Raw genomic sequence first — 83425 nt, forward strand, 5'->3', positions numbered from 1 at the left:
GACCCCGACGGCATCGACCCGCCCACCGAACGAGTTCGGAATCCCCTGCGCTTGGTGCCGGCCCCCGCCGATCGACCATCGTTCTGAACCGGCGGAGTTTGTAGTCGTTTCCGGCGAACGATCAGTTCCCGCGGAACTTCGCCGGACGCTTCTCCACGAACGCCGCCACGCCCTCGGCGAAGTCGTGGGTGCCGGCGTGTTCCTGCTGCCGCACGGCCTCGATCCAAACCTGGTCGACGAGGTTGGCCTGGGTGGTCTCCCGCAGCGTGCGCTTGATGTTCGCGATGGCCACGGTCGGGCCGGCGGCCAGGCGCCGGCACAACGCCGTTGCCGCGTCGAGCAGTTCGGCGTCGGGATGCACCGAGTTCACCAGGCCCCAGTCCAACGCCTTCGGCGCGGGCAGGCGCTCCCCGAGCATCGCCAGCTCGGCGGCGCGGATCAGGCCGACGCGTTCGGCCAGGAAGCGCAGCCCACCGCCGTCCGGGATCAGCCCGATGTTGACGAACGCGAGCAGGAAATAGGACGACTCCCCGGCCACCACCAAGTCGCAGGCCAACGCGAGCGAACAGCCCAGGCCGGCCGCGGCACCGTGCACCGCGGCGATGACCGGCTTCGGGGCGTCGCGGATCGCGATGATCACCGGGTTGAAGGTGTCGCGCAGTCGGCTGGACAGGTCGGGCAGGCCGTCGGCGCGGGTCGGTCGACCCGCCTTCAGGTCTGCGCCGCTGGAGAAACCCTTGCCCGAACCGCTGATCAGGATCGCGCGGACGGCCGGGTCGGCAGAGGCCTCCTGCATCGCGACAAGCAGTTCGCCGCCGAACTCGGCCGTCCAGGCGTTCAGCGCCTCCGGCCGGTTCAGCAGGATGTGCGCGACGCCGTCGGCGTGGTCGACCTTGACGGTCCGGTACTCGGTCATGACTGCGCCGCCCCCGCGTTGCTGATGTCCGGACAGGATGTCCCGCGGAGTCTGGCAGCGCCCGCCGACGTCGGTCAAGAAATGATCGGACAATGCGTCCAGACAATGTGCGGCCCGGGATGCGACAATGTCCGCATGCCCTCGATCACGCGGAAGGCGGCCGGCAGTCGAGCCCAGCGGCGCGACGAGATCCGCCGAAAGATGCTCACCGCCGTCGAGGAGATGCTCACCGAGGGTGAGACCTTCACCGAGCTCTCGGTCGAGCGCCTGGTGGCCCGGGCCGGGGTGGCCCGGTCGACTTTCTACGTCTATTTCGCCGACAAGGGCGAGTTGCTGCGGGCCTGGCTCGACGAGATCACCGGGGACCTGGACTCGGTGGCCAAGCGCTGGTGGAACCTCAGCGGCGACGCCCAGCGCGAGGACCTGCACGAGGCGCTCGGCGCAGTGTTCGACGTCTATCGGCCGCACACCTCGTTGATGGCCGCGGCATTCGACGCGGCGGCCTACGACCCTGGCGTCCGCGAGTCGGTGATGTCGTTGATCGGCCACAACAGCGCCGGGTTGCGCAAGCACATCCGGGCGGGTCAGCGCGACGGCTTCGTCGACGAGACGCTGGCCGCCGGCGAGGTCGCGGAGTGGCTGACCTGGATGGCCGAACGCGGGCTGCACCAACTGGTCCGCGGGGCCGACGACGCGGCGTACGGGAAGTTGTTGGACGGCTACACCGCGATCATCTGGAACACCCTGTACGCCGGTGCCGCGTGCCGCAGCGCCTGATCCGTCGGGTTGTTGGCCGGCCGGCCCTGTGACGTCGCGTCAGGGTCGGGCCTACGGGCGCGACGAGCTCATCGACCTGCTGCGGGTCGCGTTGGCCGAACTGCTCGCCGACGGCGCATCGTTCCGTGAGGTCAGCGTGGAACGCCTGTGCGGACAGGCCGGGGTGGCCCGGTCGACGTTCTACCTGCAGTTCGAGGACAAGTTCGTGATGCTGCAGGCGCTCTCGGCCGCGACGCTGCTGCGCCTGTACGACGCGCAACGCACCTGGCTCGCCGGCGGCGCGGAGGTCAGCGCCCACGACGTCCGACGCGGGATGCGCAAGCTGTTCGACGCATTCGCCGCCGACGAGGCCGTCCTGCGCGCGGTCGCCGAGGCCTCGGCGCACTCCCCCGCGATCCGTGCTGCCTACCACGACGCGGTTGCGGACTACGCCCGCGCGATCGAACGCTTCATCCGCACGGGCCAGGCCGGTGGTTGGGTGCGCGAGGTGGCGGCGGCCCCGACCTCGGTCGCGTTGGCCTGGATGACCGAACGGACAGTGAGCCAGGTGGCACCCGGCGCCTCGCGCCGCCGGATGCACGTCAGCGCCGACGCGTTGGCCGAGGTCTTCTGCGCGACCCTGATCGCCGGCTGATCCACAGACTTCGGACACTCTGTCCGACGTTTTCATTGCGTTCGGCGCCCGGCTGCGTCACACTCGCCGGTATGTCGGGCTGTGCGGATGTCGCGGACCTCGTCCGCGCCCTGTATGCCGCGCTGGCCGCGGGCGACCGCGAGGCGCTCGACGGGCTGTTGGATCCGGACTTCATCGGCGAGACCGCGTCCGGAATGCCGTTCGGGCTGGGCGGCCGCTACGTCGGGGCGCGGGCCATGCGCCGGGAGTTCTGGGGCGCGCTGGGTCGCGAGTTCGACGTCGTCGCGCATCCCGAGGAGATCCTCGCACTGCCCGACGGCCGGGTGCTGGCAACGGGGACCTACCTGGGCACGGCGCGCTCCACCGGCTGCAAACTCGAGGCGCCGTTCAACCACACGATCACCGTCTCCGCCGGACGGATCACCGGGTTGCGCCAACTCACCGACACCGCATGTTGGGTGGCTGCGCTGGAGCCGGCGACAGTCCCCTCCGGCTCGGATCGGCCGCCGTTGTCGGCCTTGCGACTCGAACTCGGCGGGCCGATCGGCCGGGTGTGCCTGACCCGGCCCGAGGCGTCGAACTCGATCGACCCGGCCCTGGCCCGCGACATCCTCACCGCGGCGCAGGCCTGCACGGCCGACCGTTCGATGCGGGTCCTGGTGCTGGCCGCGGACGGACCGGCGTTCTGCCCGGGCGGCGACCTGGCCGCGCTCTCGGCGACCCCGCAGGAGGAGTTGCCCGCTCTGCTCGATCTCATGCTCACCGAGTATCACCAGGCGCTGCGACTGTTTCTGGCACTCGAGGTCCCGATCGTGGCCGCTGTTCACGGCTCAGCCGGTGGCGGCGGCCTCGGTCTGCTGCACGTGTCGGACATCGTGGTCGCGGGCGCGGACGCGAGGTTCGCGGTGGGCTCCGGGGTTCTCGGACTCGGCGCCGACGGCGGCAACTCGTGGTTCCTGCCCAGATTGGTGGGCCGTCGCATAGCCGCGCAGATGTGCTACGCGAACCGCGCGCTGACCGCGGGCGAGGCGGTCGACTGTGGCTTGATCAGCGAGGTCGTGCCCAGCGCGGAGGTCGCCGCTCGCGTCGAGCAGATCGCGCTGCGCATCGCGGCCGGACCGCGGGCCTCGAACGCCAAACTCCGGTCGTTGTTGCGCCCCGGCGGGCGACTGTCAGAGGCGTTGGACGCGGAACGGGCGGGGATGGTCGAACTGGCCACCTCTCCCGAGGTCGCCGAGCGGATGCGTGCATTCCTCGGCCGAACAAGTAACTGACCATTCGTCAGAAGAGGGGACTCGCGATGGTGGACATCGTTCCGACCACACCGGAGCTGACCGCGTTGCGGTCCGCCGTCCGGCAGATCGTCGACCGTTACGGCTTCCCGTACTTCCTGGAGTGCGCTCGGGCGCACAAGGAGCCCACCGAGTTGTACGAGGAACTCGGCGCGGCCGGCTTCCTCGGGATGCACCTGCCCGAGGAGTACGGGGGTGGCGGCGCCGGCCTCACCGAGACGTGCGTGGCACTCGAGGAGATCGCCACGGCCGGCTGTCCGCTGCTGATGCTGGTCATCTCGCCCGCCATCTGCGGGGCGATCATCGCCGCCCACGGATCACCGCAACTCAAACAGGAATGGCTTCCGGGCCTGGCCGACGGCACCCGGACCATGGCGTTCGCGATCACCGAACCGGACGCCGGCTCCAACACCCACGCACTGGCGGTGACCGCCCGCCGGGCCGGCGAGGACTACCTGATCAACGGCACCAAGTACTGGACCTCCGGCGCCGACCAGACCGACGCGATCCTCGTCGTCTGCCGCGACGCGGACGCGGCCGCCGGCAAACACACCCCGATGTCGATGTTCGTGGTTCCGGCCGGCTCCCCCGGGCTGTCGATGACCCCGATCGAGGCCGAGCTCGTCCAGCCGGAGAAGCAGTTCACGGTGTTCTTCGACGACGTCCGCGTCCCGGCCGGCAACTTGGTGGGTGAGGCAGGCAAGGGATTCCGCGCGGTGTTCTCGGGGCTGAACCCGGAACGCGTCACCGCCGCAGCGATGAGCAACGGCATCTCCCGTTACGCGTTGGACAAGGCCGTTCGGTACGCCTGCGAACGAAGCGTGTGGAACACGCCGATCGGTGCGCACCAGGGCCTTTCCCACCCGATGGCCGAGTGCTACATGGCGGTCACCCAGGCCCGGCTGCTGACAGCCCGGGCGGCCGAACTGTGCGACTCGGGCGCCAACGCCGCCGAGGCCGTGAACATCGCGAAGTACGCCGCCGCCGAGGCGGTGATCCGCACGCTGGACCAGGCGATCCAGGTGCACGGCGGCAACGGCATGTCGCGGGAGTACGGCCTGGCACCGCTGTGGTTCCTGGCCCGGATGCTGCGCACGGCGCCGACCAGTCGCGAGATGGTGCTGAACTTCGTCGCCGAGCACAGCCTCGGCCTGCCGACGTCGTACTAGGACGCCGTCATGACGGGCATGAGCGAGGTCGACGTCCTGGTGATCGGCGCGGGCGCCGGTGGTCTGTTCACCGCTGCCCGACTGGCGCATGCGGGCTATCGCACGCTGGTGGTGGAGCGCCTGGACAAGATCGGCGGTCGGGCATCCACCGACGACGTCGACGGGTTCAAGGTGAACACCGGCGCGATCGTGATCGAGCTCGGCGGGATCACCGAGCAGACCTGCCGGGAGGTCGAGGCCGCCTTCGAGATCCGCGAACCGAACCCGCCGATCGTCTACCGCATCGGGAAGAAGAACGTCGACATCACCGGCGGTGGCTGGGGTCTGATGCTGGGTCAGTTGACCCGCCAGGGGGCGAAGATCCTCGCCGGGATCGGCGCAGCGAGGCACGACGAGGGCCTGCCCGAGCACTCGATGTCGACCGCGGAGTGGCTGCGTGGGTTCACGAAGAACGAGACCGTGCACGGCATGTTCCGCAACATCTGCGGCTCGATCTTCGCCGTCTCCACCGAGGAACTGCCCGCCCGGGTGTTCCTGACCTACTTCACCCGCAAGAGCGCGTTCAAACGGTTCGGCTATCACCCGGAGGGCACGATCGGCCTGTGGCGGGCACTGGCCGCCGCAGTCGTTCGCGACGGAGGCGAAATCCGGCTGTCGAGCGCGGTCGAGTCGTTGCGGGTTGCCGACGGGTCGGTGACCGAGGCAGTGCTGGCAGGCGGGGGGATCGTCCGCGCGCGAGTGGTGGTCAGCGATGTCGGGCCGGCCGCGACCGTGCGCCTGCTCGGCGACGACGTGCTCGACGAAAGTTATCTCGCCGCCGTGAAGCGCGCCGACCGGCCGGCCGCGATGATCACCGTCAACTTCGCGTCGCGGGAGCGGCTGATCGAGGTGCCCGGGATGCTCGGCTTCGCCAAGACCCGGCGGATGGCCTACATGGCGAACTTCACCGACGTCTGCCCGGAGATGGCGCCGCCGGGTTGGCACCTGTTCGTCGCGACCTCGGTGCCGCAGCCCTCGGTCGGCGACTTCGACGAAGCGGTGGAGACCGACCTGCTGTTTGCTGATATCCACGAGACGATCCCGGATTTCGCCGCCCAGGCAAGGGTTCTCTCGGTCGTGGTGACGCGCGACGACTGGCCGCCGCAACGTGCGGTGGCCGGGTTCGACATGCGGCCGGAGACCCCGCTGGCGAATCTTTGGCACGTGGGCGACGGGGTGAAGGAGTACGCGAACGGCGGAACCACGGCGTGCGCCGAGACCGCGCAACTCGTGGCGGCGGCGATCATGGCGCGGTTCCCTATCTGATGCGCTCCGACCGTCCGGGCTCCTGACCCGAGGCGCTGCGGGTTCGCCGACGCGGCCACAACGCGCTGATCTCCGAGATCGACCCACGGCCCGAGTCGGCCGTCGGTCGGCCGTCCTCCGACGCGAGGTCCGTCAGGCCCGCCGGCAACGGTAGGCCGTCGACGAACCGCCCGATGCTGCGCAGGTTGACCGCCACCTCCGCGGCCGCGCGTTCGGATTCCTGGCGCAGGTGGTCGGCCCCGCGCTGGCTCTCGGCGAGCAGGCGATCCGCCTCCAGGCGAGCCTCACCGGTCATCCGCGAGGCCGTTTGCGCGGCACAGTCCAACGTCGATCTGGCCTGCTCACCGTAGGCGGTTGCGGCGCGTCCCGCTTGTTCCAGCCGACCGTCGGCAGCGGCCTGGGTCGCGGCCTGGGCGCTCTCGTGCGCCTGCTGCCATGCGGTCAGCTCGCCCACGATCTCCTTGGTCCGCTGCTCGGTCTTGGTCCGAGCGACCTCCATCACGTCCTGTGCTCCGGCGGTGATCCGGGCTGCGGCTTCGGCGGCCTCCGAACGGAGCTCTGCGGCCGCGCGGCCCGCTTCCTCGATCAGTCGGCGGGCGGCTGCCTCGGCGGCGGCGACCGCGCGCTGCGACTCGTCCTCCAGTTGCATCAACTGCCGACGGATCATCTCGTGAGCGGCTGCGCGCTCCTCCCGGGCCCGGGTCTCGCCGGCTCGCTGCAGTCCGGTGCTCGCGACGTGGGCGGCGCCCAACGTCGACTGGAGCCGGCCGAGCACGAACGCGAACAGCTCCTGCTCCCCACTTGCCGACGCGGCGCGGGTCGTCTCTGCGATCTCGCGCTGCAGATCCTCGGCCCGCCGCAGCACGTTCTCGTGCTCGAGAGCCAACTCCTCGATCCGGGCATCCACCGCCGAACGCTCGTAGCCCTGCGCCGCAATACCGAAGCTGAATTCCACGATCGGCTCGACGCTCACGTCGGCCCCCTCCGGATGAAGTCACTGCCCAATCACGCCCATCTTGGCGCGCGAGTTGATCATGGCCACAGGTCTCGCTGCGAAGATTTTGCGTTCATGATCGAATAACTGGCCGCCCGGGAGAAGCCCAGCCTTCGACAGGAGGATCCGGTGACGGATTCCCGACTGCCCCAAATGACAGACGCGGTGTCTGGATATGCAGTCCAGTGACCGCGGTAGCCTGGGTCATGCTCCCTGCCGCGGCGTTGAATTCCACGCTGCCGCAACCGCCGACGCACCTGCAGATGCCGAAGGCCGCCGAGATGGTGTTCACGATCGGTGGGGCGGTCCCGTTGGTGATCGTGCTGCTGATCGCGTTGCGCCACCTCCGGGCGGGCCGTCCGCTGCTGCTGTGCTGCCTGTTCGGGGGCCTGGCGGCGGCGCTGTTCGAACCGTTCGTCGACGTGCTGGGGATGGTCTACCTGACCGAGCACGGCTCGATCCACACGTTCACGTTGCTGGGTCGGACGATGCCGCTGTTCGTCCCTGTGATCTATCCCTGGTACATCGGCGGCTTCGCCTACCTGACCGCGCGGGCACTGCAACGGGGCGTCACCCGCCGCCAGTTCCTCGGCCTGTGGGCGGTGTTCGTGCTGACGAATTTCGCGTTGGAGGCGCCCGGTCTGCTGACTGGCGTCTACACCTACTACGGCAAACAGCCGTTCAACCTCTGGGGCCATCCGATGTGGTGGGGCGCGGCAAACGCGTTCACCGCGATCGCGGGCGGCGCGGCAGTGTTCGGCTTCACCAAGCTGTTCCCCGCAGGCGGCTGGGCCACCGTCGGGGTGATCCCGCTGATCTTCATCGCCGAGGGCTTGTCCAATGCCGGCACGGGTTTCCCGATGTACGCGGTGCTGCACGACAACCGCGGCTGGGGCTGGGAGTACCCGGCCGCACTGCTGACGGTCGGGCTGATCGTCTACTGCGTCTGGCTGATCGGCACAGTGGCGCAGCGGGTCGCGCCGGCTCAGGATTCCGGGACGCGCCAGCGGTCGGCCGACGGGTCGAGCAGCTCGCGCAGCTTCTCCTCGGAGACCCAGGCCAGCGCCTCCAGCGTCAGCGCGTCGAGGTAGTTGACGCGCCCACCGGTGAGGTCCTCGATCCGCAGCCGCGGACCGTTGCCGGCGTGGTCGATGCTCAGCCGAACCCGGGCGAACTCGCTGTCGACTGTGCCGAGCAATTCCTCGGCCGCCATCAGATCAGGAAAGACATGGTGTTTAGTGCCCGATCCCGGTCGACGAGCAGGATCTTCTTCCACGACATCCGCAGCTCGCCGTCGACCCGGCGCAGCCGGTACTCGCACCGCCCCGCCCAGATCGTGGTCCCGCGGTCGCGGGACTCGACGGCCAGCATTGCCGCGCCCACCACGGTGTCGCCGTCGTGGTCGCCGAGCAGCTCCACGTTGGTGATCAGTCGGCACAGGCTGGAGTTCGGGCTCTGCGAGTGCCGCTTGCCGGTCTTGAGCTGCCGGATCCGGGTCCCGATCCGCGACCGGTTGTCGAACAGCACCGAGACCTGGGTGGTCGGGTCGGTCGCGGACTCCCCACCCGCGGGCACCCAGTAGACGGCGTCGTCGGTCCACAACGCCTCCCAGGCGTCGTAGTCGTGGGCGTCGGCCAGGCGCGCCTCGCGATAGAGGAACTGCTCGGCCTCCCCCAACTCGATGTCGGTGATCGTCGTCCCGGTCACGCCGCGGTTCCTTCCGCCATCGGGTCCATCAGCGTCAGCCAGTGCCGCCAGATCGCGCGCAACGTGAGCTCGTCGGTGTTGTTCCCGATCGTGTGACCGTCGGCGTCGATCCGCTCCCGCTTGAGTCCCCGGGCCAGCACCAGCCACTCCGGGAGGCGGGATGCCACACCACGCTGGTTGCGTTCGTACATCTCGGTGTCGTCGGCGAGCAGGAGCCCGGCCGGGCCGACCGAACCGATCGTCTGCTGCAGCATCCGCCGGTTCATCTCCTCGCCTTCGGCCAACTGGACGCAGGTCACGTGCTGCACCGTTTGATTCACGGACAACGGCTGGATGACGAAGAGTTGGATCTCGGCGATGAACAGGTTCGGGAAGATCATCACGTGCGGCGATCCGTCGATGAGGATCTCCTCGGCGCCGGCGCCGTAGGACTGCCGCATCCGCGCCACGTAGTTGGGAACCTTGTCCGCCGTCGTGCCGAACCAACCCATCGGCACGCCGAGCCGACGGAATTCCGGGCGCAGATCGTTCTCCGTGTGACCGCCGCCGAGGTCGCGGCAGACCGCGGTCGACGACTCCCCGTAGAGGGCGCCGATGGCGCTGTTGGCGACCTGGAACACCGACGAGTGGACGAACTGCGGGTGGTAGCCGTCGGTCTCGTTCTCCAGCAGCATCTTCCAGTTCGCCGCCACACGATGCTGCAACCAACCGGCCGAAACCGCCACCTCGCCGGCCGGCGACAACCGACAGAGCCGGTCGAACGCGTCGGTGGCCGAGCCGAGGTGCTCGAGAAGTGACGGCCCGTCAGCCGCGAAGCTGCCGAAGACGAAGCCGCGGTACTCGGCGACGCGCGGGACGCGACCCAGCCCCAGTTCGGACTTCTCTATCACGCCGTCGTAGCCCTGCTTGTAGGGCATGCCGAGCAACGCGCCGTCGCTGTCGTAGGTCCACCCGTGGTACTGACACCGGAACGCCCGGGTGTTGCCACGTGGCGCGTCGCAGACCAGGTTCGCGCGGTGCGCGCAGCGGTTCTGCAGCAAATTGACCTTCCCCGCTCGGTCACGGGTCATGATGACGGACTGCGGACCGATGGACTTGACGACGTAGTCGTTGGGCTGCGGCACCTCGCTGACGTGGCCCACGTAGACCCAGGTCCGGTAGAAGATCCGCTCCATCTCCTCGGCGAAAATCTCCGGGTCCGTGTAGAGCGAGCCGTGCACCCGATCGGGCCGGACCAGGGCGTCGTAGTTCGTGACTGTCATGCCGCTTCCTCACTCAAGTCCTTGCCGACCACCGACACGAACGAGACGCAGGACCCCGGCCGGCCGCCGAGGTTGTGGGTCAGCCCGACCCGCGGGTCGGGCAACTGGCGGTCGCCTGCCTCGCCGCGGAACTGCAACCAGCACTCGAAAAGCATCCGCAACCCGCTGGCCCCGACCGGGTGCCCGAACGACTTCAGCCCGCCGTCGGGATTGACCGGCAATCGGCCGTCGAGGTCGAAAGCCCCGTCCAGCACGTGTTTGACGGCCTCGCCCCGCCCGCAGAAGCCGAGGTCCTCCATCAGGACCAGCTCGGTCGGGGTGAAGCAGTCGTGGACCTCGGCCAGGTGGATCTGCCGGGCCGGGTCGTCGATCCCGGCCTGCCGGTAGGCATCGGTCGCGGAGGCCACGACCTCCGGGAACGTCGTCCAGTCGTAGCCCGGGTCCAACGCTCCGCTGCCCGGCCCGGCCACCAACGACAGGCCCTTCACGTACATCGGTCGGTCGGTCCACCGGTGGGCGTCCTCGGCGCGGACGATCACCGCCGCGGCCGCGCCGTCGGAGACCCCGGAGCAGTCCAGGACACCTAATCGGCCTGCAACCAGCGGGGAGGCCGCGATCTTCTCCTTCGGGATCGCCTTGCGGAACTGAGCCCGTGGGTTGCGCGCCCCGTTGCAGTGGTTCTTCCACGCGATGTGGGTCATCGCCTCGCGGAACGTGCCCGGGTCGACGCCGTACTTGGCGCAGTAGGCCGGGTCGAGCATCGAGAACGCGGCCGGTGCGGTCAGCGTCAGGTCGGCGGACGTGCCGTCCGAGGCGATCTGCGGACGGACGAGCCCCGAGTACCCACTGTCCTTGAGCTTCTCGACACCAACGGCCATCGCGACGTCGTAGGCGCCGGAAGCCACGGCGTAGCAGGCGTTTCGGAACGCCTCCGAGCCGGTGGCGCAGAAGTTCTCCACCCGGGTCACCGGCCGGTACTCCAACGCCAGCGGCTTGGACAGGGTCAGGCCGGACATGCCCGAGGCCATCGTCCCCAGCCAGTACGCGTCGATCTGATCCGACGTCAGATCACCCGAGGACAGACACTCGCCGGTGGCGTCCACCAGCAGGTCCTCCGCCGAGCGACCCCAGTGCTCGCCGAACGTCGTGCAACCCATCGCCACCACGGCCACGCGGTCGCGGATCCCGTTACTGGCCAACCGATTCACCCCCGAGCAACGCGGCCTTCCAGAAGTAGTTGTGCACGTTCCCGGTGGTCCACAATCGCCGGAACGTCAGCCCGACCCGCGCCCCGACGACGACTTCCGCGGGCTCCGCGTCGGCCAACTCGAGCAGGCAGCGCCCGCCGCCGTCGAAGTCGATCACTGCGCAGATCACCGGCGGCGACAACGAGTACGCCAGCCGGTCGACCGTGAAGGTCACCACCGAACCGATCGCCTCGGTCAACGGCGCGGCGGACATCACATCGACCGTCCGGCACGACGCGCAGACCCGCTGCGGCGGGAGATGCAGGAACCCGCACTTGTCGCAGCGCGATCCGACGAAAGCGAACTTCCAGTCCAGATTCCGAGCGCTCGGCGGAGCGGCCGGTCGCTCCGGCTCCGGGCGGCGCGGCGCCTCCCGCTCCAGCAGCCCGCGCCAGGTCAGGTAGGTCGGGTACGGGACGTCGCGGCCGGCGGCCAGCAACTGCCGTACCGACACCGCCGGACGCGCCGCGTCGATGCGGTCGGTGGCTCGCCACACCGTGGCCACCACGCCGTCGGAGACGCTCACCACCAGGATCGTGTTGCCGGGCTGCGCCCGGTCGAGCGCGTCGGCCAATCGGATCCCGACGTCGGCAGCCCCGGCGTTGCCCATCGGCAACGCGTCCGCGCCGCCCAGTCGGGCCAGGGCATCCGCGGCCACCCGGGTGTGCGGGCTGCTGACGACAACCAGATCGGCGGACGCCAGTCCGGCATCGGCCAGGGCACGTCCGGCCGTCGCAGCGACCAGAGGCGCGTAGCTGTCCAGCCCGAACCGCTCCTCCCACTGACTGGCCGTCAGTTCCGACGGGAGCCGCCAGCGGTCCAGCAGTTCCGCGGTGGCGCAGGCCCGCGCCACCGGTACGGCCAACGCCTGCGCAGAAGGTCCGAATCGGAACGCGGCCGCGCCATCAGCGGCCTGGGACTCATCCGCGGAGCCCGGCCGGCCGACGCGCACGTCGGCGAGCACAGCCAAGCCACCACTGCCCGCGGCCGCGCGCAAGGCGCCCTCGCCGGACCGCACCGCACCGGCTACGTCGACCGCGAACGTCTCCTCGCCCAGGCCGAGGGCGGCGTGCACGGCGGCCGCGTTGGTCTTCTCCGCGTAGGCCGGCGACGTCGTCGCGAACCACAGCGACTCGACCGAGCGGTCCGGGACCAGGCCTCGGGCCGCAGCCACCGCCATCGTCGTGCTGTCCTCGTCGAAGGCCGCGACCACCCGGCGTCCGCGCCCGGAGCCCGACCCGAAAGCCGCCGCCACCTCGGACAGCGCCAGTCGGTGGACCGGCAGATGCACGCCGTAGCTCACGATCCCCAGAGTCATCCGGCCCCGTTCGCAAACACCCCAAGTTATCGGACACTGTGTCCAGACAAGATGTTAGGTGCTGTCCGGGCCCTCGGCAACCGCCTCAGGCGCCGAGTCCCATCCCGCCGGAGACGCCGAGTACCTCACCGGTCACGTACGAGGCCGCCGGCGAGCACAGGAACGCCACCGCCGCGGCCACCTCGGCCGGGCTGCCCAGCCGGCCCAACTGGGTCCCGGCGATCATCGCGGCCTCCATCACCGCACCGCGTTCACCCAACGCCCGCACCGCGTCCAGCAGCGGGGTCTCGATCGGGCCGGGGCACACCGCGTTCACGGTGATCCCGTACCGCGCGTTCTCCCGGGCGATGGACTTGGTGAACGCCAGCACCCCGCCCTTGGTCGCCGCGTACACCGCGTTGCCCTTGGAGCCGATCCGCCCGGCCTCCGAGGCAACGTTGACGATCCGGCCGTACCGGGCGCGTTGCATGCCCGGCAACAGGGCCTGGGTGCACGCGAACACACCCTCCAGATTGACCGCGATCAGTCGCCGCCAGGCCTCGGGGGTGACGTCGGTGAACCAGGCGAACTGGTCGTACCCGGCATTGTTCACAAGGATCGCGGCGTCGATACCACCCAGCGTCGAGGCCACCGCGGCGGCATCCGCGACGTCAAGCACGACGGCGGTCCCGCCGACGGCGGCGGCGATCTCCTCGGCGGGTTCGGCATCGCGGTCGACGACGACCACCCCCGCACCGGCCGCGGCCAACGCCGCGCACACCGCGGCCCCGATTCCCCGGCCGCCCCCGGTCACAACCGCCACCGGAGTCAACGAACACCGCCCATCAGCAGCCCCGGAATCCCGGACGCCGCCGCTCGATCACCGCGGCCAGACCTTCCCGGGCATCGGCCGTCCCGGACAGTTCGGAGACCGTGCGCGCCTCGTCCGGCAACGCCTCGTCCAGCCCCCGGCCGATGCCCTCCCATAGCAGCCGCTTCGCGGCGGCCAGGGCCAACGGCGCCCCGGCAGCCAGCCCGCGGGCGACCTCGAACGTCCCCGGGAGCAACGCCTCATCCTCGACCACCCGGTTGACCAGGCCCAGGGCCAGGGCGTCCTCGGCCGTGAGCGTCGGGTTGCAGAGCACCAGTTCCATCGCCTTGCGCACCCCGACGATCCGGGTCAACGTCACCGAGGCACCCGCGTCCGGCGCCATCCCGGCCCGGGTCGCGCCCGGTAGGAAGCGGGCCGAGCGGGCCGCGATCACCAGGTCGGCCGCGCACACCAGCCCGAAACCGCCACCGCCGGCGGCGTAGCCCTGCACGGCCAGGACCACCGGCAGCCGCGAGTGCACCAGCCCCGCGACGACGGCGGCGAGCCGGGCCGTGGCCGAGCGCAGGTACTCCGGCAGCGCCTCGCCCTTGGCCGCGAAGTCCTTGACGTCGCCACCGGTGCAGAAGTTCGGGCCCTCCCCGGACAGCACCAGCACCCGCATCCGCGGCTCCGCCTCAGCGCGGGCCACGGCCTGCTGCAGTTCGGCCAGGAAGCTGTCGGTCATCGCGTTCGACGCCGCGGGCCGGTTCAGCCGCAGGTGCCCGACGCCGTCGCCGTACAGATCGAGCAGAACCTCACCGCGCCCGATCAACGGCTCGCTGTGTTCACTCACGCGTTCGTCCTCCGGGAGGTGAATGCCTCGACGGCTGCTGCGCCTGCAGTGCCGGTCAGGTGGTCCAGCACGGCTTCGGTCTCCGCGTCCCACCCGGCGGCCAGCGGCAGTTCCAGGCCGCTGCGGATCAGGCGCTTGGCGGCGGTGCGCGCCGCCCGGGACCCCCGGGTCAGCCGGGCGATCAGATCAGCCACCCCGGCGTCCAACTCGGCGTCGGGGAAAACCTCGTAAACCAGGCCCCAGTCGCAGGCCTGACGGGCCGTCAGCGAATCGCCGGTCAGGATCAGCGCGCAGGCCCGGGCCCGGCCGACCAGCCGGGGCAGCAGTTGGGTGCCCCCACCGCCGGGCACCTGCCCGAAGCGGGAGTGGATGTCGGCCAGCACCGCCGACTCGGCCGCCACCACGACGTCGCAGGCTTGGACCAACTCGAACCCGCCGGCCACCGCGTGCCCCTCGACGACGGCGACCACCGGGACCTCGGCGGCCGCGACCGCGTCCAGCGCCTCCCGGAAGGCGCCGAACAGCCCGGCCAGGGCCGCACGCCCCGTCAGGCGAAGCCGGTCGAGCTCGGCCACATCGCCGCCGGCACAGAAGGTCCCGCTCGCCCCGCGGATCACGATCACGTCGACCTGCGGGGCCAACTCCCGCACCCCGGCAGCGAGTTCGCCAGCCAACTCCACCGAGATCGCGTTGCGAACCTGCGGCCGGTCCAGGGTCAGTCGCCCCACGCGGCCCTCGACCGCTACCCGCACCGACGGCACAGGCAACTCAGCCGTAGAACCGGGCGACGGCCTCGAAGACGCAAGCCGGCTTGGGCGCGTCCTTGATCTCCACGACCCCGCCCAGCACCACCTGGATCCCACCGTCCAGCGCCGTGACCTCGTTCAGCGCCAACGTCATCCGCACCTGCGAGTCGACGCGCACCGGCGAGGGGTAACGCACCTTGTTGAACCCGTAGTTGACGCCCATCCGCACCCCCTCGAGCCGGTAGATCTGGTCGATGAAGCCCGGGAACAGCGAGATCGTCAGCAGACCGTGGGCGATCGTCGCGCCGAACGGCCCCTTGGCCGCCCGCTCCGGGTCGATGTGGATCCACTGGTGGTCGCCGGTGGCGTCGGCGAAGGCGTCGATGCGTTTCTGATCGATCGTCAGCCAGTCGGAGGTCCCGAGTTCGGTCCCGACGGCCGCCGCGAAGACGTCCAAGCTCTCGAAGGTGCGCACCATGCTCCTCTACAGGTTCAGCCGATAGGGCAGGCGCTTAACCGAGGACATGAAGTTGCCGACCAGGTAGTCGGGCTCACCGACCTCGAAGTCGGGTGCCCGACTCAGCAGCTCACCCCAGATGCAGCGCAGTTGGGTGCGCGCCAGCATTGTGCCCAGGCAGTAGTGCGGTCCACCCCCGCCGAACCCGACATGCGGATTGGGGTCGCGCAGCACGTCGAACTGCCACGGGTCGGCGAATGCCGCCTCGTCGCGGTTGCCGGACTGGTAGAACATCCCGACCCAGTCGCCGGCCGCGATCTGCACGCCGCCGAACTCGACGTCGCGGGTGGCGGTGCGCCGGAAGGTCATCACCGGGGTGGCCCAGCGGACCATTTCCTCCACCGCGGTCCCGATGCGGCCCTCGAAGTCCTCCAGGAGGACCTTGCGCTGGTCGGGGAACTCGGTGAACGCGCTTGCGGTGTGCGAGATCGTGTTGCGGGTGGTGTCGTTCCCGGCCACCGACAACAGGATGAAATAGGCGGCGATCTCCTCGTCCAACAGTCGCCGGCCCTCGACCTCGGCCTGCACCAGCGCCGTCATCAGGTCATCGCGCGGGTCCTCCCGGCGGGCCTCGGCGATCCCCAGCGCGATCCGCAGCAGGCTCAGCGTCGAGTCCATCAGCAGCTCCTCGGGGAGCAGCTCACCGCGGACCTGATCATCGGCCCACGACGTCAGGCCGTCGACGCTCTCGGTCGCCTCGCCGCGGAGCTCGTCGTCAACGCCCATCATCTCGAAGATCGTCAGCATCGGCAGGCGACGAGAAACCGCCGCCACCAGGTCGCCCTCGGGGTGCTGGAGAAGGTCGTCGACGATGCGCCGGGCCTGGCCGGCGATCTGGGCCTCGATCTGCGCCACCCGCCGCGGGGTGAATGCACTCGAGCACAGCCGCCGCAGCTGCAGGTGCTTCGGGGAGTCCATCGCGAGGAACGAGCTGACGGTCTCCAGGATCGCCGTGGGGACGTCCTCGAGCGTGATGCCCTCGCCGGAGACGAACGTGTCCGGGTCGGTGCTGATCGCGCGGATGTCGGCGTTGCGGACCACGGCCCAGAAGCCGTGGCTGTCCTCCGGCGGCATCATCGAGCCCTCGGCAGGCGGGTGCCAGCTGACCGGTCGCTCGCGGCGCAGAACCGCCAACGACTCGTCGCGTTGGCGGGGGGTCCCCGACCAGAAGGTGAGCGGGGACAGAGATACGGGGTCGGGCTCCGGCTTCGCGGACGCCATCACGAATCCTCTCGCTTTCCGGCGGGAGCGGCAGGGCGCAAAGCGCGCATACTGTACGTCTCCGGACGGTCCCGACAGCCCGGAGCAGCAATCTTCGACCAAATCGGACGCCGTGTCCATACACTTCGACCGATACCCGAGGAGGCACAGTGGGCGAGCGCGTCGGCGGTTTGGTGGTCAAAGAGGTCTCCGTGCGTTACGGCGGGCACCTCGCGGTCGACAGGATCAGCCTGTCCGCACCCAAGAGCCGGATCACCGGGTTGATCGGTCCGAACGGGGCCGGCAAGACCACCACGTTCAACGCGTGCTCGGGTCTGCTGCGCCCCACGTCCGGGATCGTCGAACTGTTCGGCGAGGACGTCACCCACCGCTCGGCCCATCAGCGGGCGCAGCGCGGGCTGGGCCGCACCTTCCAGCGGATGGAGTTGTTCGACTCCCTGACGGTCGCCGAGAACGTCGCGCTCGGCCGCGAGGCCGGCCTGGCCGCCTCGACACCGTGGCGGCACGTGTTCGGTCGACGCGCCGACAGCGCCGCGGTGAAGCAGGCGGTCGACGAGGCGGTCGCCGCATGTGGCATCGGCCCGCTGGTGAACCGGCGGCCGGCCGACCTGTCGACCGGCCAACGCCGCCTGGTCGAACTGGCTCGGTGCATCGCAGGCGGGTTCTCGATCATGCTGCTCGACGAGCCGTCCAGCGGTCTGGACAAGGCCGAGACCGAGAAGTTCGGCGCGATCCTGCGCGGCCTGGTCGCCGACCGCGGGGTGGGCATCCTGCTGGTCGAGCACGACATGGCGCTGGTGATGAGCACCTGCAACTACATCTACGTGCTCGACTTCGGCAAGCCGATCTTCGAGGGGACCGCGCAGGAGGTCGGCCGCAGCGAACTGGTCCGCGCCGCCTACCTGGGTAGCGAGGCCGTGGAGACCGGGATCGCCTGAGGAGGCGTCAGATCGGAACCTCGATGCTGCCGTGGACCAGTGGGCGCACCAGCGGCGGCATCAGCTTCCAACTCGCCGGGCGCAGCGGGCCCGCGTCGAAGCCGGCGTCGGTCAGCAGTTCAGGCGTCCGCAAGTTGCAGTTGCACCCGCACGCGAACGCCTTCCAGGGCCGGTGCATCCGGTTCTGGACGGCGGCCAGCGCGCGCCCACCGAGCACGTGCTCGATCAGCAGCAGTCGACCGCCCGGCTTCAGCACCCGCCGGATCTCGGCCAGGCTCGCCGGGACGTCGGGCACGGTGCACAGCACCAACGTGCTCACCACCGTGTCGAATCGCCCGGCCTCGAACGGCAAGTTCTCGGCCGGCGCCTGGACCAACTGTGGCCGCAGCGGGTGGTCGACGGCCGCCTTGGTGAGTCGGCGGAACATCGCGGCGTCCGGTTCGGTGACCGTCAGGTTGACCCCGGCCGGGTAGTGCCTCAGGTTCAGTCCGGTCCCGGCACCGATCTCCAGCACCGCGCCCTTGGCCTCGGCGAGCACCTCCGATCGCATCCGGCCCAGGCCGGCCATCTCCCCGGTCGCCAGGACCGGGTTGTAGATCGCGGCGAAAACGCTGGGATAGAAGGACATCGGGCGCTCCTGGCTCAGGTCGACAGGTGACGGGGCGTCAATTTCGAAATTGTTCATCAGGTCCACAGGAACGTCACGCGACGTTTACCGCATGAGGATCATCACGCTCATGGTTGTCGGATTCCGGGGCAGCCACCCGTAGCGAACGTTGATGCTTCCGGAATCCCGTTCTCACCGCCTATGCACCAATGCATACTCCGTCGGGGCCAGTGGTGGCAATGTCCCAGAAACCCGATACGGTCAGGGCACATACGCCATGACCCAAGTTGCAGGAGTGACAGGTGAAGCGCATCATGCCGCCGGGCGACGCGATACCCGTCTGCTAGCTGTAGGGATTCCGCACAGTGATCGATTCCGGACTCGCTGTTGCGGGCGTGGGGGCCTGGTCGCAGCTTTTCGGGGTGGCCTCTTGATCACGGGACATGACCGGAACAAATGGCAAAAAATACTGACATTTGCGTTCTAATCGCTAGATTGCTGAACGATTACGAGGCTGGAACAAGCATGGGGAGACGCTGATGCGGGCTGTTTCGAAGTTGGCACCTACCGGGCGCCATCGGGCGTCGCGGGGTTCGGTGTCGGCACTTCGACGTCGAACTCTGGCGGGTGCAGCCGGGGCGGGCATTTTGATGGTCCAGGCGGCGGGCGTTTCGTACGCCGCCACCGCGCCTCCGGTCGACCCGGGCACGGTCGCCCAGACCGCGGACGACGGCGGCGCGAACGTCATCCAACTGGCCCAGGGCGGCAAGGGCACCCCGGCCGGCCACGGAGCGGTGCTCGGACTGTTCGGCCCGGCCACCTCCGACGGCAACGGTTCGGGCGGCAACGGGACGGTCGCCAACGTCATCCAGGGCGGGCACAGTCAGGGCTCCGACTCGGGGGGCAACGGGACCCCGGTCGCGGTGGGTGGCGGCGGCGGTAGGCCGGGCGGCGCCCGCACCGCCGGCGCGCACCGGTTGGCCGTCGCGGCCGACCAACAAGCCGTCACCGGCGACAACAATCGCTCCACCACCCAGGGCCACGGCATCGACGTGCTCGGCCTGGTGCTGCTCGGCGACGGGCGCGGCCCGGACGCGATCCGCATCGGCAAGGGCGGCGACGGCGCGGGCGGCAACCTGCTGGCCGTCGGCGGCGGCGGGAACGGCGGCGGCGCTGTCGCTCCGACCCGGCTGCCGGTCGACGACCCGGCCAACCCCGGCCAGGGCGGCGCGCTGATCGCATTCGGCAACGGCGCCCCGTCCGGCGGCGACAAGAACGCCGGCGGCATGGGCGCGGTCCTCGCGACCGGCAACGGCGCCGACGCAGGCAACGGCGAGAACGCCAACGGCGGCAACGGTGGTCTGGTCTCGTTGCTGAACTCGGTCGGCCCGAACAAGCGCGACGGCCAACTGATCCAGCTCGGCAACAGCGGCCCCGGCCCGGCCGGCCAGGTCACCGCGGCGGAGCACACCCGCCCGGCCGACGGCCCGCCCGGCAACGGCGGCCTGCTCGGCACCGGGATCCTGGCCCACGGCCTGGTCTCGCTGGGCAACGGCGCACCCGGCGGCGACCCGAGGGAGGGCCACAAGGCCGGCCCGGGCGGCGACGGCCAGATCCTCAAGCTCGGCGACGGCGGTAACGGTGGCACCGAGGGTCGCGGCTACGGCGGCGACGGACACCTGATCGACCTGCTGAACGGCCCGCTGCGCAAGGCGGCGATGCCGACCAGCGGCGGCGACGGCAACGTGGTCTCGATCCTCGACAACGCGGTGCCCCGGCCGGACGGCTCGGGCGGCAACGGCACGGTGGCCACGATCCTCACCGGCCCGCGCGGCAGCATCAACACCGACGAGGCCCCGCCGTCCGGCGGCAACGGCGGTCTGCTGACCGTCCTGGAAGGCAACACGGGTCCGGAGAAGGGTCACGGCTCCGGCGGCAACGGCGGCGCGGGCGACGTGCTGAACCAGCAGCCCCAGCCGGAGAAGTCCCCCGGCTCCGGCGGCGACGGCGGCATCCTCAACCTGCTGAACGACCTCGGCGGGCGGCACTCGGTCACGACCTCCGCGCACGCCCCCAAGCCGAACGACCCGAGGCACTCCGACGGGCCGCAGGGCGGAAACGGCGGTTCCGGTGCGGTCGCCAACGCCGGCAACGGCGGCAACGCCAACGGCGACGCGAACGGCAACGGTGGCAACGGCAAGGTCGCCGGGGTCAGCGACGGTGGCAACGAGCGCGACCGCTCCAGCGGCAACGGCGGCAACGGCACCGTGGCCGATGCCGGTCAGGGCGGCGACCATCAGGGCACTCAGTCCGGCAACGGCGGGACCGGCCACGCGGTCGGCGCCAGCGACGGCGGCTCCTCCGACCGCGGCAAGAACAACGGCGGCAGCGGTGGCGGCGTCGACGCCGGCCGCGGCGGCCCGGGCACCCAGCAGAACCACGAAGGCTCGCACGACCAGAACGACCAGGGCGGCGGCCCGGGCACCGCGCACAGCCCGGCCGGCGCGCTGCTCGACGCGGGCAACGGTGGTCGCTCCTCCGGTGGCGGAAGCGGCGACGGCGGTCCCGGCAGCGTGGCGAACGCGGGCAACGGCGGCAACTCCGGCCCGGGTCAGGGCCAGGACGGCGTCGGCGGTCTGGCCGACGTCGGCAATGGCGGCGACCACGCCGGCAACGGCGGCGGCGGCGACCACGGCAACGGCGGCGGCGGCGAGAAGCGCGGCGGCCTCATCAACGCCGCCAACGGCGGCGACGCCCGCAGCGACGGTTCCGGCAACGGCGGCGGCGGCGACATCGTCCGCGCCGGTAACGGCGGCCACGGCCAGAACGACAGCCGCCACGACGACGGGGGTAAGGGCCGGCCGACCGGTGGCACCTCCCCCGACGGCGGGCTGGTCAGCGCCGGCAACGGCGGCAACTCCGGCGGCGACGCCGACGGCGGCCGCGGCAGTGCGGTCGACGCAGGCAACGCGGGCAGCGGCGAGCACAGCGCCGGTGGCCCGAGCTCGACCGGGAACCGTCCCGGCAGCGGCGGCCCGGGCTCGGGTGGCCAGGGCGACCAGGGTGGCGACGAAGGCGGCGGCCACGGCAGCGGCGCCCTGATCTCGCTGCTCAACGGCTCCGACGACGGCAAGCAGCATCTGATCGGACTCGGCGACGGCGGCCCGTCGCTGGTCGACGTCGGCAACGGCGCCGACGGTGGCGGCGGCGACCACCACTCGAACGACGCCCCCGGCCTGAAGGTCGGCAACGGTGGCAACGGCGGCGACGCCGGGGAGCCGGCCGGTGACCACACCCACGGGCACGGCGCCCGCAAGGGGACGCATCAGGAAGGCCAGCTCGTCTCGGCCCTGAACGGTGCAGACGCTCCTGGCGCGCACCGCCACGACAAGAACCCGCCGGTGGCATCCGTGGCCGACGGTGGCGACGGCAACGGCGCCGGCGACCGCCACCACGGTGGTGGCGGCCCGGGCGGTGGCGGTGACGCGGGTGGCGGCCACGGCGACGGACGCAACCCCGGCACGGTCGACGTCGCTAACGGCGGCGACAGTGGCGAGACGGGCGGCCCGGGCGGCGGCGACAAGCCGATCATCGTGAAGGGCTTCGACGGCGGCCACGGCGGCGGCGACCACGGCCACGGCGGCAACTCGACCATCGTGCGGGGCGGCGACGGTGGCCACTCCGGCACCGGCAACGGCGGCCGGCCGCACCACCCCGGTTCGAACCCGGGCGGTCCCGGCGGCACCACGCCGGGCGGCCCCGGCACGACCCCAGGTGGCCCGGGCGACACCGGCGGCCCGGGTGAGGACACCGGCAGCAACGGCGGTACCGGCGGTGGCGTCGACCTCGGCAACGGCGGCGACGGTGGCACCGGCGGCGGGACCTCCGGCACCGACGGTGGCGGCGGCACGATCGCCTCGGCCGGTAACGGTGGCGACGGCGGCAATGGCTCCGCTCCGGGCACCGGTGGCGGCAGCGGCGGTGGCTCGGGCAGCGGTGGTGGCGCCGGCAACGGCGGCAACGGCTCCTCGTGCAGCGTCACGGTGGCCTTCGCGATGCCGTCAGCAGATCCGACGACCTGCGCGAGCGACACCGGCGGCGACGGCGGTCCCGGCGGCTCGGGCACCGGGGTCGGCACCCTCAACGGCGGCAACGGCGGCGACGGCACCCAGCCCGGCAACGGTGGCGGCGGCGGCTCGTCCACGCTGGTGCCGGTCGGCAACGGCGGCGACGGCTTCCAGCCGGCTCCGCTGGACGGCGGCAACGGCGGCGGCGTCGGGGCCGGCAACGGCGGCCCGGCCGACGGTGTTCCGCCGGAGCCCCAGAAGGTCAGCCCGGCACACCACGCTCCGCCGAAGCTGCCCGAGACCGGCGCGAACAGCGACGAGGCGGCCGGCGTCGCCGGTGTCGGCGCGTTGTTGATCCTGGCCGGTGCGGCACTCAGCCGGGGACGGCACCGCCGATCGGTCTGAGCAAGTTGACGGAAGGGTGGCCCATGACGAGCAAGCGGTCATGGGCCACTCGCCTTTCCGCGGCCGTGTTGTGCGTGCCGCTGGCCACGCCGGTGGGGCCGCGGCCGCATCTGACGGCTGATCACATTCGGTTGAGCGCCGACGACGACGGCCGCAGTATCCACGTCCTGCCCGGTTCCTCGATCGAACTCGAGCTGCGACCGGACTCCGAGGGCGGGTACCGAACGCCCCGCTCCGACCGCCCGGACGTGCTACGCGAGACCGACCGCAGCGAGGACTCGCGTGGTGCGGCCCGAGCGACGTTCATCGCCGTACGGCCCGGCTACGCGCTGATCGTCAGCGAGCGCGAACCCGCGTGCGGCGACGCCCCGGACTGCGACGCCGGACACCCGTACGAGGTTCAGATCGCGGTGGATCACGCACCGCAGGACTCGACCTACCGCTGAGCTCGGCGCCGGAAGCCCTGCCGATCGCGCGAGAGGCACCCGGACGGCCGTATGCACTTCTGTCCGGGGTGTTTGTGAGGGCCAATTGGTCCGAATCACCCCGGAACAGAAGCAGGTGTCCCGATGAACACCATCAACCGGCTCGGCGCGGCAGGCGGTGTGCTTGCGGTCGGACTTGTGGTGCCGGCTGCCCCGGCCGGTGCCGCGACAGCGCGGCCGACCGACGCACCGCCGTCCGGGCTGATCGAGATCTGCAACCGCAGCGGCTATCTGTTCTCCGTCTACGCCGACGGGCCCTCGCAGCGGGAGGACGACCTGGCCGGGCTGTCGAAGTCGGGCGAGTGCACCGACTGGGCACCGGTCCTGGCGGGCAGCTACAGCGTCGGGTTCGGTGTCCGGACCGCCTCGGCCCAGGACATGGTCATCCAGGCGCGGGTGAAGCGCGACGACCACGTGTTCTACAAGGTGTTCAACCGTGAGGGCGTGATCCCGGAGGCCATCGGCGCCGGCGATCGTGTCCAGGTGGACCTGTTCATCCCGCAGGGCTGAGCGGCAACCGGACCGGTCGGCCCTATATCACAATCGGTCAGGACCGCTCCGATCATCGATGATCGGAGCGGGCCGAACTGACCGATCGCCGCATCCGGGGGATGCCGCAGGACGCTCCTCGATTCCCCTCCACGTAACGAGGTTCGCCCGGCGTGCCGGACCAGGCGGTGGTGCACCACGCGCAGAAGGAGGGACCGGCTTCCGCCGGCCCCTCCTCCCCCGTAAGTAACACCGCCATCGGCGTACAGCGCTTCTTATTCCCAGACCGAGCGAGTTCAAACCTCTCCTGCGCCGAACGGCGCGGCTCAGCAGGCCCAGGGGCCGACGCCGCCGATGCGCTCGACGGTCGTCCGCAGTACCCAACCGTCGGCCGGGCCGTCGCCGTTGGACACCGGGAACGTGAAGTCCGGGCCGACGTAGAGCTTGCCCAGTCGGTTCAGCAGGTCGTACGCGCCGCCCTCGACCACCCGGGCGCGACCCCGCAGCACCGCATGCTCGGCGAGGAAGACCCCAGGGGTCCGCGGGCCCTCGACGGAAACGACGACCCGCGGGTCCCGCTCCACATTGCGGACCTTCTGGCTACGCGTCATGTGACCGCTGACGATCTCGTCGCCGTCCAGGCCGATCCAGATGACCGACAGCTGCGGTGCGCCGTCGGCGTTGAGCGTCACGAAGTGCGCCAACGGGCCGGTCTCGATCAACTCACGCAATGCCGCCGGGATCTCTGCCATGCCCCGACCCTGCCCTATCGCCGGCGTGACCAACTCCCGGGGTTCCCGGGCAAGATCCGTGGACTCCATGTCAATGTAATGATGTAATCACTGCATGAATGATATCGAAGCCTGGTTCGGCGGCCGGATGCCCGCCGAGTGGTTCACCGAGTCGGCGCAGGTCAGCGTCGACCGCGAGGAAATCCTGGTCGTCGGTGATCTGGGCGCGTCGGGTGTCGACGGCCCGGAGGCGCGGGCGGCAGAGGCCGGACGGATCGGGCGCTTCCGCGAGGACACCCGCGCCGCGCGGATGCGGATCGCGGACGAGGCGCAGGCCCGGTTCGGGCGCAAGGTGGCCTGGGGCGCGGCCTGTGGCGAGACGAGGGAGGTGTTCACCTCGTTGGCGGTCCCGGTGATGACGCGGCTGCGTCAGCCCGACCGGGCAGTGCTCGACACGCTGGTCGAGGCGGGCATCGCGCGGTCGCGGGCCGATGCGTTGGCCTGGTGCGTCCGGTTGGTGGGCAAGCACCAGGCGGACTGGATCGAGGAGTTGCGCGAGGCCCTGGTCGCGGTCCAACGAGCCCGCGCCGCCGGACCGGCCGCCTGAACCGCTTTCGCTCCGACGTCAGCGAGAGCGTGCGCTACAGCGCACGCTCTCGCTGAGGTAATGATCGATCAGGCGTCGCTGCGGGCCAGCCGCACGAACGCCGGCACCAGTAGCGCCGCCGCCCAGGCGCAGAGCACGAGCAGCGCCACCCACGGCGAGCTGATCGCCGCGCCTTCGGGCTTGTTCCAGAATGCCTCACCGGCCTGCGCCGGCAGGTACGGACCGATGTTGTCCGACCAGCTCGAGGGTAGGAAGTTGAAGATGATCGGGACCACGAAGAACAGCGCGGCCAGCGACGAGATCGCCGCGGCGGTGTTGCGCAGCAGGGCGCCCAGCGCCATGCCGATCACAGCGACGATCAGCATGTAGACCGCGGCGCCGAAGATCGTGTGCAGCGCGTGCGTCGAGGCCACCGAGGTGTTCAGGTGGTTGCCCGACAGGATCGCCTCGCCCACGAAGAACGCTACGAAGCTGCTCACCAGTGCGGTGACCCCGACGACCGTGGACAACACGACCAGCTTCGCCCGCAGCACCGGCATCCGGGCCGGGACCACCGTCAGCGACGCGCGGATCATGCCCGTCGCGTACTCGCCGGAGATCAGCAGCACCCCGAGCACGCCGACCGCCAGCATCGACAGGTGCACGCCCTGCAGCGGCGCGATGGCCGGGTCGAACTGCGCCTTGTCGCGCGGACTCATGTGGGTCGCCCACTGAGCGCTGATCACCGCGGTGATGATCGCCGCGAGACCGACGGTGAGCAGCGCGGCCAGGCCGAGCGTCACCTTGGACGAGCGCAGCGAGTGGAACTTCGTCCACTCGGATCGGATCGCCCGAGCCTGGGTGACCTTCGCCGACGAGGCGAATGCCGACCGTTCGGCAACCATCGTGCTCATCGCTGACCTTCCTCTACCCGCTTGTACTGCTCGATGATTCGCGGCGCCGGGGCGCTCGCCTGGAACTGCACGGCGTCGTGGGTGAGCTCCATGAACGCCTCCTCCAGCGACGCCTCGCGCACCGCCAGTTCGTGGATGCGCAGGCGATGCGTCCACGCGATGTCGCCGATCCGCTCGGCCGTCAGCCCGGTCACCTCGAGGGCACCCGGACCGGCCGCAGTCACCACGACGTCCGGGCCGCGCAGCAAGTCGGCCAACGCCGCGGCTTCCGGCGAACGGACGGCCACGACGTTGCCCGACGCCCGCGCAGTGAACTCCGCGACGCTCGTGTCGGCGATCAACCGGCCGCGGCCGACGACCACCAGTCGCTCCGCGGTCAGTGCCATCTCGCTCATCAGGTGCGAGGAGATGAACACCGTCCGACCCTGGGCGGCCAGCGCCTGCAGCAGCGTCCGCACCCAGCGCACGCCCTCCGGATCCAGACCGTTGACCGGCTCGTCCAGCACGACGGTCTGCGGGTCGCCGAGCAGAGCCGCGGCGATGCCGAGGCGCTGCCCCATGCCGAGGGAGAACCCGCCGGCGCGCTTGCGAGCAACCTCGCGCAGCCCGACCATCTCGATCACCTCGTCGACACGACGCCGCGGGAGGCCGTTGGTGTGCGCGAGCGCGAGCAGGTGGTGGAACGCCGAACGCGACGTGTGCACCGCCTTGGCCTCCAGCAGGATGCCCAGTTCGGTCATCGGGGCCACCGACTTGCGGTAGTCCTTGCCGTTGACCGTCACCGATCCGGAGTCCGGCCGGTCCAGGCCCGCGATCATGCGCATCGTCGTCGACTTGCCCGCGCCGTTCGGCCCGAGGAACCCGGTCACCATGCCGGTTGGCACCGTGAAACTCAGATCCTCGACTGCCACCTTCTCGCCGTACCGCTTCGTCAGTCCCAGTACCTCAATCACGCCTTGCTCCCCCGCTTTTCCTTTGGGAAATCCCCCTCTGGGAAAACTAGGCGCGGGCAACGACGCCGACATCGGTCGTAAGTAGACATTGCGGTCAGCCGTTCGGCCGACGTGTCCTGTGCTGAGCCTCGGAGCCGGCCGGCAGGACGTTAGGGTCCGGGGCCATGGCACGCAGGCGCATGGCCTCCCGGTTGGACGGGCTCGGGACCACGATCTTCGCCGAGATGTCGGCCCTGGCCGTGGCCACCGGTGCAATCAACCTCGGCCAGGGCTTCCCGGACACCGACGGGCCGCCGGAGATCGTCGAGGCCGCGGTCGCGGCGCTGCGCGGCGGCCACAACCAGTACCCGCCCGGGCCGGGAATCCCGATCCTGCGCGCCGCGGTAGCCGCCCATGCCGAACGCTTCCACGGCCTGTCCTACGACCCCGACGCCGAGGTGCTGATCACCACCGGGGCCACGGAGGCCATCGCCGCCGCGGTGCTCGGCCTCGTCGAGCCGGGCGACGAGGTCATCGCGCTCGAGCCGTACTACGACTCCTACGCCGCGAACATCGCGATGGCAGGCGCTCGGCGGGTCCCGGTGACGTTGCGCGCCCCGGACTTCCGGCTGGACACCGACCGCCTGCGCGATGCGGTGACCCGGCGGACCAAGGCGATCCTGCTCAACACCCCGCACAACCCGACCGGCGCCGTCCTGACCGCCGCCGAGACCGCGACGATCGCCGAGATCGCCGTGGCCAACGACCTCGTGGTGATCTCCGACGAGGTCTACGAGCACCTGGTGTTCGACGGCGTCCACATCCCGATCTCGAGCCTGCCCGGCATGCGCGAGCGCACCGTACGCATCTCCTCGGCCGGCAAGACGTTCTCGTTCACCGGCTGGAAGATCGGGTGGGCGATGGCCCCGCCGGACCTGCTGGCCGCGGTGCGAACGGCCAAGCAGTTCCTGACCTACGTCTCCGGTGCCCCGTTCCAACCGGCCGTGGCCCAGGCGTTGGGTCTGCCGGACGCCTACTACACCGAACTTCGCGACAGCCTGCGGTCGCGCCGGGACCAGTTGTGCGCCGGCCTGGCCGAACTGGGCTTCGCAGTGTTCGCCCCGCAGGGCACCTACTTCCTCACCACCGACACCGGTCCGTTCGACTGCGCGGACGGCATGGAGTTCTGCCGCCGCCTGCCCGAGCGCGCGGGAGTCGTGGCCATCCCGCACCAGGTGTTCTACGACGACCTCGCGGCCGGCGAGCCCCTCGTCCGCTGGGCGTTCTGCAAACGGCCCGAGGTGATCGACGCGGCACTGGACCGGTTGCGCGTCGCGCTCGGCTGACTGCCGGCCCGTCGACCACCACCGGGCAGAGTTGCAACTGGATTGGCGCGCCGGCGCCACCCGGTCGCCAATCCTGTTGCAACTCTGCCCAAGGGCGGTCTACGGGCCGGGGTCGACGGGCCGGGGTCGACGGGCCGCGGCCACCGGCTTGCGGGGAAGCCCGTCCGCCCGGTATTATTTGGACGTCAAACTATTGTCCACCAAAAGCCCTGAGACACATGCCTGGTCATCCGTCAGGAGCCCAAGGATCGTGAGCCGCAGGATCAAAGTCCCCACCCGCCAGTCGGACGGCCCGGAGCAGGGCCGTCAGGCCTGCGGCCGCTTGCTCGTCCATCCCGGCCAGCGCGAACTCCGCGGCATTGAGCGCCGTCGTCGCGGCATCCACCAACTCGCGGCCGTCCGGCGTGAGCTCGGCCAGGATCCGGCGTCGGTCGTCGGAGGCCGGGCGCCGGCGCACCAAGCCGCGCGCCTCCAGCCGATCCACGGTGTTGGTCACCGAGGCCGGATGAACCATCAACCGCTCCCCGATCTTGCCCATCGGGAGTTCGCCGAGCCGGGTGAACGCCAGCAGGCGCAGCGCCTCGAAGCTGGCGAAGGTCAGTCCGAAGGGACGCAGCACACGTTCGATCTCAGCCAGCAGCATTTGCTGGACCCGCATGACCGAGGTGACGGCCGCCATCCGGTCGGCCTGCTCGGGCCACTTCTCCTGCCAGCGCCGGTGCGCCTCGGCGATCGGGTCGAAGGGGAGCCTGGGCACACTCGCAACCGTATCGGTGTCGACCCAGGAGAAAGCTCTCCTGGCGAGGAGTCGTCAGATGGCTGAAGCGCAGCTCCATGTCCCGTCCCGGCCCATCCGCTTCGTCACCGCGGCCAGCCTGTTCGACGGGCACGACGCCTCGATCAACATCATGCGGCGACTGTTGCAGGCCCAAGGCGCCGAGGTGATCCACCTCGGGCACAACCGCTCGGTCGACGAGGTGGTGACCGCGGCGATCCAGGAGGACGTCGACGGGATCGCGATCAGCTCGTACCAGGGCGGCCACGTCGAGTACTTCTCCTACCTGGTCGACCTGCTCGCCGAGCGCGGCGCCACGCAGATCAAGGTCTTCGGCGGCGGCGGCGGCGTGATCGTTCCGGAGGAGATCGCGCTGCTGTCTGAACGCGGCGTGCGGATCTTCTCCCCGGAGGACGGTCAGCGGTACGGACTCGAGCGCATGGTCAACCTGATGATCGAGGCGTGCGACACGCCCCGCCCGACTGACGTGGAGTCAGATGCCTTGCTGGCAGGGGAAATCGGCGCACTGGCGCGCACGATCAGCCTGATCGAGGCCGACGAGTTGCCGGCTTCCGTCCACACGGCGATGACCGCTGCGGCCGCGGGCCGCACCGCTCCGGTCCTCGGCATCACGGGCACCGGCGGGTCCGGGAAGTCCTCGCTGACCGACGAACTGGTCCGCCGGATCCGGCTGGACCAGCAGGACAAGCTGCGCGTCGCAGTGATTGCGGTGGACCCGACGCGGCGCCGCGGCGGCGGTGCGCTGCTCGGCGACCGCATCCGGATGAACGGCATCGAGGCCGCCGCGAGCGGGACCGGCGTGTATTTCCGGTCGCTGGCCACCCGCGGCGCCCGCGAGCTGCCGGACCACCTGACCGGCGTGATCGCCGCGGTCCGCGCTGCCGGGTACGACATCGTGATCGTCGAGACCCCGGGCATCGGGCAGGGCGACGCGGCGGTGGTCCCGTTCGTCGACACCTCGCTCTACGTGATGACGCCGGAGTTCGGCGCGGCCAGCCAGCTCGAGAAGATCGACATGCTCGACTTCGCCGACGTGGTGGCCATAAACAAGTTCGAGCGCCGCGGCGCCGAGGACGCCCGGCGCGACGTCGCGCGGCAGATGGCCCGCAACCGCACCGGTAGCAGCGGGGCCGCCGAGTCGATGCCGGTGTTCGGCACCTCGGCCGCGCGGTTCAACGACGACGGCGTCACCGCGCTGTACCAGCAGATCCGCACGCTGCTCACCGAGCACGGCGCCGCGTTCGGTCCCGGACGTCTGGAACACACCGACGTCCGGGCCTCCAGCTCGCTGGCCACCGTGCTGCCCCCGGCCCGGGTGCGTTACCTGTCCGAGGTCGCCGACACCGTGCGGGACTACCACCGCGACACCGCGACCGAGGTAGCGGTTGCGCGTCGCGCCCAGCAGTTGCGGGTGTCCCGCGAGCTCGTCGCCGAACGCGGTGGCGAGACGGGCACGCTCGACGAACTGGCCGCCGAGGCGGCCGCGGAGCTGCCCGCGGCCTCCCGCAAGGCGCTGGACCAATGGCCGGACACCGTTGCCACCTACTCCGGCGACGAGCACGTGACGAAGGTCCGCGACAACGAGATCCACACGGCGCTGTGGCGCGAATCGCTGTCCGGCAGCCGGATCCCGCGAGTGTCCCTGCCCCGTCATGTCGACGAGGGCGAGCTGTTGCGCTTCCTGCGCAACGAGAACCTGCCCGGCTACTTCCCTTACACAGCAGGGGTTTTCCCGTTCAAGCGGGACGGCGAGGACCCGGCCCGGATGTTCGCCGGCGAGGGCGACGCGTTCCGCACCAACCGCCGGTTCCACCTGCTCGCCGAAGGTCCGGGAGGCACGCGGTTGTCCACCGCGTTCGACTCGGTCACCCTGTACGGCCGCGACCCCGACCCGCGCCCGGACATCTACGGCAAGGTCGGTACCTCCGGGGTCTCGATCGCGACGCTGGATGACATGAAGGCCCTCTACACCGGCTTTGACCTGTGCTCGCCGAGCACCTCGGTGTCGATGACGATCAACGGGCCGGCCCCGACCATTCTCGCGTTCTTCCTGAACACCGCGATCGATACGGAACTGGAGAAGCTGGCCGCCGAACTCGGCCGCGAGCCCACCGCCGAGGAGGCCGCGGCCAAGCGCGCCTGGGTGTTGGCCAACGTCCGCGGCACGGTGCAGGCCGACATCCTCAAGGAGGACCAGGGCCAGAACACCTGCCTGTTCTCCACCGAGTTCAGCCTGAAGATGATGGGCGACATCCAGGAGTGGTTCATCCAGAACCGGGTGCGCAACTTCTACTCGGTCTCCATCTCCGGCTACCACATTGCCGAGGCCGGGGCGAACCCCATCTCGCAGCTGGCGTTCACGCTGTCCAACGGGTTCACCTACGTGGAGAGCTATCTGTCGCGCGGCATGAAGATCGACGACTTCGCGCCGAACCTGTCCTTCTTCTTCTCCAACGGCATGGACCCGGAGTACTCGGTGCTGGGCCGGGTGGCCCGCCGCATCTGGGCCGTGGCCATGCGCGACAAGTACGGCGCCAACGACCGGTCGCAGAAGCTCAAGTACCACGTGCAGACCTCGGGCCGGTCGTTGCACGCGCAGGAGATGGACTTCAACGACATCCGCACGACACTGCAGGCGCTGATCGCCCTCTACGACAACTGCAACTCGCTGCACACCAACGCCTATGACGAGGCGGTCACCACCCCGTCCGCGGAGTCGGTGCGCCGGGCGCTGGCGATTCAGCTGATCATCAACCGGGAGTGGGGGCTGTCGATGAACGAGAACCCCTTGCAGGGCAGCTACATCATCGACGACCTCACCGATCTGGTGGAGCAGGCCGTGCTCGCCGAGTTCGACCGGATCACCGAACGCGGCGGCGTGCTGGGCGCGATGGAGACGGGCTACCAGCGCGGCCGGATCCAGGACGAGTCGATGCTCTACGAGCACCGCAAGCACGACGGCTCGCTGCCGATCGTCGGGGTCAACACGTTCCTGAACCCGGACGCCCACGGTGCTGTCGCCGACCTGGAACTGGCCCGCGGCACCGAGTCGGAGAAGCAGTCGCAGCTGTCCCGACTGCACGATTTCCAATCCCGCAACGCAGCCCCGGCCGATCAGGCCCTGCACCGATTGCAGCAGGCGGCGATGGCCGGCGAGAATGTCTTCGCCGTGCTCATGGAGGCCGCGCGGGTGTGCTCACTCGGTCAGATAACCGAGGCATTCTTCGAGGTCGGTGGGCAGTACCGCCGCAACGTCTGATGCAACTGATCGGCGGCCGGAGGTTGTGCGATCACCACAGGACAATTCGCCCGGGGACGTGCTTGACTGCACCCTACCGGCCAGTACGGAGGCTTGCATGATTGAGGTTCGCCCATGAGTGAAATCCGCAGGGTCGGCGTGGTCGGGTGCGGCCTGATGGGCTCCGGCATCGCCGAGGTGTGCGCGCGGTCGGGCCTCGACGTGACCATCACCGAGGTCAACGAGGACGCCCTGGCCGCGGGTCGCGGGCGGATCACGAAGTCGTTGGACCGGGCCCTGGCGAAGGGCAAGCTTGACGCCGACGCGCACGCGGCCACGTTGGGCCGGCTGCGCTTCACCGGCGACATCGGCGATTTCGCCGACGTCGACATCGCGATCGAGGCCGTCGCCGAGGTCGAGCAGATCAAGGTCGACATCTTTCGCGCGCTGGACAAGACCATCGTGAACCCGCGGGCGATCCTGGCGTCGAACACCTCCTCGATCCCGATCATGAAGCTGGGCATGGCCACCGGCCGCCCGGAGATGGTCATCGGGATCCACTTCTTCAACCCGGTGCCGGTGCTCAAGCTCGTCGAACTCGTGTCCTCGCTGCTGACCGGTCCGGAGACCGCGGCCCGGGCCGCCGATTTCGCCACCGCGACCCTGGGCAAGCAGTGCGTCCGCAGCCAGGACCGCGCCGGGTTCATCGTCAACGCGCTGCTGATCCCGTACATCCTGTCGGCGATCCGCATGATGGACTCCGGGTTCGCCTCGGCCGACGACATCGACCACGGCATGGTGCTCGGGTGCGCCCACCCCATGGGTCCGCTGGCACTGGCCGACCTGATCGGCCTGGACACGATCAAGGCGATCGCCGAGTCGATGTACGAGGAGTTCAAGGAGCCCCTGTACTTCGCGCCGCCGTTGTTGCTGCGCATGGTCGACGCCGGCCTGCTCGGGAAGAAGAGCGGTCGCGGTTTCCACAGTTACTAACCGGGCGCATTCCTACTAGTACTGACCCGAGGACGTGGCACACCATGGCCGGATACAAGGGCAACAAGGACTTCGCCGCCTGCACGCTGCCGCAGGATTACGAGGACCTGCGGGCGTCGGTCCGCGCGCTCGCGGAGGAGCAGATCGCCCCGCACGCGCACGACGTCGACGACCAGGGCCGCTTCCCCAAGGAGGCGCTCGACGCCCTGCGCGCCGTCGGCTTCGACGCCCCGCACGTACCCGAGGAGTACGGCGGCCAAGGCGCCGACGCGCTCGCGACGGTGATCGTGGTCGAGGAGATCGCGCGGGTCTGCATGTCCTCCTCGCTGATCCCCGGCGTGAACAAGCTCGGCTCGCTGCCGTTGATGCTGTCGGGCTCGAAGGACCTCAAGGAGAAGTACCTGACCAAGCTCGCGGCCGGCGAGGGGATGTTCTCCTACTGTCTGTCCGAGCCGGAGGCGGGTTCGGACGCGGGCAGCATGAAGACCCGCGGGGTGGCCGACGGCGACGACTGGATCCTCAACGGCGCCAAGTGCTGGATCACCAACGCCGGTGAGTCGGAGTTCTACACGGTCTTCGCGGTCACCGACCCGGATAAGGGCTCCCGCGGTGGGATCAGTGCATTCGTGGTCGAGAAGAACGACAACGGGGTCTCCTTCGGCGCACCGGAGCGCAAGCTCGGCATCAAGGGCTCGCCCACCCGCAACGTGATCTTCGACGACGTGCGGATCCCCGGCGACCGGCTGATCGGCAACGTCGGCACCGGCTTCACCACCGCGATGCGGACGCTGGACCACACCCGGATCACCATCGGCGCGCAGGCCCTCGGGGTGGCCCAGGGTGCCCTGGACTACGCGGTCGGCTACATGCAGGAGCGCCGCCAGTTCGGCAAGGCGATCTCGGAGTTCCAGGGCCTGCAGTTCATGGTCGCCGACATGGCGATGCAGGTCGAGGCCGCCCGCCAGCTCGTCTACGCCGCCGCTGGGAAGTCCGAGCGCGAGGACAAGGACCTGACCTACTTCGGCGCCGCGGCCAAGGCCTACGCCTCCGACGTCGCCATGAAGGTCACCACCGACGCTGTGCAATTGCTCGGCGGCTACGGCTACGTGAAGGACTACCCGGTCGAGCGGATGATGCGCGATGCCAAGATCACCCAGATCTACGAGGGCACCAACCAGGTGCAACGCGTGGTGATCGCCCGCCAGCTCCTGCACCCGCACACCGGGGGCCGGGCCAAGGGAGCCGGCGCAGCCGCCGGCTGAATCTTCACAAGACCGCTCCCCGGCGATCTACTGGGGGGTAGTCGTCGAGTACGGAGGTACGGGACCGTGGCCACTACCCATGTGACGGAAAAGGAAGCCCGCAAGGTGGCCGAGGCCGCCCGGGAGACCGAGTGGCAGCTGCCGTCGTTCGGCAAGGAGCTTTTCCTCGGTCGGTTCCGGCTCGACCTGCTGTACCCGCAGCCGGAGCCGGACCCGGAGATGGTGAAGAAGGGCGACGCCTTTTTGGCGAAGCTGCGCGCCTTCCTGGAGGAGCGGGTCGACCCGCTGCAGATCGAGCGGGACGCCAAGATCCCCGACGACGTGATCGAGGGCCTCAAGCAGCTCGGCACCCTCGGCCTGAAGATCCCCGAGGAGTACGGCGGCGTCGGGCTCAACCAGGTCTACTACAACCGGGCGCTCGCCCTGGCCGGCACCTGGCACTCCTCGCTGAGCACGTTGCTGTCCGCCCACCAGTCGATCGGCATCCCCGAACCGTTGCGGCTGGCGGGCACCGAGGAACAGAAGCGCAAGTACCTCCCGCTGGTGGCCAGCACGCACATCAGCGCCTTCCTGCTCACCGAGGTCGACGTCGGCTCGGACCCGGCCCGGGTGGCGACCTCCGCGGTGCCGACCGCGGACGGCTCCGGCTATGTCCTGAACGGGCGCAAGCTCTGGACGACCAACGGGGTGATCGCCGATCTCATCGTGGTGATGGCGAAGGTGCCGAAGTCCGACGGGCACCGCGGTGGCATCACCGCCTTCATCGTCGACGCCCGGGCCCCCGGCATCACCGTCGAGCACCGCAACGCCTTCATGGGCCAGCGCGGCCTGGAGAACGGTGTGACGTCCTTCAAGGACGTCTTCGTGCCGGCCGACGACGTGATCGCCGGCGAGGGACTCGGTCTGAAGGTGGCGCTGGCCACGCTCAACACCGGGCGGCTCTCGCTGCCCGCCGTCTGCGCCGGCGTGACCAAGTACTCCCTCAAGATCGTCCGGGAGTGGTCCAACGAGCGCGTGCAGTGGGGCCGCCCGATCGGTCAGCACGATGCCGTCGCCCAGAAGATCGCCTTCATCGCGGGCACCGCGTTCGCCCTCGAGGCGGTGCTCGAGGTCGCGAGCAAGCTGGCCGACGAGAAGCGCAACGACATCCGCATCGAGGCCGCCCTGGCCAAGCTGTACTCCTCCGAGATGGCCTGGCTGGCCGCCGACGAGATGATCCAGGTCCGGGGTGGCCGCGGCTACGAGACGGCGGAATCGCTACGCGCCCGGGGCGAACGGCCGGTGCCGGCCGAACAAATCCTGCGCGACCTGCGCATCAACCGGATCTTCGAGGGCTCCTCGGAGATCATGCGCCTGCTCATCGCCCGAGAAGCGGTCGATCAGCACCTGCAGGTGGCCGGGGGGATCATCGATCCGGAGATCGAGCTGAAGGACAAGGCGAAGCCGGCGCTCGCGGCCGGCAAGTTCTACGGCCGGTGGCTACCCACCCTGGCCGTGGGCGGCGGGCAGAAGCCGGGCAACTACGGCGAGTTCGGCTCGCTGGCCGGCCATCTGCGCTTCGCCGAGCGGTCGTGCCGCAAGCTGGCCCGGTCGACGTTCTACGGGATGGCCCGGTGGCAAGGCGGGCTGGAGCAGAAGCAGCACTTCCTCGGCCGCATCGTCGACATCGGCGCCGAGCTGTTCGCCATCACCGCGTCGTGCGTGCACGCCAAGACGCTGGCCACGGAGGATCCGGCCCGCCAGGACTCGGCCTTCGAACTGGCCGACCTGTTCTGCGGACAGGCCCGGCGGCGCGTCGACCAGCTGTTCAACGAACTGTGGGCCAACGACGACACGGACAACTACGCCGCCGCGCAGCGGGTGCTGGCGGGTCGCTACGAGTGGTTCGAGGAGGGAATCCTCGACCCGTCCGGCGGCGGCCCGATGATCCCGACGTAGTGCCGCCGGCGGTTACGGGTACGCGACCGGCGTAGATTCGGCGGCGGCGCCACGCCGTGCCCAGGGGTCTCCTTTACCTTTTGTTGGGATTTGCCTGGGAATGTCGTGTTTCGATGTGGGTAACTCGGAGGTTCCGGCCTTGCGCCCTGAACCGGACCCTTCGACACAGCGCCACCCCGCATCAGCAAGCCCTCAGGAAGCGGAGCACGCATGGCCGACGCCGATCACTTGCGGCGCCTTGCCTACCTGATGCTGGCGCCCAGTCTGGGTCGCCGGCGTCGGTTCGATCTGGCGAGCGCGGCTGCCGAGACCGCTGTGAACGCCGCCGACCAGGTCGCGGCGCTGGTTCGGGAGGTTCTCCGGGCATCGGCAGGCCGCACCGGGCTGGTCCTGCTGGAACGCGGTGAGGCCAACCGGGAACTGGCCGCGTTGCCGCCGGCCGCGCGCATCTCCTACGTGCTGGAGCACGCCGAAGGGCTCTCGACCGAGACGGTCGGCAAGGTGCTGCGCCGGGCCGAGGTGACCGACCCGGAGACCGCACTGGCGCTGGCGGCCAAGTCGCCGCTGGACCCGGCAGTGCTGGAAAGAGTTCAGATCCCCCAGCACGCAGGCCCGAGGGCAGCCGTCGTGGCGGCCTCTGTAGTCATCGCCATCGCAGCCGGGGTGGCCGTCCCACTGGTCGCGGTCGGTGGCCACGACAAGGCCACCGACACCGGCGTCTCCCGGCCGCTGCCCCCGGTAACGGCACCCGCGCCGGCCCCGCCGCCCCCGGCGGACCCGAGGACCACGGCCCAACTCGGCAGCCTGCTCGGGAAGATCGACCAACGCTTGCTCGGCGACACCGACGCGGCCGACCGGAAGCGCCTGGAGGCATTGCGCGACGCGGTCGCCGCCAAGCTGGCGCAATTGTCGCGATGAATCCGGCGGGACCCCGTCGACCCGCGATTTCGGCCGGCAATCATCTGTGCTGTCCATCGGTCCGACGCCGTGCCGAAACCCGCGGTGCCGCGGCGACCCGGACGCAATGGCTGCGCCCTTCGCTGCATTCTTCTCCCCTTCGGCCGGCGTCCCCGGATACCGGCCGCACCTTTTTCACCCCGACGCGCCGAGGTGCCTGAAGCAAAGTCCGGCCCGCACGGTGATCTACTCGAAAGGAGCAGCATGAACCCGAGAGGCGCCGCGGAATGAATTTGATACGAGAACGCCGCAAGCTGGTCGCGACGATTCCCCTCGCCACTGGGGTCGTTCTGCTGACGGCAGCCTGCGGCACAACCCGGACAGTCACAGTCGCCCAGCCGGCGCCGGCGCCGCAGCAGGCCGCGCCGGCGCAGCCGACTTCGCAGGACACCACGGCCAAGCTGATCGAGGCCGTCGCCGCGTACCTGGACTCGCAGGCCACGCCGAAGAAGGACCCCTCGCTCGACAACGTGAACAAGAAGGCCCTGCACGACATCCTGGCCCAAGCCCACGCCGAGCAGGCCAAGGCCAAGGCCCCGGCTCCTCTGTCCACCGGAGTGAAGGCCGCCGCGGTGGCCCCGGCCGAGACCAACACACAGCAGCAGGACAACCAGAGCCGCTACGACAAGATGAACGGCGCCACGGACACCGGCGTCACCAAGGACGGCATCAAGCTCGGTTCGATCAACATGCACGGCATGGCGCTGGGCAACGTGGTCACCGAACCGGTCGTCCGCGGCACGATGGCCACGATCCAGGCGGTCAACGACCGCGGGGGGGTGCTCGGCCGTCGGCTGTCACTGGTCGACTGCGACGACGGCCCGGGTGAGGTGTCCCGGGCCAAGTCGTGCCTGAAGAAGCTGGTCACACAGGACGGCATCTTCTCGATGATCAGCGGCATCGACTGGGCGACCGCGTCGATGCACGACGACCTGCACCAGTACGGACTGCCCTACGTCGGGTCCTGGGCCTACTCACAGACCGAGTGGCAGGACCCGTACATGTTCCCCACGCACATGTCGATGATCCACGAGGCCATGGCCGGCGCGTACTGGGTGCGTGACGTCATCAAACCAAAGACCTACGGCCTGCTGTGCCTGACCAGCCCGGAGATGCAGTTGGCCTGCTCGCAGGTCCAGCACATCCTCGACGCCTCCGGCGCCAAGATGGTCAAGAAGGTCGACGTGGCGATCTCGGAGACCTCGCTGTCCGCTCAGGTGCTGGCCTTCCGGGCCGCGAACCCGGAGCACATCATCCACTACACGATCAACCCGGCGACCCTCGTCAAGTTCATGGTCGAGGCCGCCCAGCAGGATTACTATCCGCCGAAGGGCGTCTCCGGCAACCACATGGCGGCCGAGGCGCTCGGCTCGTTCATCGGCAAGTGGCCGGTGAACCGCTACTGGACCAACACGACCTACCGGTTGTGGGGTCCGGAGTTCATGGCGGTCATGGAGCGGTACTCCAAGTCCAACATCGGCTTCACGCACCACATCGTCCAGGCCGCTTATGTCGGCGTGAACATGTTCGCCGAGGCTGCCCGCGAGGTCGGCCCGAACCTGACCCGGCAGCGGTTGATGGCGGCGCTGGGCAACGGGCAGGTCTGGAAGACCGACTCGGCGATGGACCAGCAGTTCAGCTACACCCCCGCCGAGCGCGGCGGCTCCTTCGACGACCAGACGTGGAGCCACGACGGGGCGCAGGGCCGGGAATTCATGTACAAGTACACCGACCCGAACACCACCTCCAAGCCGGACGGTTCGCCGTCGGGCTGGGATCTGGCCGACCAGGGTGTGATCCGCACAGACAAGTGAGCCGAGCGAAGAGCGAACAGCGAGCCTGCGAGCCGTTCGGCTCTTCCGAGGCGATCGTAGTCTGTTGACCGCAGGGAACACAGACAAGTGATGCAGTGTCACAAACCGAGTGGGTCCCGCCGCATCGGCTGGGCCCACTCGTGCTTTACCGATCTTGCTCCGGCCCCGGTTCGGCTTGCGCCGCCTGGGAACCGAGCGGTGATCTACTTGTGAACGTAAGCATGAGCGCGGGGAGGCGTCGCAAGATGAAACCGTTTTCTGACCGCCGCAAGTTGGTCGTGGCCATCCCGCTGACAGCGGGGGTCGTCCTGCTGGCCGCGGCCTGCGGTCCCACCCGGACCGTCATCGTGGCGCATCCGGAGCAGCCCACTGCGCCACCCGCGCCCGCGGGACCGAGCGCCGACAACACCGCCAAGCTCGTCGCCGCCGTCGCTGCCTACCTCGACTCGCACGCGGCACCGGGCAAGGACCCGGCCTTGGAGACAGCGAGCCAGAAGTCCCTGCACGCGGCACTCGCTGCGGCCCGGGCAGAGGTCGCCGCGGCCAAGACGCAACCGGCGGCGACGCAGGCCGCGCCGGCGTCGACCGGCGTCAAGGCGCAGGTCGCGCTCAAGCCGGAGGCCGCCTCCCAGCAGCAGGACAACCAGAGCCGCTACGACAAGATGAACGGCGCCACGGACACCGGGGTCACCAAGAACGAGATCAAGCTCGGTTCGATCAACATGCACGGCATGGCGCTGGCCAACGTGGTCACCGAACCGGTGTACCGCGGGGCATTGGCCACGATCGCCTCGATCGACGACCGCGGGGGCGTGCTCGGCCGTCGGCTGTCACTGGTCGACTGCGACGACGGCGCCGGTGAGGTGTCGCGCGCGAAGTCGTGCCTGAAGAAGTTGGTCGGCCAGGACGGGATCTTCTCGCTGATCACGGCCCAGGACTGGGCCACCGCGTCGATGCACGACGACCTGCACCTGTACGGGTTGCCCTACGTCGGGTCCTGGGCCTACTCCCAGACCGAGTGGCAGGACCCGTTCATGTTCCCGACGCACATGTCGATGATCCACGAGGCCATGGCCGGCGCGAACTGGGTGCGCAACGTCGTCCACCCGAAGACCTACGGTCTGCTCTGCCTGACCAGCCCGGAGATGCAGTTGGCCTGCTCGCAGGTCCAGCACATCCTCGACGCCTCCGGCGCCAAGATGGTCAAGAAGGTCGACGTGGCGATCTCCGAGACCTCGATGGCCGCCTACGTGCTGGCCTTCCGGGCGGCCAACCCGGACCACATCATCCATTACGTGATCAACCCGGCGACCGTGATCAAGTTCATGATCGAGGCCGCCCAGCAGGGCTACTACCCACCCAAGGGCGTCTCCGGCAACCACTTGGCCGGCGAGGCCGTCGGTTCGTTCATCGGGAATTGGCCCGTCGGCCGCTATTGGGTGAACACCACCTACCGGCTCTGGGGCGCGGACTTCATGGCGGTCATGGAGCGGTACTCGAAGACCAACGTCGGGTTCACCCACCACATCGTCCAGGCGGCTTATGTCGGGGTGAACATGTTCGCCGAGGCTGCCCGCGAGGTCGGCCCGAACCTCACTCGGTCGCGGTTGATGGCCGCGCTGGGCAACGGTCAGGTCTGGAACACCGACTCGGACATGGACCAGAAGTTCAGCTACTCCCCCGTCGAACGTGGCGGGTCCTACGACAGCCAGACCTGGAGCGCCGACGACGCCCAGGGCCGGGAGTTCATGTACAAGTACACGAGCACGAACACCACCTCGAAGCCGGACGGGTCCCCGAACGGTTGGGAGCTCGCGGATCAGGGCGTCATCCACACGGACAAGTGAGGATCGATCTTCCTACCTGAACCGGCTTCTGACGTGGCGTCAGATCTGAAGTGGGGCCCGGCCGATTCGGCCGGGCCCCACTTGTTCACCCCACCAGCCGTTCGACGCCGCTATAGGTTAGCCTTACCTAACCATAGGTGCCATAAGGCGGTGTCGTGTGAAGGGCCTGATCGACGCCCAGGAGATGTACCTGCGCACGATCCTCGAGATCGAGGAGGAGGGGGCCCGACCGCTCCGGGCGCGCCTGGCGGAGCGGCTCGGCCAAGCCGGACCGACCGTCGCCGGAACGGTCGCGCGGATGGAACGCGCCGGCCTGGTCCGGATCGAGGACGACCGCCACCTCGAGCTGACCCGCAAGGGCCGCTCCCTCGCGGTCCGGGTGATGCGCAAGCACCGGCTGCCCGAATGCCTGCTGGTTCACGTGATCGGGATGGACCCCGGGGAGGTGCACGAGGAGGCCTGCCGATGGGAGCACGTGATCTCCGAGACCGTCGAACGCCGGCTGCTCGAGATTCTCGGCCACCCCACCCACTCCCCCTACGGCAACCCGATCCCCGGTCTCGACGAGCTCGGCGACGGCCCGACCGTGCCCGCGGAAGCCCTGATCCAGCCCCTGCACCAGGTGACCGGAGCGGAGGTCGAGGTTCTCGTGCACCGCATCGACGAACCGCTGCAGGCCGACCACGACCTCATGCGCGACCTGTGGCGAGCCCGCATCCGGCCGGGCGAGATCGTCGCCTGCCGGCCCGACTCCGGCCGGGTCCTGGTCGGGCGATCCGGCGAGACGATCGAACTGGGGGCCGAGCTGGCCGCCCACATCCACGTAGAGGTCATGGCCGAACGCTGAACCGCGGCTTAGGGTGAACCCGACGTTCCCGTCCCACAAATAGGAGGCCTCCGTGACCGGACAGCTTGCCGACCGCGTTGCCGTGATCACCGGAGCAGGCCGCGGAATCGGCCGCGCGATCGCCGAGGCGTTCGACGCCGAGGGCGCGATCGTGGTGGTCTCCGACATCGACGAAGGCGCGGCCAAGGAGGTCGCCGCCACGTTGAGCCGGGCCGAGGCAGTCGCCTGCGACGTGCGCGACGAGGCCGCGGTGCAGGCGCTCATCCGCGGCACGGTGGAGCGGCACGGCCGCGTGGACGTCAGTGTGGCCAACGCCGGCATTGCGATCGTGAAGCCGCTGGCGGAGACCTCGCTCGCGGAGTGGCGGGCGGTGACCTCGGTCAACCTCGACGGGGTGTTCCTGACCGTGCGGGAATCCGCGCTGGCGATGGCCGCCGCCGGCGGCGGCTCGATCGTGGTCCTCGGCTCGATCACCGCGCTGCGCGGCTCCCCACTGATCGGCTCCTACGCCGCGACCAAGGCCGCCGTGGTGAACCTGACCAAGACCGCGGCCACCGAGTTCCGGGCCCACGGCGTTCGGGTCAACGCGTTGCTGCCGACGTTTATCGGCACCGACCTGGTCAACGAGAACATCCCGACGTTCAGCGCCGCGCTGGGCGGCGACTTCATTCCGCTGATCGAGCAGAAGCAGGTCCGGATGGGCGAGGTCGGCGACATCACGCCGTTGGCCGTCTACCTGGCCAGTGACTCCTCGAAGTTCACCACCGGTTCGGACTTCGTCGTCGACAACGGGTGGACCGCTTCGCTGCTCTAGGGCACAGCTCGCAGGTCGGACACATCCGACTTAGGGTGTAAGCCTGTCTCCCGACCGCGTTTGCGAGGCCCAGATGAGAACGCACCGCAGCATCCGCATGACTGGCCTGGCCGCACTGGTGATCGCCGCGGCGACACCGGCGTTAGTCGAGCGGGCAGAGGCCGCCCCGACCGGCGTCACGTCGCTGCCGATCGCCTTCCGCGTCCACAACACCAACACCTCTGACGTCGACTGCGTCTCCGACGACAAGGCCTACGACGTGGTCGGGCACATCGCCGGACCCGCGGCGCTCATCCGGGGCGGACGGATCCCCGCCGCGACCCTGTACCTGCACGGCGACGCGGTCGACGAGAGCATGTGGCGCTACTCGAAGGTCCCCGGCTACGACTACGCCGCCGACCTCGCCGGACGCGGCCTGGTCTCGGTGACGATCGCCCGCCTCGGGTACCCGGGCAGCGGCAAGCCGGACGGCAACGACCTGTGCTTCGGCAGCGAGGCCGACGTGGCCCACCAGATCATCACCGAACTGCGCAGCGGTGCCTACCAAGCAGGCGGAGGCGGGAACGCACCACGCATCGACAAGCTCGCCCTGGCCGGACACTCGGCCGCAGGCTTCATCGCGCAGGCCGAGGCGTACTCGTACAACGACATCGCGGCGCTGGTCGTGGTGGCATCGGGTGAGTTCGTCACCCCGCGCGTGCCGGCGGCGGTCGGGGAACAGCAGGTGCGGTGCTCCGGTTCCGGCGACGGGTACGCGTTCATCGAGGGCACCGACGCCGAGGCCGCGGCAGATTTCTTCCACGACGCCGACCCGGCGATCGTCGCCGACGTCTCCGCGCACCGCCCGGAGGACGCGTGTGGCGACCTCGCCAACGCTCCGGCGGGGATCCAGGCCGACCTCCAGAAACTGCGCGAGGTCAAGGTGCCGGTCCTGGTGATCACCGGTGCGAACGACGCGTTCTTCGCCCAGCCCGAGCAGCAGGCGAAGCTGTTCAGCGGCAGTCCGGACGCCACCGGCGTCACGCTGCCCGACACCGGCCACGCAATCACGCTGGGACACACCGCCGGTGCCTTCCGCGACAAGATGGCGGCCTGGCTGCAGGCACACGGCCTGGGCAGCGCGTGATCATTGACCCGTGGACTGCGACGCACTCGAGGCAAGCGCCCGAGAACAGCTGACCCAACTCGCCTACGACTACTACGCGGGCGGGGCCGACGACGAGATCACGCTGGCCGAGAACGTCGCGGCCTGGCGGCGTATCCGGTTACGGCCGCGGGTGTTGCGCGACGTCAGCGCGATCGACACGGCGACCACCGTGCTGGGCACGGCGGTGACGGCTCCGGTCCTGGTCGCCCCGACCGCCTACCAGCGACTGGCGCACGACGAGGGTGAGCGGGCGACCGCTCGCGGCACTGCAGCCGCCGGCACCCTGCTGATCGTCTCGACCTTGGCCACGACCCGACTGGAGGACGTCGCGACCGCCGCCCCCGACGGGGTGCGGTGGATGCAGATGTACCTCCAGCGCGATCGGAGCGTCAGCGCCGAACTGGTCGCTCGAGCGGTCGCGGCCGACTACCGGGCGCTGGTGCTCACCGTCGACCTGCCGGTGGCCGGGCTGCGGCGGCGCGACGAACGCAACGGCTTCACGTTGCCGCCGGGCCTGAGCCTGGCCAACCTCGGGATCACCCACCCGGACATGCCGATGGGCGGGTCGGCATTGGCCGCCCACGTCCGCCAGGACTTCACCGCCGCGATCACCTTCGACGACATCGGTTGGCTGGCCGAGATCTCCGGCCTGCCGGTGGTGGTGAAGGGCGTGCTGCGGGGCGACGACGCCGCGGCCGCCGTCGCTGCCGGCGCGGCCGCGGTCGTCGTCTCCAACCACGGCGGGCGGCAGTTGGACGGGGCGATCGCCACCGCCGAGGCGCTGCCGGAGGTGCTCGACGCGGTCGGCGACCGCGCCGAGGTCTACGTCGACGGCGGGATCCGCGGCGGCACCGACGTGCTCAAGGCGCTCGCGGCCGGTGCGCGTGCAGTCCTGCTCGGGCGGCCGGTGATCTGGGGCCTGGCCACCGGCGGGGCCCCCGGGGTGCAGGCGGTGCTGGACGGCTTCGTCGACGAACTGGCCCGGGCGATGGCGTTGTGCGGGGCTGCCGACATCGCCGCGCTGACTGCCGACCTGCTGGCGCCTACGGACCTCAAGCGTTTCTGACGCAGCGTCAGGCCCGCCGAGCCTGATGTCGTTTTTCAGCTGGACGGTACCGCCGTCAGCGAGGCAGGCTGGTCTGCATGCACCAGCAAAGGGAGGCCTGCCTGCGGGCGGTTGCCGCGAAGGATCCGCGCTTCGACGGCTGGTTCTTCGTCGGGGTCCGGACCACCGGCATCTACTGTCGGCCGTCGTGCCCGGCGAACCCGAAGGCCGGCAACCTGACCTTCCACCCGAGCGCCGCCGCCGCGCAGGCGGCGGGCTACCGGGCCTGCAAGCGGTGCCGGCCGGACGCCAGCCCGGGCTCGCCGGAGTGGGACACCCGGGCCGACGTGGTGGCCCGGGCGATGCGGTTGATCGGCGACGGCGTGCTCGACCGCGAGGGCGCGCCGGGCCTGGCCGCCCGACTCGGGTACAGCCTGCGGCAGGTGCAGCGGCTCATGCAGGACGAGTTGGGGGCCGGGCCGTTGGCGATCGCCCGGGCGCACCGGGCGCAGACGGCGCGACTGCTGATCGAGACCACCGACCTGACCATGACCGAGGTGGCCGCGGCTGCCGGGTTCGGCAGCATCCGGGCGTTCAACACCGCCGTGACCGAGGTTTTCGCGACCTCGCCGACGACCTTGCGGGCCGCGGCCCGGCGTACCGGTGCGGGCTCCCCGGACGGCGTGCTCGACGTTCGGTTGGCCTACCGCGGCCCGATGTTCCCGGACAACCTGTTCGGACACCTGATCGCCACCGGTGTACCCGGGGTCGAGGAGTGGCGCGACGGTTGCTACCGGCGCACCCTCGACCTTCCGCACGGACCGGGGATCGTGTCGCTGCGACCGCCGCCGACCTCGCTCGCGAGCGGTTTCGTCGCCGCGCGACTGCGGCTGACCGACCTGCGGGACCTGCCGGTGGCCATTGCGCGGTGTCGGCGGATGCTTGACCTCGACGCCGACCCGACCGCGGTCGACGAGGTGCTCGGCGCCGACCCGGCCCTGGCCACCGAAGTGGCGCGAGCGCCGGGCCGGCGAGTGCCACGCACCGTCGACGGCGCGGAGTTCGCGGTCCGTGCGGTGCTCGGCCAGCAGGTTTCGACCGCCGCGGCGCGAACCCACGCGGCCCGTCTGGTGCTGGCGCACGGCACCCCGGTGGACGACCCGGACGGCGGGCTGACGCACCTGTTCCCGAGCGTCGAGTCGTTGTCCGCCATCCGCCCGGAGACCTTGGCGATGCCCGCGAGCCGGCGGACCACCCTGCTGGGCCTGCTGGCGGCCCTGCGGTCGGGGGCGCTCGACGTCGGCCCCGGCGCGGATCAGGCGGCGGCCCGGGCCGGGTTGGCCGAACTGCCCGGTATCGGGCCGTGGACCACCGAGGTGATCGCGATGCGGGCGCTGGGCGACCCCGACGCGTTCCCGGCGACCGACCTCGGGGTGCGACAGGCGGCGGACGCACTGGGGCTGCCCCGTCCACAGGCCGCCTTTGTCCACAGATCGCGCGCGTGGGCCCCGTGGCGGTCCTACGCCGTGCAGTATCTGTGGGCGAGCGGCACGCACAGGCAATTGAGGCGAGCGGAGCGCGAGGTGAGTCTTGCACTGGAGTTGGCTCGCGGGCGCCGGGTTCCTCGCGATCCCGAGCCGATTGAAGCCTGTTGACCGAAGGAAACATGCCGTCAACCGGATCCCCGACAGCGCAGCGATCTGACTTCGCGTCAGCTAGAGGAGAAGCAGTGGACACCATCCGCCGACACGTCGTCGTCGAGTCACCGATCGGGCCTCTCACCTTGGTCGCCGACGGTGCGGCGCTGAGCTGTATCTACATGACCGACCATCGCCACATGCCGGATCCGGGGCGGTTCGGGCCCGAGGTCGACCCGCCGGTCGACGACGTGCTGTCCCGCGCCGCGGATCAGTTGGCGGAGTACTTCGCCGGGGAGCGGCAGGAGTTCGACGTCCCGCTGGACGAGGCGGCCGGCACCGAGTTCCAACGGAAGGTTTGGGCGGAACTGCGCGAGATCCCTTACGGGGAGACGATTTCCTACGCCGAACTGGCCCAGCGGATCGGGCAGCCGACGGCGTTCCGGGCGGTCGGCCTGGCCAACGGCCGCAATCCGATCTCGATCATCGTGCCGTGCCACCGGGTGGTCGGCTCCGGCGGCAGCCTGACCGGATACGGCGGCGGGACCGACCGCAAGCAACTCCTGCTGGACCTCGAGGCTAAGACTGCCGGGACGGAGGTCAGCCTGTTCTGAGGCAGGCGGCGTCACCCGTTCGGGTCGCGCCACTGTGGGCGGGGCGATCAATCCGGTCAGACTCTCGCGAAAGCACCCGATACCCCCCGGATTCGTCTTGGAGTCGTCATGGACCGCAAGTCCAGCCGCGCCCGCAAATCGGTGACCACGGTCGCCTCGCTCGTCGGCCTCGCCACTGCGCTCGCGCTGGCCGTCCCGTCCGCGGCGAGCGCCGCCAGCCACCACGACCGCAACTGCGGCAACTTCGACCACTCGGACCAGGCGTTCGGCGCCCCGTTCGACGGGCACAACCGGCACCGTCCGGGCGGCTTCCACACCACCGCCGAGCCCCGCGACGACCGCGACGGCGACCAGGTCGGCAACCGCGACGACCGTCGCGACGGTGATGACCGCATGGGCAACCGCGACGACCGTCGCGACGGCGACGACCACATGGGCAACCGCGACGACCGTCGCGACAGCGACGACCACATGGGCAACCGCGACGACCGTCGCGACAGTGACCAGCGCTCGGGCTTCGCCTCCGACCGCGACCGTCGCGACAGCGACCGCTACCGGGCGCCTGGCTTCCGCGACGGCGAGATCTCCCGCGACGAGAGCGGCGGCAACCGCAACTGCAACAACTTCGACCACCAGGGCAAGCAGATGTACATCCCGCCGGGTCTGCTCGACGACCCGCGGTAATCCCCGGGCGGGGCGGCGCCGCGGTTCAACGCCCGCCGCCCACATCCAGCACCGCACCGGTGATGTACGAAGCGGCCGGCGACAGCAACCAGACGATTGCGGCAGCTACCTCATCCGGGCTGCCCAGGCGGCGCAGTGGGATCGACTCGACCCGCTGCGCTGCTGCGTCCGGACCGTCGGGGTGGATGCCGGTGTCGATGATTCCGGGGCGGACACAGTTCACCCGGATGCCGGACGCCGCGACTTCCTGCGACAGCCCGACGGTGAATGCGTCGACCGCGGCCTTGGAGGCCGCGTAGTCGACGTACCGCCCCGCGCCCCCGAGCACGGCCGCGCGCGACGACACGTTCACGATCGCTCCCCCGGCGCCGTCGGAGAGCATGAGCCGCACCGCCTCGCGGGCGCACAGGATCGTGCCGAACACGTTGACGCCGAAGACCTCCTCGAGTTCGTCGGACTCCAACTCGGCCACCGGTCGCAGCGGCGAGACGACCCCGGCGTTGTTGACCAAACCGCGCACCGGGCCGAGTTCGGCCGCCTGCTCGAACAACTCGAGCACGTCGGTCTCCATCGCCACGTCGACCTTCGCCAGCGTCACTTCCGCGCCGAAGTCCGCGCACTGCGCGGCGACCGCCTCGGCCGCCGCGACATCGCGTCGAAATGCCAGACACAGGTCCCAGTCGTCGGCGGCAGCCAGCAGCGCGGTGGCCGCGCCGATCCCCCGGCCTCCGCCGGTGACCACCAACGTGCCCCGACTCATCGACGTGCCACCCGAGCCCCACCCGGATGTTTCTCGACGACCTCGGCAGCACTCGGCGGCGGCCAGGGCGTGGCGTCCAGCACGATGTCGATCGCGTCGCCCTGCTCGGTCGGGCGGAACAGGTGCGCCAACTCCCGGACCGCGAGCCCGGCCGCCGCCGCGGCCAGGTCGGCGATCTCGGCCAGCACGCCCGGGTCGGACGGGCCGCCGAAGCCGTGGGTGAGGTTGGTGCGGGAGTGCCCGATGTAGAGCAGTCGTCCGGTCGGGGTCAGATGCTCACCGGCGGCGGACAGCACCGCGATCAGCTCCGTCACCGGCAGGTGCAGGTAGGCGACCAGAATCAGGTCGACCGGCTGGGGCGGGGCCCAAGACCGCGCGTCAGCCTGCTCCCAAACGACCGGCGATCCGAGTTCGGCCGACCGTTTCGTGGCCTGTTCCAGCGCGACACCGGAGATGTCGACCCCGGCGACCTGCCAGCCGCGCCGGGCCAGCCATAGCGCGTTGCGTCCGTTCCCGCAGGCCAGGTCGACCGCGCGGCCCGGCTCCGAGCCGGCCACCCGTTCCCGGACGAAGCGGTTCGGCTCCGCGCCCCATAACGTCGGTTCTGCCGCGTACCGCGCGTCCCAATCGGCCCCCTGCACGCGCAGCAACGTACCCGACCCCGCACTTGTGCTGCCTGTCCCACCTATCCGGACGCGCCGATACGTGGGACAGGCAGCAGAAGTCGGGAGTTGGTTGGGGCTCAGGTGAACGCGCTCACCCCGGTCAGCGCGCGGCCGATGATCAACCGCTGGATCTGTGAGGTTCCTTCGTACAGCGTCATCGCGCGCGCGTCGCGCAGGTACTTGCCGATCGGGTGGTCATCGACATAGCCGTGGCCGCCGAACACCTGCAGGGCGTTGTTCGAGGCGCGCACTGCGACCTCGGAGGCGAACAGTTTCGCCTTGGACGCCGACAGCCCGGCCTCCGGCGACCCGGCGTCGAGCAGCGTCGCGGTGTGCCGCACCAGGCAGCGGGCCGCGTCGGTCTCCACGGCGATGTCGGCCAGCAACTGCTGGACCAGTTGGAACTCGGCGATGCTTCGGCCGAACTGCTCGCGCTGCTTGGCGTAGGCGACGGCCACGTCCAGGCAACCACGCGCCAGGCCGACGCAACCGGCGGCCACCGACAGGCGCCCGCCGTCGAGCGCACTCATCGCGATCCGGAAACCATTTCCGAGTTCGCCCAGGCGCGCGCTGTCCGGGACGCGAACCTGATCCAGCGTCAGATTTCCGGTGGACTGGCTGCGCAGCCCGAGCTTCCCCAGCACGGCGACGGCGCTGAAGCCGTCGGACTCTGTCGGCACCAGGAACGCGCTGATGCCCTTGGCACCCGCCTCGCCGGTCCGGGCGAATACCAGCACCATGTCGGCCCAGGTTCCGTTGGTGATGAAGACCTTCTCGCCGGTGATCAGCCAGTCGTCGCCGTCGGGCACGGCCTTGGTACGAAGTGACGACGGGTCAGATCCACTGTCGGGCTCGGTCAGCCCGAAGCAGCCGAGGTTCTCCCCTGCGCACAGACCGGGCAGCCACTGCGCGCGCTGCTCCTGCGTCCCGAAACGATAAAGGGTTTTCCCGACCAGCCCGAGGCTGACCGAGACGATGCCGCGCACGCACGAGTCGCCGCGGCCCAGTTCCTCCATCATCGCCGCGTAGACCGGGTAGTCCCCGCCGGAGCCACCGTCGGCCTCCGGGATCGTCAGGCCAAGGGCACCGATCGCGCCCAGCTTGGCCACGATCCCGCGGTCCATCTTCTCGGCCTTGTCCCAGGCGATCGCGTGCGGCGTGACCTCGTGGTCCACGAAATTCGCGACGACCTTGCGGTAGGCGTCGAGTTCGGTGTCCGTCGACATGGCGACCAACCTAGCCGCTCACCCGTCGTCGGGACCCGCGCTCGGCAAGGGGGTGGCCACCCCGGTCCCGGCGTCGAAGGCTGTGCCGTTCCACTCGTAGCGGTGCACGACCTGCAGGTCGGGGCAGCATCGCGGCGCGGTCGGGCCGAACGCGAACGTGGTGACGATCGCCTGGCTGCCGGCCCCGTCGAGGTCGGAGACGACCTCGCCCGCGGTCGGCTTGAGCAACTCGCCGGCGACCCGTGGCCCGGCGGTACCCGCCGCGATCGCGAACACGGCCGACGGCGGGCTGCCCATGCCCTCGTCGCACCGGACCGCGACGATCGCGTCGGGGACGCCGTCCCCGGTGAAGTCGAAGAAGTGCTGGCGTACCAGAAGGAGCTTCTGTCCGCCGCAGTCGACCTGGCCCTTCAGCAACGGGAGCAAGTCGTCCGGCAACGGCGCCGCCGCGGGCGCATCCGCCCCGGAACTCGAGCCGCAGGCGCCGAGCACGACCGCGGCCAGACCGACCGCGACCACCCGCCCGAGCACGCGAAGCAGGATACGGCGATGCGCGGTCACCGACCGACGCCTCCGGAACCTCATCTTCTGCGCGTGTCCGCGCCCTTGCGACGCCCCGAAGGGCGCGGACAGGCGCAGAAGATGCGGAGGGCCTGGGTCAGGACTCGGCGGCGAGGTCCTCGAGCGAGGGGCAGGAGCAGATCAGGTGCCGGTCGCCGTAGGCCCCGTCGATGCGGGAGACCGGCGGCCAGTACTTGTCGACCTGCGAGACCCCGGGCGGGAAGACCGCCTCGGCGCGCGAGTACGGGTGCTCCCACTTCTCGACCGCCAACGTCGCGGCGGTGTGCGGGGCGTTGCGCAGCGGGTTGTCCTCGGCCGGCCATTCCCCCGCGGCGACCCGCTCGATCTCGCCGGCGATCGCGATCATCGCGTCGCAGAAGCGGTCGATCTCTGCCAGGTCCTCGCTCTCGGTCGGCTCGACCATCAGCGTCCCAGCCACCGGGAACGACATCGTCGGGGCGTGGAACCCGTAGTCGATCAGGCGTTTCGCGACGTCCTCGACGGTCACGCCGGTGCGCTTGGTGATCGGGCGCAGGTCGATGATGCACTCGTGCGCCACCAGGCCGGTGCCTCCGGTGTAGAGCACCGGGAAGTGCTCGCCCAGTCGAGCGGCGGTGTAGTTCGCGGTGAGAATCGCGACCAACGTGGCGTGCCGCAGGCCCTCGCCACCCATCAGCCGGATGTAGGCCCACGGGATCGGCAGGATCCCGGCACTGCCGAACGGGGCGCCGGAGATCGGGCCGACGCCGGTGGCCGGACCGGCGTCGGTCGACAACGGGTGGTTGGGCAGGTACGGCGCCAGGTGCGCGCGGACCGCGACCGGGCCGATGCCCGGACCGCCGCCGCCGTGCGGGATGCAGAACGTCTTGTGCAGGTTCAGGTGGCTGACGTCGCCGCCGAACCGACCCGGCTTCGCCAGGCCCAGCAGCGCGTTGAAGTTCGCGCCGTCGATGTAGACCTGCCCACCGGCGGCGTGCACCAGGTCGCAGACCTCGGTGATGCCCGCCTCGAACACCCCGTGGGTCGAGGGGTAGGTCAGCATGATCGCCGCCAGCCGGCCGGCGTGCTCTGTGAGCTTGGCACGCAGGTCAGCCAGGTCGACGTCGCCGGACTCGGTGTCGCATCCGACGACCACGACCCGCATCCCGGCCATCACGGCGGACGCGGCGTTGGTGCCGTGCGCGGATGACGGGATCAGGCAGACGTCGCGCTCGGCGGCGCCGTTCGCCTTGTGGAAGGCGCGGATCGCCAGCAGCCCGGCCAGTTCCCCGGCCGACCCGGCGTTCGGCTGCAGCGAGACCCGGTCGTATCCGGTGAGCTCGGCCAACCAGCCCTCCAGGTCGCGGATCAGTTCCAGGTAGCCGACCCGGTCCTGCGCCGGCGCGAACGGGTGCAGCCCGGCGAACTCCGGCCAGGTCACCGACTCCATCTCGGTGGTGGCGTTCAGCTTCATCGTGCAGGAGCCAAGCGGGATCATGCCGCGGTCCAGCGCGTAGTCGCGCCCCGCCAGCCGCATGACGTAGCGCAGCATCTCGGTCTCGCTGTGGTGGGTCCGGAACACCGGCGCGGTGAGGAAATCACTGCCCCGGTGCAGATCCGCGGGCAACGCGTTGCGGACGTCGTCCGCAGATGTCGTAAGGCCGAAAGCGGCCAGGACGTCGGCGACGATGCGGTCGGTGGTGGTCTCGGCGCAGGCGATCCGGACGCGGTCCGGGCCGTCGGCGCCGAGGTTGATGCCGCGCTCGCGGGCCGCGGCCAGAACCTGCTCGGCCTGCCCCGGCACGCGGGCCAGCACCGTGTCGAAGAAGGTGTCGTGCACGACCTCGACGCCGCCGGCCCGTAGCGCCGCGGCCAACTCCGCGGCGTGCCCGTGCACCCGGCCGGCGATCGCGCGCAGCCCGTCGGGCCCGTGGTAGACGGCGTACATGGAGGCCATCACCGCCAACAGGACCTGCGCCGTGCAGATGTTGCTGGTGGCCTTCTCCCGACGGATGTGCTGCTCCCGGGTCTGCAGAGCCAACCGGTACGCGGGCCGCCCCTCGGCGTCGACCGACATCCCCACCAGCCGGCCCGGCAGCGCCCGCTCCAGCCCCGCCCGGACGGCGATGTAGCCGGCGTGCGGGCCGCCGAAGCCCATCGGGACGCCGAACCGCTGGGTGGATCCGACCGCCACGTCGGCGCCCCACTCACCCGGGCCCTGCACCAGTGTGGTGGCCAGCAGGTCCGCGGCCGCCGTCACCAACGCGCCGCGCTCGTGTGCCGCAGCGACCAGCCCGGCGTAGTGCTCCCGGGAGTGCAGAACCCCGGAGGCGCCCGGGTACTGCACGACCACCCCGAACACCGCGCCGTCCGGCAGCCCGCCGGTCAGGTCGGCCACCTGGACGTCGATCCTGAGCGCCTCGCACCGGGTGCGCACCACGGCGACGGTCTGCGGCAGGCACTGGGCGTCGAGCACGACCCGCCCGTCCGGGATCCCGCGTACCGACCGGCGCATCAGCGTGACCGCCTCGGCCACGGCGGTGGACTCGTCGAGCAGGGACGCGTTCGCGATCGCCAACCCCGTCAGGTCGGCGACCATCGTCTGGAAGTTCAGCAGCGCCTCGAGCCGGCCCTGGGAGATCTCCGGTTGGTAGGGCGTGTAGGCGGTGTACCAGCCGGGGTTCTCCAGCACCTTGCGCAGGATCACGCCCGGGGTGACGGTCTCGGCGTACCCCAGCCCGATCATCGATGATCGCACGGTGTTGGCGCGGGCGAGCTCCCGGAGAGCGGCCAGCACCTCGAACTCGGTCAGCGCGTCCGGGACCGCGAGTCGGGTGTCGGCCGGCAGCCGGATCGAGTCGGGGACCGCGGCTATCGCCAATGCCTCCAGCGAGGGTTGGCCGATCGCGGCGAGCATTCGGGCCTGCTCGTCGGCGTCCGGTCCGACGTGGCGGCCGACGAACTCACCCAAAGCGTTCGGGGACTGCGAGGACATAGGGGCTCCGTCCGACGGCCGGGCCGTGATCGGCCTGGGACTACGGTGGCCCTCCCCCTCTGTCATTTGTACCTGAGAGCTTCGCCGGGGCCGCCGGCTTGCACCATCGGTGAGCGACGTCGCCGTCGCTGCTTTCCAGAGTTGCCTGGCCCGGCGGTAGCGGTGCCTGAGAGATTCCGGGGAGGAGTTGCTCCTTCGGCGCCCCACGAACTCGGGGACTCTCCCGCACGGGTTGAGGCGTACCAGGAAGGATCCGGGACGCCCGTTTCGGCAGATTCAGTTGGCTTGCTCGCGCGGATCCGAGTCTACGCAGTCGGCCGGGATGCGTCGGAACCGGTCAGGGCGCCGGGGTGGAGCTCGGCGAACTGGTCGACGAGCTGGGCGGCGGGGCGGACGGGTTGTTGACGATCTCTCGCATCCGCCACGCCTTGGTGCTGCTGTCCCAGGTGACCTGGACCTCGACCTCGGCGTTGGTGACACCGGGCGCGGTGAATGCGGTGGAGCCGTCGGTGTTCACCTCCGACAACTTGGTCGAGGTGTACGAGAGCAGGATCGACGTGAGGCTGTTGGCCGAGCTCATCACCCGCAACGAGGACACCGAGACGGTCCCGCCCGTGCCGCGGGTGCCGGTAACGGTGAAGTAGGCGGCGTCGCCGATCGTGGCTCGGCAGACCGTGCAGTTCGGGTCGCTGGCCAGGGCCAGCGGCTGCACGTTGCCGGTGCTGAAGGCGGAGTTCACCAACGTCTCGAAGTAGTACTTGGTGAACGCGATCGCACCGTCGGCGCTGTGCGACTTCGCGGCGGACGGTGGCGCGGCCACAGCGGCCGTCGGCGTGGGCGACGAGCTGGGTCCGCCGCTGCTCGTGCTCGACGGCGACGGCGCCGACGACGGCTGCGCCGGGGTGCCGGCACCGGCCAGCGGGTCGGACTTGCTCCCGCACCCGGTCAGCAACAGCACCACTGCCGGGACGGCGGCGTAGCGGAGCACGGACGGACGACGGAGCGACTTCAGCATCAGCACAAGATCAAGATTACGGGTGCGTGGAACGGGACTTCTCGGACTCGCCGGAACTGCCCGGCTCGGCGTCGCCCACCTGCGGTCGAGCGGCCCGATGTTCGGCCAGCGCGCGCCTCGAGGCGGCCAACTGTTCCGCGTCGAGCAGCCGCGGGCGCCCGACCGCCGCGGCGCGCAGCCACACGTCGCACAGCCACTCCAACGTCACCGCGGCCTCGACCGCGGAGGCCAGGTCGGGGCCGGTGACCACCGCGCCGTGGTTGGCCAGCAAGGCCGCCGAGGAGTCGTGCAACGCGGCCGCGGCGCCCCGCGCCAGCGCCGCCGAGCCGAACGGGGCGTACGGCACGACGCGGACCGCCGCACCGAACGAGGCCAGGTAGTAGTGCACCCCCGGCAATTCCTCGACCAACAAGGAGACCGCGGCCGCCGCCGCGGAATGGGTGTGCACGAGCGCGCCGCAGCCGGTCGCCGCGTGCACCGCCAGGTGCAACGGCAGCTCCGAGGAGGGTGCCAGAGGCGCGTCGACCGCGGTGCCGTCGAGCCGGTGCACGCCGATCCAGGCAGGTTCCAGCGCGCCGCAGTCCACACCACTCGGGCTGATCGCGAGGCCCTCGGGCACCCGGACGCTGAGGTTGCCGGCCGTCCCGGCGATCAGTCCGGCCGCGGCCATCCGCCGCCCGGCGGCGACCACCTCGGCCCGGAAGTTCACCAGCTAGCCGGCCGGCGTGACGGCGATGACCTCGACGAACACGTGCGAGGCAACGGCGGGGTCCAGCTCGACGGACTCCCCGCCGCGGCCGACCAGCACTCCGCCGTGCGAGCTGCGCGCGACCACTGAACCACCCGGCCGCACCCCCGCCCGCCACATGCCGCGGATCGTTGCCAGGTCTTCCTGGATCGGCTCGCCGATCCGGCGGACGACCACCGAGACACCGTCGTCGGTCGCCACCCGGTCGAGTGTTTCCAGACCCTGCCGGAACTGTTCGCCCTCGGCCGCGCCGAGCTCGTCCAGTCCGGGGATCGGGTTGCCGTAGGGCGAGTGGGTGGGGTGCTCGAGCAGGTCCAGCAGTCTGCGCTCGACCTGCTCGGACATGACGTGCTCCCAACGACAGGCCTCGGCGTGCACGTCGGCCGGCTCGAGGCCGATGACCTGGACCAGGAGGCACTCCGCCAAGCGGTGCTTGCGCATGACCCGCGTGGCGTGCTCGCGGCCCTTGGTGGTCAGCTCCAGGTGCCGGTCGCCCTGGACGGTGACCAGGCCGTCGCGCTGCATCCGGGCCACGGTCTGCGAGACGGTGGGACCGGACTGCCCGAGCCGCTCGGCGATCCGCGCGCGCAGCGGAGTAACGCCCTCCTCGTCGAGCTCGTAGATGGTGCGCAGATACATCTCAGTCGTGTCGATGAGATCGCTCATGCGGTTCCTGCTCCCACCCGCCGGCCGGTTGACAACCCATTCTGTACCGAACGGCGCCGATTCGGCTCGCGCGGGACGCCCGGCCCGCGTTTGCGCAGGCCACCCGGGCGTCGGTCCTGCAAACGTTGCCGGGTAGGCCTCGGGATTGTCGGACCCGAGGTTCATTGTTGTGGCGCAGGATGTCGGCGGCCGGTCGGGGCACGGGAGGGGGCGCCATGCGCAAGTGGCTACCGCTGCTGGCGGTCTGCCTCGGCACGTTCATGCTGCTGGTCGACATCACGATCGTGAACGTCGCGTTGCCGCGGATGGCCGGCGACCTGGACACGTCGTTCTCCGCACTGCAGTGGGTGCTGGACGCGTACGCCCTGGCGCTGGCGGCCCTCGTGCTCGGCGCCGGGTCGTTGGGCGACATCATCGGCCGCCGCACGACGTACATCGCCGGGCTGGCCGTGTTCGCGGTCTCCTCGCTGGCCTGCGGGGTTGCGCCGAACGCAATCATGCTGATCGCGGCGCGGGTCGTGCAGGGTGTGGGCGCGGCTGCGATGTTCGCCACCACGGTCGCGCTGATCACGAACGCGTACAGCGGGCGCGACCGCGGCACCGCCTTCGGCCTGTGGGGCGCCACGGCCGGGGCCTCGGCCGCGATCGGCCCGATCATCGGCGGGCTGCTCACCGAACTGGTGTCCTGGCGCTGGATCTTCTTCGTCAACCTGCCGGTCAGCGTCGGGGCGATCGCCCTGTGTCTGGCGGTGCTGCGCGACGATCCCCCGGAGCAGCGGCGTCGGATCGACTTCGCGGGCATGGCCACGTTCACCGCCGCGGCCGCCCTGCTGACCTACGCGATGATCCGGGCGAACGACCACGGCTGGATCTCCGCCTCCACCGGTTGGCTGGTCGCGGCGGCGCTGGTGGCGCTGGCCGCGTTCCTGATCGTGCAGGCCCGCTCCCCCCGCGCGATGTTCGACCTGCGCCTGTTGCGCAACCGGTCGTTCGTCGGGGTGCTGCTGGCCTCGGTGGCGATGAACTTTGCCGCGTTCTCCGCGTTGACCTACACCTCGATCTGGCTGCAGTCCGTGCAGAACCTCAGCCCGATCCAGTCCGGGCTCACCGGCCTGCCGCTGTCGGTGGCCACCTTCGTCACCTCGGCAACCGCGGGGCGGCGGCTGCACGGCGCCCACCCGGGCAAGGTGATCGGCGGCGGCCTGCTGCTCATCGGCGCCGGCGGCCTGCTCGGGTTCGCATTCGTGCACGGCGGCGCCTCCTGACCGGCGTTGGTCCCGGGATACCTGCTCGTAGGTGTGGGCACCGGGCTGGCGATCCCGTTCTCGAACGTGACCGCGATGGACGCGGTGCCGTTGGAACGCGCGGGCATGGCCGGCGGCGCGGTCCGGACGGTGCAGCAGTTGGGCTACGCCTTCGGCATCGCGCTGCTGGGGACGATGTTCTCCGCCCGGGCCCAGCACGTCCTTTCCGGCAAGGACGTCCCGGGGGCGTCCGGGGTGGCACACCTGGTGGCGGGCGGGCAGTCGCCACTGGTGCTCGCCCAGGCCGACTCGGCGGCCCGGCCGGTGCTGACCGAGTCGGTGCACTCGGCCGCCGCGTCCGGGTTGCAGGCCAGCCTCGGGCTCTCCGGCGTGGTCGGGTTGGTTGCCGGCCTCGCGGTCCTCGGCATGATCAAGCGGCCGGAGGCCGTGCAGGCGGCGCTTGCGCAGCCCCCGTCCGGACAGGCTGTGCCGGCCCCCGCCGGATCGGCCCCACCGCCGACCGCGACCGGGCGGGTCGCGCTGGTAGGTCAGGTCGCCGACGACTCCGGCGAGCCCGTGGTCGGCGCGGTGCTGACGTTGCTCGACGCGGCCGGCCTGGTCGTGGCTCGGTTGGCGAGCACCGGCGACGGCGGCTTCCTGCTGCCGGCCGACCCGGGCGACTACGTGCTCGCCGCCTGGGCCGCGGGCCACCACCCCGAGGCGATGGCGGTCACGGTGGCCGGACCGCGCCAGGACCTGGCGATCAGGTTGCGCCGCTCTGCAAATCAAAGCGGCGCCGGCCAGGGCGGGGCCGGCCACCACGGCCCGGTGCCGGCCAGTCGTCCCGGCCAGAGCTGAGGTCGGGCCGGCCCCGCGCTGTCGGCCGCCGGTCAGGCCCGCAGGAACCGCCGAGCGCCGCAGTACTCCTCATCGAATCGGATGGGCGTGATCCGGACCGGGTCGGCCGAGCCCGGCGCCTCGATCATCGTCTCCCGGTCCACGCACATCGCGACGTGATGAACCGAGCCGGCGCCTTTGTCATTGGCCCAGAACAAAAGATCACCCGCACGCAGATCGGCAATTTCGATCTTGATCCCGGCGGCATCGACGGCCTGCGCGGAAGCGTCCCGAGGAAGATCAATTCCGGCCGCCGCATAAACCAGCGAAGTGAGCCCGGAGCAGTCCGGAGCGAATCCCGATCTTCCGCCCCACAGATAGGGCAGGCCGAGGAATTCTTTCGCGATCTCCACCAGTTCCACGCCCTCGGGTGCCGCGCGGCCGATCCGGTCCTCGGGTGCCGCCACGTCAGCGACGGCGATCCAGCGCGGGCCGTGCGGCGTGTCGAGGCACCAGGCACCGTCGGTGCGGTTCACGAGTGGCAGTCGGGTCAGGAAGCTGACCTCCAGCACCCGGGTGCGCAGCGACGGGTCGGCGTGCAGCCAAGCCGTCGGGGCCCGGGTGACCGTCACCGGCGACGATTGCGTTGTCGCAGCAGCAAATCTCGCGTCTTCGCTCAGTTGCGCGGCCGGCATCCAACCCGGGTAGCCGAGGGCGTTCTTGGGCGTCGACTGGCCGGGCACCGCGATCCGGCACCACCCGTCGACGGTCTCCAGCACGTGCACCGGTTCGCCGTAGAGCACCTGCGTCTGGGAGATGTTCTGGTCGGACAGCCCGTACTTGTCGGCCAGCTCCATGTTCGCCAACCACTGCCGGACGTCGACCGGGTTACCCAGCGCGGGCGCCTCGAGCGGGCGCGGTTTGTGCGGATCCGTCCATACGGTCGCAACAGAAACCGCCACATGAGCCACGCGAGAATCGGCAGTATCAGGACCGCTGAACTCATTCGGCGTAATGCCCTGGACGGATGAACTCACGTCAGGTTCCGTGACGGAATCGCCGGGCGGTGATCCGAGCAAAGTTTTGGCATCGACCTTTCCTTATCGCCTACGCTCGGTCCGGTGGGACGGACACTGATTCGACCCACTATGCCGTGGATGTCCTGGTTTCTGCGCGGGTTGGAGAACGAATGCGAGTCACCAGATGATCCCCGGTGAGGGGCTTTCGCGGCGGGGATTCGTGCTGGGATCCGCGGGTCTGGCCGCAGGCGCCGCCCACCAGGCTGTCACCAGGCCCACGGTGGGCTCGAAACCCGGACCGTGGTTCACCGCGAACGAGGGCGCCCAGTTCCCGGAGGCTCCCCAATTCCGGTTCCTCCAGGCAGCCGAAGGCCGCTACAAGACCGCTGACCGGCCGTGGGACGGCATGGACATCAAGTACATCGTCATCCACGACACCGAGGCGACCTACAGCGACACCCTCAACTACTTCCACGGGTCCAGCAACAACATCGGTGCCGCAACGCACTACGTGATTCGCTCCTTCGACGGCCACGTCACCCAGATGGTGGCGACCAAGGACATCGCGCTGCACACCGGCAACTTCTGGTACAACATGCACTCGATCGGGATCGAGCACGAGGGCTACCTCGCGCACGGCCACCGCTGGTACACCGAGGCGCAGTACCAGTCGTCCGCGAAGCTGGTCCGCTACCTCGCCGACCGGTTCAACGTCCCGCTGGATCGCGAGCACATCATCGGCCACGAGGAGATCCCGGCCGAGGAAGCGACGGGCACGATCAAGCAGCACTACGACCCGGGCCCCTTCTGGGACTGGGGCTACTACTTCAAGTTGCTCGGCGCCCCGCTGTACAACCCGTGCCCGAACCGGGACTCGGACGGTCCCGAGGTCGTCGCCGTCATGCCCCGCTTCGCGGACAACTTCCACACGCTGACCGACTGCAACAACAGCTGCATCGACCTGCCGTCGCAGGCCAGCAACGTCGTCTACCTGCACACCTCCCCGAGCGACAGCTCCTCGCTGCTCAGCGACCCGGCCCTGCACACCGCGGGTCTGCCCGGCACCTCCCAGACCTGGGACTGGTCGGCGCGGGCAGTGGTGGGGCAGCGCTTCGTCGTGGCTGACCGGCGCGACGGCTGGACCGCGATCTGGTTCGGCGGGCACAAGGGCTGGTTCGCCGACCCGGACCGCAAGATCGGCCTGTGCGCTGCCGGCGAGGTGATCACACCGCGCGACGGCCGCGACTCGATCCCGGTGTGGGGCACGGCGTATCCGGAGAAGAGCGCGTTCCCGGCACACATCGTCCCGGACGACCTGGTGCCGTTGCAGTATCGGATCCAGGCCGGGCAGCGATACGTCGCGAACGCGATCCGCCCGTCGGACGACTACCAGGGCAGCGCGGCGCACCCCGAGCGTCGGGTCCATGTCACGGGCGACCGAAAGCTGGTGGAGATCTCCTTCAACCACCGCCGGGCCTTCGTCGACGTCGACGACGTGCACTACCTGACCTGAGGTAGCCCGTTTCGCGGAGGACCCGCGGCACTGACCGCTGTCCGGATGACCTCGTGGCAAAGCCACGGACGGGGCGCGGAAACGTTGTCCCTGGACTCCGGCGGACGGTTTCGCAGTGGTGAGGAATTCCCTGCGGTGATGGGCCGAAAGTCCCCCGGTGCACCGGAGCGGTCCGCCGAGTGTTGAACTGACGATCAGTCAGATTCCTTGCAGGTTGGGTTTTCCTACCACCGGTGCAGCGACAATTCTCCCATAGCCGTTCCTGGCCGACGGTGTTCTCCCGATTGCTCCGTGCGGGTGATTCTTCATGAATGTGCGCCCCGGCGAAGTGGATCTTCGCTTGTCTCGTTGCCGGAGCAACGCCATCTCGTAGGGGGTCATCGATGTATCGGTCAGGTCCGGGCCGCAAGGGCCGTCGTGGAGTAGCGGTTGCCGTAGCGGCAGCCTTGTCGGCGAGCGCCTGGATCGGTGTCGTGAGCGCGGCATCGGCGACACCGGTGCCGCCGAGCGGGGCGCAGTCGAACGTCGGGCAGCGGCACGGGGGCCAGGCGGCGGTGGCCGACCGGACGGTAGCAGCGGCCACGGATCCGATCGTCTCCCACGTCCACCTGGACCCCAGCACCACCACCGCCGGCACCCCGGTCCACCTGAGCGCAACCGCGACCAGCGCCACCTCGACCATCGCCTCGGGCACCTACAGCATCGACGGCGGCACCGCGCAGACCCTCACCGTCACCCCGGAGACCCGCAGCCGCGGCACCGGGACCAGCGCACGCCTGACCGCCACCGTGAGCACCACCGGCCTGACCGTCGGCAGCCACACGATCTGCCTCATCGCCACCGACGCCACCGGTACCAGCAGCCCCGGCACCGGCACCGACTGCACCACCCTGACCATCACCACCACCCCGGTCGCCACCGCCCCGGCCATCTCCAACATCCACCTGGACCCCAGCACCACCACCGCCGGCACCCCGGTCCACCTGACCGCAACCGCGACCAGCACCACCTCCACCATCGCCTCGGCCAGCTACACCATCGACGGGGTGACACCCCCGAACGTCACAGTCACCAACGGCGGCGGGCGCGGCCGCCCGGGCACCGAGGCCACGACCGCACACCTGTCCGCCACCATCGGCACCACCGGCCTGACCGTCGGCACCCACCAGGTCTGCCTCACGGTCACCGACGCCACCGGCACGAGCAGCACGGGCACCGCCTGCGCCACCCTCACCATCACCACCGGTGGCCGGGGCACGGGCGGCGGTCCCGACAACGGTGGACGGCGCGATCGAGGCGGGGACCCGTACCGCGACCGCGGCGGTGACTACGGCGACCACGGCGGGGACTACGGCGATCACGGCGGGGACTACGGCGACCCTGACGAGGACTGGAACGACGTCGGGGACGGCGGCAGCCATCACCGCCACCATCACCACCGCCACCACCGCCGGTAGGAATCGGCTCACCGACACCGGCAAGCGCAAGCAGGACCAGGGGCGCGCAGCCCCGACCCCGCGCACCACGGCGCGGGAATCCCACGGCAGGCGGGGCCCATCCGATCTCTCCCCGGAGGGGCCCCGTCCGGCCGCGTCGCTCAGCTGCCGACGGGGTCCGGGTTCATCGGGAAGTGACAAGCGAACCGGTGTGCGGGGTCCGTACCGGCCGAGCTCAGCACCGGTTCCTCGGTGCTGCACAGCGGTTGCGCCTGCGGGCAACGGGTGCGGAACCGGCATCCCGACGGCGGGTTGACCGGGCTGGGCACGTCGCCGGTCAGCCGGATCCGTTCCGGACGTGCCTGGTCGGAGTCGTCGGCGATCTCCGGCACCGCGGACAGCAGCGCGTTCGTGTACGGGTGGCGCGGGGCCGCGTAGAGCGACGGTGCCGGGGCGATCTCCACGATCTTGCCCAGGTACATGACCGCGACCCGGTGCGAGACGTGCCGCACCACCGCGAGGTCGTGCGCGATGAACACGTAGGCCAGGTTCAGATCGCGTTGCAGGTCGCCGAGCAGATTGACGATCTGCGCCTGGATCGAGACGTCGAGCGCGGAGACCGGCTCGTCGGCGACGATCAGGCTGGGGCGCAGCGCGAGCGCCCGGGCGATGCCGATCCGTTGCCGCTGTCCGCCGGAGAACTGGTGCGGGAAACGGTTGTAGTGCTCCGGGTTCAGCCCGACGGTCTCCAGCAGTTCCTGGACCTTCGCCCGGAGCCCACCGGGCGGGTCGATCCCGTTGATCTCCATGGGCGCGGCTACGATCGAGCCGACCGTGTGCCGCGGGTTCAGCGAGGCGTACGGGTCCTGGAAGATCATCTGGATCTCGCCGCGCAGCGCCCGCAGATCCTTCGCCTTCAGGTGCGCGATGTCGCGACCGTTGTACTCGATCGTCCCGGCGCCGGGTTCGAGCAACCGCGAGACCAACCGGCCCGTGGTGGTCTTGCCGCAACCGGATTCCCCGACCAGGCCGAGGGTCTCGCCTGCGCCCACCTCGAACGAGACCCCGTCGACCGCCCGCACCGCCCCGACCTGACGCCGCGTCAGAGACGTGCCGCGCACCGGGAAGTGCTTGACCAGCTCGCTGACCCGCAACAGCGGGGTGGCGGTCATGACTGCGCTGCCGTGGTGCCGCTCCAGCGGGGCAGCAGTTCCTCGACCAGGATCCGCCGCCGGCGCACCGCGTCGAGATGGCAGCGCGAGGCCGTCGACCCGGCCGGGACCAGGTCCGGCATCGTCCGCTCGCAGGAGCCGTCGAGGACCTGCGCGGCGTAGTCGCACCTGGGCCGGAACGAACATCCCGGCGGCAGGGCGATCAGGCTCGGCGGGGTGCCCCGGATGGCCAGCAACTCGGAGCCGGCCGAGTCCAGCCGCGGGACCGAGGACAGCAGTCCCCAGGTGTAGGGGTGGGTCGGTCGGCGCAGCACGTCGTGAACCGCGCCGGACTCGACGGTCCGCCCGGCATACATGACCAGGACGTCGTCGGCGACCTGCGAGATCACCCCGAGGTCGTGGGTGACCAGGATGATCGCCGTGCCGAACTCGGACTGCAGATTCGCCAGCAGGTCGAGGATCTGGGCCTGGACGGTGACATCGAGCGCGGTCGTGGGTTCGTCGGCAATCAGCACTCGCGGGTCGCAGGCCAGCGCCATCGCGATCATCGCGCGCTGCCGCATACCGCCGGAGAACTCGTGGGGGTAGCCGTCGACCCGCTGCTCGGGCTGCGGGATGCCGACCCGGCCCAGCAGGTCGATCGCCCGGGTGCGGGCCTGCTTCTTGGTCGCGCCGGTGTGTCGCCGGTAGCCCTCGGCGATCTGGTTGCCGACCGTCCAGAACGGCGAGAGCGCGGTGAGCGCGTCCTGGAACACCATCGCGATCGACTTGCCGCGGATCGCGTTCATCCCGGACTCGTCGAGGCCGACGAGTTCCTTGCCCGTGAACCGGATCGAGCCGGTGACGGTCGTGCGGCGCGGGTCGTGCAGGCCCAGGATCGACAGCCCGGTCACGGACTTGCCGGACCCGGACTCCCCCACGATGCCCAACGTCCGACCGGCGGTCAGCTCGAACGAGATCCCGTTGACGGCCTGCACCGGTCCGTCGTCGGTCCGGAAGGTCACCCGCAGGTCGTCCAGCGAGAGCAGCGGTGCCTGCTCGGCGGCCCCGGTCATCCGATCCGGACCCGCGGGTCGATGACGCTGTAGACGATGTCGACGATGACGTTCGCGATCAGGATCAGCACGGCGCCGACGAGGACGGTGGCCATGATGATTGACAGGTCCGACTGCTGCACCGAGGTCAGCGCCAGGCGGCCAAGGCCCTGGATGTTGAACACCGACTCGGTGATGATCGCACCGGACAGCAGACCGGCCAGGTCGAGGCCGAACACCGTGATGATCGGCGAGAGCGTCGCCCGGCCGGTGTGCTTGAAGTGCAACAGCCGCGAGGAGATGCCGCGGGCCCGCCCGGCGCGGACGAAGTCCTCGCCCATCGCCTCCAACATCTGAGCCCGCGTCAGACGGGCGTAGAACGCCATCGAGACCAGCGCCAGGACCAACCACGGCAGCAGCAAGCCCTTGAACCAGCCGACCGGGTCGTCGGTTATCGGTACGTACTGCGGGGTCGGCATCACATGCCAGTCGCGGACCAGCAACTGGATCAGAATCGGTCCGACCACGAAGATCTGCAACGACGAACCGAAGACCGTGAAACCGATGCCCAATCGGTCGATCCAACTCTGCGACCGCAGCGCCGACACAACGCCGAAGCCGATCCCGACGATCAGGTAGATCGTCGCCGCGCCGATCGCGAGTGAGATCGTTGCCGGGAAGCGCTGGAGCAGGGTGTGCCAGACCGGTTGGTGGTTGACCGTCGAGTACCCGAAGCAGGGCACGGAGCAGTGGACCTTCTGCCCCGCCTGGCTGTAGTCGCGGCCGACGAAGATCCCCTTGAGGAAGTCCCAGTACTGGACGAGGATCGGGTGGTCGAAGCCCAGGGTGTGCCGGATGTCGGCCAATTTCTGAGGCGTGCAGACCTTCCCGCAGTCGATGCGGGCCGGGTCGCCGGGCAGCGCGAAGAACAGGAAGAACGTGATCGCGCTGACCACGGCCAAGGTCGCCACGGCGGTGAACAGCCGGCGGATCAGGTAACCGATCAACGGATCTATCCCCTCCGAACAGTCGCGGCGCAGGTCATTTGACGTAGAGGTAGTTCAGCGAGATCTCCCCGTACACGTTGTCGAAGGTCGCTCCCCCGATACGCGGACCGTAGATCTGGCGGGACCGGAAGTAGGTGAGCGGGAATTCCGGCACCTGGGCACGGATCTCGCGGTCGACCTGGGCCCAGCGCTTACCGGCCTCCACCGGGTCGGTGATGGTCTTGATCTGGTCCATCTCGGAGTCGATCTTCGGGTCGTCGAAGAACGACTCGTCGGTGTTCCCGGGCGCCTGGACGATCAGCCGGCCGTCCCACTTGGGCGGGTAGACGGTGGCTCCGCTCGGCCAGTCGGCGGCCCAGGCGGAGCCGTACGTGTCGTATGCGTTGCTCGGGTCGCCTGTCTCGTCGATCAGGGCCTTCGGGTCGGTCGGCTTGGCCACCACGTTGAAGCCGGCCTTCTTGAGGAACTCCTTGACGATGATCATCGCCTGCTGGGAACCCTCGGACTGCGGGTTGTACGGCATCACGATCTGGCGACCCAGCTGCCCGGCCTCCTTCAGCAGGGCGCGGGCCTTGTCCGGGTCGCCGGCGGGCGGGACGTGATAGGTGTCGTCGTCGACATGGCCGAGCAGGGTCGGCGAGGACAGCGCGTCGGCGAACTCTCCGACGGCCGCACCGCCCTCCAACTGCCGCAGTTGGCAGCGTGGCCAGGCGTACATCAGCGCCTGGCGGACCCGGAGGTCGGTGACGCGCTTGGTGTTGATCGCCTCGTAGTTCACGAACGGGGCCAGTGAGACCACCGACCGTGCCTGCAGGTCCGGACGGGACAGAATCTCGTCGAGCAGTTGCGGGGGCACCACGTCGGACAGCGTGATCGCGGCGGCGTCGTCGCCGGCGGCACCGATCAGCCGTTGGGTAGTCTGCAGCGCGGTCTCGCCGAGGTTGAAGATCCAGGAGTCCGGATAGGCCGTGCGGATCGGATCGGTGTCTGCCTTCCAAGCCGTGTTACGGACAAGCAGCAGCGACTTGTCGACCTCGCGCGAGGCGATCTTGTACGGGCCCGAGGCGAGCGGGTGCTGGTCGTAGGCCTGGCGGGTGTCCTTGCTCTGCTTGACCGGCGCGCCCTGCAAGGCCATGTCGAACGGCAGGTCCGGCTGGGGGCTCTTGAAAGAGATCACGACAGTCTTGGCGTCCGGTGTCGCGATCGCGTCCAGCGACTTGCCGTCGTAGGGGCCCTGGTAGACCGAGTGGAAGTCGCCGGTGTTGGCGATCCAGGACTGGAAGTACGTGGGGCCTTCGCTGTAGTCGGGGACGAATTCCCGTTCCAGTCCCCACTTCACGTCGGCCGAGGTGATCGGCGAGCCGTCCTCCCAGGTGACGCCGTCGCGCAACGTGTAGGTCCAGGTCTTACCGCCGTCGCTGGTCCGGCCGGTGTCGGTGGCCAGGTCGCCGACGAGGTGGATGTCGGTCCCGTGCTGGACGTAGCCGGTCAGCTCCCGGCTGAGCAGGAACGCCACCGACTGCTCGTTGTTGACGTAGATGCGCGCCGGGTCCAGGTGCGGGTAGTCGGAGGCGTCGTAGATCCGGATCGCCCCACCGGTGTGTGCACCGGGCGCCGGAGTCGCCGGGCCCTGGGCCGTGTTGTCGATCTTGTAGCTGTACACGGTCGCGGCCTCCGCCGAGTCCTTGGCCGCACACGTGTCCGCGGCGGCAGCGCTGTCCCCGTGGCCACCGAACTGACACCCGCTCAGGCCGGCGAGGCAGACCAGCGCCACTGGCCCGGCGAGCCGGCGATGCCACCGGGATCTCATTTGACGCCCCTCGGGTCGAGCGCGTCGCGCAGCGAGTCGCCGAGGAGATTGAACGCGATCACCAGGATCAGCAGGGCCCCACCGGGCACGATCAGGTACGTGGGGTCGGCGAAGTACACGTCTGCGCCGTTCTTCACCATCCGACCCCAGTCCGGGATCGGCTCGAGAATTCCGACGCCGAGGAACGAAAGCGCCGCCTCACCGGTGATGACACCCGGGATCGACAGCGACATCACGATCAGGATCGGCGACCACAGGTTGGGCAGCAGTTCGCGGAACACGATCCGCCGGGTGCCGGCTCCGGACATGCGCGCCGCGTCGATGTACTCCCGTTCCCGCAGGGACAGCACCTGACCGCGGATCAGCCGGGCCGAGCCCATCCAGCCGAGAATCGACAGCACGATGATGACGACCGCAAACCGCATCCAGGTCCGCATCTCGGTGTCTGGCGAGGTGAACTTCGCCTCGATGATCGGGCTCAGCGCGATCAGCAGCAGCAGGCCGGGGAACGTCAGGGCGACGTCGATGATCCACCCGCCGACGATGTCGACCTTGCCCCCGAGATAACCGATGACGATCCCGAAAAGCACCCCGAAGACGGTGGTGATCAGCGAGACGACGAACGCGATGAACAGCGAGGTGCGGGCGCCGTAGACCAGCTGCATGAACACATCGCGGCCCAGACCCGGTTCCACCCCGAGCCAGAACTGACTGCTCATCCCGCCGAGGCGATGGGCCGGCAGACCGCTGGGAGTGAGCAGACCACCCTGGTTGACCCCGTACGTGGTGTACGGGTTACGGCCGTAGATCCAACCGATCACCGGGGCCAGCAGGGCGACAGCGAGAAAGAACACGACGACCGCGGCGGAGATGACTCCGACGCGGTCGCGCCGGAACCTGGCCCAGGCGATCTGCGCCGGAGATCGCGTCGGGCCCGGGCCGGAAGCCGGGGCGGCGCCGGCCGGGGGCTCAGCCATGGTCATGGCTGCGGGTGACACGTTGCTCATGCGCGCTGCAGCCCGGCGGCGGACGTCGGTCGGGTCACACGGCCACCCCTTCCGTTCGCCAGACGCGCCGGATCGCCGCAGCGTACGGCGTGGCAGGCGTCGGGGGAAGGCACCGCGCGGGGGTGTGGATCATGCCCGGACCAGCGGGATTGCGGACCCCTCCGGCGACCTAGGCTCTCCGGGTGGAAGCGAACGTCATGTGGTTCCGGCGGGATCTCCGCTTGTCCGACAACCCGGCCCTGCTGTCGGCCGCGGGCCTGCCCGGCTTCGGCGGCAGTCCGGCTGCGGTGCTGCCGTTGTTCGTCGTCGACCCGGCGTTGTGGGACCCGTCCGGCTCCCCGCGCCGCGAGTGGTTGGCCGCTTCGTTGACCGCGTTGTCGTCGCGGATCGGCGCGGTCGGCCTGCATGTGCTGCACGGCGATCCGGTCCGCGAGGTCGTGCTCGCTGCCCGCGCGGTCAAGGCGAAGGCGGTTCACGTCGCCGCCGACTTCGGGCCGTACGGCAAGTCTCGGGACGCCGCGGTCGAGGCGGCACTGGCCGAGCACGGCATCGAGCTCGTGCGCACCGGATCGGCGTACGCGGTGGCCCCGGGCCGGGTGTTCACCAAGGTCGGCGAGCCGTTGAAGGTGTTCACCCCGTTCAAGAAGGCTTGGCTGGAGCACGGCTGGCGCGACCCGGCACCCGAGGCGGACGACGTCGAGTGGATGTCGGCGAAGGGCGGCAAGTCGGTGCCGAAGTGCAAGCGCGAGTGTGCGGCCGGCGAGGAGCGGGCGGTGCAACGCTGGGTCGCGTTCCGTGACGCCGGGTTGCCGGACTATCACGAACGTCGGGATCGACCTGATGTTGACGGTACGTCAGATCTGTCCACTGCGCTGAAGTTCGGTGAGATTCATCCCCGGACGCTCCTGGCCGACCTGGCCGACCTCGGCCTCGACCGCGACCCGCGGGCCACCGGCGGGGCGGCCACGTTCCGTTCCGAGTTGGCCTGGCGGGAGTTCTGGGCCGACGTCCTGCATCACCGGCCGGCGAGCGCACGGCAGTACCTGCGCGAGGCGTTCGCAGGCATGCGCTACGACCCGCCGGAGGAGAACTACCGGGCCTGGTGTGCGGGCCGCACGGGCTTCCCGATGGTCGACGCCGGGATGCGTCAACTGGCCGATACCGGCTGGATGCACAACCGGGTCCGGATGGTCGTCGCCTCCTTCCTGGTCAAGGACCTGCACGTGGAGTGGCAGCACGGGGCCCGACACTTCATGCGTTGCCTGCGCGACGGCGATCTGGCGTCGAACCAGTTGAACTGGCAGTGGGCGGCCGGCTGCGGCACGGATGCGGCGCCGTACTTCCGGGTGTTCAACCCGATGCTGCAGGGCGCAAAGTTCGACCCGGGCGGGGCGTACGTGCGGCGCTGGATTCCCGAACTGCGACATCTCGAGGGCGGCGCCGCGCACGCGCCCTGGGACCACGACAACGGTTACGTCCATGGCTATCCGGAGCGGATCGTCGAGCACTTCGCCGAGCGCGACGAGGCGTTGCGCAGGCTCAAACAAATCTCCTCGACTTAGTGCGCCGGGCGGCGTACCTTCGATGGCACACGGAAGGGAGGTGGTCGAGGCTTTGTGTAGCTATCGGACGCGTGAGGTGGCTGCTAGCTAGCCGCTGACTCGCTTGCCTTCACCGGCGCGCGTCGCGACGCGGTCGGCGAATCCAAGGCAGTCACCGGGGCCCGCGGGTGCTCGAGGTACGTCCCTTCGAGCAGGTCGGTTCGCCGACCGACCCGCGGGCCTTTCCGCGTCCGGGTACGGGCTTCAGGCCAGCGGGTCGACGTCGGCGGCAGGCATCCGGTCGGTGGCGGCGATGACGCCCATCAGCGCCTGCTGGATCGCCACGAGGTCCTCGACCTCCATGCCCAGCCGCTCGACGACCGCGTACGGGATCTTCACGGCCTCGTCCCGCAACGCCTTCCCCTTCGCGGTGAGGTCGACGTGCAGCACCCGCTCGTCGGCGCTACCGCGCTCCCGGGTCAGGTAGCCCAGCGCCTCCAGTCGCTTGAGCATCGGCGAGAGCGTGGCCGGGTCGAAGTGCAACGCCGCGGCCAACTCCTTGGCCGTACAGGGGCCGCCGTCCCACAACGCGAGCATCACCAGATACTGAGGGTGCGTCAGTTGGTAGGGCTCCAGCAGCGGCCGGTAGATGCCGATCACGCAGCGGCTGGCCACCGACAGCGCGAAGCAGACCTGCCGCTCCAACTTCAACGGGTCGTCGCCGAGGTCGATCTTCCGGGTCGGTGTCTTCATCGTCACATCTCCATCGTACCCCTAGATCGTGAGTGCGCTATCAATTAGTGTACTAACTAATAGCTCGCTAAGGAGACGCCATGAAGCACACCGAGGACACCAGCCACGAACCGCACGGCCTCGAGGACCTGCCCTGGCGCATCGGCTACCGGGTGCGGCGCGGCGTTCTGCACGTCTTCGGGCCGCCGACCCTGAACGACAAGAACAACCCGCACCTGAAGCTGGAGCGGCAACGCGCCGCCCGCTACGCCGGCCGCGTGGCAGCCGCGACGGCGGTGCCCGTCAGGGAGCCAGCCGCCTGACCACCCAACCGTCCGGCTCGCGCAAGTAGCGCAGCCGGTCGTGCAACCGGGAGGCCCGGCCCTGCCAGAACTCGACCGAGTCCGGCACTACCAGGAAGCCACCCCAGAAGTCCGGCGCCGGCACGTCCGTACCCGCCGGCCAGCGCCGGGCCACCTGGTCGAAGCGCTCGTCGAGTTCCGTGCGCGAGGTGAGCACGCTGCTCTGGCGGCTTGCCCAGGCGCCCAACTGCGAGGCTCGCGGACGGCTGTGGAAGTACTCGGCGGACTCCGCCGGGCCGACCCGGGCGGCGGTCCCGCGCACGATCACCTGTCGACGCAGGGCATGCCACGGGAACAGCAGGCAGATCGCCGGGTTGCCGGCCAGGTCCTGGGCCTTGGCCGAGGTGTAGTTCGTGAAGAACACGAACCCGCGCTCGTCCAACGACTTCAGCAATGCCATCCGGGACTGCGGGGCGCCGGTCGCGTCGACGGTCGAGACCACCATCGCGTTCGGCTCGGCCAGCCCGGCCGCCGCGACCTCGCGCAACCAGACACCGAAGGCCGTCAGCGGGTCCGCGTCGAGGTCGCAGACCTCCAGCCCCTCGACCATGTACTCCCGGCGCATCCCGGCCAGGGCCGGGTCCGGCCCCGGCAGCCCGGCCTGGGTCACCGGCGGGTCAGCCGAGTTGGTCGTGCAGGAACGCGATGGCCTCGGCCCAGACCTTCGCGGCCAGCGCCTCGTCGAGGTTGCCGAGCGAGTTGTGCGGGTTCATGAAGGCGTGGCCGGCGCCCTCGTGGACGGTCAACTGGACGTCCTTGCCCAGCTTGTGGAGCTTGGCCTCCAGCGCGTGGGCGGCGGTGGGGGCGAAGAAGTCGTCGTCCCCGGCCATGTGGCCGCGCACGACGGCGGTCAGGCCGGACCAGTCCGGCTCCATGTCCGGCGGCGGAAAGCCGTAGAACGGCACCGCCGCCGCGATCCGGTCGCCGCGGTTGGCGGCAATGAGCATCGTCAGCAGGCCGCCCATGCAGAAGCCCATGACGCCGATCGACTCACCGGTGGTGGCCTCGTGGCCGGCCAGGAAGTCGACCGCGCCGCTCATGTCGCGCGCGGCCCGGTCCGGCGGCAACGAGTTCATCAGCCCGGCGGCCTTGTCCATCTCGTCGTGCGTGGCCAGGTCGCCGCGGTACAGGTCGGGCGCCAGCGCGACGAACCCGGCCTCGGCCAACCGGTCGGCCATGATCTTCAGCGCGGGGTCCAGGCCCCACCACTCCTGCAGGACCAGCACCCCCGGTCCGCGTCCGGATGAGGGCACCGCCAGGTACCCGCTCGCCATGTCGCCATTGCTGGGGAATTCCACTGTGGTCGCCATGAGCCGAGCTTAGGAGGGCTGGGGCGCGGCGGACGAGGTCGGGCCGCCCAGACACGTGCTCAGGGTGACGGTCTCCAGCGACTGCAGGTTGTTGTCCGCGGCCGCACCCGGCACGGTCTCGTCCAGGATCGCGTCGGTCAGATCCGGGTCGGAGATCGTCTTCTTCATGGCGTACACCGCGCAGTTCTGGGTCGTGGCGGAAAGCTGCTGGGCGGCCAGCGCGCTGCGGATCTCCTTCTCGAACAGCGCCCGGAACGGCGAGACGCCGCCCGGCGCCTTCGCGTCGCAGGGCGCCACCACCTGGCCCAGAGTGCTTACGCCGGCCTGATTCGCGAAGAACGCGGTCCGGAACTGGCCGTCGGGAAGGGCCAGGACCGTTACGGCGAAGCAATCACGGTAGACCGTGTCGGCGAAAGGGTTCGAGGAGTCGGTGCTGGCCTGCCGAGCGATGCCGAGCTTGAAGTTCGAGCGCAGGTAGTTGACCCCTTGGTCGGCCACCCGCCAGGTCCCCGCGGACCGCTGGAAGTACCACGTACCGGTGGACCCGCCCGCGCTTCCGCCCTGGACAGCGACGTTCCCCGCGGCGGTGTCGCCCTCGACCTTCACGTCGGAGACGGACGCGCCGGTCGCATGGCTGCCGGTGCCGGCGCCGACTTGGTACTCCTGGCAGTCGTTCATTCCGCCGAAGGCCGTGGTCACGAAGTCCGGTGTGAACAACTGTTGGCACACGACGTGCTGGTAGTCCGCGGTGACGGCGACCGACTTGACGATCTTCGTGATCGCCGAGACGTCGGAGGTCGAGCCCGGGGTGGCCCTCGCGTCCGGGGTTTTGACGGGTGCCGCGCTCGCACTCGGCGAGGCGCTCGCGTCGGGGGTGGGGGTCGACGCCGGCGCGGACTGCGGGTGGGAACTCCCGCAGCCCGTCAGTGCCAACGTCGTGACCAGAGCCACAATCGAACCACGGGCGCGCATTTCGTACCTCCGGCGGCGACCCTAGCGATCACTCACAGCGGGCCGCCAGCGCAGCGGATGCGGCGCCCAGGCCGAGTACGGGACAATGGTCGAGGACCGCCACTGCCGACGGGCCGGCCAAATCCTCCGAGTTCGTTAGGAACCCGCGTCGTGAGCGACAAGATCGTGATCCCCGCTGACCTGCTGCCCGTCGACGGACGGTTCGGCTGCGGCCCGTCCAAGGTCCGGCCCGAGGCAGTCGCCGCGCTGGCCGCGGTAGGCAGTTCCCTGCTCGGCACCTCGCATCGGCAGGCCCCGGTGAAGAACACGGTCGGCCGCGTCCGAACCGGGCTGCGGTCGCTGTTCTCGCTGCCGGAGGACTACGAGGTCGTGCTGGGCAACGGTGGCGCGACGGCGTTCTGGGACATCGCATCGTTCGGCCTGGTGCGCGAGCGTTCGCAGCACCTGAACTTCGGCGAGTTCTCCTCGAAGTTCGCCGAGGTCTGCAAGGGCGCGCCGTGGCTCGGCGAACCGACGGTGATCAAGTCCGAGCCGGGCACCCACCCGCAGGCCAAGGCGGAGTCCGGTGTCGACGTCTACGCGCTGACCCACAACGAGACCTCGACCGGCGTGGCACTGCCGATCGCGCGGCCGGCCGGCACCGACCCGGGCTCGCTGGTGCTCGTCGACGCCACCTCCGGCGCGGGCGGCCTGCCCGTCGACGTCACCGAGACCGACGTCTACTACTTCGCGCCGCAGAAGTGCTTCGCCTCCGACGGCGGGCTGTGGATCGCGCTGTTCTCCCCGGCCGCGCTGGAGCGGGTCACCGAGATCTCCGACTCGGAGCGCTACATCCCGACCTTCTTCGACCTGCCGACCGCGATCGACAACTCGACCAAGGACCAGACCTACAACACCCCGGCGCTGGCAACGCTGTTCCTGCTGGCCGAGCAACTGGACTGGATCAACGGCCAGGGCGGCCTGAAGTGGGCGACCGGCCGGACTGCCGACTCCTCCTCCCGCCTCTACACCTGGGCGGAGAAGTCGGAGTACGCGACGCCCTTCGTCGCCGACCCGGCGCAGCGCTCGGCGGTCGTCGGCACGATCGACTTCGCCGACTCGGTCGACGCCGCCGCGGTGGCGAAGGTCTTGCGCGCCAACGGGATCGTCGACACCGAGCCGTACCGCAAGCTCGGCCGCAACCAGCTGAGGGTCGCGATGTTCCCGGCGATCGACCCGGCCGACGTCGAGGCGCTGACCGCCTGCATCGACCACGTCGTCGCCGCCCTGGCCTGACCCCGACTCCTCGACTTCTGCTGCCTGTCGCACCTATCGGAGGCCTTCGATGGGTGGGACGGGCAGCAGAAGTCCGTTGGGTGGGGCGGTGGAGCCGTACCGGCGGGACCGGGTGACCTGGCTGGTTCACTGGCAACTGGCCTTGTGGGGCTACTTCCTGTTCGGTTTCGAGCCGGTCGTGCCGCTGCTGCGCTCGCAGTTCGGCCTGACCCGTGCGGTGGCCGGGCTGCACGGCAGCGCGATCGCGCTGGGTTCGATCGTTGCCGGTCTGGCCTACCCGCGGTTGTGCGCCCGATACGGCCGCCGGCGCACCGGTTGGTTCGGCCTGACCGGAATGTGCGCCGGGCTGGTGGTGCTGTGCTCCGGCCCGCATGTCGCGCTCACGCTGACCGGCGCGCTGCTCGCCGGTGGGTTCGGGACGCTGCTGGTGGCCGGGTCGGCGGCGATCCTGTCGGACAACCACGGGCCCCGCGGGGTGGCCGCGATCACCGAGACCAACGCGGTGTGCGCGGGTGCGGGCCTGCTCGGCCCGTTGGCGGTCGGGGCCGCGGTGGCGGCCGGTTTCGGCTGGCGGGTGGCGCTGGCCTCGCTGCTGGTCCCGGCCGCGATCTTCGCCGTGCGGCACTCGGCGACGGCGGTCCCGGACGGCGCCCCGCCCCCCGCAGCGGGCGGGCCGCGCCGCGACCGACTCCCCCGCGCCTACTGGATCGCCTGGTCGGTGGTGGTCGCGGTCGAGGGCGTGGAGTTCTCGATGACCTTCTGGGCAGCTGACCTGCTGCGCACCCGCGACGGCCTGTCGGCCGCGGCGGCGACCGCGGCCGCCGGCGCGATCGTCGGCGGGATGTTCCTGGGGCGCCTGCTGGGCACGGTCCTGACGCTACGTCAGCACATCGACGGGCTGCTGCTCGGCTCGCTGGGGCTGGCCGGGATCGGATTCGCGCTGTTCTGGGTCTCGGTCACCCCGGCCGCCGCGATCGCGGCGCTGATCCTGGCCGGCACCGGGATGGCCTTGCACTACCCGCTGGCGGTCTCCCGCGCGGTGGCGGCCTCCGGCGGCCGGGCTGATGCAGCGTCCGGTCGGATCGCCGTCGGCACCGGGTGCGCGGGGATGCTGGCGCCACCGCTGCTCGGCGCCCTCGGCGACGCCGCCGGACTGCACCGGGCGTTCCTGGTCGTGCCGGGTCTGCTGGCGCTGGCCGCGGTGGCAGTGATCGCAGTGCGAGCTGACTCACCGTCACCACGAGCGACTTCCGGCGGGTAGTTCGCCGGCATTGCGGTAGGCCATGAGGATGCCCTTGCGCCTGCACGAGACCCGCAACCTGCGTCTGCGCGAGAGCTTCCGGTTCGCGGTGGACAGCATCGTGGCGAAGAAGACCCGTTCGGCGCTCACGATCCTCGGTATCGCGATCGGTGTGGCCGCCGTCGTCACGTTGGTGGCGGTCGGGACCGGATCGCAGCAGTCGGTGGACGCGTCGATCGACCAGCTGGGGGGAAACACCTTGATCGTCCTGCCGGGCGGGAGCGGCGGCACCGCGACCGCGACCCATCGGACGGAGCTCACCCACTCGGACGTGCAGGCACTGGCCGACGGCTCGGTTCCCGATGCCTCCGGGGTGGCACCGGGACAGGTAGTGAACAACGTCATGGCGCAATGGAGGCAGTCCTCGGCGACCATCGGCCTGGTGATCGGGACCACGCCGGAGTTCCTCGACATCGACCACGACACCCTCGCTGCGGGGCAGGACTTCACCGACTTCGCCTACACCATGCACTACCGCCAGTGCGTCCTCGGCTCCGCAGTAGCCGCGGGGCTGAGCCCGCGAGACCCGACCGCGTTGCTCGGCCAGGACATTCCGCTCGCCGCAGAACCGTTCCGGATCACCGGGATCCTCGCGTCCAAGGGCTACGCCGACCAGCACAGCATCGACGACCGCGCCATCTGCACCGGCACCGCGGTCGAGGACTACCTGCACGGGTTCATCCACCCGGGCATGGGCCCCGTCGACGCGATCGCCGTCGCGCCGAACTCCCCGGCCTCGCTGCCCGCGGCCAAGCAGGAGATCACGGCCGTGCTCGACGCGCGCCATCACGTGCCCGACGGCCGCAGCGACTTCTCGATCGCCCGCGCCTCCGCGGTCGGCGCTGTCGGCTCGGCGGCCAACGGCACGTTGGCGGTGCTGCTGGGTTCGGTGGCCGGGATCTCGTTGCTGGTCGGCGGCATCGGCGTGATGAACATCATGCTGATCTCGGTGGAGGAACGGACCAAGGAGATCGGCATCCGCAAGGCCGTCGGCGCCGACCCGACCGACATCATCGGCCAGTTCATCGGCGAGGCCCTGATGCTGACGATCCTCGGCGGCAGCCTCGGTGTGCTGCTCGGCTTCGTGACGTCCCGCTTCCGCATCGATGGCGTAGAGCCGTCCATAGCTCCGTACTCGGTGTACCTCGCCTTCGGGATGGCGCTGGGCACCGGTCTGGTCTTCGGCCTTTATCCCGCCGCCAAGGCCGCGCGCCTGCAGCCGGTGGAGGCGATGCGCACCGAGGTCGGCTAGTTCAGCGAAGCCGTTGCCCAGCCGCTGAGCGCCCGCAGCGACACATCGGCGTGAACCGCGGGAATCGCCCTCGCAATGTGCGCGACGTCCGGGCGTGGCACGCCGGTTCTAGGGTGACGCCCTCGCCCGCCGACGGAGGTCCGCTCCATGCGCCTGTCCAGCCCTGCGGCACTGCTGCTCGTCCTGGCCGGCATCGGCGGCTGCGGTGCCGGCGGCTCGTCGAACACCGCTGCTCCGGCTGGGCAGGTGGTGGGGCCGATCGAGGTGCACCCCTCGCCTGCACCTACCCTGGGCGGCCGCCCGGCGCCGGCTGGTCAGGCGGATCGGGTCGCGATCGCGCGCGTGGTCGACCAGATCCTGGCCGCGAAGGATCCCGCGACGGCCTGCCGAAACCTGATGACCCCGGGATTTGTCGCTGCGACATTCGGCAATGCGGCCACCTGTGTGCAGGCCGGCCAGGATCAGGGCGCGACGGACAGGCCGTCCGGCGGCACCGTGGCGGCGCTGACGGTCAGCGGTGACTTCGCCACCGCCACGGTGACCGACCGAGGCGGGAACACCGCCGGGGCCCGCGGGACCTGGAAGTTCGTCCGCTGGGGCGGGAACTGGCAGTTGAACGAGCAGGGCGCGGACTACCTGCGGGCGCAGAACTCGCTGGCGTTGGGCAAGAACCACCAGGCATCGGGTGCCGACAACCCCTTCTCCAACGACCAACTGCGCACCTGTGTGCCGGCCGAGACCCAGGCCCTGCCCGACCCGGAGTACCGGGCCTTCGCCCAAGGCATGACCTCCGGCCAGAGCACGATCGGCAAGTACTTCGCCGACTGCGAGCATCGGACCGGGGTGCCGTCGCCGTTCCGACCCGGGCAACTCGCCGCGATCCGCACCACCAACGAGGGCAAGCAACTACCGGACTCACTCACCAACTGCATGGTGGCCAAGTTCAACAGCGAGATCCTCGAGGCCGACCTGGTGAATGCCCTGTTCGACGGTGCTGGTTCGCCGTCGTTCACGAGGCTGCAGATGAAGATCGCGGGCTTCGGCAACGCTTGTGCCTCCCAGCTCGGGATGGGCACCGCACCGCCGACCCCGGCCGCCACCCCTCACCACTCGCCGCCGTGACGCCGCTTCAGTTCCGTTGCCAGGTGGGCGGCGAGCGCCGGGCGCAGACCCCAGGCAGCGACGAGTTCCCGGTACTGGGTGACCAGCTCCGGCGCGGGGTCGGCGTCGGTGCGGACCGCGCGGATCGCCACGTTGCGGGCCGAGTGCTCGGTGGAGACGAACTCGACCACATCGACGCGGTGGCCGAGCAGCCGCAGCAGCAACGCCCGTAGGCCGTCGGTGAGCACGTCGGCGAAGCGCTCGCGCAGAATCCCGTGGCGCAGCAGACTGGCGTAGGGGTCGGGGGTCCTCGAGCGCAGGGTCGCGGCGGTCTCGTGGTGACAGCAGGGCGCGGCCAGAATCAGTGGGCTGCGCCAGGAGACCGCGCGGGCCAAGGCGTCGTCGGTGGCGGTGTCGCAGGCGTGCAGGGCGAGCACGACATCACCGGGCGGGACGTCGGCCGCCGAGATCGTCCCGGCGACGAATCTCGCGCCGGCCGCGCCGAGGCGCTGCGCCAGTTCGGCGTTGCGGGCGGCGGCGGCCGGGCGCAGGTCGACGCCGGTCAGGCGCACGTCGCGACCGTCGGCGGACAGGAACCGGTGCGCGGCGAAGGTCAGGTAGGCGTTGCCGCACCCGAGGTCGACGACGTGCAACGGGTCGCGGTCGGCGACGGCGTCGAGTTCGGCTGCGAGCACCCGCAGGAACGCGTCGACCTGCCGGCGTTTGGCGGCGTCGGCCCCGAGAACCCCGAACAGCGGGTCGTCGGGAGCCAGCAGGCGCTGCTTCGCCCGGTCATGTGACGCCGCATCAGGTTCCGGTGCCTCCGCCGCGGGCGCTCGGTGGACCTGGGCCGTGCCGGACTTGGTCACCCGGACCTGGACGGTGCCGGCCGCGGAGTCGACGTGCCAGTTGCCCCAGCCGGCCGCGAGCAGTTCGTCGACTGCGCTCGCTGCCTCGGTCGGATAGGCGAGGTTGCGGGTGTGCGCCGTGCGTTCGTCGTAGCGCACCTCCTGCAACCGCAGGCCCGAGCGCAGTTGGACCGGACGCAGTTCCGCGCGCCGCCAGGCCGGCGGCTCGCTGCCGCGGCGCCGGCCGGCGGCCACCGCACGCCGCAACCCGGCGTCGAGGAGCAGGCCGCGCAGTTCGGCGACGACGTCGGACAACGGCTCAGGCACCGCCCCAGCCTGCCAGGCCGCGGCCTGAGGCGACTTGTGCCGGTGGGGCCGGCGGGGTCAGCGCAGCGGCGGGTCGGGCCGGTTGTAGGACCCTTCGAACACCGCGTTGCCCAGGCGGATGCCGGTGTCGCGGTTCGGGGTCGGTGTGGACACGTCCGGGGAGACGCCGAGCAGCAACACCGGCGCGGCCACCCGGAAGCGGTCGGTGCCGGGCACGTAGTCGGTGGCCGGGGCCAGGACCCGCACGCCGAGGTCGGCCAGGTTGCCCAGGCTGGACCCCAGAGCCGCCAGCTGCGCGTTGACCCGGCCGATCAGGTCGGCCAGCGGGATGGCGGTGCCGGCGATCGTGAACGAGCCCTGGTCGACCCCGGACTGCCAGCCGCCACCGCCGCTGGCCAGCAACGAGAGCAGGTAGTCCACCTTGGGTGTCCCACCGGGCTCGGCGGTGACCCGCAGCAGGCTGGTAACGGTCGCCAGCCGGTCGCCCGCGAACTGCAGGTCGGCCACGTAGCCGCGGGCCGTACCGGTGTACCGGCCGGTGGCCGGATCGACCGCGGCGGTCGACTCGCTGCCGGCCGCGGCCGCCCGCAGCCCGGCGTTGCCGGCGAACTCGGCGACCCGCGCCGACCCCGTCGCCAGATAGGTCGACGGCGTCCGGGCGTCGGAGCGGGGCCTGGCCCCGTCGCCGAGTTGCTTCGTCACATCGGCAGGCACGCCGAACGCGGCCAGGCCGGGGACCTTGTCGTCGCAGTCCTTGGGGTTGGCGGTACGGGCGACAGTGGCATTGACGACGGCGCTCGGCGGGCACGGCGGTTCGCAGCCGAGCAGGCAGGGGGCGTCGTCGGTCGGCAGCCAGTAGGAGGCACCCAGCGCCTTCGACGACCCCGCGGCCGCCCCGGGCTCGTGGGCCAGCAACACCCGGCTGAAGCCGACGTCGGAGTCGACCTCACGGAAGAACTGAAGGTACTGCTCGACGGCGGCAGCGCGGATCGTGAACTGGTAGGGCGGAACCGGATCGGCGGCTCGGGCCGGAATCGCCCAGGCGAGGCTGAGCGTCAGACCGGCACAGACCGCGGTCAGTCGCCGGGACGTTCGTCGCACGAAGCCGGACCGCACGTCGCCCTCCGCCGCGCTGCCACCGACACCGTCGTGGCTCGCTTGTGCCCGATTCTACCCGTCGCAGCTGCGTTCGGGCCCGGATGAACCGGTCAGGGCGCGGCACCGGACCAACCGGACCACCGGTCCACCGCGATGCGCACGACGGGGCCGGCCGGTGGCCGCTCGCGGTACTGCTCGTACCGCTCGACGAGAGCCGCGACGGCCGCTCCGCGTCCGGGATCGTCGTCGGGCAGCACCTGCCCGGTGCCGTCGGCGCGGACCCACCACAGCTGGGTCCAGTCCTCGGACCACTCGTCGGCCAGCAGAGCGACAGCCGGGTTGGCCCGGAGGTTGTCCAGACGCCGCAGTCGGGTGGTGGTCTTCGGTTTGTGGTCGACCGCGAAGACCACCGCGGCGCCGGCCGCGAGGACCGCGAACGTGATCGGCACCAGGTGCGGATGCCCGCCCGCGTCGACGGTCGCGAGCCGAACCGTCCGGGCCCGGGCGAACCGGTCGCGGGCGCTGCGTTCATCCAGCCGCATGGCAGAACCTCAGTGGATCAGGGCCGAGGCGATCACCGACAGGAGCAGGAGCACCAGCACCGCGGTGATCAATGGTCGAGCGCGCCTACCCACGCCGGAGAGGCTACGGGTGCGCTCGGCCGGTCGCGGCGCAGCGCCCCGGTACGGCGTGCCAGGAGCAGCGCGCAGACCATTGCGGCGGCCGCGGTCACGAAGCCGCCGCCGAGCAGCGACCAGCGCGGCCCGTAGTGCTCGGCCAGCCAACCGACCACCGGGGCGCCGATCGGGGTGCCGCCGAAGAACACCGCCAGGTACAGCGACATGACCCGGCCGCGCATCCGCGGTTCGACGGCCAACTGGATCGTCGAGTTGCAGGCGTTCATGGTCGTCATGGACGCGACCCCGACGGGCGGCAGCATCAGCGCGTACCAGAAGTAGGTCGGCATCAGGCCGACGAGCATCTCCAGCACGCCGAACGTGATCGCCGCGATGATCACCAGACGTACCCGCGTGGTCCTCCGCCGCGCCGCGATGAGGGCCCCGGCCAGTGAGCCGGCGGCGAGCACCGAGCCGAGCAGGCCGTACTGCCCCGCGCCCTTGCCGAACTCCTGGGTGGCCATCAACGCGTTGGTGATCTGGAAGTTCATCCCGAACGTGCCGGTGAAGAAGGCGATCGCCAACACCGCGACCAGGTCCGGGCGGCCCAGCACGTAGCGCAGTCCCTCACGCACCTGACCGCGTCCGCGCGGGGTCCGCTCCGAGGGCCGCAACTGGTCCGAGCGCATCCGCCAGAGGGCGACCAACGGCGCGGCGTAGGAGATCGCGTTGAGCGTGAACACCCAACCGGTGCCGCCGAACAACTCGATCAGCAGGCCGGCGACGGCGGGCCCCAGCAGCCGCGCCCCGTTGAACGAGGCGGAGTTCAACGCGACCGCGTTGGACAGGTCGGACGGACCGACCATCTCCACGACGAAGGACTGCCGGGCCGGATTGTCGGCCGCGGTCGCCAGACCGAGCCCGAAGGCCAGGACCGCAACCTCCCAGACGTTGACGACCCCGCCGAGCGTCAGCACCGCCAGGATCGCGGCCAGCACACCCATGGAGGTGTTGGTCGCGAGCAGGATCCGGCGCTTGGACATCCGATCTGCCAGCACCCCACCGGCCGGCGCGAGCAGCGGCAACGGCAGGAACTGAAGAGCCGTCACAAAACCGAGCCAGGTGCCGCTCCCATGGGTCAACTGCAGGACCAGCCAGTCCTGCGCGACCCGCTGCATCCAGGTGCCCGTGTTGGACACGAGCATCCCGCTGAAGTACAGCCGATAGTTCGGCACCCGCAATGAGCTGAAAGTCGGGCTCATCGACTCAGGCTCCCCCCTCCTGTGTCAACTTCTCGAGGATCGGGGCAGCAGCGCGCAGCGTGGCCAGTTCGCGGTCGGTCAGCGAGGCCATCCGTTGCATCAGCCAGGTCCGGCGCTCGGCCCGATCCGCGTCGAGCATCCGGTGCGCCACCGGGGTGACGCGAACAAGTTTCTGTCGACCGTCCTGCGGGTGCGGCGCCGCGACGACCAGGCCGCGCTCCTCCAGCACCGACAGCAGCCGGGTCATCGACGGCGGCTGCACCATCTCCAGCTCGGCCAACGCGCCTGGAGTCAGCGGGCCGCGACGGTCCAGCGTCGCCAACGCGGAGGCCTGGCTGACCGTCAGGGACGCCGCGCCGCCGCGGTTGCGCAGCTTGCGGGACAGTCGCATGACCGCGACCCGCACGCTGTGAGCGAGCTCCGGGTCTACTGCCGCCAAGGTCTTCATGCTCCGCCGATCGTCGTACCACTCACTGTAGGTCGTTACTTGTGCTAACGAACTACAGTCGGGGATATTCCCCGTTCGCCCGCCCGCGTAGGGCGCGGACCCGTCCAGAAGTTGAGGTCCTGCGTACGCTGGCGGGCATGTCCGGAGGTCGGCGTGCCAACGCCAAGCCACGTCGGCCCGATCCGCCCCCGTTGGCCATCGACGAGTCCCGGGTGATTGCGGTCGGCATCGCCTGCTGGACCGTGGCCCTGCTGGTGATGCTGCCCTTCCACGCGCGGCTGGCGCGCCACCACGACTCCTGGTGGCCGTGGACGGCCGTGGCCGGGATCGGCCTGGGATTCTGGGGCTGGTCGCTGGTGCTCGCCAAGAAGCGTCGCGATGCCCGCGTATGAGAGTGGGCGCGGG

Annotated in this window: 77 protein-coding genes and 2 riboswitches; of the genes, 37 read left to right on the forward strand and 40 right to left on the reverse strand. The window is 70.3% G+C overall.

The window, feature by feature from the left end; all coding sequences use genetic code 11:
* Window positions 1-121: 121 nt before the first annotated feature.
* Complete coding sequence (locus tag VHU88_22020; protein ID HEX3614379.1) at window positions 122-916, reverse strand: enoyl-CoA hydratase-related protein; 795 nt, start codon at window positions 914-916, stop codon at window positions 122-124.
* A 135-nt stretch (window positions 917-1051) separates the two neighbouring features.
* Between VHU88_22020 and VHU88_22025 the strand changes: the two genes are divergently transcribed.
* The 5 genes from VHU88_22025 to VHU88_22045 all read left to right on the forward strand — a co-directional run bounded on the left by VHU88_22025 (window position 1052) and on the right by VHU88_22045 (window position 6093).
* Entirely contained in the window at window positions 1052-1693 is a 642-nt protein-coding gene (locus VHU88_22025) for a TetR/AcrR family transcriptional regulator (GenBank protein HEX3614380.1), read from the forward strand.
* A 28-nt stretch (window positions 1694-1721) separates the two neighbouring features.
* Window positions 1722-2327, forward strand: a complete 606-nt coding sequence (locus VHU88_22030) for a hypothetical protein (protein ID HEX3614381.1) — start codon at window positions 1722-1724, stop codon at window positions 2325-2327.
* Window positions 2328-2398: 71 nt separating this feature from the next.
* Entirely contained in the window at window positions 2399-3601 is a 1203-nt protein-coding gene (locus tag VHU88_22035; GenBank protein ID HEX3614382.1) for an enoyl-CoA hydratase-related protein, read from the forward strand.
* A 26-nt stretch (window positions 3602-3627) separates the two neighbouring features.
* Complete coding sequence (locus VHU88_22040; protein HEX3614383.1) at window positions 3628-4788, forward strand: acyl-CoA dehydrogenase family protein; 1161 nt, start codon at window positions 3628-3630, stop codon at window positions 4786-4788.
* Between the two features lie 9 nt (window positions 4789-4797).
* Complete coding sequence (locus tag VHU88_22045; protein HEX3614384.1) at window positions 4798-6093, forward strand: NAD(P)/FAD-dependent oxidoreductase; 1296 nt, start codon at window positions 4798-4800, stop codon at window positions 6091-6093.
* On the opposite strand, the gene VHU88_22050 is transcribed toward VHU88_22045, so the two are convergent.
* Window positions 6086-7066, reverse strand: a complete 981-nt coding sequence (locus tag VHU88_22050; protein HEX3614385.1) for a hypothetical protein — start codon at window positions 7064-7066, stop codon at window positions 6086-6088. The genes VHU88_22045 and VHU88_22050 overlap by 8 nt on opposite strands.
* A gap of 206 nt (window positions 7067-7272) precedes the next feature.
* On the opposite strand from VHU88_22050, the gene VHU88_22055 reads away from it, so the two are divergent.
* A complete protein-coding gene (locus VHU88_22055; GenBank protein HEX3614386.1) occupies window positions 7273-8178 on the forward strand; it encodes a hypothetical protein in 906 nt (301 codons plus the stop codon).
* Here the strand turns inward: VHU88_22055 and VHU88_22060 are convergent.
* From VHU88_22060 to VHU88_22105, 10 genes are all read right to left on the reverse strand, one after another.
* Window positions 8073-8300, reverse strand: a complete 228-nt coding sequence (locus VHU88_22060) for a hypothetical protein (GenBank protein ID HEX3614387.1) — start codon at window positions 8298-8300, stop codon at window positions 8073-8075. The two genes, VHU88_22055 and VHU88_22060, sit on opposite strands and share 106 nt — an antisense overlap.
* Complete coding sequence (locus VHU88_22065) at window positions 8300-8794, reverse strand: aromatic-ring-hydroxylating dioxygenase subunit beta (GenBank protein ID HEX3614388.1); 495 nt, start codon at window positions 8792-8794, stop codon at window positions 8300-8302. The genes VHU88_22060 and VHU88_22065 overlap by 1 nt, the downstream gene beginning before the upstream one ends.
* Complete coding sequence (locus VHU88_22070; GenBank protein ID HEX3614389.1) at window positions 8791-10056, reverse strand: aromatic ring-hydroxylating dioxygenase subunit alpha; 1266 nt, start codon at window positions 10054-10056, stop codon at window positions 8791-8793. Before VHU88_22070 ends, VHU88_22065 begins: the two co-directional genes overlap by 4 nt.
* A complete protein-coding gene (locus VHU88_22075; protein HEX3614390.1) occupies window positions 10053-11255 on the reverse strand; it encodes an acetyl-CoA acetyltransferase in 1203 nt (400 codons plus the stop codon). The genes VHU88_22070 and VHU88_22075 overlap by 4 nt, the downstream gene beginning before the upstream one ends.
* On the reverse strand, window positions 11245-12621 hold the full coding sequence (locus VHU88_22080; protein ID HEX3614391.1) for an OB-fold domain-containing protein: 1377 nt from the start codon (window positions 12619-12621) through the stop codon (window positions 11245-11247). The genes VHU88_22075 and VHU88_22080 overlap by 11 nt, the downstream gene beginning before the upstream one ends.
* Before the next feature lie 85 nt (window positions 12622-12706).
* Entirely contained in the window at window positions 12707-13423 is a 717-nt protein-coding gene (locus tag VHU88_22085) for an SDR family oxidoreductase (GenBank protein HEX3614392.1), read from the reverse strand.
* Window positions 13424-13445: 22 nt separating this feature from the next.
* Window positions 13446-14264: an enoyl-CoA hydratase-related protein gene (locus VHU88_22090; GenBank protein ID HEX3614393.1), complete on the reverse strand. Its 819-nt coding sequence runs from the start codon at window positions 14262-14264 to the stop codon at window positions 13446-13448.
* Window positions 14261-15016: an enoyl-CoA hydratase/isomerase family protein gene (locus VHU88_22095; GenBank protein HEX3614394.1), complete on the reverse strand. Its 756-nt coding sequence runs from the start codon at window positions 15014-15016 to the stop codon at window positions 14261-14263. The genes VHU88_22090 and VHU88_22095 overlap by 4 nt, the downstream gene beginning before the upstream one ends.
* 16 nt (window positions 15017-15032) lie before the next feature.
* On the reverse strand, window positions 15033-15485 hold the full coding sequence (locus VHU88_22100) for a MaoC family dehydratase (GenBank protein HEX3614395.1): 453 nt from the start codon (window positions 15483-15485) through the stop codon (window positions 15033-15035).
* 9 nt (window positions 15486-15494) lie between these two features.
* A complete protein-coding gene (locus VHU88_22105) occupies window positions 15495-16748 on the reverse strand; it encodes a cytochrome P450 (protein ID HEX3614396.1) in 1254 nt (417 codons plus the stop codon).
* A gap of 149 nt (window positions 16749-16897) precedes the next feature.
* On the opposite strand from VHU88_22105, the gene VHU88_22110 reads away from it, so the two are divergent.
* Entirely contained in the window at window positions 16898-17686 is a 789-nt protein-coding gene (locus VHU88_22110; GenBank protein ID HEX3614397.1) for an ABC transporter ATP-binding protein, read from the forward strand.
* Between the two features lie 7 nt (window positions 17687-17693).
* On the opposite strand, the gene VHU88_22115 is transcribed toward VHU88_22110, so the two are convergent.
* Entirely contained in the window at window positions 17694-18314 is a 621-nt protein-coding gene (locus VHU88_22115) for a class I SAM-dependent methyltransferase (GenBank protein HEX3614398.1), read from the reverse strand.
* Window positions 18315-18943: 629 nt separating this feature from the next.
* Between VHU88_22115 and VHU88_22120 the strand changes: the two genes are divergently transcribed.
* The 3 genes from VHU88_22120 (at window position 18944) to VHU88_22130 (ending at window position 23760) form a co-directional block, all read left to right on the forward strand.
* Window positions 18944-22765 (forward strand): LPXTG cell wall anchor domain-containing protein, encoded by a 3822-nt coding sequence (locus VHU88_22120; protein ID HEX3614399.1) that lies wholly within the window; start codon window positions 18944-18946, stop codon window positions 22763-22765.
* A gap of 23 nt (window positions 22766-22788) precedes the next feature.
* Complete coding sequence (locus VHU88_22125; protein ID HEX3614400.1) at window positions 22789-23211, forward strand: hypothetical protein; 423 nt, start codon at window positions 22789-22791, stop codon at window positions 23209-23211.
* 123 nt (window positions 23212-23334) lie between these two features.
* The gene (locus VHU88_22130; protein ID HEX3614401.1) at window positions 23335-23760 is read left to right on the forward strand and encodes a hypothetical protein; all 426 of its coding nucleotides are present in this window, start codon (window positions 23335-23337) and stop codon (window positions 23758-23760) included.
* Window positions 23761-24065: 305 nt separating this feature from the next.
* Here VHU88_22130 and VHU88_22135 read toward each other — a convergent pair whose 3' ends face one another.
* On the reverse strand, window positions 24066-24491 hold the full coding sequence (locus VHU88_22135) for a PPOX class F420-dependent oxidoreductase (protein ID HEX3614402.1): 426 nt from the start codon (window positions 24489-24491) through the stop codon (window positions 24066-24068).
* A 94-nt stretch (window positions 24492-24585) separates the two neighbouring features.
* Here VHU88_22135 and VHU88_22140 point away from each other — a divergent pair, with 94 nt between their 5' ends.
* A complete protein-coding gene (locus tag VHU88_22140) occupies window positions 24586-25077 on the forward strand; it encodes a hypothetical protein (protein HEX3614403.1) in 492 nt (163 codons plus the stop codon).
* Window positions 25078-25145: 68 nt separating this feature from the next.
* On the opposite strand, the gene VHU88_22145 is transcribed toward VHU88_22140, so the two are convergent.
* Both VHU88_22145 and VHU88_22150 read right to left on the reverse strand, forming a co-directional pair.
* Window positions 25146-25970 carry an ABC transporter permease subunit gene (locus tag VHU88_22145; GenBank protein HEX3614404.1) on the reverse strand — a complete coding sequence of 275 codons (825 nt, stop codon included), beginning with the start codon at window positions 25968-25970 and terminating at the stop codon, window positions 25146-25148.
* Window positions 25967-26923, reverse strand: coding sequence for an ABC transporter ATP-binding protein (locus tag VHU88_22150; protein ID HEX3614405.1), 957 nt, complete (start codon window positions 26921-26923; stop codon window positions 25967-25969). Before VHU88_22150 ends, VHU88_22145 begins: the two co-directional genes overlap by 4 nt.
* A 164-nt stretch (window positions 26924-27087) precedes the next feature.
* On the opposite strand from VHU88_22150, the gene VHU88_22155 reads away from it, so the two are divergent.
* The gene (locus VHU88_22155; protein HEX3614406.1) at window positions 27088-28248 is read left to right on the forward strand and encodes a pyridoxal phosphate-dependent aminotransferase; all 1161 of its coding nucleotides are present in this window, start codon (window positions 27088-27090) and stop codon (window positions 28246-28248) included.
* Window positions 28249-28474: 226 nt separating this feature from the next.
* Here VHU88_22155 and VHU88_22160 read toward each other — a convergent pair whose 3' ends face one another.
* Entirely contained in the window at window positions 28475-29005 is a 531-nt protein-coding gene (locus tag VHU88_22160) for a MarR family transcriptional regulator (GenBank protein HEX3614407.1), read from the reverse strand.
* 58 nt (window positions 29006-29063) lie between these two features.
* On the opposite strand from VHU88_22160, the gene icmF reads away from it, so the two are divergent.
* From icmF to VHU88_22230, 14 genes are all read left to right on the forward strand, one after another.
* Window positions 29064-32303, forward strand: coding sequence for a fused isobutyryl-CoA mutase/GTPase IcmF (gene icmF / locus VHU88_22165; GenBank protein ID HEX3614408.1), 3240 nt, complete (start codon window positions 29064-29066; stop codon window positions 32301-32303).
* Between the two features lie 114 nt (window positions 32304-32417).
* Window positions 32418-33275: a 3-hydroxybutyryl-CoA dehydrogenase gene (locus VHU88_22170; GenBank protein ID HEX3614409.1), complete on the forward strand. Its 858-nt coding sequence runs from the start codon at window positions 32418-32420 to the stop codon at window positions 33273-33275.
* Between the two features lie 44 nt (window positions 33276-33319).
* On the forward strand, window positions 33320-34537 hold the full coding sequence (locus tag VHU88_22175) for an acyl-CoA dehydrogenase family protein (GenBank protein HEX3614410.1): 1218 nt from the start codon (window positions 33320-33322) through the stop codon (window positions 34535-34537).
* An 81-nt stretch (window positions 34538-34618) separates the two neighbouring features.
* The gene (locus tag VHU88_22180; protein ID HEX3614411.1) at window positions 34619-36475 is read left to right on the forward strand and encodes an acyl-CoA dehydrogenase family protein; all 1857 of its coding nucleotides are present in this window, start codon (window positions 34619-34621) and stop codon (window positions 36473-36475) included.
* 210 nt (window positions 36476-36685) lie between these two features.
* Window positions 36686-37393, forward strand: a complete 708-nt coding sequence (locus VHU88_22185) for a hypothetical protein (GenBank protein HEX3614412.1) — start codon at window positions 36686-36688, stop codon at window positions 37391-37393.
* Between the two features lie 266 nt (window positions 37394-37659).
* On the forward strand, window positions 37660-39246 hold the full coding sequence (locus tag VHU88_22190) for an ABC transporter substrate-binding protein (protein ID HEX3614413.1): 1587 nt from the start codon (window positions 37660-37662) through the stop codon (window positions 39244-39246).
* 245 nt (window positions 39247-39491) lie between these two features.
* Window positions 39492-41093, forward strand: a complete 1602-nt coding sequence (locus VHU88_22195; GenBank protein ID HEX3614414.1) for an ABC transporter substrate-binding protein — start codon at window positions 39492-39494, stop codon at window positions 41091-41093.
* A 157-nt stretch (window positions 41094-41250) separates the two neighbouring features.
* Window positions 41251-41940 carry an iron dependent repressor, metal binding and dimerization domain protein gene (locus tag VHU88_22200; protein ID HEX3614415.1) on the forward strand — a complete coding sequence of 230 codons (690 nt, stop codon included), beginning with the start codon at window positions 41251-41253 and terminating at the stop codon, window positions 41938-41940.
* A gap of 52 nt (window positions 41941-41992) precedes the next feature.
* On the forward strand, window positions 41993-42754 hold the full coding sequence (locus VHU88_22205; protein ID HEX3614416.1) for an SDR family oxidoreductase: 762 nt from the start codon (window positions 41993-41995) through the stop codon (window positions 42752-42754).
* A gap of 73 nt (window positions 42755-42827) precedes the next feature.
* Window positions 42828-43880, forward strand: coding sequence for an alpha/beta hydrolase (locus VHU88_22210; GenBank protein HEX3614417.1), 1053 nt, complete (start codon window positions 42828-42830; stop codon window positions 43878-43880).
* A gap of 10 nt (window positions 43881-43890) precedes the next feature.
* Window positions 43891-44967, forward strand: a complete 1077-nt coding sequence (locus tag VHU88_22215) for an alpha-hydroxy acid oxidase (GenBank protein HEX3614418.1) — start codon at window positions 43891-43893, stop codon at window positions 44965-44967.
* Window positions 44968-45044: 77 nt separating this feature from the next.
* Window positions 45045-46601 (forward strand): AlkA N-terminal domain-containing protein, encoded by a 1557-nt coding sequence (locus VHU88_22220; GenBank protein ID HEX3614419.1) that lies wholly within the window; start codon window positions 45045-45047, stop codon window positions 46599-46601.
* 74 nt (window positions 46602-46675) lie between these two features.
* Entirely contained in the window at window positions 46676-47197 is a 522-nt protein-coding gene (locus tag VHU88_22225) for a methylated-DNA--[protein]-cysteine S-methyltransferase (protein ID HEX3614420.1), read from the forward strand.
* A 108-nt stretch (window positions 47198-47305) separates the two neighbouring features.
* Window positions 47306-47881 carry a hypothetical protein gene (locus tag VHU88_22230; GenBank protein HEX3614421.1) on the forward strand — a complete coding sequence of 192 codons (576 nt, stop codon included), beginning with the start codon at window positions 47306-47308 and terminating at the stop codon, window positions 47879-47881.
* 25 nt (window positions 47882-47906) lie between these two features.
* Here the strand turns inward: VHU88_22230 and VHU88_22235 are convergent, their stop codons facing one another.
* The 8 genes from VHU88_22235 to VHU88_22270 form a co-directional block, all read right to left on the reverse strand.
* Window positions 47907-48641 carry an SDR family oxidoreductase gene (locus VHU88_22235; GenBank protein HEX3614422.1) on the reverse strand — a complete coding sequence of 245 codons (735 nt, stop codon included), beginning with the start codon at window positions 48639-48641 and terminating at the stop codon, window positions 47907-47909.
* A complete protein-coding gene (locus VHU88_22240) occupies window positions 48638-49282 on the reverse strand; it encodes a class I SAM-dependent methyltransferase (protein ID HEX3614423.1) in 645 nt (214 codons plus the stop codon). Before VHU88_22240 ends, VHU88_22235 begins: the two co-directional genes overlap by 4 nt.
* Before the next feature lie 101 nt (window positions 49283-49383).
* Window positions 49384-50532: an acyl-CoA dehydrogenase family protein gene (locus VHU88_22245; GenBank protein ID HEX3614424.1), complete on the reverse strand. Its 1149-nt coding sequence runs from the start codon at window positions 50530-50532 to the stop codon at window positions 49384-49386.
* An 18-nt stretch (window positions 50533-50550) separates the two neighbouring features.
* Window positions 50551-51093, reverse strand: a complete 543-nt coding sequence (locus tag VHU88_22250) for a hypothetical protein (protein ID HEX3614425.1) — start codon at window positions 51091-51093, stop codon at window positions 50551-50553.
* A 97-nt stretch (window positions 51094-51190) separates the two neighbouring features.
* Window positions 51191-54067, reverse strand: coding sequence for an aminomethyl-transferring glycine dehydrogenase (gcvP, locus tag VHU88_22255; protein ID HEX3614426.1), 2877 nt, complete (start codon window positions 54065-54067; stop codon window positions 51191-51193).
* 49 nt (window positions 54068-54116) lie between these two features.
* A riboswitch (glycine riboswitch) is annotated at window positions 54117-54211 on the reverse strand.
* Window positions 54212-54303, reverse strand: a riboswitch (glycine riboswitch). It abuts the riboswitch before it with no gap.
* 101 nt (window positions 54304-54404) lie between these two features.
* Entirely contained in the window at window positions 54405-55082 is a 678-nt protein-coding gene (locus VHU88_22260) for a DUF6318 family protein (GenBank protein HEX3614427.1), read from the reverse strand.
* Window positions 55083-55098: 16 nt separating this feature from the next.
* Window positions 55099-55791 (reverse strand): class II aldolase/adducin family protein, encoded by a 693-nt coding sequence (locus tag VHU88_22265; GenBank protein ID HEX3614428.1) that lies wholly within the window; start codon window positions 55789-55791, stop codon window positions 55099-55101.
* 3 nt (window positions 55792-55794) lie between these two features.
* Window positions 55795-56496: a metal-dependent transcriptional regulator gene (locus VHU88_22270; GenBank protein ID HEX3614429.1), complete on the reverse strand. Its 702-nt coding sequence runs from the start codon at window positions 56494-56496 to the stop codon at window positions 55795-55797.
* A gap of 215 nt (window positions 56497-56711) precedes the next feature.
* Here VHU88_22270 and VHU88_22275 point away from each other — a divergent pair, with 215 nt between their 5' ends.
* Entirely contained in the window at window positions 56712-57761 is a 1050-nt protein-coding gene (locus tag VHU88_22275) for an MFS transporter (GenBank protein HEX3614430.1), read from the forward strand.
* A gap of 33 nt (window positions 57762-57794) precedes the next feature.
* Entirely contained in the window at window positions 57795-58598 is an 804-nt protein-coding gene (locus VHU88_22280) for an MFS transporter (GenBank protein ID HEX3614431.1), read from the forward strand.
* Between the two features lie 32 nt (window positions 58599-58630).
* Here the strand turns inward: VHU88_22280 and VHU88_22285 are convergent, their stop codons facing one another.
* Window positions 58631-59539, reverse strand: coding sequence for an NlpC/P60 family protein (locus VHU88_22285; protein ID HEX3614432.1), 909 nt, complete (start codon window positions 59537-59539; stop codon window positions 58631-58633).
* A 277-nt stretch (window positions 59540-59816) separates the two neighbouring features.
* On the opposite strand from VHU88_22285, the gene VHU88_22290 reads away from it, so the two are divergent.
* Window positions 59817-61109: a peptidoglycan recognition family protein gene (locus tag VHU88_22290; protein ID HEX3614433.1), complete on the forward strand. Its 1293-nt coding sequence runs from the start codon at window positions 59817-59819 to the stop codon at window positions 61107-61109.
* A gap of 473 nt (window positions 61110-61582) precedes the next feature.
* On the forward strand, window positions 61583-62566 hold the full coding sequence (locus VHU88_22295) for an Ig-like domain-containing protein (GenBank protein HEX3614434.1): 984 nt from the start codon (window positions 61583-61585) through the stop codon (window positions 62564-62566).
* A gap of 140 nt (window positions 62567-62706) precedes the next feature.
* Here the strand turns inward: VHU88_22295 and VHU88_22300 are convergent, their stop codons facing one another.
* Genes VHU88_22300 through VHU88_22320 form a run of 5 tightly spaced genes read right to left on the reverse strand, consistent with a single transcriptional unit; the run spans window position 62707 to window position 68551 of the window.
* The gene (locus VHU88_22300; protein HEX3614435.1) at window positions 62707-63717 is read right to left on the reverse strand and encodes a dipeptide ABC transporter ATP-binding protein; all 1011 of its coding nucleotides are present in this window, start codon (window positions 63715-63717) and stop codon (window positions 62707-62709) included.
* Window positions 63714-64772 (reverse strand): ABC transporter ATP-binding protein, encoded by a 1059-nt coding sequence (locus tag VHU88_22305; GenBank protein HEX3614436.1) that lies wholly within the window; start codon window positions 64770-64772, stop codon window positions 63714-63716. Before VHU88_22305 ends, VHU88_22300 begins: the two co-directional genes overlap by 4 nt.
* Window positions 64769-65758: an ABC transporter permease gene (locus tag VHU88_22310; GenBank protein HEX3614437.1), complete on the reverse strand. Its 990-nt coding sequence runs from the start codon at window positions 65756-65758 to the stop codon at window positions 64769-64771. Before VHU88_22310 ends, VHU88_22305 begins: the two co-directional genes overlap by 4 nt.
* Window positions 65759-65792: 34 nt before the next feature.
* Window positions 65793-67568 carry an ABC transporter substrate-binding protein gene (locus VHU88_22315; protein ID HEX3614438.1) on the reverse strand — a complete coding sequence of 592 codons (1776 nt, stop codon included), beginning with the start codon at window positions 67566-67568 and terminating at the stop codon, window positions 65793-65795.
* Complete coding sequence (locus tag VHU88_22320; protein ID HEX3614439.1) at window positions 67565-68551, reverse strand: ABC transporter permease; 987 nt, start codon at window positions 68549-68551, stop codon at window positions 67565-67567. Before VHU88_22320 ends, VHU88_22315 begins: the two co-directional genes overlap by 4 nt.
* A 206-nt stretch (window positions 68552-68757) precedes the next feature.
* On the opposite strand from VHU88_22320, the gene VHU88_22325 reads away from it, so the two are divergent.
* On the forward strand, window positions 68758-70137 hold the full coding sequence (locus VHU88_22325; protein ID HEX3614440.1) for a deoxyribodipyrimidine photo-lyase: 1380 nt from the start codon (window positions 68758-68760) through the stop codon (window positions 70135-70137).
* Window positions 70138-70380: 243 nt separating this feature from the next.
* Here VHU88_22325 and VHU88_22330 read toward each other — a convergent pair whose 3' ends face one another.
* A complete protein-coding gene (locus VHU88_22330; protein HEX3614441.1) occupies window positions 70381-70869 on the reverse strand; it encodes a MarR family transcriptional regulator in 489 nt (162 codons plus the stop codon).
* 80 nt (window positions 70870-70949) lie between these two features.
* On the opposite strand from VHU88_22330, the gene VHU88_22335 reads away from it, so the two are divergent.
* Complete coding sequence (locus VHU88_22335; protein HEX3614442.1) at window positions 70950-71171, forward strand: hypothetical protein; 222 nt, start codon at window positions 70950-70952, stop codon at window positions 71169-71171.
* Here VHU88_22335 and pdxH read toward each other — a convergent pair.
* Genes pdxH through VHU88_22350 form a run of 3 tightly spaced genes read right to left on the reverse strand, consistent with a single transcriptional unit; the run spans window position 71152 to window position 73492 of the window.
* Complete coding sequence (gene pdxH / locus VHU88_22340; protein HEX3614443.1) at window positions 71152-71820, reverse strand: pyridoxamine 5'-phosphate oxidase; 669 nt, start codon at window positions 71818-71820, stop codon at window positions 71152-71154. The two genes, VHU88_22335 and pdxH, sit on opposite strands and share 20 nt — an antisense overlap.
* A 7-nt stretch (window positions 71821-71827) precedes the next feature.
* A complete protein-coding gene (locus VHU88_22345; protein ID HEX3614444.1) occupies window positions 71828-72520 on the reverse strand; it encodes a dienelactone hydrolase family protein in 693 nt (230 codons plus the stop codon).
* A 9-nt stretch (window positions 72521-72529) separates the two neighbouring features.
* Complete coding sequence (locus tag VHU88_22350) at window positions 72530-73492, reverse strand: hypothetical protein (protein HEX3614445.1); 963 nt, start codon at window positions 73490-73492, stop codon at window positions 72530-72532.
* Window positions 73493-73642: 150 nt separating this feature from the next.
* Between VHU88_22350 and serC the strand changes: the two genes are divergently transcribed.
* The 4 genes from serC (at window position 73643) to VHU88_22370 (ending at window position 78441) form a co-directional block, all read left to right on the forward strand.
* Window positions 73643-74767: a phosphoserine transaminase gene (serC, locus tag VHU88_22355; GenBank protein HEX3614446.1), complete on the forward strand. Its 1125-nt coding sequence runs from the start codon at window positions 73643-73645 to the stop codon at window positions 74765-74767.
* A gap of 49 nt (window positions 74768-74816) precedes the next feature.
* Window positions 74817-76028, forward strand: a complete 1212-nt coding sequence (locus tag VHU88_22360) for an MFS transporter (protein ID HEX3614447.1) — start codon at window positions 74817-74819, stop codon at window positions 76026-76028.
* A gap of 22 nt (window positions 76029-76050) precedes the next feature.
* The gene (locus tag VHU88_22365) at window positions 76051-77319 is read left to right on the forward strand and encodes an ABC transporter permease (protein ID HEX3614448.1); all 1269 of its coding nucleotides are present in this window, start codon (window positions 76051-76053) and stop codon (window positions 77317-77319) included.
* A 147-nt stretch (window positions 77320-77466) separates the two neighbouring features.
* Window positions 77467-78441 carry a hypothetical protein gene (locus VHU88_22370; protein ID HEX3614449.1) on the forward strand — a complete coding sequence of 325 codons (975 nt, stop codon included), beginning with the start codon at window positions 77467-77469 and terminating at the stop codon, window positions 78439-78441.
* Here the strand turns inward: VHU88_22370 and VHU88_22375 are convergent.
* The 5 genes from VHU88_22375 to VHU88_22395 form a co-directional block, all read right to left on the reverse strand.
* The gene (locus tag VHU88_22375; GenBank protein ID HEX3614450.1) at window positions 78423-79595 is read right to left on the reverse strand and encodes an SAM-dependent methyltransferase; all 1173 of its coding nucleotides are present in this window, start codon (window positions 79593-79595) and stop codon (window positions 78423-78425) included. The genes VHU88_22370 and VHU88_22375 overlap by 19 nt on opposite strands.
* Before the next feature lie 57 nt (window positions 79596-79652).
* Window positions 79653-80696, reverse strand: a complete 1044-nt coding sequence (locus VHU88_22380; GenBank protein ID HEX3614451.1) for a hypothetical protein — start codon at window positions 80694-80696, stop codon at window positions 79653-79655.
* 107 nt (window positions 80697-80803) lie between these two features.
* Window positions 80804-81235 carry a TIGR03668 family PPOX class F420-dependent oxidoreductase gene (locus tag VHU88_22385; GenBank protein ID HEX3614452.1) on the reverse strand — a complete coding sequence of 144 codons (432 nt, stop codon included), beginning with the start codon at window positions 81233-81235 and terminating at the stop codon, window positions 80804-80806.
* A 68-nt stretch (window positions 81236-81303) separates the two neighbouring features.
* A complete protein-coding gene (locus VHU88_22390; protein ID HEX3614453.1) occupies window positions 81304-82572 on the reverse strand; it encodes an MFS transporter in 1269 nt (422 codons plus the stop codon).
* Between the two features lie 4 nt (window positions 82573-82576).
* On the reverse strand, window positions 82577-83020 hold the full coding sequence (locus tag VHU88_22395; GenBank protein HEX3614454.1) for a MarR family transcriptional regulator: 444 nt from the start codon (window positions 83018-83020) through the stop codon (window positions 82577-82579).
* A gap of 137 nt (window positions 83021-83157) precedes the next feature.
* Between VHU88_22395 and VHU88_22400 the strand changes: the two genes are divergently transcribed.
* Window positions 83158-83412 (forward strand): DUF2530 domain-containing protein, encoded by a 255-nt coding sequence (locus tag VHU88_22400; GenBank protein HEX3614455.1) that lies wholly within the window; start codon window positions 83158-83160, stop codon window positions 83410-83412.
* Window positions 83413-83425: the final 13 nt, after the last annotated feature.

The organism is Sporichthyaceae bacterium (assembly GCA_036269075.1).
Taxonomy (GTDB): Bacteria; Actinomycetota; Actinomycetes; order Sporichthyales; family Sporichthyaceae; genus DASQPJ01.

Bases quoted from the DNA above. Each gene is read 5' to 3' on its own strand.
- VHU88_22020 (HEX3614379.1), bottom strand. From the start codon at position 916: ATGACCGAGTACCGGACCGTCAAGGTCGACCACGCCGACGGCGTCGCG.
- VHU88_22025 (HEX3614380.1), top strand. From the start codon at position 1,052: ATGCCCTCGATCACGCGGAAGGCGGCCGGCAGTCGAGCCCAGCGGCGC.
- VHU88_22035 (HEX3614382.1), top strand. From the start codon at position 2,399: ATGTCGGGCTGTGCGGATGTCGCGGACCTCGTCCGCGCCCTGTATGCC.
- VHU88_22040 (HEX3614383.1), top strand. From the start codon at position 3,628: ATGGTGGACATCGTTCCGACCACACCGGAGCTGACCGCGTTGCGGTCC.
- VHU88_22045 (HEX3614384.1), top strand. From the start codon at position 4,798: ATGACGGGCATGAGCGAGGTCGACGTCCTGGTGATCGGCGCGGGCGCC.
- VHU88_22060 (HEX3614387.1), bottom strand. From the start codon at position 8,300: ATGGCGGCCGAGGAATTGCTCGGCACAGTCGACAGCGAGTTCGCCCGG.
- VHU88_22070 (HEX3614389.1), bottom strand. From the start codon at position 10,056: ATGACAGTCACGAACTACGACGCCCTGGTCCGGCCCGATCGGGTGCAC.
- VHU88_22080 (HEX3614391.1), bottom strand. From the start codon at position 12,621: ATGACTCTGGGGATCGTGAGCTACGGCGTGCATCTGCCGGTCCACCGA.
- VHU88_22105 (HEX3614396.1), bottom strand. From the start codon at position 16,748: ATGGCGTCCGCGAAGCCGGAGCCCGACCCCGTATCTCTGTCCCCGCTC.
- VHU88_22115 (HEX3614398.1), bottom strand. From the start codon at position 18,314: ATGTCCTTCTATCCCAGCGTTTTCGCCGCGATCTACAACCCGGTCCTG.
- VHU88_22120 (HEX3614399.1), top strand. From the start codon at position 18,944: ATGGTCCAGGCGGCGGGCGTTTCGTACGCCGCCACCGCGCCTCCGGTC.
- VHU88_22125 (HEX3614400.1), top strand. From the start codon at position 22,789: ATGACGAGCAAGCGGTCATGGGCCACTCGCCTTTCCGCGGCCGTGTTG.
- VHU88_22130 (HEX3614401.1), top strand. From the start codon at position 23,335: ATGAACACCATCAACCGGCTCGGCGCGGCAGGCGGTGTGCTTGCGGTC.
- VHU88_22135 (HEX3614402.1), bottom strand. From the start codon at position 24,491: ATGGCAGAGATCCCGGCGGCATTGCGTGAGTTGATCGAGACCGGCCCG.
- VHU88_22140 (HEX3614403.1), top strand. From the start codon at position 24,586: ATGAATGATATCGAAGCCTGGTTCGGCGGCCGGATGCCCGCCGAGTGG.
- VHU88_22145 (HEX3614404.1), bottom strand. From the start codon at position 25,970: ATGAGCACGATGGTTGCCGAACGGTCGGCATTCGCCTCGTCGGCGAAG.
- VHU88_22155 (HEX3614406.1), top strand. From the start codon at position 27,088: ATGGCACGCAGGCGCATGGCCTCCCGGTTGGACGGGCTCGGGACCACG.
- icmF (HEX3614408.1), top strand. From the start codon at position 29,064: ATGGCTGAAGCGCAGCTCCATGTCCCGTCCCGGCCCATCCGCTTCGTC.
- VHU88_22170 (HEX3614409.1), top strand. From the start codon at position 32,418: ATGAGTGAAATCCGCAGGGTCGGCGTGGTCGGGTGCGGCCTGATGGGC.
- VHU88_22175 (HEX3614410.1), top strand. From the start codon at position 33,320: ATGGCCGGATACAAGGGCAACAAGGACTTCGCCGCCTGCACGCTGCCG.
- VHU88_22185 (HEX3614412.1), top strand. From the start codon at position 36,686: ATGGCCGACGCCGATCACTTGCGGCGCCTTGCCTACCTGATGCTGGCG.
- VHU88_22190 (HEX3614413.1), top strand. From the start codon at position 37,660: ATGAATTTGATACGAGAACGCCGCAAGCTGGTCGCGACGATTCCCCTC.
- VHU88_22195 (HEX3614414.1), top strand. From the start codon at position 39,492: ATGAAACCGTTTTCTGACCGCCGCAAGTTGGTCGTGGCCATCCCGCTG.
- VHU88_22210 (HEX3614417.1), top strand. From the start codon at position 42,828: ATGAGAACGCACCGCAGCATCCGCATGACTGGCCTGGCCGCACTGGTG.
- VHU88_22220 (HEX3614419.1), top strand. From the start codon at position 45,045: ATGCACCAGCAAAGGGAGGCCTGCCTGCGGGCGGTTGCCGCGAAGGAT.
- VHU88_22230 (HEX3614421.1), top strand. From the start codon at position 47,306: ATGGACCGCAAGTCCAGCCGCGCCCGCAAATCGGTGACCACGGTCGCC.
- VHU88_22235 (HEX3614422.1), bottom strand. From the start codon at position 48,641: ATGAGTCGGGGCACGTTGGTGGTCACCGGCGGAGGCCGGGGGATCGGC.
- VHU88_22245 (HEX3614424.1), bottom strand. From the start codon at position 50,532: ATGTCGACGGACACCGAACTCGACGCCTACCGCAAGGTCGTCGCGAAT.
- gcvP (HEX3614426.1), bottom strand. From the start codon at position 54,067: ATGTCCTCGCAGTCCCCGAACGCTTTGGGTGAGTTCGTCGGCCGCCAC.
- VHU88_22260 (HEX3614427.1), bottom strand. From the start codon at position 55,082: ATGCTGAAGTCGCTCCGTCGTCCGTCCGTGCTCCGCTACGCCGCCGTC.
- VHU88_22270 (HEX3614429.1), bottom strand. From the start codon at position 56,496: ATGAGCGATCTCATCGACACGACTGAGATGTATCTGCGCACCATCTAC.
- VHU88_22275 (HEX3614430.1), top strand. From the start codon at position 56,712: ATGCGCAAGTGGCTACCGCTGCTGGCGGTCTGCCTCGGCACGTTCATG.
- VHU88_22300 (HEX3614435.1), bottom strand. From the start codon at position 63,717: ATGACCGCCACCCCGCTGTTGCGGGTCAGCGAGCTGGTCAAGCACTTC.
- VHU88_22305 (HEX3614436.1), bottom strand. From the start codon at position 64,772: ATGACCGGGGCCGCCGAGCAGGCACCGCTGCTCTCGCTGGACGACCTG.
- VHU88_22315 (HEX3614438.1), bottom strand. From the start codon at position 67,568: ATGAGATCCCGGTGGCATCGCCGGCTCGCCGGGCCAGTGGCGCTGGTC.
- VHU88_22320 (HEX3614439.1), bottom strand. From the start codon at position 68,551: ATGACCATGGCTGAGCCCCCGGCCGGCGCCGCCCCGGCTTCCGGCCCG.
- VHU88_22330 (HEX3614441.1), bottom strand. From the start codon at position 70,869: ATGAAGACACCGACCCGGAAGATCGACCTCGGCGACGACCCGTTGAAG.
- VHU88_22335 (HEX3614442.1), top strand. From the start codon at position 70,950: ATGAAGCACACCGAGGACACCAGCCACGAACCGCACGGCCTCGAGGAC.
- VHU88_22345 (HEX3614444.1), bottom strand. From the start codon at position 72,520: ATGGCGACCACAGTGGAATTCCCCAGCAATGGCGACATGGCGAGCGGG.
- VHU88_22350 (HEX3614445.1), bottom strand. From the start codon at position 73,492: ATGCGCGCCCGTGGTTCGATTGTGGCTCTGGTCACGACGTTGGCACTG.
- VHU88_22360 (HEX3614447.1), top strand. From the start codon at position 74,817: ATGGGTGGGACGGGCAGCAGAAGTCCGTTGGGTGGGGCGGTGGAGCCG.
- VHU88_22365 (HEX3614448.1), top strand. From the start codon at position 76,051: ATGAGGATGCCCTTGCGCCTGCACGAGACCCGCAACCTGCGTCTGCGC.
- VHU88_22370 (HEX3614449.1), top strand. From the start codon at position 77,467: ATGCGCCTGTCCAGCCCTGCGGCACTGCTGCTCGTCCTGGCCGGCATC.
- VHU88_22385 (HEX3614452.1), bottom strand. From the start codon at position 81,235: ATGCGGCTGGATGAACGCAGCGCCCGCGACCGGTTCGCCCGGGCCCGG.
- VHU88_22390 (HEX3614453.1), bottom strand. From the start codon at position 82,572: ATGAGCCCGACTTTCAGCTCATTGCGGGTGCCGAACTATCGGCTGTAC.
- VHU88_22395 (HEX3614454.1), bottom strand. From the start codon at position 83,020: ATGAAGACCTTGGCGGCAGTAGACCCGGAGCTCGCTCACAGCGTGCGG.
- VHU88_22400 (HEX3614455.1), top strand. From the start codon at position 83,158: ATGTCCGGAGGTCGGCGTGCCAACGCCAAGCCACGTCGGCCCGATCCG.